Source organism: Luteimonas sp. GW821-FHT14E02 (assembly GCF_058803905.1).
Map to the genome: position 1 here is coordinate 172,245 of NZ_JBXAPK010000005.1, position 113,814 is coordinate 286,058.

Genomic DNA, 113,814 nt, shown 5'->3' on the forward strand with positions numbered 1-113,814 from the left:
GAGCGCGGCCACGCCCGTGATCGCCGATCTGAAACCGGGTGGCCGCTACACAGCGGCGGAAATGTTCGAGCAAGGCGGCACCGCACTGGTGGCGCGCGAACTGAAAGCGGCCGGTCTGATCGAGGACATTCCAACGATCACCGGCCGCAGCTTTTTTGAGGAGACCGATGCGGCGACCGTCTCCGCTTCCCAGGACGTGGTGCGCCCGATCGGCAATCCGATCAAGCCACGCGGCGGCTACTCGATCCTGTACGGCAACCTCGCGCCGGAAGGCTGCATCGTCAAGCTCGCCGGCCACGGCCGCGAGCGCCACAGCGGCCCCGCGCGCGTGTTCGACAGCGAGGAAGCCGCCTTCGCCGCCGTGCAGGCGCGGCAGATCCTGGCCGGCGACGTGGTGGTGATCCGTTTCGAAGGCCCGGCCGGCGGCCCCGGCATGCGCGAGATGCTGGCGGTCACCGCGGCGCTGGTCGGACAAGGCCTCGGCAACGATGTCGCCCTGCTCACCGACGGCCGTTTCAGCGGCGCCACGCACGGCTTCATGGTCGGCCACGTCTGCCCCGAAGCCGCGCGCGGCGGTCCGATCGCGCGCCTGCGCGACGGCGACCGCGTCACCATCGACGTCGCTACGCGCCGTCTCGACGTCGATGCCGATCTCTCGCAGCGCACGTCCGCGCGTATCGCGCCGCGCGTGACCACCGGCGTGCTGGCCAAGTACGCACGCGACGTCGGCTCCGCCTCGAAAGGCGCGGTCACCGCGCCCGGACCGCTCGATGACAAGCGCATCGCCGCGACCCTGGTCACTCCCACGGCCGCGAACACGGCCAGTGCCGAACCGATTCCCGCCTGACTCGTACCACTCCCTTCCCCTCTCCAACCGGAAACCCGACTCCATGAACGCCACCACCGCCTTCCAACCCAAGATCGCCGTCATCGGTTACGGCAGCCAGGGCCGCGCGCACGCGCTCAACCTGCGCGACTCCGGCTTCGATGTCACCGTCGGTCTGCGTCCCGGCGGCCCCACCGAGCAGAAGGCCAAGGCCGACGGCTTCAAGGTGAAGACGCCGGACGCCGCCGTCGCCGATGCCGATCTCGTCGCCGTGCTCACGCCGGACATGGTGCAGGCGCAGCTGTACCGCACCGTCATCGAACCGAACATCCGCAACGGCGCCTGCCTGCTGTTCGCGCACGGCTTCAACGTGCATTACGGGCAGATCACGCCGCGCGAGGATCTCGACGTCGTGCTCGTCGCGCCGAAGGGTCCGGGCGCGCTGGTGCGTCGCGAATACGAGATCGGCCGCGGCGTGCCGTCGGTCTACGCCGTGCATCAGGACAAGAGCGGCCGCGCCGAACAGCTCGCGCTTGCCTACTGCGGCGGCATCGGCGGCGCGCGCCAGAACGCGATCAAGACCACCTTCAAGGAAGAAACCGAAACCGATCTGTTCGGCGAACAGGCCGTGCTGTGCGGCGGCGCCACCAAGCTGGTGCAGGCTGGCTGGGAAACGCTGGTGGAAGCCGGCTACCAGCCCGAGGTCGCTTACTACGAGTGCCTGCACGAACTGAAGCTGATCGTCGATCTGTTCTACGAAGGCGGCGTGACCCGCATGCACGAATTCATCAGCGAAACCGCGCAGTACGGTGCGCTGACCCGCGGCACCTACATCGTCGACGATCACACCCGCGCGCAAATGCGCAAGGTGCTGACCGAAATCCAGGACGGCACTTTCGCCAAGCAGTGGATCGCCGAATACGCCTCGGGCAATGCCAACTACAAGACACTCAAGCAGGGCGATCTGGATCACCCGATCGAAGCGGTCGGCAAGAAGCTGCGCGCCAACATGAAGTGGCTGGAAAACGCACCGAAGGCCGCGGCGAATCCCGCTTCCGCGAGTTCCGCTGCACAACCCCAAACCGAGGCTGCATAAATGAACGCTTCCACGGCGGCGGCCGTGACGGCTGGCAACAACATCGAAGCCGCCCCTCAGGCGGCCGAGGATGCCGAGCCGGCGACAACGTCCAAGCCCGCCCCCATGAACGGCGCGCGCTGGCTGGTGCAGGCGTTGATCGCCGAAGGCGTCGACACGCTGTTCGGCTATCCCGGCGGCGCGATCATGCCGTTCTACGACGCGCTGCACGGTGCGGAGCTGAAGCACATCCTGGTCCGCCACGAACAGGGTGCCGCCTTCGCCGCCAACGGCTACGCGCGCGCCAGCGGCCGCGTCGGCGTGTGCGTGGCGACCTCCGGTCCCGGTGCGTCGAATCTGGTCACCGGCATCGCCGACGCGATGTTGGACTCGGTGCCGATGGTCTGCATCACCGGCCAGGTGCCGACGGCGCTGATGGGCACCGATGCGTTCCAGGAACTGGACGTGTTCGGCATGACCATGCCGATCGTCAAGCACAGCTTCCTGCTGCGCCGCGTCGACGAGCTGCCGCGCGTGGTGGCCGAAGCCTTCCGTCTGGCGCGCAGTGGCCGGCCCGGCCCAGTGCTGATCGATCTGCCCAAGGACGTGCAGATCGCCGATGCCTCGCATCTGCCCGCCTACGAGTCGGCACCGACCGATATCGTGCCGCGCGCACCCGACGCCACCATGCATGAAGCCGCCGCGCTGATCGCGCAAGCGAAGAAGCCGGTGGTGTACGGCGGCGGCGGCATCGTGCTCGGCGATGCGGTGGAAGCGTTCCGCGATTTCGTCGAACAGACGCGCATCCCGACCGTGCTGACATTGAAGGCACAGGGCGCGCTGCCGGCCGCGCATCCCTGCAACCTCGGCATGCTCGGCATGCATGGCACCCGCGCCGCCAACATGGCGGTGCAGGAAGCCGACCTGCTGATCGTGGCTGGCGCGCGCTTCGACGATCGAGCCACCGGCAAGCTGGCCGAGTTCGCGCCCAACGCGCGCATCGTGCATCTGGATGCCGACGTGTGCGAGATCGGCAAGCTGCGCGACGCCGACGTGCGCGTGTGTGGCGATGTCGCGGCAAGTCTGTCTCGCCTCGCACCGCCGTGCGCTGCCCAGATGCACGGCCGCCATGCCGCCGCGCGCCGCGCCTGGCGCGGCCTGTGCCTGGAACGCAAGCTGCGCTTCGGCGCGCGCTACGACGCGCCGGGCGACGGCGTCTACGCGCCCGCCCTGCTCAGGCGCATGTCGGAAATGGCGCCCGAGGCGATCGTCGCCTGCGACGTCGGCCAGCATCAGATGTGGGTGGCGCAGCACTGGCGCTTCACCCATCCGCGCAAGCACCTCACCAGCGGCGCGCTCGGCGCGATGGGCTTCGGCCTGCCGGCGGCGATCGGCGCGCAGCTGGAGAATCCGAAAGCGCAGGTGGTGTGCGTGAGCGGCGACGGTTCGTTCCTGATGAACGTGCAGGAGCTGGCCACGCTGAAGCGCTACGGCTTGCCGGTGAAGATCGTGCTGCTCGACAACCAGGCGCTGGGCATGGTGCGGCAGTGGCAGGAGCTGTTCTTCGATCGCCGCTATTCCGAGATCGACCTGTCCGACAACCCGGATTTCGCCGTGGTCGCGCGCGCCTTCGGCATCGAGGCGCTGTCGGTGAACCAGGCCGCCGATGTCGAAGGCGCACTGCAGGCATTGCTGGACGCGCCCGGCCCCGCGCTGCTGCACGTCGCCATCGACACCGCCGCCAACGTCTGGCCGCTGGTGCCGCCGAATCACAACAACGCGCAGATGATGGATGCCGATGAGGTGACATCGCTGCCCGGCACTAATGCGACTCCATCTTCTTCCTCTCCCGAGGCTTTCCCCCATGCGATACCAGCTTGAACTCACCCTGCGACACGCCGAAGGCGCCCTCGCCCGTGTGCTCGGCACCGCCGAACGGCGTGGCTTCCGTCCCGTGTCGGTGGATGGCGAGGCGCAACCCGACGGCGACCGCTGGCATCTGCGCATGACCGTCGAAGGTGATCGCTCCGACGAATCGCTGCAGAACCAGCTCGCCAAGCTCTACGACTGCCTGTCCGTCGAGGTGGTGCCGTGCCCGTGAACGCCAGCAACGTCACTCCCATCACCGAAGCCGCGAACGCCGAGAAACCGAAGCTGTGGTTCGACGGCAAGATCGCCGACGTCGATGCCTTGCAGGCCGACCTGACCACGCACGCCATGCATTACGGCAGCGGCGTGTTCGAAGGCATCCGCGCCTACGCCACCAAGCACGGCGCGGCCGTTTTCCGCCTGCCTGAACACCTGGAGCGCATGCGCCGCGGCGCCGAACTGCTGGGCATGAGCTTCGATACGCAGCAAGCCACCGAAGCTACGCTGGCGACATTGCGCGCCAACCACCATCGCGACGCCTACATCCGTCCACTGGCCTGGTACGGCGAAGGCAGCTTCGGCCTCGATGTCAGCGGCCGTCCGCAGCACATGATGGTCTCGACCACGCCGACGCTGGTGCATCTGGCCGGTTCGCGCGCGCGCGTGGCCGTGTCCAGCTGGCGCCGCAATCCCGCCGATTCGCTACCGCCGCTGAAGCTGTGCGGCGCCTACGTCAACTCCATCCTCGCCAAGCGCGAGAGCAAGGCGCGCGGCTTCGACGAAGCGCTGTTCGTCGACAAGGACGGCTTCGTCGTCGAATGCACCGGTGCCAACGTCTTCGCGGTGAAGAACGGCCGCGTCACCGCCATCGAGCATCGCGATGCCCTGCCCGGCATCACGCGCGACACCTTGATCGCTTTGAGCGGCGCGCAATCAGGCACGCTCACCTACGAGGAATTGCTCGACGCCGACGAAGTGTTCGCCTGCGGCACCGCCGCCGAGGTGGCGCCGATCGCCGAGATCGAGGATCGCAGCTTCGGCGACAACCCGATCACGCGCGAGCTGGCCGCGCTGTACGCGCGCGTGGTGCGTGGCGAGGAGTCCGTCTCCTCGAAATGGCTGACGCCGGTCTGAGTTCTGAATCATGGATCCTGCCGTAGCCAACGACACTCCCGTCTCCGTCTCCGTCGCCGACGTACTGGCGGCGCAGGCGCGGCTGCGGCGTTATCTCGAAGTCACGCCCACGCACTACGCCGAACGTTTCGGCTGCTGGCTCAAGCTGGAGAACCTGCAACGCACCGGCTCCTACAAGGTGCGCGGCGCCATGAACGCGCTGCTGGCCGCGCGCGAGCGCGGCGACGAGCGCACCGTGATCACCGCATCCGCCGGCAATCACGCGCAAGGCCTGGCCTGGGCCGCGTATCGGCTGGGCATGCCGGTGATCACCGTGATGCCGCGTACGGCGCCGGAAACCAAAGTCGCCGGCGTCGCCCACTGGGGCGCCACCGTGCGCCTGCACGGCGAGACCTACGACGAAGCCAAGGCATTCGCCGCCGAACTGGCCGAACAGCACGACTATCGTCTGTTGTCCGCTTTCGATGACGCGGATGTGATCGCCGGCCAGGGCACGGTCGGGCTGGAACTGGCGGCGCTGTCGCCGGACGTGGTGCTGGTGCCGATCGGCGGCGGTGGTCTGGCGTCCGGTGTCGCGTTGGCATTGAAGTCGGCGTGCTTGTCCGGGACGCAAGCGTCCCGACGCGTGCGCATCGTCGGCGCGCAAGTCGAAGGTGTCGACGCGATGGCGCGCGCACTGCACGGCGACATGACATTGCGCGATCCCGCCGCCACGCTCGCCGACGGCGTGCGCGTCAAGGTGCCGGGCGAACTGACTCGTCGCGTGCTGGAAACACTGCTCGACGACATCGTCATCGTGCGCGAAGCCGAACTGCGCGAAACCCTGGTGCGGCTTGCGCTGGAAGAACACGTCATCGCCGAGGGCGCCGGTGCGCTGGCGTTGGCTGCCGGCCGCCGCATCGTCGGCAAGCGCAAGTGCGCGGTGGTGTCGGGCGGCAATGTCGATGCCGTCGTACTGGCACGCCTGCTCTCCGAAGTGCGGCCGCGGCCGCCACGCAAACCCCGGCGTCGTGTGCGCGAAGTCGATCCCGCCGTCCGTCTGGAGCGTGCACGACTTACACCGTCATTCCCGCGGAGGCGGGAATCCAGTGCCCCCGCTCCGGATTCCACGGAAGCAAGGCCACCGGATTCCCGCTTCACCGGGAATGACGAACCATCGCCCAAGCCACTCCCCCATACGAACAAGCAAGACAAGATTCCCGAGGAAATTCCCGCATGAACACTTCAGATCGAGGACGTGCTGTTGAAGGCACGACCGCCGCGCCCCCTCCTGGCGGCGCGCACGTCCGCATCTTCGACACCACCTTGCGCGATGGCGAGCAATCGCCCGGCTGCAGCATGTCGCCGCAACAGAAACTGGTGATGGCGCGGGCGCTCGACGAACTCGGCGTGGACGTCATCGAGACCGGCTTCCCGGCCAGCTCGCAGTCCGATCGCGAAGCCGCGGCGATGATCGCCCGTGAACTGCGCGAGCCGACATTGTGCGTGCTCTCGCGCTGCCTGCCCGCTGACATCGAGGCCTCCGCGCGTGCGCTGGAAGGCTCCGCCAAGCCGCGACTGCACCTGTTCCTGTCCACCAGCCCGCTGCATCGCGAGCACAAGCTGCGCATGAGCAGGCAGCAGGTGCTGGATGCGATCGCGACCAACGTCGCGCACGCACGCCGGCTGATCGACGATGTCGAGTTCTCGCCCGAGGACGGCATCCGCACCGAGCACGATTTCCTCGCCGAAGCCTGCGCCGTCGCCATCGCCAATGGCGCCAGCACCATCAACGTGCCGGATACGCTCGGTTACACCACACCGCAGGAAATCCGCGCGCTGTTCGAATTCCTGATTAGCACCGTGCCGGGCGCGCGCGACGTCGTGTTCAGCGCGCACTGCCACAACGACCTCGGCATGGCGGTCGCCAACTCGCTGGCCGCGATCGAGGGCGGCGCGCGCCAGGTCGAGTGCACCATCAACGGCATCGGCGAGCGCGCCGGCAACTGCGCGCTGGAAGAACTGGTGATGGCGCTGAAGGTCCGCAACGCCTGGTTCGAGGCCGACACCAGCATCGATACGCAGCGCCTGCTGCCGACCTCGCAGCTGCTCACGCGCCTGATCGGCATGCCGGTGCAACGCAACAAGGCGATCGTCGGCGCCAACGCCTTCGCCCACGAATCCGGCATCCATCAGCACGGCATGCTGCGTCATCGCGGCACCTACGAAATCATGCGCCCCGAGGATGTGGGCTGGCCCGATTCGCAGATGGTGCTGGGCCGCCATAGCGGCCGCGCCGCGGTCGCGCATCGCCTGCGCGCGCTGGGCTACACGCTGGAAGACGAACAACTCGACCAAGTCTTCACCGACTTCAAGACGCTGTGCGAGCAGCAGCGCGTGATCGACGACGGCGATCTGGAAGCACTGATGCACGGAGACACGCGCGGCGAGGGCTTCCGCCTGGCTTCGATGACGGTCAGCGATCGCGGCCAGCGCGCCAGCGCACAGGTCGAACTGTCCGATCCGGACGGCAAGCGCGTGAGCGAAAGCGCGCTCGGCGATGGTCCGGTCGATGCATTGTTTGCCGCACTGTCCGCCGCCACCGGCGTGAAGCTGACGCTGGAAAGCTATCAGGTGCACAGCGTCGGCATCGGCGCGGACGCGCGCGGCGAAGCCAACCTGAGCGTGCGCTGCGGTGACGGCTCCGGCGACAGCCGTGGCTATGAAGGCACCGGCACCAGCCGCGACATCATCGAAGCCAGCGCGCTGGCCTGGCTCGACATCGCCAACCGCGTACTGCGCGCACGCCGCAACGCCGATGCCGACGTGGTGGCCGCATGACATCCGCAACTCGTCCCGCCGCGCCTCGCACCATGTTCGACAAATTGTGGGACGCGCACGTCGTCGTCCCCGAGACGGAGGCCGCGCCCGCGGTGCTCTACATCGATCTGCACCTGATCCATGAAGTGACTTCGCCGCAAGCGTTCTCGGAGCTGCGCGCACGCGGACTGACGCCCGCGCGCCCGGAGCGCACCAAGGCGACCATGGATCACTCCACGCCGACCCTGCCTGCCGGTCCCGACGGCAAACTGCCCTACCACACCGAGGCGGCGGCGATCCAGGTCGACACACTGGCGCGCAACTGCGCCGAATTCGGCATCGAACTGTTCGACATGGGGTCCGCGCATCGCGGCATCGTGCATGTGATCGCGCCGGAACTCGGCTTCACGCAGCCGGGCATGACCATCGTCTGCGGCGACAGCCATACCTCCACGCACGGCGCCTTCGGCGCGCTGGCCTTCGGCATCGGCACCAGCGAGGTCGGCCACGTGCTCGCCACGCAATGCCTGCTGCAGCGCAAGCCGAAGACGATGTCGATCACCGTCGATGGCGAGCTCGATCCCGGCGTCGGCGCCAAGGACGTGATCCTGCACGTCATTGGCATGATCGGCGTGAACGGCGGCACCGGCCACGTCATCGAATATCGCGGCTCCGCCATCCGCGCGATGGACATGGAGCAGCGCATGACCTTGTGCAACATGTCCATCGAGGCCGGCGCGCGCGCCGGCATGGTGGCGCCGGACGACATCACCTACGCGTGGCTGGCCAAGGCGCCGCGCGCGCCCGGTGCCGGCGTCGTCAACAGTCTTGAGCTCGCGCAGGCGAAGGCGCGCTGGTCGCAGTTCGTCACCGACGATGGTGCGCACTTCGATCACCAGGTGTGGATCGACACCCGGGATATCCGTCCGACGCTGACCTGGGGCACGCACCCCGGCACGGCCATCGCCGTGGATACGCCGATTCCGGCACCAGGCGACGCGGCGGCGCGGAAATCGCTGGACTACATGCAGCTCGAAGCCGGACACCCCCTGCTGGGCACGCCGGTGGATGTCGTGTTCGTGGGTTCCTGCACCAACGGCCGCCTGAGTGACATGCGCGCCGTCGCGCGCGTGCTGCGCGGGCGCAAGGTCGCCTCGCACGTGCGCATGCTGGTGGTGCCGGGTTCCGAACAGGTGAAGCGCGAGGCCGAGGCCGAAGGCATCGACGCTGTCGTGCGCAACGCTGGCGCTGAATGGCGCGAGCCCGGTTGCAGCATGTGCATCGCCATGAACGGCGATCTGGTGGCGCCGGGACAGCTGGCGGTGAGCACCAGCAATCGCAATTTTGAAGGTCGCCAGGGGCCTGGCGCGCGCACGCTGCTGGCTTCGCCGCTGACTGCCGCGTGGGCCGCAGTGAATGGTCATGTGAGCGATCCGCGCGAGTTGTTCGAATCGCGTAAGGAGGTGGCGTGATGAGCAGCGGACTGCAATTCGTGCGGTCGCGCAGCGTCGTGCTGCGCCAGACCAACATCGACACCGATCAGATCATCCCGGCGCGCTTTCTCTCCACCACCGAGCGCAAGGGCCTGGGCCAGCATGCGTTCAACGACTGGCGTCGCCTGGCCGACGGCGCGCCGAATCCGGAATTCGCCTTCAACCAACCGGAGAACGCCGGCCGCAGCATCCTGCTCGCCGGCCGCAACTTCGGCTGCGGCTCCTCGCGCGAGCATGCGCCGTGGGCGCTGACCGATCTCGGCCTGCGCGCCATCGTCAGCAGCGAGATCGCCGACATCTTCCGCAACAATTCGCTGAAGAACGGCCTGCTGCCTGTGGTGCTGGACGAAGCCGACGTGCAGACGCTGATGCAGCGTCCCGACGACGAGCTGACCATCGACGTCGCCGCACGCGAACTGCGCACGCCGGACGGCCGCGCCTATTCCTTCCCGCTCGATGCCTTCGCCAGGACCTGCCTGCTCGAAGGTGTCGACGAACTGGGCTATCTGCTGGCCCGCAAACCCCAGATTCAAATCTACGAAACCCAAGTTTACGAGGCACGCCAACATGCACACTGAGATCCGGCACGCTGACATCGTCGTCCTCCCCGGTGACGGCATCGGTCCGGAAGTCACCGCCGCCGCCGTGGAGGTGCTGCAATTGGCGGCACAGCGCTACGGCCACCGCTTCAGATTGCAGGAACACCTGATCGGCGGCGCCGCCATCGACGCCACCGGCGAACCGCTGCCCGCCGCCACGCTGGACGCCTGCAAGCGCGCCGACGCCGTGCTGCTGGGCGCCGTCGGCGGACCGAAGTGGTCCGATCCCAACGCCAAGGTGCGGCCGGAACAAGGCCTGCTCGCGCTGCGCAAGGGGCTGGGCCTGTACGCCAACCTGCGTCCGGTGCAGCCGCATCCGGCCACGCTCGGCGCCGCGCCGATCAAGCCGCATCTGCTGGCCGGCGTCGACCTGCTGGTGGTGCGCGAGCTCACCGGCGGCATCTATTTCGGCAAGAAACAACGCGACGCCGACAAGGCCAGCGACCTGTGCGAGTACACCATCGCCGAGATCGAGCGCGTGGTGCGCCGCGCCTGCGAACTGGCGCGCGATCGCCGCCGCCACGTCACCTCGGTCGACAAGGCCAACGTGCTGGAGACCTCGCGCCTGTGGCGCGACGTGGCCACGCGCGTCGTCCGCGACGAGTTCCCGGACATCACGCTGGAGCACCAGCTGGTCGACTCGATGGCGATGCACCTGCTGTCGCGGCCGCGCGCCTACGACGTGATCGTCACCGAGAACATGTTCGGCGACATCCTCACCGACGAAGCCTCGATGCTGGCCGGCTCGATGGGCCTGCTGCCTTCCGCCTCGCTCGGCGAAGGCCGCGTCGGCCTGTATGAACCCATCCACGGCTCGGCCCCCGACATCGCCGGCCGCGGCATCGCCAACCCGATCGGCACCATCCTCAGCGTCGCGCTGCTGCTGCGCCATTCGCTGGGCCTGGAGCGCGAGGCTGCCTGCATCGAGCAGGCGGTCTCCGCCACCCTCGACGCCGGTATCCTCAGTGCCGACCTGGCCACGGCCGGCAATGCCGCGAGCACGGCCGGGGTCACCGCCGCCGTGCTCAATCGGATGGAAACGGGCTGCCAGGTGGCCGAACTGCGCGATTGAGGCACCCGCCCCCCCGCCAGCGGAGATTCGTCCCGCTGGCGGGAACCAGCGTTCAGCAGCGGCTGCTATAAATACAGAACCGATTGGTCTAGTATTGGGGTATGACCGCCCCATCCGCCCGCCAGCCGGCCTCCTCCGGCGCCGCCAGCAAGCCTGCCAGCCCCGGCCGGCCCAAGGATCTCGCCAAAGGCGCGGCGATCCTCGACGCCGCCAAGCGCATGTTCCTGCAGCACGGCTACGAGCGGATGAGCATGGACCAGATCGCCGCCGAGGCGGGCGTCTCCAAGCTCACCGTCTACAGCCATTACGGCGACAAGCAGACCCTGTTCCTGGAGGCCGTGAAGGCCCATTGCGACCAGCAGCTGCCCCTGACCCTGTTCGAGCCCTCCCCCGGCACGCCGCTGCGCGAGCGCCTGATGGAGATCGCCGAGGCCTTCCACGCCATGATCAGCTCGCCTGAGGCGGTCGCCGGGCACCGCCTGATGTGCACCCCGCAGATCGCCGATTCGGCGCTGCCGACCCTGTTCTGGGAGGCCGGCCCGAAGCGCATCAAGGACGGCTTCGCGGCCCTGCTGCAGCGGCGCATCAAGGCCGGAGAGCTTGAAATCGGCGACGTCCACCGCGCGGCGGTGCAGTTCTTCTCCCTGCTCAAGGGCGAATTCCACGACCGTCTGGTCATGGGCTGCGGCGGCGACATCACCGGCACGGTGGAGGAACATCTGAACGCCTCGGTCGACATGTTCCTGCGCGCCTACGAACGCCGCGCGCCAGTCGCCAAGGCGCGGGCATCGTGACCTCCGTCGCGGTGACTTCCGGCACTGCGTGCTGGTGTACTGCAACAGCGATCCTGTCTTCATCTTCCGCTACACAACCCCGTTAAAATCGCGGGCCGCCTTGCCCCGTATGAGATTCCGCATGCCGACGATGGACTACGCCAAAGCCCGCGAAACGATGGTGGAACAACAGGTCCGCCCCTGGGACGTGCTCGACGTGCGTGTCCTCGACGCACTGGCGACCCTGCCGCGCGAAGCCTTCGTGAACGAAACGCACCGCGCTCTCGCCTACAGCGACCTCGAGCTGCCGATCGGCCACGGCGAAAAGATGATGAAACCGGTGCTCGAAGGCCGCGCCCTGCAGGCGCTGGAAATCGATGCCGGAGACCGCGTGCTGGAAATCGGCAGCGGCAGCGGCTTCCTCGCCGCCTGCCTCGGCCGGCTGGCGCGCGAAGTGGTCGGCGTGGAACGCCATGCCGATCTCGCCGAGGCCGCGCGCGCGCGCCTGCAGACGCAAGGCATCGCCAACGTGCGCATCGAGACTGCCGATGCCTTCTCGTGGGAAGGTGACGGGCAGTTCGACGCGATCTGCGTCAGCGGCGCGGTGTCTGTAATTCCGCAGCGCTTCCTGCAATGGCTGCGCCCCGGCGGACGCCTGTTCGCCGTGCGGGGCGTTTCGCCGGTGATGGATGCCGTGCTCGTCCGCGCCGACGTCAACGGCCCGCGTACCCAATCGTTGTTCGAAACCGACCTCGCATATCTCGCCGGCGCCGCCCCCGCGCCCAAGTTTGACTTCTAAGTTGAAGGAATCTCCCATCATGAGTCGCCGCCCCCTCGCACTCACCCTTGCCATCGCCGCCCTGCTGCCGGCCTCGGCCTTCGCCGAAGACCTGCTGCAGACCTACGATCTGGCGCGCACAGGCGATCCGACCTACTCCGAAGCGGAATTCAGACGCCTGGCGACGAAGGAAGGCGCGGTGCAGGCGCGCGGACAGTTGCTGCCGCAGATCAACGGCAGTGCCGAATTGTCGCGGACGCACAGCAACAGTCAGGACGGCTTCGTCACCGCCACCGATCTGCAAGGCAATCCGGTCCGGATTTTCAGCGACGGCATTTCCAACACCCGCGGCCGGCAATACGGCGCTTCTCTGTCCCAGTCCATTTTCGACCTGGGCAAGATCAATAGCCTGCGCTCGCAGCGCGAGCTCAGCAAGGCTGCCGATTTCACGCTCGACAACGCAGGCAGCGACCTGATCACGCGCACCTCGGCGGCCTATTTCAATGTGCTGGTGCAGATCGAAACGCTGGCCGCGAACGAAGCCGCGGAAGCGGCCGCCAAGCGCCAGTTCGAATATGCCGACAAGCGCCTCGAAGTCGGTCTCGCGCCGATCACCGACGTGCACGAAGCCCGCGCCGAATACGACAGCGCCCGCGCCGCCACCATCCTGCAGCGCAACGCCCTGCAGGACGCGTATCAGGCATTGACCGAAATCACCGGCACCAAATTCATCAATCTGAAAGCGTTGCCGGACGATTTTCGCCCGGAGCTTCCGGCGGAGCAGAGCGCCGATACTTGGGTTGCTTCCGCCCTGGAACACAACCCGGGATTGAAGGCCATCGAATATCAGACCAAGTCCTCGGAAATCGACGTGTCCACGGCTCGCGCTGGGCATTTGCCCACCCTGAGCTTTGGCGCGAGCTACGGTCGCAACACCACCTGGAACGGCGACTCTTCATCGAGCTCGCTCAGCTCGATTGGCGGTGACGGCCACAGCCGTACCATCGGCCTGACATTGAACGTGCCGATCTTCTCGGGCGGCATCACGCAATCGCAGGTTCGCCAGGCCATTGCCACCCGCGACGCGACACGCGATGTGTACGAACAGCAGAAGCGGGCACTCGAGCGCAACACGCGCGATGCCTATCAGACACTCGTCGCCGGCGTCAGCGAAGTCGAGGCGCGCCGACTGGCCGTGGTGTCCGCCAAGGCCGCTTACGACGCCTCGCAGGTCGGTCTCGAAGTCGGTACCCGTACCGTGCTCGATGTGCTGATCAACCAACGCACCCTGCTCCAGGCACAAACCGACTACGCACAGGCCAAGTACAACTTCCTGCAGAACCGTCTGCTGCTCGATCAGGCCGCCGGCTCGCTCGACATCGACGACCTCCGCGACATCAACCGCCTCCTGACCGCCGACGCCACCGCGCAGTTGTCTCCGGGGCAGGTCGAAACGGGCCCGCTGCCGACGACGCCCGCACCGCAGAACAAGTAATCGCCGCAAAAAACGGATTCCGGGTATCGATCCGCGCTTCAGCGCATCGGGCCCCGGAATCCGTTCGCGTTTCTAGGAACCGGCACGCATCCTGGATCCGGCAGGCAGATCGCCGGACACCAGTTCCAATGTGCGCTGCAGCGTCCCACGCCCCTGCTCCACCAGCGCCAATCCGGCCGCCGCCATGGCCGAGCGCGTTTCCGGCTCGCGTAGCAGCGATTCGATGGCATCGCCGACTTCGCCCGCATCGCGACAGATCCGCAACGCACCGGCGGCATCGAGCTGCCGCGCGATGTCGGCGAAGTTGTGCAGATGCGGTCCCGTGACCGCGACCGTGCCGACCGCGGCCGGCTCCAGCAGATTGTGTCCGCCGATGTCCTGCAGGCTGCCGCCGACGAAAGCGACGTCGGCGCAGGCGTAGAAATCCATCAACTCGCCCAGCGTATCGATCACGAACACGCCGTCGTCGCGATCCGGCCATTGCGTGAGCTGGCGTGTCGCCACGCGCCAACCGGCATCGATCGCCTGCTGCGTGACGCCGCGGAAACGCTCGGGATGGCGCGGCGCCCACAGCAGCAGCGCATCGGTCCAGCGTTCGCGCAAACGGCGATGGATGGCGATCACCACCGCTTCTTCTTCCACGTGCGTGCTGGCGGCGATCCAGATCGGCCGCACGCCCACGCGCGCGCGGAACGCATCGGCCGTGGCGTGCAGGCCTTCCTCGTCGATGGTGATGTCGAACTTGAGATTGCCGGTGACCACGACCGCATCGCGATCGGCGCCCAGGCGCACGAAGCGTTCGCCGTCCCGACGCGATTGCGCGGCCACCTTGCGCACCGTGCGCAGGGCGCGACCGACCAGTGCGCGCAGTACGCGATAGCCGCGCAGCGAACGCTCCGACAGGCGCGCGTTGACGATGTAGACCGGGATGCCCTGATCGCGGCAGCAGAACAGCAGATTCGGCCACAACTCGGTTTCGACGATCATGCCCAGTTGTGGACGGAAGTGCGCGAGGAAACGCTTCACGGCGCCAGACAGGTCGTAAGGCAGGTAGACGTGTTCGATGCGATCGCCCCACAGCGCGCGCGCGCGCATCGAGCCGGTCGGTGTGATGGTGGTGACCAGGATGCGCAGGTCCGGACGTTCGCGCAGCAGGCTGTCGACCAGGGGCGCGGCGGCATTCACCTCGCCCACCGAGACGGCGTGCACCCAGACGGTCTCCGCATGCGGCGCGCCGACATAGACGGAATAGCGCTCGTTCCAGCGCTGGAAATATTCGGTCTGGCGGAAGCCGCGCCAGATCAGGTGATAGATCGTGATCGGCGCGAGCACGTACAGGACGGCCGAATACAGCCCGCGCAGCAGACGCTCGATGACGCGCTCGTTTGTCGCGGGCACGGTCACGATCTGTCGGATGCGGCAGGGGCGGCGTTCACCTTCACAGCATAGCCGCAGCGCCGGACCGTTAGAATCACCGGATAGAATCAGCGCATGTCAACGACGCCCCCGCCTCTTCCACCACCTCCGCTCGGCATCCGACACTGGCCGACATGGATCAACATCGGCGCGATGTGCCTGCTGGCGCGCCTGCCCTGGTCCTGGCAGCGGGTGCTGGGCCGATGGATCGGCGGCACGCTGCGCAGGCTGCTGCCGGAACGGCGCGCGATCGCCGCGCGCAATCTCGAACTCTGCTTTCCCGAACTCGACGCCGAGGCGCGCGATGTCCTGCTGCGCGAGCATTTCGCCGCGCTCGGCATCGGCCTGTTCGAGTTCGCGCGCGCCTGGTGGGGCTCGGTCGCGCCGCTGCGGCGCGGGATGCGCGTGGAAGGTCTCGAACACATCGAAGCCGCACGCGCCGGCGGCCGCGGCGTGATCGTCGTCTCCGGCCACTTCACCACGCTGGAAGCCGCGGCGCGGCTGATGTGCGATCACCTGCCGCTGGCCGGCATGTATCGTCCGCATGCGGAGCCGGCGATGGAATGGGCGGTGCGTCGCGGACGCGCGCGCTACGCCACGGCGATGTTTCCCAAGCAGGACGTGCGCGGCACCGTGCGTCATCTCAAGCGCGGCGGGCTGCTGTGGTACGCGCCGGATCAGGATCCAAGCCGCGGCGACAGCGTGTACGTGCCGTTCTTCGGACAGCCGGCGCACAGCCTCACCTCCACGCATCAGCTCGCACGCCTGTCCGGCGCCTCGGTGGTGCTGTTCCAGCACGAGCGCCGTGCCGATGGCGGCTACACCATGAAACTCTCGCCGATGCTGGAGGATTTCCCTTCCTCCGACGCCACCGCCGACACAGCAAAGGTGATGGCCGGCATCGAAGCGATGGCGCGCGCGGTGCCCACGCAATACCTGTGGATCCATCGCCGCTTCAAGCGGCGTCCGGATGGCGTGTCGCCCTACGCCGGCATCGGGAAGCGCTAGGTTCCGCCCGCTACGCGATCGCCGTCGCCGCGGCACGGCCTGCGCGCCGCCCCGAGAACAGGCAGCCGCCGAGGAAACTGCCTTCCAGTGCGCGATAGCCGTGCACACCGCCGCCACCGAAGCCCGATGCCTCGCCGGCCGCATACAACCCAGGGAGCGGCTGGCCATCGGGCGCGAGTACGCGCGCCTCCAGATCGGTCTCGAAACCGCCCAGGCTCTTGCGGGTGAGGATGTGCAGGCGCACCGCGATCAGCGGACCGTTGGCCGGATCGAGAATGCGATGCGGCTTGGCCACGCGCGTCAGCTTGTCGCCGCGATAGCGACGCGCGTTGTGGATCGCCATTACCTGGCTGTCCTTGGTATACGGATTGTCGAACTGCAGATCGCGCGCCTGGATCTCGCGCCGGATCTGCGCGACGTCGAGCAGGTTGTCGCCGCTCAATGCATTCATCCCCGCGACCAGTTCCTCGAGCGTATCGCGCACGATGAAATCGCGGCCATGCTCTTTGAACGCCTCCACCGGCCCCGGCGCGCGCTTGCCGACGGCGCGCTTGAGCACCTGGCGCCAGCTTTTGTTGGTGAGGTCGGGATTCTGTTCCGAGCCGGACAAGGCGAACTCGCGCTTGATGATCGCCTGATCGAGAATGAACCAGCTGTAGTCGTGACCGCTGCCGCGCAGATATTCCAGTGTGCCGAGTGTGTCGAAACCAGGCCACAGCGGCATCGGCAAGCGTTTGCCGGTAGCGTCGAACCACAGCGACGAGGGCCCCGGCAGAATGCGGATCGCGTGCATCGGCCAGATCGGATTCCAGTTCTCGATGCCTTCCACGTAATGCCACATGCGATCGCGATTGATCAGGTTCGCGCCCGCGGCCGCGCCGATGTCGAGCATGCGCCCATCCACGTGCGCGGGCACGCCGCAGATCATGTGCGCGGGTGCGGCGCCGAGGCGCTCCGGCCAATAACGGCGCACCAGTTCGTGATTGCCGCCGATGCCGCCGGAACAGATGATCACCGCTTGCGCGCGTTGCTCAAAATCACCGACGACCTCGCGTGAACTCGACTTGCCGCGATCCATCCCGTCCGGCGCCAGCACGCTGCCGCGCGCGCCGGTGACGGTGCCGTTCTCGACGATGAGTCCATCCACGCGATGACGGAAGGCGAAACGCAGCAGGCCTTTCTTCTCCGCCTCGCGCGCGCGCCGCACGAACGGCTCGATCACGCCGGGACCGGTGCCCCAGGTGACGTGGAAGCGCGGCACCGAATTGCCGTGACCGATCGAACCATAGCCGCCGCGTTCGGCCCATCCCACCACGGGAAACCAGCGCATGCCCATGCCGTGCAGCCAGGCGCGCTTTTCGCCAGCGGCGAAGTCCACGTAGGCCTCGGCCCAGCGTCGCGGCCACAGATCCTCTTCCCGATCGAATGCCGCCGTGCCCATCCAGTCGGCCAGCGCCAGCGCGTGCGAGTCGCGGACTCCCATGCGCCGCTGCTCCGGCGAATCGACGAAGAACAAGCCACCGAACGACCAGAACGCCTGCCCGCCGAGACTCTGCTCCGGCTCCTGCTCCAGCACCAGCACGCGTTTGCCGGCATCGGTCAGCTCGGTGGCCGCGACCAGGCCGGCGAGGCCGGCACCGATGACGATTGCATCGTTCGAGTCCTGCATCTCGCCCACCCCCACGTGACGGAAGGCCTCGAATTTAACGCGGTGCGGAGGACTTGCCTATCTCCCAAGAGCCAAACGGAGAAAGTCTCCACTCTTCGCTTCTAAGAATGCCGAACCCACCTCAGCAACCGGAGACCCGGAGGGCGGCGCACAAGGATGTGCGCCGTTTTTCGACCGAGCCAGGATGGCGAGTCGAAAAATCCTGATAACAACGAAACTCTGGGGCTGCTTCGTCGGGGAAAGCGTTTTTCTTTGGTTCGTTTCTTTGATTCGCGCCATCCATGGCGCTCACCCCTTCGGGGCCGGCTGCGCCGTTCGCACGCGCTCCTGCGCGTGCAGTGACGCTTATCAAAAGAAATGAACTCGGCCGCGCAGCGGACGAAACGCTTTTGATCTTCAACAAGCAACGACAACAGCAAAACCCAAATGGATCCCAGCTTCCGCTGGGACGACGATCAAGCAAGAAGCTGGATGACCAGCCATTCGGCTGTTAAAAACCCGGCTTCCGCCGGAATGACGAACAACAGCAACAACAAAATGGGTCCCAGCTTGCGCTGGGATGACAGCTACAGCAGGAGCAACATCAAAGTGGATCCCAACTTTCCTTGGGACGACGATCCGAACAAAACACCCTAACCACTCCGCCGCCTGAAAAGCAGGAACGAGATCGTCAGCAACACCAGCGACGGAACCACATAGGCGATGCGGTAATCGAACTTGTACACGCCTGCCAGCGACACGAACTGCGTCTGCAGCAGCCAGAACCCGAGCGCGAACACCATGCCGATGAACAACCGCTTGCCCGCGCCGCCGCTGCGCAAGGTGCCGAACGCGAACGGAATCGCCGCCAGGCACAACGCCAGCACATTGAGCGGATAGAACCACCGCCCCCAATAATGCTGTTCGAACTCGCTGGCATCGAGATTGTTGCGCTGCCGGTACTTGATGCCCTCGCGAAGATCGTGCGAGGTCATGTAACGCGGCCGCGAGATGTTGCGCGCGCTCGCCGCCAGCGCGGCCGCATCGAGCTTCGAGGCCCAGTGTTCTTCCAGGACTTCGGTCTGCGTCACCGAATTGGTTTCAAAATAAGTGCGTTTGACATTGCGCAGCAGCCACCCGCCCTTGCGATGCTCGGCGATATTGACGCGGGCGATCGATTCCAGGCGGCCGTCACCGGCGAACTCGTACAGGCGCACATCCCGCAGCTCCACGCCGCCTTGGGGAAGTTCCCGCCCGTTCTGCGCGTTGAGGAAGGTGTCGCCCTCGCGTGCCCACAAGCCGGAGTATTGCGCCACCGTCATGTCCCTCGATTTCGCCGAAGCCTTCAGGCCATCGGCGCTGCGCTGCCCCCACGGCCCGAGGCTTTCGCCGCTGAGCACCATCAATGCGGTGAGGATGAGCAACGGCGTCGCCACCGAGATGCTCAACCGGCGCCGCGACAATCCCAGCGCGCGCAATGCGGTCAATTCGGAACTCGCCGCCAGCTGCCCGAGCCCCATCAGCGCGCCGATCACCGCCGCGGTCGGGAACATCGTGTAGGCCCGGCGCGGAATCGTGTAGACCATGAACGTGATGGCGTCGAAGAAGCTGTAGTTGCCCTTGCCGACGTCGCCGATTTCATCGACGAGACCGTTGATCACGTCGAGACCGACCAGCACCGTCCAGGTCAGCAGCACGGTGGTGGCTACCGTGCGCGCGACGTACTGGTCATGGATCTTGGGAAACGGCGTCATGCGTGCCGCTCCGCCACCACGCGGCGCAGACGCTTCTTGCGCATCCGCCCGTCCTGCAGGTAGGCCCAGATCGCGAAAGCGAGCAGCGGCACGGTCAGCCACCACAGGCCGAGCGCCAGCGAGACCTTGCCCTTCGACAGCCAGTCGGTGCCCATCCACATCAGGTTGGTACCGACCAGATAGGCCAGGAAGCCGAGCAGCACGCGGCCATAGCGCGACTGCCGCGGCGAACTGCGCGCCAGCGGGATCGCCAGCAGCGCGAAGGCGAGCGCGAGTAGCGGCGGCGTCAGGCGCTGGTGCAGCTGGGCGCCGGCCTGCCGACGCGGATCGCTGAGCAGGGCCACGGTCGACAGCAGTTCCGGATCGTCCTTCTTGGCTTCCTCTTCCGCCGCCGGCAGGCGCACGTCGTTGCTGGCGTAGCGCATCAGCCGGTAGTCGCGGCCGTCAGCGAGCGGGCCTTCGACGCGGAAGCCCTCGTTGAGCTTGAGATAGCGCTCGGTGCCGTCGACCTCGAGATTGCCGGTCAACGCGGTGGTCACATCCAGCCGCTCGTCGGTCTGGCGATAGACGAACACGCGCGACATGCTGCGCCCGTCGGTGGACATGCCGCCGACGTAGACCACACCGTCGCCGCCCGGCAGTTCGATGAAGCGCCCAGGCTCCAGCCCCGCCACCAGCAGGCTGCGGTTGCCGGCCTCGATCAGCTGCTGCGAATAGTTGCGCGCCCACGGCCCGAGCCACATCGAGCACATGCCGATGAAGATCACCATCGGCAGCACCAGCATCATCACCGGCCGCAGCAGGCGCCGCGGGCCGACGCCGATCGAGGCCAGCACCGGCATTTCCGAATCCCGGTACAGGCGGCTCACGCCCAGCAGCAGGCCCAGCATGAGGCCCAGGGGCAGGATCAGCGGCAGGTAGTTCAGCAACTGCAGGCCCAGCTGGGAGAGCATCAGCCCGGCCGCGATCCGCCCGCCGGCGATGTTGCGCAGCACGTCCGCGAAGACCCCGCCGAGGCTGACGATCAACAGCACCACCAGGACCGCGAACGTGGCCTGGGCAAATTCGCGGAACAGGTAGGAGTCGAGCTTCGGCATCAAGACGGTGGGATCTGGCTCTTGGCGGGTGGAATCGATCGGGGCCGGGGCGGTGGCCTGATAGACTTGAGAGTTCGCGACTCGGCCTTCCGGCCGTCCCGTCCTGACGGGGACGGGTAGTATCCCTGTCGAATCGTGAACAGCCGATTGTAAACAATACGACGCCAGCAACACTTCGCCCGAACCAGAGCCCCGAACAAGAGTCATGACCCTTCAATTCACCCTGAACCGCGACACACCGGCCACCGCGGCCACCGACTGCATCGTCGTGGGCGCCTATGGCGACAAGACGCTGACGCCCGCCGCACAGGCCCTGGACAGCGCCAGCGCCGGCCGCCTCGCCGCCCTGATCGAGCGTGGCGACATCGAAGGCAAGACCGGCAAGACCGCGCTGCTGCACGACCTGCCCGGCGTGACCGCGCCACGCGTGCTGGTGGTGGGGCTGGGCGACAAGGCCAAGTTCGGTGTTCCGCAGTACCTCAAGGCCGTGGGCGATGCCGCGCGGGCGCTGAAGTCCGGCCCGGCGCAGCAGGCGCTGTTCACCCTGTCCGAGCTCGACGTCCCCGGCCGCGACAAGGCCTGGAACATCCGTCAGGCCGTGATCACCGCCGCCCACGCCAACTACCGCTACGTCGCCACCCTGGGCGAGAAGAACAAGGCCAGGCACGACGACTCCGGCCTGAAGGGCTTCGCCGTGGCCGGCGACGACGCCACCGCGCTGGCGCAGGGCGAGGCCATCGCCGCGGGCGTGGAATTCGCGCGCGGCCTCGGCAACCTGCCGCCCAACATCTGCACGCCGGCCTATCTCGCCGAGCAGGCGCAGTCCTTCGCCGCCGGGCACGATGGCGCCGAAGCCGAAATCCTCGACGAAGCGCAGATGGAAGCGCTCGGCATGGGCTCGCTGCTGGCGGTCGCGCGCGGCTCGGCCAATCGCCCGCGCCTGATCGTGCTGCGCTGGAATGGTGGCGGCGATGCGAAACCCTATGCCCTCGTCGGCAAGGGCATCACCTTCGACACCGGTGGCGTCAATCTCAAGACGCAGGGCGGCATCGAGGAAATGAAGTACGACATGTGCGGCGGCGCCACCGTCATCGGCAGCTTCGTCGCCGCGGTGAGGATGAAGCTCCCGCTCAATCTGGTCGTGGTGGTGCCGGCGGTGGAGAACGCCATCGACGGCAACGCCTACCGTCCCTCCGACGTGATCACCTCGATGTCCGGCAAGACCATCGAAGTCGGCAACACCGACGCCGAAGGCCGCCTGATCCTGTGCGACGCCCTCACCTACGTGCAGAAGTACGAGCCGCAGGCCATCGTCGACGTCGCCACGCTCACCGGCGCCTGCATGGTCGCGCTCGGCCGCTACGCCTCCGGCCTGATGAGCAAGCACGACGACCTGGCCTCCGAACTGCTCACCGCCGGCGAGAACGTCTTCGACCGCGCCTGGCGCCTGCCGCTGTGGGACGAATACCAGACCATGCTCGAATCCAGCTTCGCCGACGTCTACAACATCGGCGGGCGCTGGGCGGGTGCGATCACCGCCGGCTGCTTCCTCGCGCGCTTCACCGAAGGCCAGCGCTGGGCGCACCTCGACGTCGCCGGCACCGCCAGCGACGAGGGCAAGCGCGGCATGGCCACCGGCCGGCCGGTAGGCTTGCTGACGCAGTGGCTGCTCGACCGCGCGGCGTAACGCCGATCACTGAAGCCAATCACTGACGTCTCGTGCCGCGCGCCGACTTCTACCTGATCGCCAAGCCGCGCTTCCGCGAAGAACCGCTGCGGCTGGTCTGCGAGCTGGCGCGCAAGGCCTACGACGCCAACCACTGGACGCTGGTGCTGGCGCGCGACACGGCACAGGCCGAGGCGCTGGACGACCTGCTGTGGGACATGGGCGACGACACCTACATCCCGCACCAGATCGCCGGCACCGACGAGGAAGACGAGCTCACGCCGGTGCTGATCGCGCCACCCGAGTTCGACGCGCCGCTGCGGCCGCTGGTGATCAACCTGCGCGACGACGCCGTGCAGGACGGCTTCGAGCGTGTGCTGGAAGTGGTGCCTGCCGACGAATCCGCGCGCGGCCCGCTGCGCGAGCGCTGGACGCAGTACAAATCGCGCGGGTTGGAAGTCAACAAGCACGACATGTAGTTTTTGATCTTCCTTCCCCCTCTGGGGGGAAGGTGCCCCGAAGGGGCGGATGAGGGCGGGAAATCACTGACCGGGAAACGCTCCCTGGCCAATCACTCTCCCACGCTCATCCGGCGCTGCGGTTCGGCCGCTCGACGAGCGGCTTCACCCTTCTCCCGGCGGGAGAAGGGAAAAACTAAAGACATCACTTTTTCGAATCCAAGATTCAGCCCTATGCCTCTCGCCCCCGGTTACGACCCGAAAACCTTCGAAACCCGCCTGTACGCCGAGTGGGAAAGCAGCGGCGTCTTCGCGCCGCAAGGCGACGGCCCGGCCTACAGCATCCTGCTGCCGCCGCCGAACGTCACCGGCACCCTGCACATGGGTCACGCCTTCCAGCACACGCTGATGGATGCGCTGGTCCGCTACCACCGCATGCGCGGCTACCGCACGCTGTGGCAGGTGGGCAGCGACCACGCCGGCATCGCCACCGAGATGGTGGTGGCGCGCAACATCGATCGCGAAGGCCTGACCCGCGACGGCCTCGGCCGCGAGAAGTTCATCGAAAAGGTCTGGGAGTGGAAGGCGCAGTCCGGCGACACCATCGAACGGCAGATGCGCCGCCTCGGCGCCTCCGGCGACTGGTCGCGCAGCGTGTTCACGATGGACCCGATGGCGTCGGATGCCGTCACCGAAGCTTTCGTCAGCCTCTATGAAGAAGGATTGATCTATCGCGGACAGCGCCTGGTCAACTGGGATCCGGGGCTGAAGACCGCCATTTCCGACCTGGAAGTCGTCAACGAGGAGGAAGACGGCTTCCTCTGGTCGATCGCCTATCCACTCAGCGACGGTAGCGGCACGCTCACCGTCGCCACCACGCGACCGGAAACCATGCTCGGCGACACCGCGGTGATGGTGCACCCGGAAGACGAACGCTACGCGCATCTTGTCGGCAAGACCGTGCGCCTGCCGCTGACCAACCGCGACATCCCGATCATCTCCGACACCTACGTCGATCGCGAATTCGGCACCGGCGTCGTGAAGGTGACGCCCGCGCACGACTTCAACGACTACGCCGTCGGCCAGCGCCACAGCCTGCCTTTGATCAACATCTTCACGCCGGACGCGAGGATCAAATGGAGCCGCTGGCATGACGGCGCACAGACGAGCCATTCCGAAGTCCAGGAGGACGGCAGCCTTCTGCTCAAGGATGGCGGCACGCTTGGCGCCGATTTCCTGCCTAGCGGCACCGTCGACAACATCCCATCCACATACCGTGGCCTGGACCGATACAAGGCGCGCGAAGCCGTTCTGGCCGATCTCGAAGCGCTCGGCCTGCTGGTTGAGACCAAAGCCCATAAGCTGCAAGTCCCGCGCGGCGATCGCACCAACCAGGTTATCGAGCCGTATCTGACGGACCAATGGTTCGTGAAGATGGATTCGTTCGCCGAACGCGGCCTCGCGCTTGCTGAAAACGGATCGGTGAAATTCGTTCCACCAAACTGGATCAACACCTATCGCCACTGGATGGAAAACATCCAGGACTGGTGCATCAGCCGCCAATTGTGGTGGGGTCATCGCATCCCGGCGTGGTATGACCGGGATGGCTCTGTTTACGTCGCGAGAAACGAAACCGAGTTGCTCGAAAAGAATCCCCATCTTTACGACCCGAGTGCAACGAACAACCTGAGCGTCGTCCGCGACAGCGACGTCCTCGAAACCTGGTTCTCCTCAGCGCTGTGGCCGATCAGCACCATGGGCTGGCCCAACGCGGACACGATGCAGGCACGTGATTTCGATCGTTTCGTGCCCTCCAGCGTGCTCGTCACCGGCTTCGACATCATCTTCTTCTGGGTGGCGCGGATGATCATGATGACCGACCACTTCATGCCGCCGTCGCTGCCCGACACCGCGCGCGTGCCGTTCAAGGACATCTACATCACCGGCCTCGTGCGCGACAAGGACGGGCAGAAGATGTCCAAGTCGAAGGGCAACATCCTCGACCCGCTCGACCTGATCGACGGCATCTCGCTCGACGACCTGCTCGCCAAGCGCACCACCGGCCTGATGAAGCCCAAGGATGCGCCGAAGATCGAGAAGGCCACGCGCAAGGAATTCTCCGATGGCATCCCCGCCTTCGGCGCCGACGCGCTGCGCTTCACTATGGCCGCGCTGGCGGGTCCCGGCCGCGACATCAAGTTCGATCTCGCGCGCTGCGAGGGCTACAAGAATTTCTGCAACAAGCTGTGGAACGCCACGCGTTTCGTGCTGATGAACACCGAAGGATTCACGGCACCCGCAGCCGGCGAAACTCCGACCGTCGCGCCGGTCACGGACGCGGAGCGCTGGATTCTCGCCCGCCTCGCCAAGACCGCCGCCGAGGCCGAAGCGCATTTCACCGCCTACCGCTTCGATCTGCTGGCGCAGAGCCTGTACGAGTTCGCCTGGAACGAGTTCTGCGACTGGTTCGTCGAACTGGCCAAGCCCGCCTTGAATGGCGACGACCCTGCGGCCGCCGACAGCACCCGCCACACGCTGCTGTTCGTGCTTGAACGCGTGCTGTGCCTGCTGCATCCGCTGGTGCCGTTCGTCACCGAGGAGCTGTGGCGACAGGTCGCGCCCAGGCTCGGCATCGACGGGCGCACGATCATGCTGCAGCCTTATCCGCACAGCGCCGATTTCGCCGTGCAGGCCTATGCCGATGCGGAAGCCGACATCGAATGGGTCAAGGCGATGGTCTCGGCGCTGCGCCGCATTCGCAGCGAGCTCGGCGTGTCGCCGACGAAGACGGTCAAGCTGCTGTTGCAGGAAGGCTCGGCGGAGGATGCCGCCCGCATCGCGCGGCATGCGTCGCAGCTGAAGTTCCTCAACCGCCTCGAAAGCATCGATATGGTCGCGGGTGATCCGCCGCCCGCCGCGGCCGCGCTGGTCGGCTCGCTGAAGCTGCTGGTTCCGCTGGAAGGTCTGGTGGACCTCGACGCCGAACGCGCGCGCCTCGACAAGGAGATCAAGCGCGTGCAGAGCGAGCTGGCGAAATCGCAAGGAAAACTCGCCAGCGACACCTTCGTGCAGAACGCGCCTGTGGCCGTCGTGGAGCAGGAGCGCAAGCGCCTGGCTGACTGGACCGCCCAACTCGAGACACTGACGGCCCAGCGCGCGCGGCTTTGAATTCCGCCCCCAAGCGGAAAGTCTCTTGGAGCAACCGACAATGAGCCGTCATCCCGGCGAAAGCCGGGATCCAGCTTTGGTTCTCGAAAACATCATCTGCCAGATGAAGGATCGGATCCCGGCTTTCGCCGGGATGACAAGCCTGTTACGCGCGTTTCAATCGCGCTCAATCCTCGCTCAGCAATTCCTTCGCCATCACGATCGCATCCTCCCTGCCAAACTTGGCAGGGTAATAGCGCGGCCGTCGCCCGATCTCGTTGAAGCCTTCATCGTGATACAGCGCGATGGCGTGCGGATTCGAAGGCCGTACTTCGAGAAAGATGCGCTGCGCGCCGAAACCACGCGCGTTATTCATCAACGCCCGCAGCAGCTTGCGGCCATGCCCGCGACTCTGCGCCAGCGGATCGACACACACATTGAGCACGTGTGCCTCATCGGCGGCCACACTGAGCACGCCGTAGCCGATGATCCGGCCCTCGCTCTGCCGGCCTTCACCCAGCATGACCCACGCCGGATACTCGGCACGCAGGCAGTCGCGAAAAATGCCCTGGGTCCACGGGAAGGGATAGGCGCGGCGCTCGATCTCCATCACGGCATCGAGATCCGCCTCGCGCATCGGCCGCAGACTGCCGGCCGGCGCCGCTCCGGCTTCTTGCGTGGTGACCGCGCTCATGCCGGCGACCGTCCTCGCAACGCGCGCAAGCGCGGCCACAGCGCGCGTTTGGCGGATGCGTTGCGCAGGCGCGCGGCCGGCCCCCATTCGCGGCACAGCGCAATGGCGTCGGCGGCATCGCGATCACGGCCGGCGGCACGCAACAAGGCCAGCAGCAGCGCATCCTCGGGAAGCATCTCTTCTGATGCCTGCGCTTGCGGCGAAGCCGTGAAATACAACGTATGGCCCAAGGCCTCCAGCACTTCGCGCTGCAACGGATCCCAACTCATGCGCTTGCATCCGTGGTATCGACCGGCAAACGCCGCCGCTTGAACCACAGCAGCGGCCCGGACAGTGCGTACAGCACCGTCGCCGTCAACAGCGTCTTGGGCGGATCGATCACCAGTGCGATCAACACCGCCACCACCAGCAGCAACGCGAAGAACGGCACGCGATCGGATTTCGCCCCGCGCCCGCCCTTGAAGCTGTTGTAGCGGATGCCGCTGACCATCAGCAGGCCGGCGAGGACGGTGACGACGAGCGCGACGTATCGCATCTCGTCGCCGCTCAGGTCGAGATCGTGGAACGTCCACACGAAGCTCGCCATCAGCCCCGCCGCCGCCGGGCTGGCCAGGCCGATGAACCAGCGCTTGTCGACCTTGCCCACCTGGCTGTTGAAGCGCGCCAGCCGAAGCGCGGCGCAGGCCGCGTACAGGAACGCCGCCAGCCAGCCGATCCGGCCGATGGTGATGCCGTCGAGCTTCAGCGACATCAGCGCCCAGTGGTACATCACCAGCGCCGGCGCCATGCCGAAGCTCACCAGATCGGCGAGCGAGTCGTACTGCACGCCGAACTCGCTCTGGGTATTGGTCAGGCGCGCCACGCGCCCGTCCAGCCCGTCGAGAATGGCGGCGATGAAAATGGCCACGCAGGCGGCCTCGATCCGCCCCTGCGAGGCGGCGATGATCGCGAAGAAACCGCCGAACAGGCCACCGGTGGTGAACAGGTTGGGCAGCAGGTAAATGCCGCGGCCGCGCGGACGTTGCAGGGGCTGGTCATCCATGGCGGGCAGTTTAGCGAGCCGCGCCGCGGCGCGCTCGCATGGCCCTCGACGCGGGCATCGGGCGGGCAAATGGCGGTTCTCCCGGCACACAATGCGAGAACCCGGCCCGCGACCAGCGTCACGCGATCCGGCTTCCGGGCTTGCAGCCGCCACCGCACGGTGCTGCAATCGCCCCGCCCTCCTTGCGCAGCAGGTTCCGCATGCCCCGTAAACCGTTCCTTTCCCTGTTCGGCCAGGCGCTCCTGCTTCCGGCCCTCGCCGCCATCTCCCTGTCCGCCTCGGGCCAGGAGGTTTATCAGTGGAAGGACGACAAGGGCGTCACCCATTATTCGGAAACCCCGCCGGCGAACGCGCAGTACCAGCAGCAGAAAATCCGGCATGACGACGTCGCCGCCCCTGCTCCCAAGGCGACGGAAACCGCATCGAAAACCGTCGCCGGCGACGCCAAGCCCAGCGGCGGTGAAAATCCGCAATGCGCGGCGGCGCGCAAGAACATCAAGATGCTGGAAGACAAGAACGACGTGCAGCGGGACACCGACGGCGATGGCAAGGCCGACAAGACCCTCACCGCCGAGGAGCGCGGCAATCAGCTGGAACTGGCGCGCGCCACGTTGAAGGCAAACTGCCCGTCGTAAGCCGGAACGCGTTCTTCGGGCCCTTTGCGGCCTGAAACCCCTGAAACTCCCGCCGCGTCGCACCGACGCGGCCCGATGCCGTGGCAGAATGGCGGACCCTCCCGCCCATTCCGACCGCCCCGCATGCGTCTGTCGCAGTTCCACCTCCGCACCGAAAAGGAAACCCCCGCCGATGCCGAGATCGTCAGCCACAAGCTGATGCTCAAGGCCGGCATGCTGCGCAAGCTCGCCGCCGGCATCTACACTTGGTCGCCGCTGGGCCTGCGCGTGCTGCGCAAGGTGGAAGCGGTCGTGCGCGAGGAAATGAATCGCGCCGGCGCGATCGAAGTGCTGATGCCGACGATCCAACCCAAGGAACTGTGGGAAGAAACCGGCCGCTGGCAGCGCTATGGCAACACCTTGCTGCAGCTGAAGGATCGCAAGGAACAGGAATTCTGCTACGCGCCGACGGCCGAGGAAGTCATCACCGATTTCGCACGCAACGAACTGGTCAGCTACAAGCAGCTGCCGGTGAATTTCTACCAGATCAACACCAAGTTCCGCGATGAGCTGCGTCCGCGCTTCGGCGTGATGCGTGCGCGCGAGTTCATCATGAAGGACGCCTATTCCTTCCACCTCAGCGATGAGGACCTGGCGCGCGAATACCGCAACATGCACGAGGCCTATTCGCGCATCCTCACGCGCCTCGGCTTGCGCTTCCGCGCCGTGCGCGCCGACAGCGGCGAGATCGGCGGCGACACCAGCCAGGAATTCCAGGTGATCGCCGACTCCGGCGAGGACGCGATCGTCTTTTCCGACAGTTCCGATTACGCGGCGAACGTCGAAGCGGCCGAGGCACTGCCGCCGGGCCCGCGCGCGGCGGCCACCGAGGAATTGCGCAAGGTGTCCACGCCCACGCAGAAAACCTGCGAGGACGTCGCCGCCCTGCTCGGCCTGCCGCTCTCGCGCACCGTCAAATCGGTCGCCTTGATCGGCCGAGACGGCTTCGTGCTGGCGCTGGTGCGCGGCGACCACGTCGTCAACGAGATCAAGCTGGCGAAGGTGGATGGCCTCGCCGATTATCGTCTGGCGACGGAAGCGGAAATCCTCGAAGTACTCGGGGCCGAACCCGGTTTCCTGGGCCCTGTGAAACCGCGCGGGAAAATCTTCGTGATCGCCGATCGCGAAGTCGCGGCGATGGCCGACATGATCGTTGGCGCCAACGAGGCCGGCTTCCATTTGACCGGCGTCAACTGGGGTCGCGATCTGCCCGAGCCGGATGTGGTCGCCGATATCCGCAACGCCGTCGCCGGCGATGCCTCGCCCGATGGACGCGGCACGCTCGCGATCGCGCGCGGCATCGAGGTCGGCCATATTTTCCAGCTCGGCCGCAAATATTCCGAAGCCATGCAGGCCACCGTGCTCGACGAGCAGGGACGCGCCCAGCCGCTGGCGATGGGCTGCTACGGCATCGGCGTCACGCGCATCGTCGCCGCGGCCATCGAGCAGAACCACGACGACGCCGGCATCGTCTGGCCGCAGCCGATGGCGCCGTGGCAGGTGGCGGTGTGCGTGATCAATCCGAAACAGGATGCGACGGTCGCCGCCGCGGCCGAGGCGCTGTATGCGGAATTGCAGTCCGCCGGTATCGATGCCGTGCTCGATGATCGCGGCCTGCGCCCTGGCGCGATGTTCGCCGATATCGAGCTGATCGGCATCCCGCATCGGGTCGTGGTATCCGAACGGGCACTAGCTGCCGGCACGTTCGAATATCGCGCACGCAACATCGCGGAAACGGAAAACATCTCGCGAGAGACCTTGATTTCACGTTTGCGCGCGCCCTCCCCGGCCTGATTTTCAATACTGGCTTTCGACGCTGTTTCTCGATTCTGGCTGGCATTTCTTCCATTTGTTAAGAAACGGCTACGCGTGAAATCGCGTGGCCGCATTCCTATTGGCATTTTTATATTCCCCCGGGATTTGTTAGGCTGAATCTTTCCAACGCCACGGAACGGCGCCCTTCAGCCGATAATCCGGAGTTAATTGATGTCGATTGATTTGAATGGCCTTTCCGCCAAAGAACTTGATTCGCTGATTTCGCAAGCCAAGAAGCGCAAGACCACGCTCAAGAAGCGCAAGCCCGTCGCCACGGTGCGTGCCAGGCTCATCGCCGCGGTCGCCGCCGAGGGTTACACCATCGCCGAATTGTTCGGTGGCGTCGCCAAGAAATCCGCCGGACGTCCGGCCAAGGCCGCTACCGCGCGTAAGGGCCGCAAGCTCGGCAAGGTCGCGCCGAAATACCGTAATCCCGGCAATCCCAAGGAAACCTGGACCGGTCGCGGCAAGCAGCCGCTCTGGATGGCAGCGCTGGTGAAGAAAGGCAAGAAGCCCGAAGATTTCCTGATCAAGAAGTGATCGGGCCACTGCAACAAAAAGAAACGCCGGCGCATGCCGGCGTTTTTTATTTTGGTTTCGCGAAATGAATCCGCTTACAGATTCCGCCGCGCCGGCAACAGCAGATTGCCAAACAGCAATCCCGCCACCAACGCCAACAGGATATTGAGCACGGTCAGCGCGGCTTCCTGCCCTGCCGCGAGATCCTGCTGCTGCACCGACGTCAGCAGGCTGCGCACGCTGGTGCTGCCGGGCACCAGCAGGATGATGCCGGGCACGCGCACCACCGCGCCCGGACGCTTGATCCAGCGCGCATAACCGTTGCCGGCCGCGGTCAACAGCATCGCCGACAGGAAAATCCCGACCGGACTGCCCCACGCCTCGCCAGCCAGACGCGAAATCAGATACCCCGAGGCCGCCGACAACATCACCACCGGATAATCGCGGCGATTGGCACGGAAGAGCACCGCGAAGGCGAACGACGCCGACAGCAACGCGCCCCACTCCACCCAATCCGGCTGCGGACGCGACGCGCGCACCTGCGGCGCGATGTCGAGCATCTGCGCCACGGTCATCGCAATCATGGTGCCGACGGTCAGCTTGAGCATCGTGCTCACCGCGCCGGCGAAGCGCGAGGTGCCCGAGACCAGATGCTGGCTGGTGAGTTCGTTCACCGCATTGGTCAGCGCCATGCCGGGCATGAGCACGATCAGCGATGCGATCACCACGGTATTGAGATTGAGCGGCCCGACGAAGCTGGCGACGGCGACCGCGACGGTGGCCGCGATCATCGCGGCGAGCGCGTCGCTGGCCTCGCGCAGGCGCGGGCGTCGCGGCGAGAGCCATTCGATCAAACCGACCAGCACGCCGATCAGTCCGGCCGTGGCGATGTCGAGCCAGGGCAGGCGCAGCAAGCCGGCCACGCTGGCCGAGGACAGGCCGAATCCCAACACCCGCAGGGCCACGCCGCGCCAGCCCGGCGGGCGATCGAGCGCGCGCAGCGCCGCATGCCCTTCGGCGAGGCCAATCCTGCCGGCCATCACGTCCTCGGCGATGCGATCGGCCTCGCACAGCTTGTAGAGATCGGTTTCGCCGGGCGGGACGCGGATCACGCGCGTGGTGTCGCTGTCGCCCGGCGGGCGGCTCGGATCGCTGAAGGCCAGGATCATGCCGGTCGGGTTCACCCAGGGCTCGCACTCCAGCCCCAGCGTCTGCGCCACCGCCACGATCGCGCCCTCCAGACGCTGCGCGGTGGTGCCGTAGCTGTGCAGGCGCTCGGCCAGCTCGGCCACGAAGGCGATGCGGGCGGCGTAGCCGATGGTCGTGGGAAAGGCCTGGCGCATGGAGCGGGACAAGGGAAGCGATATTGCCGGGAAGAACCCGGCGGAGGGAAGGCGGCAATGCAGGCGCACCGTCGCGCGCTGCGCATTCTACGGTCCGGGCATCGCCCGCCCACGGGATTTGGCCGCTCCAGGGCCACGCCAACGGGTCGCGGGGCATGATGCGTTCATAAAACCCCGGCCTTCGGCATTGGTTAGTCTGTATCCTCCGCCGGCAGCGCCCTTGCCGGCTCGCCCACAACGCCTCTTCCATTCCTTCGAATGAGTGTCGCCGCGCCCCAAACTCCCAGCATCTCCGTCGATCCCAACGATGACGGCCGCCTGCGCCTGGGCGGGCACTGGACCCTCGACACGGCCGAGCACGTGGCCGAGGTCCTGCGCAGCAAGCAGGCCGGCGAAGTGACGTCGGTGGATGCTAGCGCCGTCGAACGGCTGGATTCGGCCGGAGTGCTGCAGCTGCTGCGGTTCGCGGGCCGCTGCGGGCTCGATTACGGCGCTTTCACCTTCCGCGAGGACCATCACGCCCTGGTCGCCGCGATCGAGGACGTCGCCGACGAGCGTCCCAAGCGCAAGCGCGAATACGGTGTCGCCGCGGCACTGGCGCGGCTTGGCCGTGCCGTCAGCGGCAACTGGGACGAGATCATCGCGCTCGTCAGCTTCCTCGGCGAGAACCTGGTCAAGCTCGGCCGCGTCCTCGTGCAGCCGCGCCGGCTGCGCCTGACCGCCACCGTGCATCACATGGAACAGGTCGGCCTGGACGCGGTGCCGCTGGTGGCCCTGCTGTCGTATCTGGTGGGCGCCGTCATCGCCTTCCTCGGCGCCACCATCCTCGCCAACTTCGGCGCCACGATCCTGGTGGTGGAACTGGTCAACATCGCCTTCCTGCGCGAGTTCGGCGTGCTGCTCACCGCGATCCTGCTCGCCGGCCGCACCGCCAGCGCCTTCACCGCGCAGATCGGCGCGATGGTGAGCCGCGAGGAAGTCGACGCGATCCGCACGCTCGGCCTCGACCCGATCGACCTGCTGGTGATCCCGCGCGTGCTCGCGCTGCTGATCATGCTGCCGCTGCTCACCTTCATCGCGATGATCGCGGGCCTGCTGGGCGGCATCTCGGTCGGCGCCTTCAGCCTCGACATCCCGCCGCAGGCCTACTACGCCCGCATGCACGACACCATCGAACTGCGCCACGTGCTGGTCGGGATGTCGAAAGCGCCGATCTTCGCCATCGTGATCGGCCTGATCGGCTGCCTGGAAGGCCTGCAGGTGGAAGGCACCGCGCAATCGGTGGGCGAACGCACCACCTCCAGCGTGGTGCAGACGATTTCGCTGGTGATCGTGATCGACGCGCTGGCGGCGATCTGGTTCATGCACATGGACTGGTGACGATGACCGATCCGAGCATGCCCACGAAGCAGACACCCGCCGCGGACGACGCGCCGATCATCCGCGTGCGCGGCCTGGTCAACCGTTTCGGCGAGCAGACCGTGCACGAGGATCTCGATCTCGATGTCCGGCGCGGCGAGATCCTCGGCGTCGTCGGCGGCTCGGGCACCGGCAAATCGGTGCTGATGCGTTCGATCCTCGGCCTGCGCCATCCCGATGCCGGCCAGATCGAAGTGCTCGGCGTCGACGCGCGCGCCGACGACAGCAAGATCCGCCGGCACATCGAGCGCAACACCGGCGTGCTGTTCCAGGACGGCGCGCTGTTCTCGTCGCTGACGGTCGGCGAAAACGTGCAGGTGCCGCTCAAGGAATACCACGGCCAGTTGCCCGACAGCTGGCATTACGAACTCGCGCTGCTGAAGGTGAAACTCGCCGGCCTGCCCGCCGATGCGATCGACAAGCTGCCCTCGCAGCTCTCCGGCGGCATGCGCAAGCGCGCGGGCCTGGCGCGCGCGCTGGCGATGGACCCGCCGCTGCTGTTCCTCGACGAACCCACGGCCGGCCTCGACCCGATCGGCGCGGCCGCCTTCGACCATCTGATCCGCACCTTGCAACAAGCCCTTGGATTGACCGTTTTCCTGATCACCCACGATCTCGACACCTTGTACGCTATCTGCGACCGCATCGCGGTGCTGGCAGACAGGCGTGTGATCGCTGTCGGCCCGGTCGCGGAACTGGAGCGTCTCGACCATCCCTGGGTGCAGGAATATTTCAACGGCCCACGCGGGCGCGCAGCGCGCGACGCCAAGGCCGCCGCCACGAGAGAGCTCTGAGAAGGCCCGTCATGGAAACAAAAGCCAACTACGTCCTGATCGGCGCGTTCACCATCCTGGTGTCGCTGTTCCTGCTCGGCTTCGGCCTGTGGGCGGCGAAGTACTCCTCGGAAAAAAGCTGGCGCGAGTACGACGTGGTCTTCCACGAGCCCGTCACCGGCCTCACCCAGGGCAGCAGCGTGCAGTACAACGGCATCGCCATCGGCACGGTCGACAACCTGCAACTGGCGCCAAACGATCCACGCGCGGTGGTGGCGCGCCTGAAGCTGCAGGCATCGGCGCCGATCAAGACCGACACGCGCGCCAAGCTGTCGCTGACCAGCGTCACCGGCCCACCGATCATCCAGCTCACCGGCGGCGATCCACGCAGCCCGCCGCTGCGCGAAATGCCCGGCCACGACGTGCCGATCATCCTCACCCAGCCGTCTGCGCTGCAGAACATCGCCGACACCGCCAACCGGCTGTTCGAGCGGCTGGACACGATGCTGAGCGATGAAAACGTCGCGCGCGTTTCCAGGACACTCGACCACATCGAAACGATGACCGGCTCCGTGTCCGAACGGCGCGAGGACCTGGGCGCGCTGATCGTCAACGCGCGCAAGGCCACCGAGCAGTTGAACACCACGCTCGACGGCACCAATCGCGCCATTTCCGATCTCGATCGCGAGCTGGTGAAGAAGCTGCCCGCGCTGATCACCAAGCTCGACAGCACGCTCAACCGGCTCGATTCCGCGGCCGGCGGCGCCGACAAGATCCTCAACGAGAACCGCGCCGCCATCAGCAGCTTCGCCAACGACGGCCTGTCGCAACTGGGGCCGACGCTGGGCGAACTACGCACACTGATCCGCGACCTGCGCCGCATCAGCGACCGCCTCGATGCCAGCCCGGCACGCTATCTGCTGGGACGCGACGCACCCAAGGAGTTCGAGCCGAAATGAAGACGCCGGAAACCCTGTTTCGCTTCCCGAAGCCGCGGATGCGCATGCACGCGGCCACTGTGGCGCTTGCTCTGGCCTGCACGACGCTGAGCGGTTGCGCCTTGCTCAACGCCGGCGGCGAGCGCGCGCAATCGACGCTGTACGCGCTCGATCCGCGCGTCGCGCCCGATGCCGCATGGCCGAACGTGAAATGGCAACTGTCGCTGAGCCCGCCCACCGCGGCGCGCATGATCGACAGCTTCCGCATCGCCGTGCGTCCCACGCCCGACGAAGTGCAGGTCTACAAGGGCGCCGCCTGGGCCAAGCTGCCGAGCGACATGGTGGAGGACACGATCATCCGCGCGCTGGAGGATTCCGGCCGCATCGCCGCGGTCGCGCGCCAGGCCACCGGCATCGCCGCCGACTACAAGCTGGTCCTCGACATGCGCCGTTTCGAAGCCGACTACGCCGGCGGCGCCATGCCTTCGGCCACCATCGAGATCAATGCCAAGCTGCTGCGCAGCAGCGACCAGAGCGTGGTCGGCGCGCAGACCTTCCGTCACGCCGAACCGGCGGCGAGCAAGGAGGTTCCTCAAGTGGTGGAAGCCTTCTCGCGCAGCCTGGAACGCGTCGGCGGCGACATCGCGCGCTGGACGCTGCAGACCGGCAATGCGGCGGCGACAAAGTCGTAACCATCACCGCCGGGGAACGGCGTGACGCCCTCCCTGCGCGATCGGTACGCCGGATGTCTGCTCGGACTGGCCTGCGGAGATGCCGTCGGCACGTCAGTCGAGTTCAAACCGCGCGGCAGCTTCGCGCCGCTCACCGACATGATCGGTGGCGGCCCATTCGCTCTGCCCGCCGGGTGTTGGACAGACGACACGTCGATGGCGCTCTGCCTGGCGGAAAGCCTCCTTTATCGCGATGGATTTGATGCCCGCGACCAGATGGCTCGCTATGCGAACTGGTGGCGATGGGGGTATTTGAGTTCGACCGGCGAGTGTTTCGACATCGGCAATACGGTGCGCGCAGCCCTGACGCGCTTTCTCGAAACTGGCGATCCCTATGCCGGTTCCACGGACCCGTCAACGGCCGGCAATGGCTCCCTGATGCGCCTTGCCCCTGTCGTTCTCTTTTATTTTTCCAGTGCCACGGACATCGACGGGTTCTGCGCCGAGAGTTCTCGCACCACGCATGGCGCCGATGAAGCGGTCGATTGTTGCCGCCTGCTCGGACATCGGCTCGCACTGGCATTGAATGGCCTGTCGAAGTCAGAGGTGCTCTCCCAGCCCTACCCGAATGTACTGACAGACAGTGTGGGATCTCTCGCGCAAGGCGCGCATCTGGCTAAAACGCGCGACGACATTCGCGGATCCGGCTACTGCGTTGCCTCCCTGGAAGCAGCGCTGTGGTGTTTCGCCAACAGCGAGAGTTTCGAAGAAACCATCCTGTCGGCTGCGAATCTCGGCGATGACGCCGACACCACCGCAGCGATCGCCGGACAATTGGCCGGCGCACATTATGGCGTCGGTGCGATTCCGCCAACATGGTTGCGCAATCTCCACCTCTGCGACGAGATACGCCTGTACGCCGATCGCATGTTCGCGCGATTGCCATGATGAAATCTGGCTTATCCGCGCGGTTCGCGCGAGGGGCCAGTCAGCACTGGATCTGACGGAACGTCAGATTGATCCGCTCGCCCAACGGCCGCGCCGTGCGCGGCAAGGCATGCCGATAGTTCTTCTGCGTCTGCCCCGCCATCACCAGCAGGCTGCCGTGCGGAAGCTCGATCGCGTGCTTCATGGCGGGATCGTGGCGGTGCTTCAGCGCGAAGCGGCGCGCGGCGCCGAGCGATAGCGACGCGATCACCGGCTGTGGCCCGAGTTCAGGCTCGGCGTCGCTGTGCCAGCCCATCGCATCTCGGCCATCGCGATAGAGATTGGCGAGCACGCTGTTGAACGGATGCGCGAGTGTCCGCGTCAGCCGCTCGCGCACGGACTGCAACGCCTGCGGCCAAGGCATGGGTTCGAAACGCGTCCCGGAATAGGTGTAGACCGCCTCCGGATCGCCGATCCAGCAGCTCAATCGCGGCGAATCGACCTCGCGTCCGAACAATCGGATGCGATGCACGCGCCAGGAAATTTCCGCGCGCAGCGTATGGAACAGTGCGTCGGCCTCCGCCTCGGGCAGCCAGCCGCGATACAGGCGCACATCGGCGCCGGGCAGATCGAGGGTGATGGCGCCTTCCATCGCCGGATCGTGCCGATTTGCCGCACGCGCGGCAACCCGCGAGAATATCCCGCATACGCGGCAGTATGCAGTCGCCTCCGCATGGGCCTGCGCACCTCGCCGCATGGACGCAGCGGCTCGATTTCACGCCGACGGCGTGATTCGATGTCCAGACTTTCCACGCAGCGCACCCACACCGAGCCAGGCCGCGAACATGAGCGAACCCAGCAGCACCGCAGATCACCAGAACGGCGCACCGACCGTCGAACGCGACGTCATGGAATACGACGTCGTCGCCGTCGGCGCCGGCCCGGCCGGGCTGTCGTTCGCGATCCGGCTGAAGCAGCTCAATCCCGAACTGTCGGTATGCGTGATCGAGAAGGCCAGCACCATCGGCGCGCACATCCTCTCCGGCGCGGTCATCGAGACCGGTCCGCTCGACGCACTGCTGCCGGACTGGCGCAGCAATCCGCCGCCGATCTGCGTGCCGGCCACGGAGGACGAGTTCTGGCTGCTCAGCAAGACCGGCGGCCGCAAGCTGCCGGTGCCGCCGGGCATGCACAACAAGGGCAACGTGATCGTCAGCCTCGGCGCGATGTGCGCATGGCTGGCGCCGCAGGCCGAGGCGCTGGGCGTGGAGATTTATCCGGGCTTCGCCGCCGCCGAGACCCTGCACGACGCCGACGGCAAGGTGATCGGCGTGCGCATCGGCGACATGGGCATCGCCAAGGACGGATCGCACAAGCCCGGCTACACGCCCGGCATCGACATCCACGCCAAGGTCACGGTGCTCGCCGAGGGCGCGCGCGGCCACCTCACCAAGCGGCTGATCAAGCGCTTCAAGCTCGATGCCGACAGCGATCCGCAGGGCTATTCGATCGGCATCAAGGAGCTGTGGCAGGTGCCGGAGGATCGCGTCAGCCCGGGCAAGATCGTGCACAGTTTCGGCTGGCCGGCCGACAGCCACACCTACGGCGGCAGCTTCCTGTACCACCTGGACAAGGGCCGCATCGCGCTCGGCTACGTCAGCGGCCTCGATTACCGCGACCCGGACTACAAGCCATGGGAGGCCTTCCAGCAGTGGAAGAACCACCCGATGGTCAAGCCGCTTCTGGAAGGCGGCAACCTCGTCTCGGCGGGCGCGCGCGCCATCGTCACCGGCGGCTGGCAATCGCTGCCGAAGACGGAAATGCCAGGCGCCTTGCTGATCGGCGACACCGCCGGCCTGCTCAACGTGCCCAAGGTCAAGGGTACGCACCAGGCGATCCGCAGCGGCATGCTCGCCGCCGAACACCTGGCGCAGTCGCTGAGCAGCGAAGGATTCGACGCCAAGCTGCGCGCGTCCGAGGCGATGGCGGAACTGAAGAAGGTGCGCAACGTGAAGCCCGGCTTCAAGCGCGGGCTCTGGTTCGGCATGCTCAACGCCGCCTGGGAAACCGTCACCGGCGGCCTCTCGCCGTGGACGCTGAAGAACAAGCCCGACTGGTCGTCGCTGCAGAAACTCGGCGAGGCCGAAAAACCGAAACGCGACTACGTCGACCGCACCCTGGCGCCGCGCGACCGGCTCGCCGGCGTGTATTTCGCCGCCACCGAGCACGACGAGGACCAGCCGGTCCATCTGCGCGTGGCCGACACCTCGATCTGCGTCACCCGCTGCACCGAGGAATACGGCAATCCCTGCACCCGCTTCTGCCCCGCCGCCGTCTACGAAATCGTGGATGACGTCCTCGATGACGGCCGGTCAGGCAAGCGCTTGCAGATCAACGCCGCCAACTGCGTGCACTGCAAGACCTGCGACATCAAGGACCCCTACGAGATCATCAACTGGGTCACGCCGGAAGGCGGATCGGGGCCGAACTACCAGAATCTCTGACGCGGAAAAAAGAAAGGCGGCGATCGCAGAACTGCGTATCGCCGCCTTTTGTTTTTTGGCGACTGATTCCGTGGGCGCAACGCCCACGGAACATCGCGGTGGATCGAACCGTCAGCTCGACGGCTGCGCCACGGGCACCAGGCCGAAGTCCCAGGACGCATCGGTGCCGGTGCTGCCAAGCGCGGTCGCCAGGTGCGTCAGGAAGGTCTGGAAATCGCTCACACCGCTCAGGACATGGACCTCCGTCTTGCCGGACGAGCCGGCCTTGGCGATCGCGTACAGATCCAGCGTGCCGTCACGATTGAAGTCGCCGAGTTCGTATTCCCAGTTGTTGGTGCTGCCGCTGCTGGCAGCCAACGGGAGCGACTTCTGGAACAGGGTCTGCCTGAAATTGGCCGAACCGCTCAGGACCTGCATCTCGACCTTGCCCGAGGCGCCATTCTTGTTGATCGCGTACAGATCGAGCAGCTTGTCGCCGTTGTAGTCGCCAAGTTCGAAGTGCCAGCCGTAGTCCGTCCCGGACGACGGCAACGACGTCGCGAGGTGCGTCAGGAAGGTCGTGAAGTTCGTGGCGCCGCTCAGGACATGGACTTCCGTCTTGCCCGAAGAACCCGTCCTGTCGATGGCATAGAGATCAAGCTTGCCATCGCGATTGTAGTCGCCCAGCAGGAACTCCCAGCGGTTGTCGCGACCGGTCGTCTGCAACAGCGTGGAACGATGCGTGAGGAACGTGCTGAAATTCTTCGATCCATCCAGGATATGCACTTCCGTCTTCCCGGAAGCACCGACCTTGTTGATGGCGAAGAGGTCGTACTTGCTGTCGCCGTTGTAGTCGGCGAAGCGGAACACCCACTGTCCGTCGGTGCCGGATTTGCCCAGCGCCGTCGACAGGTGGAGCGAGAACGTCTTGAAGTTGCTGGCCGCCGTCAGCGCATGCACCTCGGTCTTCGTGGTTCCCATCTTCTTGATGGCGTAGAAGTCCAGAAGATCGGTGGTGATCGGCACCTTCGTCGCGCGGAACTGCGCCACGATCGGCATCGTCTGGTTCATGCTGCGGACGTTGTCCGACTGATCCGCGACGCCGGTGGGCTTGGTCTGGTACTTCACCGCCGGATTCGCGAAATAGTCGATCACGCCCTGCACGCTGCCGGCATCGGCCAGCGGATAGGCCATGACCGTGTGGAATCCGTTCGCCGTCGCTTCGCGGTAACCGAACGAATAATCGTGCACGCCATAGATCAGCCGGCCGTCCGAGGCCTTGCTGTTGTCCTTGTCGTGCGCCTGGCCAAGGTTGTGGCCGGTCTCGTGCGCCAGCGATTCGTCGATGCAGTAGAAGCTCTGCCCGCCGTTCAGATCGTCGCCGTAGCTGACGACGGAATAGCCGAACGGCGCGTCCGCGGTGGTGATGCCCGGCGCGGGATCGCCCGAGACATGGGCGCCGATCATCCAGGCAATGCCGCAGCCGTTGTTGTCCGGCGCCTCGAAGCGGCGCACGAAGGAGACGATGTCGCCGCCGAATTCCTCACGCGCATCGCGCAGCGGCTTGAACGCCGGGTCCACTTCGATCGGGCCGCTGGCGTTGTAGCCGGACAGCTTCTCCAGCGCCGCGCCGTTGTCGCTGTTGTCGGGGTAGTTCACCAGCAGGTATTTCACCGGCCGCAGGCGCATGGTGACGCCGCTGTTGCTGTAAGCCGTGTTCGTAAGCGCGACGATGCTGTTCAACAGCGTGCCCACGCCACTCGACCCGTACTTGTCGACGAGGCCCTGGCTGTATCCGATCACGATGTCGATGTTGCCCGCTGGGCTGGCCTGTGCCTCCGCCTGCGCCGTCAGCTTGGACGTGCCACTGCCCGAGACGAGACCGCTTGCGATCATCGCGGCCGTCGGCGGCACCAGCACTTCCGGGCGTCCGTTGGTCGGCACCTTCGAGAGCTTGACGCTGTCCGTGGACACCACCCAGGCATGGCCGTTCAACGTCGACAGGCGCAACGCCTGGCCGTTGCTCTGCGGGATCGTGCCAAATACGGCCTGATCACCGAAAGTGATCACCGCGCTGCGGCCATTCTCGTCGCGTCCGATCCACGACCAGTTGCCGTCGGGATATTCTTCGTAATGGTCGTACTTCAGCCGCACCCGCTCGCCGTTCGGCGTGTTGACCACCATCTCGCCCGAGGCCATCGCGCTGAGCGCATGCGCTTCACTGATCGAGACCGGATACTCGGTGAATGCGCCGCGGCGCTTCACGTTCAGCATGTTGTCGTAGGACAGCAGTTCGCCGCGATCGGGCAGCGAAGCAAAGCTCTTCGCCGAGGCGCGGATCGTCGCGAGTGCCGGCAGCTGCGCACCCGGCGCGCGCGCGGCGGAGACTGTAGCCTGACCGTTCGTCTGTGATTCGGAAGAGCATCCGGCCAACAGGCCGAGTCCGAGCACGATCGCTCCGGCAAGATGGTTGCGCATATCTGTTCGTTTCCTGTCTCTAGAGCCCGATGGCGCCCGACAGCATACGTGGAAAGCGGCGCCAAGGCCGCATCGAGGCGGCGGCGAAAATGAATATGTTCCAAACCGCCCGACGGTTCAGCGCGCTCGGCCGTTCAGGCGGCTGCAGCAAACGTGACGCCAGTCTTGCCGCGCAGTTCCTCGACCGTGACGCCCGGCGCCATTTCCAACAGCGCGAGCCCGTCCCTGGTGACGTCGAACACAGCCAGTTCCGTGATGATGCGATCCACCACGCCAACACCGGTCAGCGGCAGCGTGCACTCGGACAGGATCTTGTGCTCGCCGTTCTTGGCGGTATGTTCCATCAGTACAACAACGCGCTTGACACCCGCCACAAGATCCATCGCGCCGCCCATGCCCTTGACCATCTTGCCCGGCACCATCCAGTTGGCGAGATCGCCCCGTTCGGTGACCTGCATGGCGCCGAGGATCGCAAGATCGATGTGCCCGCCGCGGATCATCGCGAAGGAATCGTGGCTGCCGAAGTAGCTCGCACCCAACCGCGCGGTAACGGTCTGCTTGCCGGCGTTGATGAGGTCGGCGTCGACTTCGTCCTCGGTCGGGAACGGGCCGATGCCGAGCAGGCCGTTCTCCGACTGCAGCCAGACGTCGACACCATCGGGAATGTGGTTCGCCACCAGCGTCGGCAGGCCGATGCCAAGGTTCACGTAGGCGCCGTCGGTGAGTTCGCGGGCGGCGCGCTGGGCCATTTCGTCGCGGGTCCAGGCCATTACTTCGCTCCTGCCGCACGCACGGTGCGCTGTTCGATGCGTTTCTCGGGGGTCGGGTTGTGCACGATGCGATCGACGTAGATGCCGGGCAGATGCACGTGGTCGGGATCGATCGCGCCGATCTCCACGACCTCCTCCACCTCCGCGACGCAGACCTTGCCGGCCATCGCGCAGGCGGGATTGAAATTGCGCGCGGTCTTGCGGAACACCAGATTGCCGGCCTTGTCCGCCTTCCACGCCTTCACCAGCGAGACATCGGCGATCAGCGCCGTTTCCAGCACGTAGTGCTTGCCGCCGAACTCGCGCGTCTCCTTGCCCTCGGCCACCACCGTGCCGTAGCCGGTGGCGGTGAAGAAGGCGGGAATCCCCGCGCCGCCGGCGCGCAGGCGCTCGGCCAGGGTGCCCTGCGGGTTGAACTCGAGTTCGAGTTCGCCGGACAGGTACTGGCGCTCGAATTCCTTGTTCTCGCCGACGTAGGAGGAAATCATCTTCTTGATCTGCCGCGTCTCCAGCAGCAGGCCGAGGCCGAAACCGTCGACGCCGGCGTTGTTGGAGATCACCGTCAGCCCCTTCGCACCGCTGTCGCGCAGGGCGGCGATCAATGCCTCCGGGATGCCGCACAGGCCGAACCCGCCCACCGCGAGGGTCTGGTTGTCCGCCACGAGACCGTCGAGGGCCTGGCGGGCGTCGGCGACGACCTTGTTCTTCGCGCCGCCGGCGTCACGCGCCGCGACATTGGCTTCGGCCATCTCGATGAGCTCCGATCGGGGGGAGGGCGGCATTCTAGCGTCGCCTCATGTCGGGGAAGCATCGGCCATTGGTTCAGGGTGTTCCGGTGAAGACGATGTCGATCCATACGCCGATCGGCCCGGGCGTCCGGTCCCCGGTTTAAGTCGCACCCGGGCCCCTCGCCCGGTAAACTGGACAGCCTTCACCCCGGACCTGCCGTCGCGGTTCGGCGTCTCCCCCCAGCTAGGATTCCCTGCACGATGAAGATCCTCGTCGCCTACAAGCGCGTGGTGGACTACAACGTCCGCATCCAGGTCAAGCCGGATGGTTCCGGCGTGGTCACCGACGGCGTCAAGCTCTCGGCCAATCCTTTCGACGAAATCGCCCTGGAAGAAGCCCTGCGCCTGCGCGACAAGGGCATCGCCACCGAGGTCGTGGTCGCCACCATCGCCCCCGCCGACGCCCAGGCGCACCTGCGCAACGGCCTGGCCATGGGCGCCAATCGCGCCATCCACGTGGTCGCGGACCAGCCCATCCAGCCGCTGACCGCCGCCCGCACCTTCCTGAAGCTGATCGAGAAGGAGCAGCCGGACCTGGTCATCCTCGGCAAGCAGGCCATCGACGACGACGCCAGCCAGACCGGCCAGATGCTCGCCACGCTCTGGGGCCGTCCGCAGGCCACCTTCGCCTCCAAGCTTGAGGTCGCCGCCGGCAAGGCCACGGTCATCCGCGAAGTCGACGCCGGCCTGGAAACGCTCGAAGTCGACCTGCCGGCCGTGGTCACCACGGACCTGCGTCTGAACGAGCCGCGCTTCATCAAGCTGCCCGACATCATGAAGGCCAAGAGCAAGCCGCTGGAGACGATCGCCTTCGCGGACCTCGGCGTCGACGCCGGCGACACGCTCAAGACCACCCACTTCGCCCCGCCGCCGAAGCGCAGCAAGGGCGTCATGGTCAAGGATGCGGCCGAACTGGTCGCCGCACTCAAGCAGAAGGGGTTGCTGTAATGAGCAAGGTTCTCATCGTTGCCGAATACCTCGACGGCAAGCTCAATGCCGCCACCGCCAAGTGCGTGTCCGCGGCGCAGGCGCTGAATCCGGATTCCATCGATGTCGTCGTGCTGGCCGCCGACCCGGCCGCCGTCGCCGCCGAAGCCGCGCAGATCGCCGGCGTCGCCAAGGTGCTGACGATCGCCAACGCCGCCAACGCCAACGCGATCGCGCAGGTGCTGGCACCGCAGATCGCCGCGCTCGCCAAGGCCGGCTACAGCCACGTCTTCGGCCCCAGCACCACCTTCGGCAAGGACCTGATGCCCTGCGTCGCCGCCCTGCTCGGCGTGGCCCAGGTCTCCGACGTCATGGCCGTGGAAGGCAGCCACACCTTCAAGCGTCCGATCTACGCCGGCAACGCCATCATCACCGTCGAAGCTCCGGCCGATCACACCGTGGTCGCGACCGTGCGCACCGCTTCCTGGCCCGAAGCTGCTAAGGGCGGCAGCGCGACGGTCGAAGCGGCCTCGGTCGAAGCCACGCTGCCAAGCCACACCCGCTACGTCGGCCTTGCCGCCGGCAAGTCGGATCGCCCGGACCTGCAAAGCGCCAAGCGCGTGGTCTCCGGCGGTCGCGGCGTCGGTTCGGCGGAGAACTTCAAGATCATCTACGACTTCGCCGACAAGCTCGGCGCCGCCGTCGGCGCCTCGCGCGCCGCGGTCGACGCCGGCTACGTGCCGAACGAACTGCAGGTCGGCCAGACCGGCAAGATCATCGCCCCGGAGCTGTATGTAGCCATCGGCATCAGCGGCGCGATCCAGCACCTGACCGGCATCAAGGACGCCGGCACCATCGTCGCGATCAACAAGGACGGCGAGGCGCCGATCTTCGAGATCGCGGATATCGGCCTGGTGGGTGATCTGTTCAAGCTGTTGCCAGAGCTCGAAGCCGCGCTTTGACCGCAGCGAATGAGTCTCGGGCATCGGCCATGCGCGTCGTCCTCTGGGGGACGTGCGACCTGAGCAAGCCGCGCGTGCGCATCCTGCGAGACGGGCTGCGCGCGAACGGTGTCGAGGTCATCGAGTGCCATACCGACATCTGGAGCGGAATCCGGGACAAGAGTCAGGTCCGTGGCGCATTCCGCTGGATTCGACTGCTCGGACACATCCTGATTTCCTATCCGCGGCTGGCCTGGCGTTATCTGCGGCTGCCGCCGCACGATTGGGTTCTGCTCGGATACCCGGCCGTCGTCGACATCTTCGCAATCCGGCTGTTTGCCTGGCTGCGCGGCACGCGGGTCGCGATGGACTGGTTCCTGTCCGCCTACGACACCGTGGTGCTGGATCGGCGCATGGTCGGTCGCCGGCATCCCTTGGCGTGGATGCTGCGTGCGATCGAATGGCTCGCGGTCCGGCTGGCCGACCGGGTTTTCATGGACACGAAAACCCATGCCACGCGCATGGAACAGGTGTTCGGCCTTCGCCAAGGCGCATGCGGCGCGGTCTGGGTCGGCGTTGAGGGCGAGATCTTCCGCGCGGATCGGGACAAGGACGCTCCACCAAGGCGCGCCGATGCGCTGCAAGTGCTTTTCTACGGCCAGTTCATTCCGCTGCATGGAATTCCCACCATCGTGGAGGCCGCATCGCAATTGCGCGATCATCCGATCGATTGGCTGTTGATCGGCACAGGCCAGGAAGCCTCCAAGGTGCGCGGCATGCTCGACCGGCACCCACTCCCGCGTTTGCGCTGGATCGAATGGGCCGAATATCCGGTATTGCTCGAACACATCGCCGCGGCCGATGTGTGCCTTGGCATTTTCGGCACCTCCGACAAAGCCGCCAGCGTGATCCCCAACAAGGTGTTCCAGACGCTCGCGATGCGCAAACCGCTCATCACGCGCGACTCCGCGGCCATCCGCGAACTCGTCTCGACACCTTCGCCCATGATTCAACTCGTGACCGCGGGCGACGCGCGCGCGCTGGCCGATGCGATCGTGCGTTTTGCCGAATATCAGCGCGCCCACGCGCAGGAAACACGCGTGGAAAACGATTACCCGAGTAATTTCGACGAAATGGCGGTGGGCAGGCAGTTGCTCGCGATTCTGCAACCGACCGTCGGCACCACCTAAAATGCAGGACCCGGACATCGCTTGGAATCATCGAGCGGTTCCGGAATTTTCAGAACCGCAGCATCAGCATCACTCAAAGAGTCTGGAGCCCGACATGAAAAACTACGGAATAATCGGCCCAGCCGCACCGGAAGCCGGATGGGTGCCCGCCCCCCGGTACCTGCTGCGGCGCGCACGGGTTCTGAAGCACATTCGCAAGCTCCAGCCCAGCGAGGTACTGGAAATCGGATGCGGCGCGGGCGCCTTGCTGCACGAGCTCGATGCGCTCGGATTCCGGTGCACCGCGCTGGAAATGTCTCCCGAAGCGCGCGATCTGGCCAACAGTCTCGCGCGCGGCGCGGGCCGCGACATCCGGTTCCTGGAATCTCCGGAAACCAATTGGGAGAAACGTTTCCCCGTATTGATGGCCTTCGAGGTGCTCGAACATATCGAGCATGATCTGGAAGCCCTGCAAACATGGCGCAGCTGGATGTCGACCGGCGGCACCCTGCTGCTGTCCGTACCCGCGCACATGGCGAAATGGAATCCTTCCGACGTGTGGGCGGGACATTTCCGCAGATACGAACGCGCGCCGATGATCGAACTGCTGCGGAAAGCCGGGTTCGAGGCAGAGACCGTGGAATGCTATGGCTTCCCGCTTGCAAACGTTGCTGAAAAAGTCAGGGCAGCCCAATACGCGCCCGAAGTGAATCCTGATGTCGACGACACGCCGGAAGGCAAGCACGCCAATTCCAGCCGAAGCGGAATCGATCGTCGGCACATGATGAAGTGGTTCCCCTTGTTCAAGAGCCCTCTCGGCAAACTGGCCATCACCAGCGCCGAATGGGCGCAAAGGCCGTTCCTGTCAGCCGACATCGGCAACGGATATCTGGTGGTCGCGAAAGCCACATGAAGAAGGCTGTTCGGCTGCTCGGTCTGCTGGTCGCCGTCGCCGCCGGTTATTACTTCTTTCGGCAGGCGGCCGCGGCGTGGAGCAGCGTCGACCTGAGCGGGCTGCTCTCATGGAAATCCATGGCGCTCGTGTTGGGCGCCCTGTTGTTGTATCTGGCCCAGATTCCATTCGCCACCATGATCTGGCGCTGGATTCTGCAGGACATGCACGTCCGCCTGCCCGTGCCCACGGCCTACGCGGTCATCGCCACCACGCAATTCGCGAAATACCTGCCCGGCAACGTCGCCCAGCACATCGGCAGGGTCGCGGTCGCGCGCAATTTCGGTGGTGACGTTCCGAAGCTGGCGCTTTCGCTGATCTACGAGAATGTGATCGCGCTGCTTGTCGGCGTCCACATCACGGTCGTATTCCTGGCCTTGCGGTCCGCACCCGCCCTGGAACGCTGGCTGCCGATGGGATCGAAGGCACTGCTGCTCGGCATCGCGACGATCGGCGCCCTGTTGGCATTCGTGCTGCTGCCTCGCGTCGTCTCCTATCTGCAGCACAAGCGAGGACTCGATACCGGCAGCATCGCCGGATTCCATCTCTCCCCCAGGAAACTGCTGTATGCCTATGGCGTATTTCTCGTCAGCTTCCTGTCGCTGGGCTTGAGCTTCACGCTGCTGACCCATGCCGTTTCCCCGCAAAGTGGTTTTCCGTTTCCCGCGCTTTGTGGCGCATTCGCGGCCGCCTGGGTGATCGGACTGCTCGTTCCCGGAGCACCCGCGGGGCTTGGTGTTCGCGAAGGCGTCCTCGTCGCGCTGCTTGCCGGCGTCACCTCGGGTGCTGGTGGCATCGCGGCGATCGCCCTGCTCCGCATCGTCACCACGCTTGGCGATTTCGTCCATTTCGTGCTCGGCACATGGATGCTGCGCTCGCTGCAGAAACCGATTCCACCAACGAGTCCGCCATGAACCCCTGCCGGGCCGGGAATCGTATGGAACCGTGCTTACTGCCTGGTTCAGTGGCGTCTTATCACCATCGCATGCCGTGCTTCTGGCACTTAATCCTGCGCATCACCGCTACGGCAGGCGATTTCCTAGACCCGCGCCGGGCAGCGCCGCCATGGCATATGGCGACGGCAAATAAAAGGCATGAAGCCCGGGATGGGGATTCTCTTTCGGGCGGAAATACATGAAGATGACGCAGTTTTCCCACCCAATTCTCCGACCATGTCCCGCAAATCACTTTACATTCTGACCGCTGCCTCGATTATCGGCATCAGCGCCTGCAGCAAAGAGCAGCCTGAAAATGCAGCACCCGAGGCAGAAACACCGCCCGCCTCCACGGCGGCGGCACCTGCGGAATTGCCTGCATCGATCGGGACAAGCTTCGCCGCCCTGACCGACATCGATACCGCTTCACTGCAAAAGGTGAAGACCTGCTTCCTCGATACCATCAATCGCCAAGGCGCGACGGCAACCGCTCCCGTGAATTCGCCGGTTACTTTCTCGGGCTGGATCATCGATGAAAATGGCCGTGGCCCTTCATCATTGGCCGTGGTGCTTTCGGGAACGAAGGTTTATGCCGTCAAGGGTTCGACGTCGGTGCCGCGACCGGACGTCGCCAAGGCGCTCGGCAAGGCCGATGTCGGCAACGCTGGTTTCAATGTGAGTGTGCGTCTGGAAGGAATCGATCCAGGCACGTATACGGTCTCGCTTCTGCAGCCGGGTCGTCGCGGCCCTGCCGCCTGCGACACGCAAGGCAGCTTGACCGTTCAATGAGGTAAGACGCGCGCGGCCGAATGAGGCCGCGCATCGCGTTGGTTTCAGGAAATCCGATATGAAGCTCATCATCCAGATTCCCTGCCTTAACGAGGTAGAGACCCTGGCAATCGCGATCAATGCCCTCCCCCGCACGGTCGAGGGTTTTGACACCGTTGAATGGCTGGTGATCGACGACGGCTCGACCGACGGCACCGCCGAGCTCGCCCGGAAACTGGGCGTGCATCATGTCGTCCGCCACCAGATCAACCGGGGGCTGGCGGTCGCGTTCATGACCGGGCTTGATGCCTGTCTGCAGCTCGGCGCCGATGTGATCGTCAACACCGACGCCGACAACCAGTACAACGCCGACGACATCCCGCTGCTCACCGCACCGATCGTCAGCCGGCAAGCCGACATGGTCATCGGCGCAAGACCCATCGATGAGACCGAGCACTTTTCCTGGATCAAGAAACGATTGCAGCGCCTGGGAAGCTGGGCGGTGCGCGTGGCGAGCAAGACGAAGGTGGAAGACGCACCCAGCGGTTTCCGCGCCATCTCCCGCGAGACGGCAATGCGTCTCAACGTCTTCAACTCCTATACCTACACGCTTGAAACGATCATCCAGGCCGGATTGAGCGATCTCTCCGTCGTCTCGGTCCCGATTCGCACCAATCCCGACCTGCGCCCTTCGCGCCTGGTGAAAAGCATCCGCAGTTACGTGCGCAGATCGCTGGGCACGATCGTGCGCGTCTTCATCATTTACCGCCCGCTGATGCTTTTCGTCTGGGTGGGAGCGCTCAGCCTGCTCGCCGGCCTGCTTTCCGGCGGACGCTTCGTCTATTTCTATCTGGTGGGCCAGGGCGAAGGCCACATCCAGTCCGTGATCTTCAGCGCCCTGTGCGTGATCGTGGGCGTGCTGTTCCTGATGATGGGACTGATCGCCGACCTGATCGCCGTGAACCGCAAGCTGTCCGAACGCATCCTGCTCCGCATCCGGCGCATCGAACAGCAGCAGAAGAAAAACTGACAGCGCTCACCGCCGATGTGGCGATGAGCACACGGATCAGCGATTGCGCGCCCGCCGGCGCCACGTCAAGAAGCCTGCTACGACCAGGCCCAGCAACGTCGCCAGCATCACCCACGAGCCATAGACCAAGGACGGCGGCTCGTAGCTGAAACGCACGCGCGCCGGCCCTTGCACCGGAACCGCCGGCAAAACTCCGAGGTACTTGCCCGGCTTCACTTTTTGCTCGCCGACATGGACGGTCCATCCGCGTGCGAACGTCATGGGCACAATCAGATAGCCTTGCTCCCTACCACGATACGCGAGTTCAAAATTAGCATCAGAATGCCTTTTTAATGCTACATCTTGCGAACTCGTGGCATTGGGATATGCCTGCAAATTCGACAAGAAATACGCACCATCTGGCACATTACGATTTTCAAACAGATATATGCCGTGTTCGGATGCAATCCTGACGAAATTCGCATTTCTGTCTTGGACGATTAGCTTGAAATTGATACAGCCTTGAGCTTGGACGGAGTTGATACTCAGCGAACAATTTTCGCCCGCTCCAGGCAGCGCCCAAGCAGTGATGCGGTCCGCTGGCGGAGCGCCGATGTAGTTGATAACTATCTCGTACTCGCCTGCCGATAGCTTTAGTGCGTTTTGGAAACCAAAAAGCACCATCGCATTGTCCATCACCTGCGCTGCCGGAATGACTGATTTTGCTATCAGCTTCGAGTCGCCACTCTTTCGAATACTTAGCTCCACACTTCCCGCCAAACCAACGCGCCTGTACGTCGCCATGCGAACGCCCACCGCATCAACCATCACCTCTTGAGCAAGGGTTACTGTCTGTCGCCAATGGCTTTGCGGCAACGGCGGCAGTGCGATAGAGGGTTGCGAAGTCCCTCCCCCTTTCATTCGCGGCATCACTCCAGAGCTGTATAGCCCCGCATCTCCGATCACGTAACGAACTCCAAGAGCGGATAACTCGGGAATTTCGAGATTGATGCCCCCCGATGAAGCCATAGTGGAAGTGGGGCTCGACCAAGGGTTGTCTATGACCTTGGTAAGTGTCGCTTTCAGCGCATTGGTCTTGAATGCATGCCCAAACCACTCTGGCAGGTGATAGGCGCTAACTGTTCCCGACAACAGGAAATTGCTGTCCGCAATAACGCTCTGGAAAGGCTTGATGTTGTGCTGGGCAATCGAGATGAGCCTATGTTGCGGATAGAAGAAGCGAGCGCTTGTTTCACCATTGAATAAACGGAAGAACGAGCCGAGATCTACCAATTGCACAACTATCAAAATCGAAAGCATAGAACGCGCAAACAACTTTGAGCCGGAATAACGATGAAGAAGATCAAGAGCCCACGCTGCCGACACTGCAAAACCAAAATCAAGCAGCACGATTCCTCTTGTCCATCGATTGCTTCCTAACCCCGGAACCCAAGACAAATATTTCGCAGAAATAAGCTCAAAGACGAGTGTGAACCCACTTACAAGCAACAGCAGCGAAAACACTCCGATCACACCGATGCGACCAAGTCGCCGAACAGCTGCGATCAGCGTGATTCCGGCCAGCATCAGTGGCAGGACTCCGACATACATGGCAGCTTCTACTGATAGAGTGCCTCGCGCCGCCCGAGGCAAAAGAAAGCGCGCATGCGAAGCGAGATTGAAACCGCTGCCACCATGGCGGCTGCTGGTATCGAATGACGTAAGCCACGTGGCAAACTCGATTAGTGGGATCGCACACAACCCTGCAGCCACAACACCCGCACCTACAGCACCTCCAAGGCGGCACAGCAACTTCGGCTTACGATCAAATCCCCATAGCGTCCCCACATACAGAGCACAAGCCCCGGCCGCCAGCAGAGTGACGAATGGAAACCCGCCCAGAAGCACCAGAGAAATGGCAGCAACCAACGCGCAAAAGCGTCCATAACCCGGCTGCTCCCACCAGCGATCCAGCGCCCACAAAACCCAACAAATCCAGATCGATGTCAACACATGCGGCCAGTACAACCAGGCAGCATGGAAGCTACACAGCATGATGGTGATACCACCAAAGAATGCCGGCAACCACGCCAACCTCCGGCGCAGCCATAAGTGCGCCCCGAGCCCTGCCATGGTTAGATTAAAGATCACCGCAAAAAAGAACCCGACTGCCGGCGTCGGTGCGGCGGTAAATATTGCGAAGGCTGGTGTCAGCTCTCCGTTGGCGAGGTTTTGAAAGCCGGGCTCGCCACCAGCCGGCAATGGATTCCAGGTATCCGGGTGTAATTCCCGACGAATCTGTGCGCGCTGCTCAAGCCAGCGCGGGAGCAATGCATCAAGCACATCTGAACGCTCAGGATGCCGCACCTGCACAGGCTCACCTTCGACCGTCCAGCCGGATTGCGACACTAAAAGATCGAATGGCCCTACGGTTTCGTTACGAAACGGATTGGCACCAAGAACGGCAAACGCAATCGCGACATATGCGAGAACGTTCCACAACAGCTCCCAGCGGTGAGCGGCCTTAAATTCACGCATGCTCATATATCCACACTCCTCTATGGGGTATCGCCGACACGGGCAGCGATAAAGCAAGCCCCGCACAATTATGCGGACGAGGTTCTGCGCTCTCGCGGCGGAAACGACAGCTCGAAGAGCTCATCATCGATGCTGAAATTCGGACTATAGGACGGATCATCCCGCAGCGTTTCGCCCCAGCGCGTTCGCATGTAGATCATCTCGGCGTTGAAGCGCTCCGCTTTTTCGCGAGTGTCCTCATATCCGCGGGATGCCGATTCGTGGTGGTATAGCTCGGCGAAAGGCGTCCAGATGTTGCGCAAGCCGAGCCGCCCGATTCGCAGGCACAGATCCACGTCATTGAACGCGACCTGCAGCGCGGGATCGAACCCTTCCACACGCTCGAACGTATCGCGCCGCACCACCAGGCACGCCGCGGTGACGGCACTCATCGACTGGGTCAGCCTCGCCCGGCTCATATGGCCAGGATAGCCACGCGCCTGGCCGCTGTATGCGTGCGCCGCGACACCGTGCGCTCCGAGGATCACGCCCGCGTGCTGGATGGTGTTGTTCGGATAGTAAAGAATCGCGCCGACGGCACCGACATCCGGCCGCAGTGCGTGCCCGACCATCTCCTCCAGCCAGCCGGGCGTGATGACCGTGATGTCGTTGTTGAGGAAGCAGATGACGCTCCCCTTCGACTCGGAGACGGCGTAGTTGTTGATCTCCGAATAATTGAAAGGCTTGTCGTAAGGCAGAACGCGAATACGCGGATTGGTTTCGAGTTTCCGGAAGTAAGCCAGCGTCTCCTCTTCTTCCGACTGGTTGTCGACGACGATGATCTCGTAATCAGGATAGGTCGTGAGCGAGGACACCGACTCGATACAGGCACGAAGCAGGCCCACCTTGTCTCGCGTCGGAATGATGATGCTCACCTTGGGCGCCGGCGATGGCAGCGGATACACCATCCGGTAATTGCCTCTCTGGCCCGGAATGTCCTGCACACGCGCCCTGGAGCCGATGCGCTCGAGATGCGCCGCGATCGCGCGCATCCCGGCATCGTGCGCGTAATCCTTTTCCTGCGGGGCGAGCGCGGTCGACCCGATGATGGCGCGCCAGTGGTAAAGCACTTTCGGAATGTGCCCGATCTGTTTCGACGTCAGCCGTTCGACGCAACGCAGCGCGAGATCCCAATCCTGGCTGCCCTCCAATCCTTTCCGGAATCCACCCACTTCGCGCACGAGCGCGGCATCGTAGACGCCGAGATGGCTGATACAGTTGTGCGACAGGAACAGATCGTAGTTCCAGTCCGGTTTCATGTAGGGATCGTAGCGGCGCCCGCGCTCGTCGATCTTGTCCTCGTCGCTGTAGATCAGCCGCCAGTCCGGATGCTCGTTGATTTCCTTCGCCACTTCGCTCAAGGCCAACGGATGCAATTCGTCGTCATGATCCAGCAGCACCAGCCATTCACCGGTGGCGACCTCGATCGCGCTGTTCGAGGCGGCTGAAATGTGGCCGTTGGCCTCGCGATGCACCACTTTGATCCGGCTGTCGCCAGCGGCCAGCTCATCGAGCACGCGGCGAACATGTGGCGCCGGAGAAGCATCATTGGCGATGCACAACTCCCAATGCGGATAGACCTGCGCCTTCACACTCTCGACGCATTTGCGCAGCCATTTCTCCGGCGTGTTGTAGGCCGGCATGATGATCGAGAATAACGGCTTCTTGACGAGATCGCCGACGGCGGCGCGTTCAGCCTCCAGCCTTTCCGGCGTGTTCGCATCATAGAGTTCGACCCAGGTGTCGTAGGCGACACGAGCCGCCGCCGTCGGACGCTCGCTATAGATTCTGTAGAGGCGCTCCGCGAATCCTGACGGACCGCCAGCCAGGCCGCTCACCACCAGGGACGACAGCCACCGGATCTTGGTGAAAACACCCGCCGGGCGCCGCAAGATGCCCTGCAGCATCTCCTTGGCCGCTCTCGGCTTGCCCACCCGCTGCAACTTCAGTTCATCCAGGGTGAACTTGCCTACAGCCACGGATGGATCGAATCGCAGCTGGAGAACATCGTGGGTAAGCCGCACGATACCTTGATGCTCCCCACCATCCTGATCGAAGAAGGGCACGAAGACCTTGTGCTTCTCCAGGTTCTCCCAATCGCCATAGAAGGGATAGAAATAGGGCCACATCTCCGGCCCCTTCAATCGCCGCATGCGCAAGTCGACGTAATACCAGCCTCCCGGCAACGGGAATTTGTCGCTCAGACAGAGGAACTGCGAATCGTTGCCGACCGCGATCCATGCTCCATCGGCATCGTCCCGCTTGACGTGGCGATGCCCGCTCAGTTCCATCGTGATGACGCCTGCGTTGCCGTCAATACCCATGCGGTCCATTCACCCCATCTCATCAACAAAATTCATATCAGCACCACGCCATGCGCCCCGAAACGAATCCGGTGGGAACCTGACACCTGGCGGGCCCCGGAACCTCTACGCGAACGAATGCCGGATCCATCCAGCAATGGAACTCCTCGGTGGATCGGCCAACGCGAAAGAATCGCCATGCAACAGCGACAGATTCGGGTTGTACGCCGCGTCGTCCCCTAACCACGCGCTCCACCGTTCGATCATGAACTGGACCTCCGAATGGAATCGCTCCATCTTCTCGGGCGTATCCTCGTAACCGCGGCTCGCGGATTCGTGGTGATATAGCTCGGCGAAGGGAGTCCAGATATTGCGGTAACCGTGTTCCAGCAGGCGCAGGCAGAAATCCACGTCGTTGAACGCGACACGCAGCCGCTCATCGAGCCCGCCGATTTCAAGAAAGACCGAGCGCCGGACAAGCAAACATGCCGCCGTCACCGCGGACAGGCTCTGCACCAGATGCGCGCGCCCCATCTGCCCGGACGTGCCTCTGGGCGCCTTCGAATAGATGTGCCCGGCGACGCCGCCGAGTCCCAGCACGATACCCGCATGCTGGATGGTGTCGTCCGGGTAATAGAGCATGGCGCCGACACCGCCCACGCCCGGGCGCACCGCATGCTGGACCATCTCCTCGAGCCAGTCCGGCGAAATCACTTCGACGTCGTTGTTGACCAGGGCGATGATGTCGCCATCGACGTTGCTCACGGCATGGTTGTTGATCGCCGAATAATTGAACGGCGCATCGAACGGCATCACGCGCACACGCGGCTCGTCGTGGAGCGAAGCGAAGAAGTCGCGCGTTTCCTGCAGTTCCGACTGGTTGTCGACGATGACGATCTCGAAATTCGGATAGATCGTCCTGGACAGGATGCTCTCGACGCAGCGCCGCAGCAGATCGAGCCTGTCGCGGGTCGGGATGATGATGCTGACTTTCGGTGCCGGGTCGGGCAACTGATGTCGAACGCGATATCCGCCCTTACATGCCTGCGCGCCGGCGCCGGCATCTAGCAGATGCTCGGACAAGACGTGCAAGCCGGCTTCGTCTCCCGGGGCATTCGCATCGACTTCCTTCCGCGAGGAGTGACACAACACCATCGGAACATGGACGATCTTTTCCGGTGCCGCACGCGACGTGCAACGCAGCGCCAGATCATATGCGGCCGCGTCGTCGAAGGTCGCGCGCGGCCCGCCAGCCTCGCATACCAGGCGCAAGTCGTAGACGACGAACGGCGCCAAATAATTCTGCCCGAGCAGTAGCTCCGGATTCCAATGCGGCTTGAAATAGGGCGCAGATCGAATGCCTGCTTCTAGGCGGTCCGAATCAGAGTAGACCACCTGCGCACCGGGATTGCGCGCGATAGCGCCCGCCATCACGAACAGAGCATGAGCAGGCAACTGGCAATCCGTATCCAGGAAGACGACGAATTGTCCTCGCGCCGTCGCTAACGCTTGCTCGATCGTAGTCGTCGTGCCGTTGTCGGCGCCGATTTTTGCGATGCGACTGTCCTTGGCGATGTATCCATCCAGCACGCGATTTGGCGCCACCCCAACAACGTGCAACTCCCAATCCGGATACAGTTGTCCTGCAAAAGCTTCGAGCCAATGACGGAGCTTGTCTTCCGACACACCCTGCGCCGATAACATCACCGAGATCAACGGCCTCGACGGCAACCAGTCGAGCGATGCGTGCAGCCTCTCGGCATCGGCAGCGGACAACGTGTCGTAGCGGTGCACCCAACTGCCGTAGGAAGAAATGCCCGACACCGAGTCTGCTCCGCTCCCTGAAGACAGCAACCAATTGCAACATGCTTCAAGACCATCGGCCGCGGCACGGCGATGGGCCTCGTGGACGATCTCGGCCGCTACGTTTGAAGGCCCCTGCGCCATACGCTTGCGCAGTAGAACGAGCATAGCCTCGGCATCGTCCAACCGCTCCAGACTCGCGCCACCGAAACGAAATTTTCCCGGCCGGTTGGTCGGATCGAAACGGATCACGCCGATTGCGGCGGGCAACCAAACATACAGCACCCTTTTCGATTCGTCCGCCGCAGGCTCGAACTCCCGTCGCGTCGCTTCCGACCAACCTTGTCCGAAGTCGAAATAGACGCAAGGCGCTTCGACGTCACCGCCCTCCAATTCGACCGCGAGACGATACAAGCCGGCCCGCATGCAAGCAGGCGGTGTCAACAGGAACTGCGGATCCCAGTCGGCGGAACGCCACGCTTCGCCATCGATATGATCAAGCCCTGTCAGCGGGCGATGCTCGAGCTCCCATGCGCCAACGGATACGGATGCGGAAGAAGTTTCTGAATCGAAAGCGATGCTCATTTCCGGTTCCAACTCAGTTTTCTACGCACACGGCGCCAGAATGTGTTCTGCACCATGCTCGCTACTTGATCCAAACGTTCCTGCAATTGCGCGACGCTCTCTCGCATCGCTGCATTCTCCGGGGTCTGCGCATCGAAACGTGCGTCGAGATGGCCGCGCAGACCGGACAGATTCTCTTGCAGCGCCGACAGAAGCTCGGACTGGCCGCTCAAGATTTCAGCGTGCCGGCCGAGCACTTGGGATTGGCTGCCCAGCACTTCGGAGTGACCGGCCAACATTTCGGACTGATCACTCAATATTTGAGAGTGCCTATCGAGCCCCACTGAAACCGCCTGCAAGGAGGCCGCCTGCTGACGCAGTTCCTGCCCATGCCGGAACGCGAGATCGGTTAGCTCGCGTGACTGACCGGCGATCTGCGCCGACAGATTGCGTGCATGCAGTGCGGAGTCCTCCGCCAGCGCCACCAGCGCGTCCTCGCGACGAACGACAACATCGATTTGCACTGACGATTTATTCCGCAGTCCCTGCAGATCGCGCACATCGATCTCGACGGATGGCCGTTCGCCTTCGGTGGCATGGCGTACCTTGTCGGGAGCATCGATGTGCAGACGCTTGCCGTGCACGTCGATTACGCGACGCGCGAGATCACTGACCCGCTCGCCTGCGACATCCACGGATTCGATGCGGTACCGCCCCGGCAACGCCGGAATCTCGATTCGCACGAAATCCACGGCGGGATCGGGGAGAAGGAAGCGCACCTTGACGCCCTCCCCGATCTCCTCCACTGCACCACCAACCGAAAGACCGGCGGCGAACGCCTGTCCCGTGCGACGGCATCGCAGGCGTGGCATCGAGGCGCCGCTCGTCACGACGCCGGCGATCGCCAGCGCGAGTCCATCGCGGCTTTCCACTCCCCGCTTCTCGTTCTCGCGGCGCAGCTGCCGTGTGAGTGCACGCAGATCAGCCTGGTCGGTCGCGATCTTGCGCAGATCGGAAATGGCCTGCATTTCAGCCCGGGCCATTTTCCAGAGACCCGGCTGGGAAATCACCGCTTCGTACTGCACCTTGAAGTGCAACGTCAGCGCGGCATCCTTCGGAAAATCGGCATAAGCCTCTGTAACTTCGATCTCAATATACGGATCGGGGCCGAAGCACACGATTCGCAGGCGAGAATCACGCTCCCACGGTGTCGGCACGATCTCGCCGCTGACGGCGCCGAGCCACGAATGGAGATCGTCCAGCTCCCAGCTCGCTTTTTCGGAGGAAAACCTCACCTCGCCGATACCGAAAACGCCCGGATAGTCGGCCGGATCGATGCGGATGAAATCCGGACGCTCGCCAGCGGGCAGCGAAAATTTGAATTCGAACTCGTCCTGCTCGACGTTGATCGGCTGCTTCAACAGCCGCTCCTCGGCATAATTCTGACCGTGACTGCGGTAATACAGGCACGCGGTCACCGGGATCGAGACTTCCGCTGTTTTTGGCGTGGCGGTCTCAGCATCAAGGATGGTCGCAGCGATGCTTTCAAAGTAGCGGCGAATCTGTTCTGGGCGCTGCTTGCACGCCCGCATGAACTTGCGAAAAGCCTCAGGGACTTCCTTGCCGACAGGCACGACGCCGAGGCCATTGCTGTGGTGGAAGTCGAAGACTTCGTACTGACTGGACAGCTCCTCGAGGAACTTCCAGACGCCAAAATCACGCCCCCTCACCTGTGTATCGTGAAACAGCACCACGGCACGCTCGCTCAACTTCGGGCGCCACGTCTCAAAGTCGTGCTTGACGGCTTCGTAGGTATGCAAGCCGTCGATGTGCAGTAGATCGATGCTGCCATCCTCGAACGAGGAGACAGCATCATCAAAAAAGCTTCGCTTCAGCGTCGAGAAACGGCCGTATTTCGGATCGTGATAGGCACGCAGTGATTCGTAGACTTCCTCGCCGTAGTGGCGGGCATGCTCGTCCCCTTGCCAGGAATCAACAGCAGTACAGACGGTGTCGAGTGCCAATGCCTCGACCGCCTGACAGAACGACAAATACGAATTGCCGGAGTCCGTACCCAGCTCCACCAACCGACGCGGCTTCAACAGATCGACTGCGAGATAGGCGAAAGGAATATGTCCCACCCACGCATATGGAAACGAGATGCGCGGGCGCAGGAAGACGATCGGATGCTCGTCGCTTCTGAATTCAGCGCTCACTCGGCACCCGCTCCATTTCGACGCGCTCCACTGGCAGCCCGATCAGGCCCGCCGGCAATCCGCCCGTACGCGACTTGAACATCATCGCTTCATGCACCCAATGTTGGATAGTGTGTTTTTCCTGCGTCCCGTCGGCGACGCCGGTGGTGATGAAGTAATCCCCCTCCGCGAGCCTCGGCATGTCGAAGACGAATCTCGCGCGGAAGGCTTCGCCTTCGGCCACGGAGAAACCTTCGCCCTGGTAGTCGAGATAGGTGTTCTCTCCGAAGAGCAGTTGCCCCAACCGATCCTTGATGTAGAAGCCAACGATGGGCTTCTCGAGCGGAATGTCGGCGACCACTTCGATCTCCAGCGCGACACGCTCGCCACCGACGACCCAGGCCAGCGCGCGCCCCTCGTCATCGATCAGGGCAACGTCGCTGATCCTCGCCTTGAGTTCGCCGAACCCTTGCTGCTCCGGGCTGAAGGGGAAGATTTCGATATCGTTGCGAAGCACCGTGCGGTCCATCAGCTCACGCCTGGCATTGATCGCACGGGTCCTGCCGCGAACCACGGCATTATCGGCACCGGTTTTCTTGGCGTTGCCGCCCTGGCGTTCGGTGAGATAGGCCTCGAGATAGGCCGACATGACGTCCTTCGCCAGTCCGCTCGCCTGCATCGTCCCGTGATCGAGCCAGATCGCGCGATCGCACAAGCCAGTGACTGCCATGCCGTCGTGACTGACGAACAGCAGGGTTCCGCGTTCCTTGAACTCGCGCAGATAGCGCATGCACTTCTGGGTGAAGAAGGCATCGCCCACCGCCAGCGCCTCGTCGATGATGAGAATGTCGGCGTCGACATGCGTCATCACCGAGAACGCCAGGCGCATCACCATGCCGCTGGAATAGTTGCGCACGGGCTGGTCGATGAAATCGCCGATGTCGGCGAATGCGAGGATCTCATCGATGCGGCGATCGACTTCCGACTTGCTCAGCCCGAGGATCGCGGCGTTGAGATAGACGTTCTCGCGACCGGTGAATTCGGGATTGAAGCCGCTGCCCAGTTCGAGCAGGGCCGCCACACGCCCCTTCACCGACACATCGCCCTCGGTGGACGACAGCGTTCCGGCGATCAGCTGCAGCAGCGTGGACTTGCCCGAGCCATTCCTGCCGATGATGCCGAGCGTCTCGCCGCGGCGAATCTCGAAGTTGATGCCGCGCAAGGCCCAGAACTCGCGATAGAACCGCCGCTGCGCGCCGATCAGTGTCTGCAGCAGGCGATGCGATGGCTTCTCGAACAGCTGGTAGCACTTGCCCAGCCCCGAGACGCGGATCACGACCTCTTCGTTGCGGCTATCCGCGGTCGTGACCGGTTCGGATGCGCTCGGCACGGATGTGATCGGTTCAGAGGACATCGGCGAACCCGTTGCGCGTGCGCTGGAACCACCAGTATCCGCCCAGCATCACGATCATGGCGATGACGGTGTAGACGAGCAGCGCGCGCCAGTCGGGCGCATTGCCGAACAGGGCGATCTCGCGGAACTGCTCGATGATCAGGGTCAGCGGGTTGTATTGCATGATCTCGCGATAGCGCGGCGCCAGCGAGGTGACCGGATAGAACACCGGGCTGAGGAACATGAAGACCGAGGCGATCACGCCGCTGATCTGCAGCACGTCGCGGAAATACACGCCAAGCGAGGCCATGAACCAGCTCACGCCAGCCATCATGATCATGTACGGGAGGAGCACGAACGGCATGTAGAGGATGGTGGGGTGCACGGTGTGCTGGGTCAGCAGCACGAACAGCACCAGCACCAGCGTGCTCAGCATCGTGTGGAAGAACGCGGAGGCCAAGGTCACGCACGGCAGGATCGCCAGCGGGAAGACCACCTTCTTCACGAAATTGGAGCTGCCGACGATGACGCTCGGCGAGCGCGAGATCACTTCGACGAACAGGCCGTGCACGATCATGCCGGCGAAGATCATCAGCGAGAACTCGGCGCGGGTGTCGGTATTCGGCCAGCGCATGCCGAGGAATTCGCGGAACGCCAGCGTGTACACGCCGAGCATCAGCAAGGGCGTCAGGAAGGACCACAGCAGGCCGAGGAAGGAGCCGCTGTAGCGGCCCATGATTTCGCGCTTGGTCAATTCGTAGAACAGTTCGCGACGCGCGATGGCGCGGCCAACCGGGCCCAGTGCAGCAATGGCTTTCATCAAACTCCCTTGGAATCCAGGGTCGACGCGAGAAGGGCCGACTCGAGATCCGCGCGCAGGTCTTCGAGATCCTCGACCCCCACCGACAGGCGCACCAGCGAATCGCGGATGCCGAGCGTGGCGCGGCGCTCGGGCGGAATTGACGCATGCGTCATCACCGCCGGATGGTTGACCAGGCTTTCGACGCCGCCCAGCGATTCGGCCAGGGTAAACAGTTCGGTGCGTTCGCAAAAACGCTTCGCGGCCTCGAAGCCGCCCTTGAACACGATCGAGACGATGCCGCCGAAGCCGTCCATCTGGCGCTTGGCGAGTTCATGCTGGGGATGCGACGGCAGGCCCGGGTACACCACCTGCTCGATGGCCGGGTGAGTTTCCAGCCACTGCGCCAGCGCCAGCGCGTTCTCGCAGTGCGCGCGCATGCGCAGGTGCAGGGTCTTCAGGCCGCGCAGGGCGAGGAAGCTGTCGAACGGCCCCTGCACCGCGCCGATCGAGTTCTGCAGGAACGCCAGCTGCTCGGCGAGGTCGGCGTTGTCGCCCACCACCACCATGCCGCCGACCATGTCGGAATGGCCGTTGAGGTACTTGGTGGCCGAGTGCATGACGATGTCGGCGCCGTGCTCGAGCGGGCGCTGCAGGGCGGGCGAGGCGAAGGTGTTGTCGACCACCATCAGGATGCCGCGGGTGCGGGCGATCGCGGAGATCGCCTGCAAGTCGACGATCTTGAGCATCGGGTTGGTCGGCGTTTCCACCCACACCAGGCGGGTGTTGGGCTGGATCGCGGCAGCGAAGGCGGCCGGATCGGTGAGATCGACGAAACTGAAGTCCAGCCCGGCGCTGCGGCGGCGCACGCGCTCGAACAGGCGGTAGCTGCCGCCGTAGAGGTCGTCCATGGCGACGACGTGGTCGCCGCTGTCGAGCAGTTCCAGCAGGGTCGAGGTCGCCGCCATGCCGGAGGCGAAGGCGAAGCCGCGGCTGCCACCCTCCAGGCCGGCCACGCAGCGCTCGTAGGCGAAGCGGGTCGGGTTATGGGTGCGCGAGTACTCGAAACCCTGATGGACGCCCGGACTGCTCTGGGCGTAGGTCGAGGTGGCGTAGATCGGCGGCATGACCGCGCCGGTACTGGGGTCCGGGGTCTGTCCGGCATGGATGGCGCGAGTGCCCAGCCGCCAATGTCCAGGGGCCTTCGTGGCCGCGCCGTGGTCGTTTTTCATGCCTGCCGATCTGCGGAAATCCGGCCGCGGATTCTAGCACCGGGCCCCTTTCCGCCCCGTCGTTTACTGAACGCGGCGGCGCAGATAGTTCAGCAAGTCGATGCGGGTGATCAGGCCGAGGAAGCGTCCGCCGTCCATCACGATCGCGACCTGGCCGCGGTCGAAGACCGGCAACAGGGCCTCGATCGGCGATTTCACGTCCATGAAGTCGAGCTTGCTGACCATGGCCGTCGAGACCGGGTCGCGGAAGCGGGCCTCGTCGCCGTAGACGTGCAGCAGCACGTCGGACTCGTCGAGAATGCCGACGATCCGGTCGCCATCCATCACCGGCAGCTGCGAGATCTCGTACAGCTTCATGCGCTGGTAGGCGGTGACCAGTAGGTCGCCCGGGGCCACCACCACGGTGTCGTGGTGGGTGTAGGGGCGCAGGATCAGGTCGCGCAGGTCGCCAGTGCTCTCGCGCTCCAGGAAGCCGTTGTCCAGCATCCAGTAGTCGTTGTAGAGCTTGGACAGGTACTTGTTGCCGGTGTCGCAGACGAACACCAGCACCTTCTTTGGCACGGTCTGCTCGCGGCAGTAGCGCAGCGCGGCCGCCAGCAGGGTGCCGGTGGAGGAGCCGCCAAGGACGCCCTCCTTCGACAGCAGCTCGCGCGCGGTGAGGAAGCTTTCCTTGTCGCTGATGGCGTAGGCGCGCTTGACCCGGGTGAAGTCGGAGATCGGCGGCAGGAAGTCCTCGCCGATGCCCTCGACCATCCAGCTGGCCGACTTGTCGGACAGGGTGCCGCGATTGATGTACTCCTCCAGGATCGAGCCGACCGGATCGGCCAGGATCAGCTCGGTCTGCGGGGAATGCTGGGCGAAGCAGCGCGAGAGCCCGGTCATGGTGCCGGAGCTGCCGCAGCCGAAGACGATGGCGTCCAGCCCGCCCACCTCGGCCATCTGCCGCAGGATTTCCGGGCCGGTGCCGAATTCGTGCGCGGCCGGATTGTCGGGATTGCCGAACTGGTTGATGAAGTAGGCGCCGGGCGTCTCGCTGGCGATGCGCGCGGCGAGATCCTGGTAGTAGTCGGGATGGCCCTTGGCGACGTCCGAGCGGGTCAGCACCACTTCCGCGCCCATCGCCTTGAGATTGAAGATCTTCTCGCGGCTCATCTTGTCGGGGACGACCAGGATCAGCTTGTAGCCCTTCTGCTGGGCGACCAGCGCCAAGCCGATGCCGGTATTGCCGGCGGTGCCCTCGACCAGGGTGGCGCCGGGCTGGATGTCGCCGCGCTTTTCCGCCGCCTCGATCATGCTCATGCCGATGCGGTCCTTGATCGAACCGCCGGGATTCTGGCTTTCCAGCTTCAGATAGAGCTCGCATACGCCGGCATCCAGGCGCTGGGCTTTGACGATCGGCGTGTCGGCGATCAGCTCGAGGACGGAGGAATGGATCGGCATGCGAATGGGGCGTGGAAGGAATGGCCCACGATTATCGCACCGCCGGCGGGATGGCCGCTGCCGACCGCGTCCGTCATTGGCGGGAATGACAGGCGAAAGCCGGGGATTGGAGATTGCGTGCGGAGTCGAAAGTCCCGGATCGAATGCGGACCTGGCAAAAGATCCGCCCGGGGACTCCCGTCCGCGATCAGCGGCGGCCGACGAGGATGGCCGCCGCCGACGCGGCGAGAAGCGCTTCAAACCCGCGCATCCCGGCCGCATCGTCAATGCGGCGAGACGCGGGTTCCGAAGATCAGTGATGCAGGGTTTCGAACATGCGCGAGAGACGGTCCTTGGCGGCCAGCTTCTCGCGCTTCATTTCCGATAATTTGAGATCGTCGATGGGCAACACGCCGAGCTCGGCGTCGAGGACCTTCTTATCCAATTCCTGGTGATGGTGATAGAGCTGACGGAACTCGGGATTGGCCTTGAACAGCGCATCGAGTTCCGACTGTGGTTGCCCTTCGAACATGGGAGCCTCCTTCAACATGGATCGTGGATGTCCCGGACGCGGGGGGCGCCGGGCTGAGGAGCGACGAGCACATATGCGAACGCCCCGGCCGGTGGCGCGGGGCGTCGTGGGGGTGGGCGAGCGTTGCGGTGCGCAGGTGCTCCGCGAGAGCACCCGCGCGGAAACGAATTCCGGCGGCATGCTTCCGAGAGATGTGAGATAGCGTCATCCGGTCAGGCCCGTCAGCCAGGCGGCCTGAGATCGTCGCGATCGACCGCCTGCGAGTTCGACCCTACTCCTCCCTAAAAACGTCGGCAAGCGTATGGTGCAAGCCCATGATTTGCTTCGATTCGCGGGCTGCCTTTTCTGAATAGCAATCACCGCCATCCAGATAACAGATTGATTTTAAAGGGATTGTGCGGACGCAAAATCTCGCAGGCTTTCCTCGCGAGGCTTAAGGCCCTTGCGGGCGATGCGAGCGCCCTCGCCCCACGCGCCCCCCTGGAAGACTCAGGGCTTGGCCGACTCCTCTTCGGATTTCCCGGACTTGCCCATCAGCTCGGCCTGGCGCTTGGCCAGCTCCGCCTGACGCTGCCGGGCGGCCTTGAGCTTGGCCGCCTGCGAACCGGCGACATCGTCCAGCGCCGTCTCCGCCTGCTGGCGGGCGGCGGCTTCCTGATCGGCCTGCTCACGCAGGCGCGCGGCCTCCTCGGCCTGGATCTGCGCCTGGATGCGCAGGCGCTCGGCTTCCTGCCGCGCGCGCGCCGCGTCCTGGCGGCTCGCTTCCACGAGCAGGTCGCTGCGCGTGCGGTCGAGCCGGTCGATCTCGCGCCGGGCGACTTCGTTGCGCGCGGCGAGTTCGGCGGTCTCCACGCGCAATTCGGCGATCTGCAATGCCATGGCGCGCGCCTTGCTCTTCGCGACGGCCAGGGCGTCCAGGGCCTGCCGCGCCTGCAGCCGCTCGTAGGCTCCGGCGCCGCTGGTGTCGGGATTGGCGTCGAGCATCTGCAACCGCGACGACAGGCGCGCGACTTCAGGATCCTTCTTCTCGGCATGTACCGCGAACGCTGCCGCCGTCAGCAACAGCGCCAGCGCGATACCGCTGGAAATCCTCATCTTCATTGCCCGTCCTCCGCGCCGATGCGGCGCTTGAGATCGGCGATCTCCGCGCGGCGTTGCTTCAGATCGGCCTCGGTCACCGCCTGACGGCTGAGCGCGTTGGCCAGATCGGCGCGCGCGGCGGCCAGCAGGGCGAGATTGCGCGCCTGCTCCCGATCCCCGTCGGCCATTGCCGCGTGCGCCTGCTCCAGCAGGCTGCGCGCCTGCGCGAAATCGCCGGCGGCGTACTGGTCGGCATCGGCATTGTCGGCGCGTGACACCGCCTGCTGCGCGGCCGCCAACTCCGACGTCGGCGGCGGCAAACTGGCGCAAGCCGTGACCGAGAGCACGACTCCGAACATCGACGCGCGAAGCGCCGGCCTGTCATGGATGAACTGTGCGAAGCTTTGACGCATATAAGGGGGGTCGCGCTCCCGGAAGCGGCGACCATTGTCAATCAGCATCCGGCGGAATCGCAATGATCCAGCCGCGATGAAGCGGCCAGGCTGCTTAACGGGACCAAACTCCACACCATGGATATCGGCTATCTCCTCAAGCTGATGACGGAGAAGAACGCATCCGACATGTTCTTCACCACCGGCGCCCCCGTCTACATCAAGGTCGAGGGCAAGCTGCAGCCGCTGGGCACGACCGTCCTCCCGCCGGGCACCACCAAAAAGGTCGCCTACTCGCTGATGGACGAGGGCCAGGTCCCGCAGTTCGAGCGCGACCTGGAACTGAACATGTCGTACTCGCAGCCCAGCATCGGCCGCTTCCGCATCAACGTGTTCAAGCAGCGCGGCGAAGTGGCGATGGTGGTGCGCGCGATCCGCAGCATCATCCCCAGCATCGAGGAGCTGCAGCTGCCGCAGGTGCTCAAGCAGATCATCATGGCGCCGCGCGGCCTGGTGCTGATCGTCGGCTCCACCGGTTCGGGCAAGTCGACCACGCTGGCCTCGATGATCGACCACCGCAACACCAATACCGCCGGCCACATCCTCACCATCGAGGACCCGATCGAGTACCTGCACACCCACAAGCAGTCGATCGTCAACCAGCGCGAAGTCGGGATGGACACGCACGCCTTCCATTACGCGCTGAAAAACGCGATGCGCGAGGCGCCGGACGTGATCCTGATCGGCGAGATCCTCGACGCGGCGACGATGGAGGCGGCGATCGCCTTCGCCGAGACCGGCCACATCTGCCTGGCAACGCTGCACTCCAACAACGCCGACCAGACCATCGAGCGCATCCTCAACTTCTTCCCCGAGGCCGCGCACGGCAACGTGCTGATGAACCTCGCGCTGAACCTGCGCGCGGTGGTGTCACAGCGCCTGGTGATGGGCCTGGACGGCCGCCGCCTGCCGGCGACCGAGGTGCTGATCAACACGCCGTTGATCCGCGACCTGCTGCGCCGCGGCCAGGTGCACGAGATCAAGCAGGCGATGGAGGAATCGCTGGAAGCGGGCATGGAATCGTTCGACCAATGCCTGTTCCGCCTGTACAAGGCCGGCAGGATCGACCGCGAGGAAGCGCTCAAGGCCGCCGATTCGCGCGATGGTCTGGCGCTGAAGTTCCGCTTCTCCGAAGGCAGCGTCGGCGAACACGATCCGTATGCCGACGTGTTCGAGACCAGCGCCCAGCACCACTAGATCGCCGGATCAGGGCGAATGCGAGCCGCCGGCGTGACGCGATGTCAGGGCTGCGGCGCGTCGGGTTGCCGTTCCGGACGGGCGGCGTCGAAGGCCGGTAACGCGAGGCAGGCCTGTTCGATACGGGTGATGATCGGATAAGGCGTCAGATCGACGCCGAAGCGGCGCGCGTTGTAGACCTGCGGAATCAGGCAGCAATCCGCGAAACCCGGCGCATGCCCCGAGCAGAACTCGCCGGTCGACGGATTGTCCCGCAGCAACGTCTCGAACGCTTCGAAACCGCCGGCGATCCAGTGCTTGACCCATTCGTCGCGCTCAGGCTGCGGCACACCCCACTCGCGTTCGAAATACTGCAGCACGCGCAGATTGTTGAGTGGATGGATGTCACAGGCGACCATCTGCGCCAGCGCACGCACGCGCTGGCGCTCACGCGCGGTTGCCGGCAGCAGCGCCGGCTGCGGCCACATCTCGTCGAGGTATTCGAGGATCGCCAGCGATTGCCGCAGCATGCGCTGGCCATGCTGCAGCACCGGCACCGATCGTTGCGGATTGATCGCGGCGTATTCCGGACGGTGCTGTTCGCCGCCGTCACGCACCAGATGCACGGATTCGATCCTGTAGGCCAGCCCCTTGAGGTTGAGGCCGATGCGCACGCGATACGCGGCGCTCGAGCGCCAGTAGGAATGGAGAATCAAAGGATGCTCGCTCACGGGGGGGCTTGGCGCTCGATGCGCTGCTCGATGGCACCGAAGATGGAATGACCCTCGCGATCGAGCATCTCGATCCGCACCAGATCGCCGAACGACATGAAGGGCGTCACCGGCTTGCCGGTTTCCAGCGTTTCCACCGTGCGCTTCTCGGCGAAGCAGGACGCGCCCTTGGATGTGTCCTCGTTGGCGATGGTGCCGGAGCCCACGATCGTGCCGGCCGACAGCGGCCGCGTCTTCGCCGCGTGCGCGACGAGCTGGGCGAAATCGAACTGCATGTCCACGCCCGCCTCCGGCGCGCCGAACCATTCACCGTTGATGTGTGTGAGCAGCGGCAGATGCAGCTTGTTGCCGCGCCAGGCCTCGCCGAGCTCGTCCGGCGTGACGAACACCGGGCTCAGCGCCGAGCGCGGCTTGGATTGCAGGAAGCCGAAACCCTTCGCCAGTTCCGGCGGAATCAGGTTGCGCAGCGAGACGTCATTGACCAGACCGATCAGCTGGATGTGTCCGGCCGCCTGTTCCGGCGTCACCGCCATCGGCACATCGTCGGTCACCACGACGATCTCGGCTTCGAGATCGATGCCGTAGGCCTCGTCCACCACCTTCACCGCATCACGCGGGCCGTAGAAACCGGCGCTCGTGGCCTGGTACATCAGCGGATCGGTGTAGAAGCTCTCCGGCACCTCGGCGCCGCGCGCGCGACGCACGCGCTCCACGTGCGGGAGGTAGGCGCTGCCGTCCACGAACTCGTAGGCACGCGGCAACGGCGCCGCCAGCTGCACCATGTCGAGTTCGAAAGCGCCGTCGGCGCTGCCGGCGTCGAGCGCCTCGGACAGCGCGGCCAGGCGCGGCGCCAGGTTCGACCAGTCTTCCAGCGCGCGCTGCAGGGTCGGCGCGATGCCGGTGGCGCGCACGGCCTGCGTGAGGTCGCGCGAGACCACGATCAGGGTACCGTCGCGGCCGCCTTCTTTGAGGGATCCAAGCTTCATCGCGCTTCCTTCGGGTGCGATCGAAATAATTGTTTCAATTGTAACTTTATTGCTGCCTCAAGGCAGCGGCACATCGCCAGCTCCGGATCATCCAGCTCAACCCTCCATGCCGTGCGTCCAGGAGCGCGCGTCCTTCGCCCCGCTCAATCTTCGCCCTGGAACGCCCCGGCGCGATACGTCAGCACCAGCGTGTCCCGATGACCGGTGCCATCCAGCGGCTGGATCGGCGTGGATTCGTGGATCACCCGGGTGTCGTCGAGCAGCAGGAGCGACCAGGGCGCATCCAGGGTGAAGCGCTGGCCGTTGGGTCCGTTGGCCTCGAACACGCGCGTCTCGCCGCCCTTGATGTCGTGGCGGCCGACGAGGAAGACGGCGACGAAGTCCACACCGTCGCGATGCGCGCCTTCCGGCGTGGGCCGGCCGATGCCGTCGCTGGTGTCGATGCGGAACTGGTGGGCTTCCACGTACCAGGGCTGTTTGGGCTTGACCGCGGAAAAGCAGTTTCCCAAGGCCTGGAGCAAACGAGCCCAGATGGGGCGCTCGACGATCCCGGGGCGAATGGGTTCGAACCAGCGCTCCATGCCACCATGCAGTGCGTTGTAGTCGAGCGACTGCCAATGTGCGCGGTGCGGCGCCTGCGTGACCTCGGCGCCATCGACGACGAAACAGGAATGGCGACGCCGCCGGTAATGGCCGCCATCGCGCAGATAGTTGTCGGGAGCCAGATCATCCCAGCTCGGCTTAAGCGCATCGAACGCCGCGAGCGGCTCTCCGCACAACTCGACGACGCTGTCGGGCGTCAGTACCGCATAACCGCGCTCGCGCAGCGCCGGCAGAACGGCTTCAAGAGAGTCGAAGGGAGCGGAAAAGGTGGCGACCATGCGACGGCCTGTGCGGTGCGGGACGACTGTGCCGCGCGCATGCGCGGGGACACATTATCTCCGCAATTGCCCTCGCACTGGCGCAAAGGACGAGGGCCCGCCAAGCGGGCCCTCGCATCACGCATCCGCCGATGCGGCGATCAGGCGATGTATTCCTGCTCCACCAGTTCTCCCACCACGCCGTTGTTGACGTCGGAGAGCGGACACGCCCGAAGGCCGGCGTAGCGGTCGATCCACTGCGAGCCGTCTTCGCCCTGGTAATAGCAGTACGTGGTGCCCGCGCTCGCGGACGCGCTGCCGGCCGTTCCCATCGCCAGTGCCAACGCGACCACGCCCAGGCCCACGAACTTGTGCATTCCGATTTTCATGCGATCCACTCCGGTCATGAGGATTAAGGATGTCTTCGATTTCGACGATCCATCGATTGCACCGCCGGGCCACTGTCGTGGTCGGACACCAGAGCGCGATCCATGCACCTTCCGCGCTCAGGACGCCTGAACCGGACAAGGCCGCTATGCATGTGCGGGCGGAAACTTAACACGTGGCGCCGGCGACGCCCGCCGCGCTGCAACAAGGCACGCGCCCGGAAGCGAAAAGCGCGCAACAAAAAAGCCCGCGCGAGGCGGGCTTTCGATCTTGCCAATGCACTTGGCTGCTGCACTTTCGTTACAAGATGGCAGCCCCGGATGGATTCGAACCACCGAATGCCTGAGTCAGAGTCAGGTGCCTTACCGCTTGGCGACGGGGCTATGTTCTGATTGTAACGCCAGAACGCATGAACGTCCCGGCGGTGAGCGCCTGGCGAAGAATCCGCACGGTGACGTGCGGACCCTCGCGCAGGATCTTTCTTAACGCTTGGAGAACTGCGTGGCGCGGCGGGCTTTGTGCAGACCCACCTTCTTGCGCTCGACTTCGCGGGCGTCGCGGGTCATGAAACCAGCCTTGCGCAGTTCGGTCTTCAGCGTTTCGTCGTATTCGACCAGCGCGCGGGCGATGCCGAGGCGGATCGCGCCGGCCTGGCCGGTGGTGCCGCCGCCGGTCGCCGTGACGAGGATGTCGAAGGTGTCGGTGTTCTTGGTCAGCTCCAGCGGCTGGCGCACGATCATGCGCGCGGTCTCGCGGCCGAAGAACTCGTCCAGCGGACGGCCGTTGACGACGATGTTGCCGGTGCCGCGGCGCAGGAACACGCGAGCGGTGGAGGATTTGCGACGGCCGGTGCCGTAGTTCTGAGTGATTGCCATGACTTAGATATCCAGGACTTGCGGCTGCTGGGCGGCGTGCGGATGCTCGGAACCCTTGTAGACCTTGAGCTTGCGGTACATCGCGCGGCCCAGCGGATTCTTCGGCAGCATGCCCTTGACGGCGATTTCGATGACGCGCTCCGGGTGGCGCTCCAGCGCCTGTGCCAGCGTCTCGGTCTTGAGGTTGCCGACGTAGCCGGTGAAACGGTGGTATTGCTTGTCGGCGAGCTTGTTGCCGGTCACCACGATCTTCTCGGCGTTGATCACGACCAAGTAATCGCCGGTGTCGACGTGCGGGGTGTAGACGGGCTTGTGCTTGCCGCGCAGACGGCGCGCGAGCTCGGAGCTGAGACGACCCAGCGTTTTGCCGGTGGCGTCGACGAGGTACCAGTCACGCTGGACGGTCTCGGACTTCGCGGTGAAGGTTTTCATGATGAAACTCTGGGTTCTCGGTGAATTGTCGGGCTGATTCCGGGGGAGCCTCTCGGCCTGCGGAATTTCGCCGCGCGTTGTGTCCCGCGCATGGAATCGCGGAACGAAAGAGGCGAGATGATACAGGCCGCCGCAGGGCGCCGCAAGTCGCCAGAATCTCTCGGAAACCCGGGCGGGCGGCCCCTCTGGCCGCCGACCCGGCCAGGGGCGAGAATGGGGCGTCGGCTGCTTCCGCCAGGCCTGGGCACCCCGCCCTCCACGCCGCGCAGCGCCCCCCCCCCTTTCGCCGACGTACCCAATCATGGCCGCGATTCGCCCTCACGACACACCGATCGACCGCTTCCTCACCGACACCCAGCGCGCGCTGGAGACGGTCTTTGGCCGCCCGCCCGCCGAGCGCCCGAATCCCGGACAGGACACCCCGGACGTCGAACTCGACAACGCCGAGCGCCTCCACGCCGCCGGGCTGATGCGCATCAACCATGTCGGTGAGGTCTGCGCCCAGGCGCTGTACGTCGGCCAGGCCAGCGCCGCCCGCGATCCGGCCACCCGCGCGCATCTGCTCGAGGCGGCGCAGGAGGAGACCGATCATCTGGCCTGGTGCGCCGATCGTCTGGAAGAGTTGGACAGTCGTCCAAGCTTGTTCAATCCGCTCTGGTACGCCGGCAGCTATGCCATCGGCGTGCTGGCCGGACTGCGCGGCGACGGCTGGAACCTTGGTTTCGTGGTGGAGACCGAGCGCCAGGTCGAGGCGCATCTCGACGAGCATCTGCAGATCCTGCCCGAGGCCGACCTGCGCAGCCGCGCGATCCTGTCCACGATGAAGGAGGACGAGGCGCGCCACGCCGACAATGCCGAACAGGCCGGCGCGCGCGTGTTGCCGCCACCGATCCCGTCAATCATGGCGGCGGCGTCGAAATTCATGAAGACGGTGGCGTATCGCCTGTAGGGCGGGCCTTGGCCCGCCATCCCCACGCATCCGATAGCAACAAGCTTTCGGCAACACCAGCGCGAACATTGAGATGGCAATGGTGGGCCAAGGCCCACCCTACGAATTCCGGCCTTATTCCACCAGATTCCTGCCGTGGAACAGTTCTTCGATCTCGCGCTTGAGCAGCGCCTCGATCTTCATGCGGTCCTTGAACGACAGGTTCTTCGCCTTCTCCTCGAACAGGTACTGATCGAGGTCGAAATCCTTCAGATGCATCTTCGTGTGGAAGATGTTTTCCTGATAGACGTTGACGTCGAACATCTCGTAGCGCGAGCGGATGTTCTTCGCCAGGAAATCCTGGATCGAATTGATCTTGTGGTCGATGTAGTGCTTCTTGCCGCGAATGTCGCGAGTGAAGCCGCGCACCCGGTAGTCCATGATGACGATGTCGGACTCCAGGCTCTCGATCAGGTAGTTCAACGCCTTCAGCGGCGAGATCACGCCGCAGGTGGCCACGTCGATGTCGGCGCGGAAGGTGGCGATGCCGTGCTGGGGGTGCGTCTCGGGATAGGTGTGCACGGTGATGTGCGACTTGTCCATGTGCGCCAGCACCGCCTCCGGGATCACGCCCTTGGCGGCCGCTTTCTCGATCACCGGCTGTTCGCTGATCAGGATCGTCACCGAGGCGCCCTGCGGGTCGTAGTCCTGCCGGGCGATGTTGAGGATGTTCGCGCCGATGATTTCCGCGACGTCCGTCAATATCTGTGTGAGACGGTCGGCGTCGTACTGCTCGTCGATGTACTCGATATAGCGTTGACGCTCGTCCTCAGAGACGGCGTAGCAAACGTCGTAGATGTTGAAGCTCAGCGCCTTGGTGAGGTTGTTGAAGCCTTGGAGCTTCAGGCGCGGCAACGGTTTGACCACGGTGGTCGTCCCCCGGAAAGTGGTGCGGAAGTGGTGCGAAACGCGAATTATGCGCCAAAGGTTTGGCAGTCGCGAGACTGACTGATTGCCGGATGAACAGAGAGAGCCTACTCTTGGCGACATCCTCGGCTCTGACCGCTATGACATCACCTTCCGTGGCCCTGATTACTCCTCTCCGTCGACCTTCGAATCCGCTGGCCCCGTCCAGCTCCACGATCGAGCGATTCCTCGCTCATTGCCATCGTCGCCGCTACCCACCCCGTACCGACGTGTTCCGCCCCGGTGATCCGGCCGGCACCCTCTACTACGTAGTCAGTGGCTCGGTCAGCATCATCACCGAGGAGGACGACGGCCGCGAACTGGTGCTCGGCTACTTCGGCTCCGGCGAATTCGTCGGTGAAATGGGCTTGTTCATCGAGTCCGACGTGCGCGAGGTGATCCTGCGCACCCGCACCCAGTGCGAGCTGGCCGAGATCAGCTACGAGCGCCTGTATCAGCTGTTCGAGGGCTCCTTGAACGGCGACGCCACCCAGATCGTCTACGCGATCGGTGCGCAGCTCTCGCGCCGCCTGCTCGACACCAGCCGCAAGGCCGGGCGCCTGGCCTTCCTCGACGTCACCGACCGCATCGTGCGCACCCTGCACGACCTGACCCGCGAGCCGGAGGCGATGAGCCACCCGCAAGGCACCCAGCTGCGCGTATCGCGGCAGGAACTGGCGCGGCTGGTCGGCTGCTCGCGCGAAATGGCCGGACGCGTGCTGAAGAAGCTGCAGGCCGACGGCGTGCTGCACGCTCGCGGCAAGACCATCGTGTTGTACGGCACCCGCGGCTAAGCATTTGATGGGCGCTCCTTTCGCGCCACGCGGGCCACTGCCGGATGCCGATTTGCGCAGCGCGTCCTTGATCGATGCCGACGACGTCGCTGTGCTGCTGTCGGAAATGGGCTATCCCTGCGAAACCCGCGACGCCGCGCAGCGCATCGACACCATCCTCGCCGACGACCGCCAGGCCCTGGTGGTGGCGCGTGTCGATGGCGTGGTGCGCGGGCTGATCGCCCTGGATTTCATGTATTACCTGCCGCTGGACACCACCACCTGCCGCATCACCGCGCTGGTGGTCAGCGCCGAGGCGCAGGGCCGCGGCCTCGGCCGGCAGCTGCTGCGCGAAGCCGAACGCCGCGCGCGCACCGCCGGCGCCGCACGAGTGGAACTCACCAGCGGCTCGCAGCGCATGGACGCGCACGAGTTCTACAAGGCCTGCGGCTACAGCGACGGCACCTTGCGCTTCATCAAGCGGCTGGGCGCGGCGTAGGGCGGGCCTTGGCCCGCCACTACCATCGACCAGAGCCTGGTATCTCCCCAAAAGCCATCGCAATCGGCGGTAGGGCGATGGCGGGCCAAGGCCCGCCCTACAGGGGGCGTTCGCGATAGATCATGTAGACATCGGCGCGCTGGTAATGCGAGCCGGGCTTGATGCCGGGCTGCATCTCGAAGCCGACACTCTCATATAGCTTCAGCGCCGGGCGCAGCGCGCTGTGCGATTCCAGGAACAGCTGCGTGCCGCGCAAACGCTTGTACTCGTCGATCATCGCGCCCATCAGCTTGCGGCCGATGCCGAGACCACGGTGGCGCTCGGTCACCGCCATCTTGGTCAGCTCGTACACGCCGGGTGATTCGCGCAGCAAGGCGCAGGTGCCGACCACTTCGTCGCCGAGCAACGCGAAGAGGATCACCCCGCCCGGCTCCAGGATGGTGCGCTCCGGCTCCGACAACACGGCATGGTCGATGGGTTCGATGCGGTAGTACTTGCTCAGCCACTCGGCGTTGAGCCGGTAGAAATGCTCGCGCAGCGCGGGCGCGAACGGCACGACACGCACCTCGGCGCCCGCGTCCGTGCGGCAGCGCGCCAGCACCGCCTCCGCCACCGGCCGGGCCGCCAGATCCTCCTCCAGCGCGGAGAGCGCATGCATCAGGCCATTGCCCTGGGCGGCGAGGCGCTGCTCCAGCTCGGCCCGGATCGCCTCCCACACCGGCTGCGCCGCCTTCACCTCGGCCTCGGCCTTGGCGGTCAGGACCAGCGTGCGGCGACGGCGGTCGCGGGCATCGCCGGTGGCTTCCAGCCAGCCGCCCTCGATCAGCTTGGCGGCGAGCTGGCTGACGGCCGAGTGGGTCTGCCCGATGATCTCGGCGATCTCGGTCACCGACAGCGGGCCGCGCTCATGCAGCAACCGGACCAGGGGAAACCAGCGCCCCTGCAGGGTGATGCCGCGATCGCGATAGATCGCGTCGGCGGCGTCATAGAAATAGTCGCTCAGCGTCTTGAAACGGCTGCCCAGGGCCAGGACGCCCTGCTCGGCGAGGAAGGTCATCGGATTACGAAAGGATTTGTGTAACTGCTAACGTATCTGCCTGAAAGGCGCTTGTCGAGGCCTTCGTATCAAAAGAGGCAGGCCGTTCGTCGGCCCATGCCGCCGTGTGTCGGCTTATCCCGGCGCCGTTCCCACCAGTTCCCCGGCGCGGCCTCCGCATCCCCAGTTGAGGATCGGCGTCCCCGGCGGCAGCACACGCCGGAACGTCGCCACGGCGCCCGCCTTCGGGTTCACCACCACCGGGCCGCGCGCGGCGCGCAGCAGCGGCAAGTCGGCGCGGCTGTCGGAATAGGCCGCCGCGATCTCGCCCGTGTAGCCCGCCTCGCGGATCATCCGCATCTTCTCCTCGGCGTGGCAGTGGCGCAGCGCGCCCAGACCACCGAGGCGCGGGCCCACGACCGTACCGATCACCGGCACATCCTCGTGCGCGACGAAACCGAGAATCGCACGCGCCAGCCGCGGCGGTGCGCCGGTGGCGATGAGCACGTTGTCGCCGCGCTGGCGATGCGAATGCAGCACGTCGAGCGCGACCGGCAGCAGGCGTTCCTTGATCTGCGCCGTGTGCGCGGCGACGTAGGCATCGATCATCGCGTTGAGATCCTGGCGGCGATGCAACCCGACCGTGCCGATCCAGACGTAAGCCGAGATGGCATGGCGTCGCGTCGCAAGAAAAGCGAGCAGTGGCGCCAGCAACGGCGTCAGCAGCAGCGCCAATACGGTCCGCCACAGGCTGCGGCGGATCAGCCAGGCGAACAGATGGCCGCCGGAATCGCCGTCGTAGAGCGTGTGGTCGAAATCGAAGACGATCAGTGGCCCATCGGGCGTCGGGATTGTTGAGGCGGCTTCCACCTCCGGCGCCGTTGAAGGGTCAGCCGCCCGTGCCTGGATCGATGGCGGATCTTGCGCGTCACTGGAATCCGCGGCCGAATCGGCCTCCGCGCTTTCCACATCCGAAGAACCCGCCACGGTTCCGGACGCATCGTCCGAATCTCCGTCTCCCCCCTTCCCCGCATCGAAGAACAAACGGCGCAGCGCCTCGCCCGGCTCCGGATCGCGCATGAAGGTCTCGCCGACCAGGAACGCGTCGATGCCGGCATCGCGCATCAGCTTCACGTCGGCCGGCACCAGGATGCCGCTTTCGGTGACGAGGCGACGATCCTTCGGCACCGCGTGCTGCAGCGACAGCGTCACGTCGAGCGAGACCTCGAACGTGCGCAGATTACGATTGTTGATACCCAGCAGCGGTGCCGGCACCTGCAGGGCGCGTTCCAGCTCGTCGAGATCGTGCACTTCCACCAGCACGTCCATGCCGAGTTCCAGCGCCTGCTCCGACAATCGCACCAGGCGGTCGTCGTCGAGTGCGGCGACGATCAGCAGGATGCAATCGGCACCGAGTACGCGCGCTTCGGTCACCTGGTAGGGATCGACCGTGAAATCCTTGCGCAGCACCGGCAGCGCGCAGGCCGCGCGCGCTTGTTGCAGATAGGCGTCCGCGCCTTGGAAGAAATCTACGTCGGTCAGCACCGACAGACAGGCCGCGCCGCCCGCCTCGTAGCTGCGCGCGATCGCCTCCGGATCGAAGTCGGCGCGGATCACCCCTTTCGACGGGCTGGCCTTCTTCACCTCCGCGATCACCGCGGGCAGGCCCGCCGCGATCTTCGCCTCCATCGCCTTGGCGAAACCGCGCACGGGCGCGGCGTCACGCGCGCGCGCCTGCAGCTCATGCAAGGGCAGTCGCGCGGATCGCTCGGCGATCTCTTCGGTCTTGCGCTGCAGGATCTTCTGCAGCACGTCGGGGCGCTGGAAAGTAAACATTCGAAATTTTATCACTCGAACTAAGCTAAGCCATGAAATGACTTCGATACGAATGAGCCGTCATGTCTCACTGTAGTCACTAGGTACGCCAAACGAAAAGGGACCAAACTCAAACTCATCTCCCGGAGCATAGAAAAGAGCGCCCCCCTTTTCTCGGAAATCGTAAAGCAGACCAAGCACCAACGCCGACGCAAGGCAAAGGGCCTGAAATGAACTACCGCCATGCGCTGCTGCAAGCTCCTTGAACAACGGAGTGAGTGATACGGGACATGCCCACTCTTGCTCCTCTTCATTCACTAGCTGTGGGACACCAATCTGCAAATGAACTTCAAAAGGCTCACCACCAAGCTTCTTCGCCCAGAGTTTATGGCTGGCAATGGCGTGTTCCATAGTTCGGAGCCTATCGCAACTTCGCTGGCACGTAGAGCGCTACAACGCCTGCCCTGACCGCCATTGACGAGCGTGCAGTGTATCGAGCAGCGCGACCAGTTGCGCGCGCGCGGCCGGATCGTGCACCGGCAACACCACCAGATCGCCCTGTCTCGCCCATTGCAGCGAGCGCCGGGCGGCCTCCACTTCATCGAGCACGATCTCGATCGCGGTCTCCGGGACGCCCGCTCCCACCAGCGCCGGCCGCATGATCGCCGCGATCTCGCCCGCCGCGCGGCCGCGTTCATAGCCGCCGATGTCCTTCAGTACCACTAGCTCCGGCCGGTACGCGGCCGCCGTCTCGGCCACGGCACGCAGATCGGCATCCTCGCGATTGCCGGCGTGGCCGAGGATGATCGCGAAACGCCCGCCGCGCTGCCGCGCGCCGACGGCATCGAGCAGGCCGCGCAGGCCGTCCGGGTTGTGCGCGTAATCGAGGTAGACGTCCATGCCGTCGAAGCTCCAGTGCTGCAGGCGTCCCGGATTGTCGTCATGGGCGACACCGAAGCGCGCCAGCACGCCGCCGATGACTTCGACGGCAACGCCAAGCGCCTGCGCGGCCAGCACGGCACCGGCGATATTGGCGATGTTGTAGACGGCGCGGCCGCCGAGCGTGAGCGGCATCTCGGCGATGGTGCCGAGATCATGAACCTCCTCGCCACGCGACAGCAGCAACCGGCCGTCGCGCACGCCGCACGTGGCGCCCATGCGCGCGCGATGCGCGACCAGCAGCGGCGCATCGAAATCGAGCGCGAACCAGCCCAACGGACAAGTCAACGCCTCCGATTTGCGCACCAGCAACGGGTCGTCCGCATTGAGTACGAGCAAGCCGTCGTCGTGGATCGCGCGCGCCACGGTGAGTTTGACCTCGGCCAAATCGGCAAGATCGTGCACGCCATACTCACCGAAGTGATCCGCGCCGACATTGGTGACCAGCGCCGCGTTCGCATGACAGAGCGCCAGCCCGCGCCGCAGCATGCCGCCGCGCGCGGTTTCCAGCACGGCGGCCCGCGCCTGTGGCTGGCGCAAGGCCGTGCGCGCGCCGGTCGGGCCGGAGAAGTCGCCCGATTCCAGCGCCTGTCCGTCGAAATACACGCCGTCGGTGCAGCTGTGCGCCGTGGACCAGCCCTGGGCACGCGTCATCGCCGCGATCAGGCGCACGCTGGTGGTCTTGCCGTTGGAACCGGTCACCAGCGCGGCAGGAATCGCATGCAGCGCCTCCCATTCGACATCATCGACGTTCGGCAACGCATCGATCGCCCATGTCTGGCCGCCCTCGCCCGCGCCGATGGAGAGCGCATCGTCATCGGCCAAGAACGGAAGATCGTGTGCACGCGCCGCTTTGCTCAGTGCGATCAAGGCCGGACTCGCTTCCGCGTCCGCAACCGCGCGCAAGGTGTGCAGCGCCGAATCCTCATCCCAGATCGCGGCATGCCCCGGCGCGTGGAACCGCTGCTCTTCCCTTCTCCCCCCGGGAGAAGGTGGCTCCGCGCGTAGCGCGGAGACGGATGAGGGAGGGGACTTCCCGACCACAGCCCCCCCCACCACACGCGCATGCACCTGTTCCCAAATGTCTGCAAGCACGTCTTCAGTGCGGCCTAGCACATCATGATTCCAATAGCGTAGCGTCACGATATCTTGTCGGGCCATGTAAGCATCACGCCTGACGTCGCTCTCTTGCGCATGCCCCTCGTTGTGCTGCCCACCATCCAGTTCGATCGCCAACCTCAGTTCGTGGCAATAGAAATCCAGGACATAAGGTCCAAGCGTCTTCTGACGGCGAAATTTCTGTGCGTGCAAGCGGCGATCGCGAAGAAAGCTCCAGATCAGCTGTTCTGGTTCCGTGGATTCTTCCCTGAGTTTTCTGACGAATTCGAGAGTGGCCTGGTCGTAAGGCAGCTTCTTGCGAGAACTTGCGCTGGCCAGTAATTTTCCCGCCCTCATCCGGCCTTCGGCCACCTTCTCCCGGAGGGAGAAGGGAAAAGCGACGGCCGCCCACCACGCCCATTCGTTCACCTCGGTCGCGGCATAGAGCCGGTCCAACGGCGCAGCGAATGCCAATGAAGCGCCGCTGCGATGGCGACGGACGACGAGATCGGCCTGCGGCCAGCCAAGCACTTCACGAGCACGAACGACGTTGACGCGCCAGCGCTCGAGCGCCGCGTCATCGACACCCTGCGTGGCTTCCAGCGCCGCGCCGGTGTCCGCGAAATAGACGTTGCAGCCGGTCAGCCGGCGCGAATCCTCGAACGGTTCCTGCACGATTAAACGCCCTTCTCCACAAGCCGCCTGCGGTTCAATCGCTTTCTTCCCGCTCGAAGACCAGACCACGCTCATCGCGCACCACGCCCTGCATCGCCGCGAGCGCGGACTCGTCGAGCGCCTGCTCCGAAAGCGCCGGCGTCGGCAATTCCGCCTTCACCGTGGGCTTCGGCGCCTCGCCATCCGGCTTGAACTTGGTGATCTGCTTCCACGTGCGCGTGAGCGCGTCAGCGAAGATCAGCACCAGATCACCACTGCTGCCCATGCGCAGCGCGGCATCCACCGCCTGCTGCTCGTCGGGGATCACCGAGATGACCTCTTCCGGCACGCCCTGCGCGCGCAGCGCCTCGGCGATGATGCGCGGCACCTCGTCGCCATCGCGGCCGCGCAAGGCATCGTCGCGGCGCACGATGTAGTGGTCGAACTTGCCCGCCGTCGCCGCCGCGATCGCTCGCAGATCCTCGTCACGACGATCGCCAGGACCGGCCAGCACCACGATGCGGCGCCCGCTCACATCCAGACGCTGCGCGAGGTCGGCCATGATGCCGACCGCGTGCGCGTTGTGGCCGTAGTCCATAAGCACCTTGAACGGATGCTCCTCGAACAGGTTCATGCGCCCCGGCACCTGATAGAACGTAGTGTCGAAAGTGCGCAGGCCCTGCCGGATCGCATCGAGCTTGATGCCGAGCGAGAACGCCATCGCCGCGGCGATCATCGCGTTCTGCACGTTGTGCAGCGCGCGACCTTCCAGCGTGGCCGGGATCAGGTGCGTCCACATCAGCGGAATGTGGCCGCCCTTGTCGTAGAGCGTGATCATGTGGCCGTTGACGCCGCCCTCGAGCGCGCAGCCGCGCCCGCCCGCACGAATGTGCTCGCGCACGAGTGCGTGCGAGGGATTCATCGTCACGTAGCAGATGGTCTTGGCATCGGTGTAGGCCGACATCTTCAGCACGTTCGGATCGTCGGCGTTGAGCACCGCGCATTCGGTGGCCACTTCCACCACCACGCGCTTGATCTCGGCCAGTTGCTCCAGCGTGTCGACGCCCTTCAGGCCGAGATGATCGGAAGCGATGTTGATCACCGCGCCAACGTCCACGTGGCGCACGCCCATGCCCGCGCGCAGCAGGCCACCGCGCGCGGTTTCCAGCACCGCCAGATCGATGTGCGGATCGGATAGCACCATGCGCGCCGATACCGGACCGGTCATGTCGCCCTCGACGGTGCGCTGCCCGTCGATGTAGACGCCATCGGTGGTGGTGAGGCCGGGCGTGTAACCGCTCATCTTGGCGATGTGCGCCAGCATGCGTGCCGTGGTGGTCTTGCCGTTGGTGCCGGTGACCGCCGCGATCGGCACGCGCGAAGGCGTACCCGGCGGGAACAGCATGTCGATCACTGGCCCGGCCGCGTCGCGTGGCGTGCCTTCGCTCGGCGCCACGTGCATGCGGAAGCCGGGCGCTGCATTGACCTCGCAGATCGCGCCGCCGATCGCCTTGTAGCTCTCGGCGATGTTGGGCGAAATGAAATCCACGCCGCCGACATCGAGCCCGATCGCGCGCACCGCGCGCACCGCCATGTCGCGGTTGTCGGGATGGATGATGTCGGTAACGTCGGTGGCCGTGCCGCCGGTGGACAGGTTCGCGGTGGAACGCAGATAGACGCGCTCGCCGGTCATCGGCACCGATTCGGCGGTGAAGCCAGCGCGCTCCATCATCAGATTGGCCTGCGCGTCGAGTTCCAGACGCGTGAGCACCTTCTCGTGGCCGACGCCTCGGCGCGGGTCCTGATTCACGATTTCGACCAGCTGCGCGATGGTGTGCTGGCCATCGCCGACGACGTGGCCGGGCGTGCGACGCGTCGCTGCGATCAGTTCGCCGTTGACCACCAGCAGGCGATGATCGTCGCCGGTCTGGAAGGTCTCCACGATCACCGAACGCGAATGCTCGCGCGCGGCGTTGAAGGCCTCGCGGATCTCGTCGTCCTCGGTGATGTTGATGGTGATGCCGCGACCGTGGTTGCCGTTGTACGGCTTGAGCACCACCGGCCCGCCGAGCTTGCGCGCGGCCTTGAGCGCGTCGGTCTGGCTGGTGACCAGTTCCTGCCGCGGCACCGGCAGGCCGAGCGAGGCGAGGATCTTGTTGGTCTCCTCCTTGTCGCTGGCCAGCTCCACTGCGATGTGCGGCGTCTTGCCGGTCACCGTGGCCTGGATGCGCTGCTGGTACTTGCCGTGGCCGAACTGCACTAGCGACTGTTGATTCAGTCGCAGCCAGGGAATGTTGCGCTCTTCCGCAGCGCGCACCAGCGAGGCGGTCGACGGCCCGAGCGCGCGGCGCTGCGCGTAGCGGATGAAATCGTCGCGCGCGGCTTCCCAGTTCCAGTCCTCCGGCACGCTGCCGGGCGTGCGCAGCTCCTGCGGCAGCAGCGAGTTCAGCAGTTTCAGCGCCAGCTCGCCGGCGGCGATGCCTTCTTCCTTCTGCGCGTACTCGTACACCACCGAATACACGCCGGGACGGTCGTCGGAAATGCTGCGCGTCTTGCCGAAGGTGACGTGCTCGCCGGCCACGTTCTGCAATTCGATTGCCGTGTGCTCCAGCACATGCCCGAGCCAGGTGCCCTCGCCCTCGCGCATGCGGCGCAGGAAGCCGCCGGGTTCGCGGTAGGAGCAGCCATGTTCGGCCAGGCCCGGGAGCGCCGCGACCAGGCCATCAATGAAAGCAGGTCCGAGCTTGGCGGTCGGCCAGTCTTCCAGCCGGCCCAGGTCTAGTTCCAGCCGGATGACAGGAAAGTGCGCATACAGCGACGGGCCGACGTAGACGGAACGGTTAAGGATCCGCATGGATGTTTTTGACCTCGGATAGGAGGGTTCGTGGGCGCTGCGTCCCGACCCTCGACCTTACCCGACGCGGCGGCTAACGGCTACGCGTCGGTACGCGCACGCCTATCAGCAGCAGCCACAGGCAGGTCCCGATTTCCCCCAGGGCCGCCGGCTTGGTGGCATAGGCGGACAGCGCGGTGTCGGCATACCCTGCCACCAGCAGGGTGGCGAAGAAATCAAGCAGATAGCCGCAACAGCCCAGTACCAGCAGCACGCCGAGCAGGCGCGGCAGCAAGCCGGACCTGTAGATCAGCAGCCCGAGCGGCAGCAGCCACAGCCCCCAGAAGACTTCCGACAGCCATATCCCGTTGCCGTAGGACAACAGCTGTTGCGCCGCACGATCCGCCAAGCCGGCGACGTCCGCCCCCGGCTCCGCCGCCTTGTCCAGTAGCGATACCACGTCCAGTCGATGGTGCAGGTTGGAAAACGAAAACGGTACGCTGGCCACCGCCAACGCCACCATGACATCCGCCGTGCGACGTCCCGCGGGCGCCAGCAAACGGTGCAGCGCCAACGGCAGCAGCAAGAACGCGAGATAACACAGCACGCTGGCGGCAATGCCCGCCTTGAACAAAAGCGACTCCTGCTGCAGACGCCCGAATCTGGTCAATGCATCGCCCGACAAGGACAGCTGCGATGGCACGTATGCGAGGCTGAATATGCCCGTGATCACGACGATCAGATACAGCAGCCCTGCGGTACGTGCGGTTCTTTTCACCGCCGCGATGTCAGTCGTGTCCATGACTCCCCTCGCCTTCACTCTGCGTTGCTGCTGCGCGGCCACCGCCAAGCCAGCCACACGATCCACAGGCACAGTCCAATCTCGATCACCGCCAGCAGAACGTAGAACTGCCATGCGCCCCGCGCGGTCATGACCATGATCGCCGCATACGCCAAGCCGAACAGGAGGTTGGTCCAACGACTGAGCAGCGACGGCAGCAGCAGCGACAACGCCACCATCAATCCGGGGATCGCCAGCATGATCGACGTGCCCACCAGCACGCCTTGCGTGACCTCACCCAACGGCCCCATCCGGCCATCCAGCATTCCCTGCAGTTTTCCGGGCACGTACAGCCCGAAATAATCGCCGTAGACGAAACAGAACATCAGGCTGGCCCACAACACCGAAAGCTTGAGCTTCACGTGCGGCTTGATGTCATCCAGAGGCTGGACCGATCTGGAACCTTCCATCGAATTGACCTCTCCCATGCATGCCAGGGGCGATGGAGGGCCATGAAAGCAAATCCGGCCCAGCCCAGCGCATGCCGGAAGTCCGGGTGCCGCTCGAGCAGTGCGCCATGAAGCGGACGTCAGGCCCTAATTCCGGTCGCCCAGCGCCAGACTTCCGGCCTCCGCCTGCCGCGTCTTCAAATTGAACGTCGCCCCCTGCACCAGGATATGCACGGTCAGCCCCAGCAGGCACACCGGCTGGCTCTGGCTCACTTCCGCCATCGACGAGAACGACAGCCCGCCGGCGTCGACCACGGTGACGGCGCCGCTACCCTCCACTTCCAGCGTGTTGTCCGGGCCGATGAAGGCGGCGGTGTCCTCGTCCAGGCCGATGCCGATGGCGAAGGGGTTGTAGGCGAGCGCGGCGACCAGGCGGCCGAGGCGATCGCGCTGGCGGAAATGCTGGTCGATGATGAAGCGGTTGGTCAGGCCCAGCCCCGGCGCCAGGCGTACGCTGCCGGCACGCGGCGAGGCGCCTTCCTTGCCGAAGGCGATCATGTGTTCGCTGAGGATGCTGGCGCCGGCGCTGGTGCCGGCCACATGCACGCCGGCGGCGTTGCGGGCACGGATCAGCTGCGCGGTCGGCGTACCGCCGATGATCGTGGAGATGCGCAGCTGGTTGCCGCCGGTGAAGAACACGCCGCTGGCTTCCTCGATGCGGCGCAGGAATTCGTCCTTCTGGCTGTCGGCGCGGTCGTGGATTTCCAGCGCGGTGGCGCGCCCGGCCTCGAGCCGGCCGAACAGTTCCTGATAGCGCGTGCCGGTGTCCGGCAGGCGACTGGCGGTGGGAATCACGACGATGTCGGCGTCGCGGCCACCGCACAACTGCACGAAGCGCTTGAGGATGCGGCGCCGCATCTCCTTGTCCTCGGCGCCGCCGATGGGAATGATCCAGCCGCGCTCTTCGCCTTCGGCAACTTTACTCGGACACATGCAACCTGAACTCTCGTATTTGCTGGCGGCAAAATAGCACGCCCGGCGCTTGGCTCACCCGCGCCGGTAACCGCCCGCCTGATCCCAGCCATACGCCCGCTCGACCTTGGCGATGCGGATTTCGAAATGCCGATACCAGTCGGCGCGGCCGCGTTCGCGCGCGGCGGTGTGTTCGAGGTGCAGGCGCCAGGCCTTGATCGCCTCCTCGCTTTCCCAGTAGGCGACGGTGATGCCGAAACCATCCTCGCCGCGCGTCGATTCCACGCCGAGAAAGCCCGGCTGCTGCCGCGCGAGTTCGACCATGCGATCGGAGGTCTCGCCGTAGCCGTTGTCGCCCTCGCGGCGGCTCGAACTGAAAATGACGGCGTAGTACGGCGGCGCGGGCAGCGCCGCGAACGGCTCGTCGGTGTGTCCGCTCATGCCCCGCTCCTTACGCGGCCAGCGCGCGCGTGGTCTCGACGAACTGCGTCAGCTTCGCCATCGCCGCGCCGGAAGCGATCGCATCGCGCGCGCGCGCGATGCCGTCGGCGATGGAATCGGCGAGGCCCGCGGCAAAGAGCGCCGCGCCGGCGTTGAGCGCGACGATCTCCAGCGGCAATCCCGGTTTGTTGGCGAGCGCATCGAGCAGCATCGTCTTGGAGGCATCGGCATTCTCGACACGCAAGTTGCGGCTGGCCGCCATGCTGATGCCGAAATCCTCCGGATGCACTTCGTACTCGCGCACCACGCCGTCGCGCAGTTCGCCGACCAGCGAGGCCGCGCCCAGCGACAGTTCATCCATGCCATCGCGCCCCCACACCACCAGCGCGCGTTGCGCGCCCAGCGCCTGCAGCACGCGCACCTGGATGCCGACGAGGTCGGGATGGAACACGCCCATCAGGATGCTGGGGGCGCCGGCCGGATTGGTCAGCGGGCCGAGGATGTTGAACAGCGTGCGCACGCCCATTTCCTTGCGCACTGGCGCCACCACCTTCATCGCCGGATGGTGGATCGGCGCGAACATGAAGCCGATGCCGCAGGTCTCGATGCAGCGCGCCACCTGCTCGGGTTGCAGCTCGATCTGCGCGCCCAGCGCTTCCAGCACGTCGGCGCTGCCGGACTTGGAGGACACGCTGCGATTGCCGTGCTTGGCCACGCGCGCGCCCGCCGCCGCGACCACGAAGATCGAGGCGGTGGAAATGTTGAAGGTATGCGCGCCATCACCGCCGGTGCCGACGATGTCGATCAGGTGCGTCCTGTCGGCGACATCGACCTTGCGCGAGAACTCGCGCAGCACCATTGCCGCCGCGGCGATCTCGTCGATCGTCTCCTTCTTCACGCGCAGGCCGGTGAGGATCGCGGCCGTCATCGTCGGCGATACCTCGCCGCGCATGATCTGCCGCATCAACTCGACCATCTCGTCGAAGAAGATTTCGCGATGCTCGATGGTGCGCTGCAGGGCTTCCTGGGGCGTGATGGGCATGGTCTTCCTCACGCCTGCAGGAAATTCTTCAGCAGGGCGTGGCCGTGCTCGGTCAGGATCGATTCGGGATGGAACTGCACGCCCTGCACCGGATATTCGCGGTGGCGCAGGCCCATGATCTCTTCCATCGAGCCGTCCTCGTGGTCGGTCCAGGCCGTCACTTCGAGGCAGTCGGGCACCGATTGCTTGTCCACCACCAGCGAGTGGTAGCGCGTGGCCTCGTAGCCATCCGGCAGGCCGGCGAACACGCCCTTGCCCTCGTGGCGGATGCGCGAGGTCTTGCCGTGCATGATCTTGCCGGCGCGGATCACATGGCCGCCGTAGGCCTGTCCCAGGCTCTGATGGCCGAGGCAGACACCGAGGATCGGCGTGCGTGCGCCCAGTTCGCGGATCACCTCCAGCGAAACGCCCGCCTCGTTCGGCGTGCAGGGTCCGGGCGAGATCACGATGCGCTCCGGCTGCAGCGCGTCGATCTGCGCCACCGACAGCTCGTCGTTGCGCACCACCTTCACCTCGGCGCCCAGCGTCTGCAGGTACTGGACGAGGTTGTAGGTGAAGGAATCGTAGTTGTCGAGCATCAAGAGCACGGCGGCTCCAGCGGCGCGTGCCGTCGGGGGGACGTGCAATCTAGCAGGTCGCCGAAAAACGCACATCCCCGGTGCTTTTTCGGCGCCACGCCGGCGCCGGATCAGGCCAGCGGGAAGCTGATCCGCACCCGCAGGCCCGGTGAATTGTCGAACAGTTCGATGCGTGCGTCGTGGCGCCGGGCGATGGCGCGCACCAGGCTCAGCCCCAGTCCCGTGCCGGGGGAACCGCGATGGGCTTCCAGGCGGACGAAGCGATCGAGCACGCGCTGGCGGTCGGCCTCGGCGATGCCGGGTCCGTGGTCGGCGATGTCCAGGCGCGCGGCCTTGCCCACGATCGCGGCGGAGACGTCGACGGCGCTGGCTTCCGGCGCGAACTTGATTGCGTTGTCGAGCAGGTTGACCAGCAGTTGGAACAGCTGATCGGCATCGCCACGGACTAGCACTGGCGCGGTGTGGTCGTGCAGCGTGATGCCGCGCTGCGCGGCGATCGGGGCGTACATCTCCAGCGCGTCGCGCGACAACGCCTGCAGATCGACCTGTTGCGCGGCCTCCGCGGATGCCTGCTCGGAAGAAGCCCGCCCCAGCACCGGCTGCGCCTCGATCCGCGCCAGCCGCAGCAGCGCGCCGAAGGATTGCAGCAACTGCTCGCTCTCGGTGATGGCGGCGTCGAGCTCCGGCGCGGCATTGCCGGCGGCATCGCGCGCCATCGCGCGTTCGCGCAATTGCTCAAGTTGGTTGCGCAGGCGCGTGAGCGGCGTGCGCAAATCATGTGCGATGTGGTCGGTGGCGTGGCGCACGCCATCCAACAGCTCCTCGATGCGGTCGAGCATGGCGTTGAAGCGGTGCGAGAGCCGGTCGAAGGCGTCGTCGCTGCCGTCGACCGGCGCGCGCAGGCCCAGCTCGCCCGCGCCCACGCGCGCGGCGGTCGCGTCGAGATTGCGCAAACGCCGCGACACCCAGCGCGCGGTGAACCAGCCGACCAGCGCACCCAGCGCCGTGGCCACGAGCAACGCGACCCATGCGGCGTTGAGCATCAGCGACAGGAAGCCATCCTCCGAACGCGTGCGCAATCCGGTCAGCAGCGTTTCACCATTCGGCAAGCGCACCAGATAGGCGAGCACGCGCGGTGCGCCGTCGGTGGTGCGGTCGTGGAATTCGATCCAGTCGTGCCCGACGCGTGGATGCATGTCATGCCGGAACGGCAGACGCGCGTAGCTGCCGGCCAGCATGTGTCCATCGCCCGCGACCAGGGCATAGACCGTGTCGGGATCGTCCGGTGCCGCCACGCGCCGGCGCACTTCCGTGAGCAGGCCATCGCGCCCGGACTGGCGATACGTGGCGATCAATCCACCGGCCTCGGCGCGCACCACTTCGCGCGCATCGTTGTTGAGCAGGGCCGAGACGGTGAAATACACGCCGCCACCCAGCACGACGAACGCGGTCAGGAACGACGACGCCACCACGATCGCCAGCCTGGCGCTCGTCGAACGCAGCGTCAGCGCTCGCAGTCCGGCCCGCGTTCTGGCCATCCGGCGGCGGCTCCTAGGCTTCCAGCCGATAGCCGGCACCGCGCACGGTATGCAGCAGCGGCGTGAGGAAGCCCTGATCGATCTTCTGCCGCAGGCGGCTGATATGCACGTCGATGACGTTGGTCTGCGGATCGAAGTGATAGTCCCAGACCGCCTCCAGCAACATCGTGCGCGTCACCACGCGCCCGGCGTGGCGCATGAGGTATTCGAGCAGGCGGAATTCGCGCGGCTGCAGTTCGATGGGTTTTCCGGCGCGCACGGCAACGCGCTTGAGCAGGTCGAGTTCGAGATCGCCGACGCGCAGCTTCGTCGTTTCGCCGGCACCCACCCCACGACCATTACCGCGGCGGGCCAGACCATCCAGCCGCGCGCTCAGTTCGGCGTAGGCGAAGGGCTTGACCAGATAGTCGTCGGCACCGGCGCGCAGGCCTTCGACGCGATGATCGACGTCGCCCAGCGCCGTCAGCAGCAGCACCGGCGTGCGGTTGCCGGCACCGCGCAGCGTGCGCAGCACGGTGAGACCGTCAAGCTGCGGCAGCATGCGGTCGAGCACGATGGCGTCGTAGGACTCGGTGGTGGCGTAGAACAGCCCGTCCTTGCCGTTGTCGGCGTGATCGACGTTGTGGCCGTCCTCGCGCAGCCCTTTGCCGATGAAACCTGCGGTGTGCGGGTCGTCCTCTACGAGCAGGATGCGCATGATGGGTTCGATGGCCGGTCTCGGGCTGTCGAAAAAGAATACTCCGCCGGGCGAGGCATCGCGTGCTGAGCGGACGCCATCCAGGCGTCTGCTGCGATGCCGAGCGCCCGGCCATGGATGGCCGGGCTGGGCTGTCCGAAGCCGTCTTTGTCTCGCCATGGACGGCTGCGATGACCGCCGTGCAATCAATGTTCGTGCCGCCCATCGGTGGTCGCAGTCGATGCAGGCGCCTTGTGTCTGACGACCTGCGACCATCGCTCACAACGGCCGAGCTTGCTGCGCTTCAGACAGGTCCGTGCCGGATGCGCCTGCTTCACCGCGGTCGGTACGGGAGTGGCGGGCACGGTGGCGGCGACGGCATTGCTCGCCGCGATCACCATCGCCGCCGCGAGCAGGGTGCGGCCGACGAAACGCATGGAACTCTCCTGTGCAATCCGCCGGGGCCCGATCATGGGTGATCGCGCTGGATTCAGCACCGATCCGGATCGACGCAAAGCTTGGGAAAACGTCCCGCCTGGGGTGTGGCGGGACGGAAACGACGTGGGACTTGAAACGACGTGGAACTCAAAACCGCATACCCCGGTGCGTCAGACAGGGCGCGGCGGGATTCCAGAACGCTCGACCAGAAGGATTCCCGCCGCGCCCAAAACCGCTACCGATCAGTTCGTCTTCGGCGCGCTGGCGCTGGAGGCGGCCGTCTTCTTGGCCTGACGGTGATGCTTCTTCACGACTTTCTTGGCGGGCGCGGCGCTGGCGCTCTTGGTCGCCGGCGTGGTGGAACTGGACGCGTTGTCCTGCGCGAAGGCGCCGGCCGATGCGAGCGCGAAGGTGGCGGCCAGCAGGGCGGCGATAGGACGGATACTCATGACATCGACTCCTCGGATGATTGGGTGGATCGCATCGGCGATGTGGCCGTGTTGCGATGGTTACAGGTTGCGCCGGCTGCGCTGGCGCCGATATGTCGGCAACATGAAGAAAAATTTAGGAACCGGAAGCCGCGAATCGAGGCTTTAGCGGCCCGAAACCCGCTCCGGTTTAAGCTAACCACCGAATCGCCGACCGAGTTCCTCATGCCCGATCCCGATCTCGCCACCCTTCATCGCATGCGCAACCCGGCGCCATCGCAGACACGCCGCCTGTTGCTCAAGGCCGCGCTGGGCGCTTCCGCGGCATTGGCCTTTCCTGGATGCGCGACTCACATCGCCCGGCCGGTCGCGCGCGGTTCGCAACTGGTATTGCCGCGATTGCAGGTCGAAGAGGCCCTGGTGGTGCGCGAGGTGGCCGGGCTGCGTCCGTTCCGACCCGCCGGCTTCCGCGTCGAGCCGGAGCGCATCGGCGACAAGCTGGTGATCCACAACTACGGCCATGGCGGCTGCGGCGTCACGCTGTCCTGGGGTACCGCCGAACTTGCGCTCGAACATGCGCTGGCACAGCCCGAACGGCGCGCCGCCGTGCTCGGCTGCGGCGCGGTCGGACTCGCCACCGCGCGACTGCTGCAAGATCACGGCTTCGACGTCGTGATCTACACACGCGAATTGCCACCGGACACCGTCTCCAACATCGCTGGTGCGCAATGGGGACCGAGTTCGCTGCTCGATCGCGAATACCGCACACCGGAATTCGGCGCGCGGCTGGCGCGTGCCGCGCGGTTCGCCAATCGCCGTTTCCAGCTGCTGCCTGGGGAGCGTTACGGCATCCGCTGGATGCCGCTGTATTTCGTCTCGCGAAAAACCGAATTCACGCCCGGCTGGGATTGGGGACAGACGCCGGAACTGTTCCGCACCCGCACGCACGCGCCCGGGACGCATCCGTTCGGTGATCGCTACCTGCACGAAATCCAGACGATGATCATCGAACCGACGATCTATCTGCCGGCGATGATGGATGCGTTCCGTCTCGCCGGCGGGCGCATCGTCGTGCGCGAGTTTCGCGGCGTCGAGGAAGTTGCGGCATTGGCGGAACCGGTCGTGCTCAACTGCACCGGCCTCGGCGCGCGCGATCTGTTCAACGACAGTACGATGCTCCCGATCAAGGGCCAGCTGACCGTGCTGGTGCCGCAACCGGAGATCGACTACGCCACGATCGCCGGGCGCTTCTACATGTTTCCGCGGCGCGATGGCATCCAGCTTGGCGGGACGCATGAGCATGGCGAGTGGTCGACGACGCCGGATCCCGTGCAATCAGCCGAGATCCTGGAAGGACATCGGCGATTGTTCAACTGGAATGCCTAGCGAGCCGATCTGATCATTGACTCAATCCCCGATCAGGAAGACCGCATAGACCTTGTCCTGAAATTGCACATACCCGGTCTGGAAGGATTCCGGAGCAGGAGCTGCAGCCACTGCTGATCCGGTCACCACGATCCGATCCAGTGTTGTTGCCTCACCATTCCATTGGTATATCGTCGGCCAAGCTCCTTCTGTGATGCCGTACGAGAACTGCGGCGCCGCGTCGGACACGCTGTAAAGCCCCGCCAAGCGGACACCATAAGACTTGGCAATCACTGCTGCCTTTTCCCTAGTCGATTCGATGGCTTTTTGCCTGAGCTGCCGCTTCAACTCGGGCTCCGAACTCAGATCCGTATCGACGCCGGATACCTGGACCTCCTGGGAGGTGACCAGCGCCGCCAGGAATTTTCTCAGGCTCGCCTGATCGGAAAAGCGCGCGGACAGATTCCGCGTCACCCGGATGCCCTTGTAGACCTGCTTGTGCTGTTCCTGGTCGTACTCGTTCTCCGGCTCGATCTGCAGCGAGGTCGCGACGATCTCGTTATTCGGCACAGACGCCTGTTTCAGTTTCGAGATCGTGTCCTGAAGATGATCCTCAACCTTGGCGCGCGCCACGTCGGCCTTGGCATCGAGCACGGAAAACTTCACCTCGATCTTGAACCGATCCGGGATCGCCCGTGCCTGCGCCTCCCCGTACACGAGGATGTGCCGCGTCGGCGGCAATGCGTTCACTTGCGCAAAAGCGCCTCCCGCTACGGACGACAGCAACAGGACGGCCAGAATTCTGTGGATCATGCGGTTCTCCCCAACCTAATGTGATTGCACCTTTCCCTTGCAACGCTTCAACCCCGCCAGTGGGGTTAACGATCCGGAAAACCGTCGCTCACAGCCCCTTCGCCGCCTCCGCCACCGCCCGGAACAGCGCCCGCCCCTTGTTCATCGTCTCCTCCCACTCCGCGCCGGGGTCGGAGTCGTACACCACGCCCCCACCCGCCTGCACGTACAGGCGCCCGCCCTGGATCACCGCCGTGCGGATGGCGATGGCGGTATCGGCATCCCCGTGCCAGCCGATGTAGCCGACCGCGCCGGAATAGATGTTGCGCTTCACCGGCTCCAGCTCGCGGATGATCTCCAGCGCGCGGATCTTCGGCGCGCCGCTGACGGTGCCGGCCGGGAACGTCGCGCGCAGCACGTCGGCGTAGCTCAGCCCCGGCTTCAGCTTCCCGGTCACCTCGCTGACGATGTGCATGACGTGGCTGTAACGTTCGATCACGAACTGCTCGCCGACCTGCACGCTGCCCGATTCGCTGATGCGGCCGACGTCGTTGCGGCCCAGATCGATCAGCATCAGGTGCTCGGCGCGCTCCTTCGGATCGGCCAGCAACTCGGCTTCGAGCGCGTTGTCCTCCTCCACCGTCTTGCCGCGGCGGCGCGTACCCGCGATCGGGCGGACAGTGACCACGCCGTCTTGCAAGCGCGCCAGGATTTCCGGCGACGATCCCACCACCTGCGTGCCGCCGACATCGATGAAATACATGTACGGCGAAGGATTCAGCGCGCGCAACGCACGGTACACATCCACCGGCCGCGCCTGGAACGGCACGCTCAGCCGCTGCGACGGCACCACCTGGAAGATGTCGCCGGCGCGGATGTATTCCTGCGCCTTGCGCACCACGTCCTCGTAGGCCTCGCGCGTGAACGAGGAGCGGAAATCGCTCTCGTCGATCGCCGCCGGCACCAGCGTTTCCGGATAACCAGCGCCGGCGTGGCGCAGGCGGTGCGCGAGCGTGTCGAGGCGGCGGTTGGCGCGCGCCCAGGCCTGCGGCTCGCGCGGATCGGCGTGGACGATGAGGTACAGGCGGCCCTTGAGATTGTCGAACACCGCGACTTCGTCGCTGAGCATCAACAGGATGTCGGGCGTGCCGAGTTCATCGGGCTTGTCACCTCCGGCCAGTCGCGACTCGATATAGCCGATGCACTCGAAACCGAACCAGCCGACCAGGCCACCGGTGAACCCCGGCAGGCCGTCGAGCTTCGGCACCGAATGCTCCGCTCGCAAACGCTCGACCTCGGCGAAGGGATCGTCGACCTCGCGCGTCTCCACCACTTCGCCCAGCTCGCTCACGCTCAGCGTATGGCCGCGGAAGGCGTACACCTTCGTCGCCGGCAGGCCGATGATCGAATGGCGGCCGAAGCGTTCGCCGCCCTCCACCGACTCGAACAGGTAGGTGTAGGGGCCGTCGGCGAGTTTCAGGTAGACCGAGAGCGGCGTGTCGAGATCGGACAGCACCTCGCGCACCACGGGGATGCGGGTGTGGCCTTCAGCGGCGTAGCGTTGGAACAGTTCTGGCGTGGTCACGCGATGTTTCCTGGCGAGGCGGACGGGCGAAGGCGGTGCGGGCATGCGGCCGCCATCGCCAACCCAGATCGGGGCACAGGAATCGCGAAGACGAGTGCAGAAGACGCATGCGGGCAATATAGCCGGCTTCCACCCTGGCTTGGAACAAGCCGGCTAGGAAGCGCCCAGCAACGGACAGCCGTCCGGCAGGTGCATGCGCAGCCGGCGCGGCAGGCATTCGATGTGGAAGCGCGAGGCGCGTATCGGCTCGCCATCGAGGTTGAGCACGAACGGCTGCGGCGCCTCGATCTCGATCCGCGTCAGCTGCGCGCGGATCGATGCCCGATCGAGCGCGGCATGTTTGCCCTCCGTCAGCATCGTGCCGAGCGTGGCGGCGACCTCGCCCGACAGCTCGGGCACGATGGTCAGATCGAGCAGGCCGTCGTCGATGCGCGCGTCCGGGCACAGCGCCTGCCCGCCCCCGGCCTGCCGCCCGTTGCCGATGCCAAGCGCGATGAACGCGCCCTCCCAGGCGAAATCCGGCCCTTCGATGCGCGCGGAGATCGGCTCGATGCGCCCGAGCCTGGCGATGCCGGTGATGAAGTACGCCAGCCCGCCGAGCATCTTCTTCAAGCCTTCGTGGGTCTCGATCGTCACCTGCGTGCCGAAGCCGCCGCTGGCCAGATTCACCGCCCAGTGCGGCGAGCCGTGCGCGTCCAGCCGCAGCAGATCGATGAGCCGGGGCCGGGACATCTCGATGAGCTCGAACGCGGACAGCGGTTCGGCCGGAAGCCCCGCGGCCGTGGCGAAATCGTTGGCGGTCCCCATCGGCACCAGGCCGAGCGACGGCAGTGCCTCCGCCGGCTCCTCGCGATGTGCGAGCGTGGTGGCGACCTCGCTTAGCGTGCCATCGCCGCCGGCCGCGATGACGACGTCCACGTCCTCTCGGATGGCCTCGGCGACATAGCGCTCGGCATCGCCGCTCTCCCAAGTCACGCGCACGTCCAGCACGATGCCGCGCTCGCGCACGGCCGTGACAGCGACACGAAGCGCGTCGTCGCCCGCGGATTTTCCATTGAGGACCAGGCGCCAGCGCGGTGCGGTCATGATGTGATGCGATCTGCAAAACCGACACGCTAACAGCGCAGCGGGTCCGCAGGGTGAACGCCGGCCGGGCCCCTGTCATGCCCTCGTCATTTCAGACACGGAGCATGGAAGGCCATAGCAGGGACGACGGGCGGAGGCGGGATTGCCTCCAATTTTTTCCGGAGGAGCGCGGTCAGGTCAGGGGGATCTCGGCGACGATCACGCCATCCTCGTCGGCGTACAGCCAGTCGCCCGGCCTGACCGCGACGCCACCGATCTCCAGCGGCACATCGCGCAGGCCCTGATCGCGCTTGTCGGTCTTGCGCGGGCAGGTGCCGAGCGCCTTCACGCCAAGATCGAGCTTCGCGATCGCCGCGCTGTCGCGGATCGCGCCGATCACCACCACGCCGGCCCAGCCGCTGGCCACCGCCTTCTCGGCCAGCAGATCGCCAAGCATCGAACGCCGCAGCGAACCGCCGCCGTCGATCACCAGCACGCGCCCCCGCCCCGCTTCGGCCACGGCTTCGCGCACCTTCGAATTGTCTTCCAGCGCCTTGATCGTGCTGACCTGGCCGGAGAACGCGATCCGTCCGCCGAAATCGCGCAGCGGCAGGTCGAGCACCCGCACGACGTCTTCGTGGGCATCGCACAGGTCGCAGGTGCTCATGCGCGCACCCGCGTGTGAGCGATGCTGTTTGGGCTGCAATTCGCGAAGTCACTGGGCATGGCGGAAGAATATCGCTGCGATCTCGCGGAATGGAAGCAGGTTGCCGGGGATGACGCCGTTTCGCCCGACTACTCCAGCAGCCCACGCAGGAAGCTTTCCGGGCTGTTCAAGAATGCCCGCGTCAGTTCGTAATGCTCCGTGTCGCGATAGGCCACGCGCGACAGGCCGCCCTCGTCGATCTGGTAGATCCACGCATCCGGATAGCTCATCAGGATCGGCGAGTGGGTAGCGATGACGAATTGCGACTGCGCCTGCACCAGCTCGTGCAGGCGCCGCAGCATCGCCAGTTGCCGCGCCGGTGACAGCGCGGCCTCCGGTTCGTCGAGCACGTAGAAGCCGTGGCCGCCGAAGCGGTGAGTCATCAGCGCGAAGAAGGATTCGCCATGCGACTGATCGTGCAGCGAAACACCACCATAGGACTCCATGATCGGAGCACCTGGTCCCGGTTCACGATCCAGCGCCTCGATCTCAGTGGCGACGTTGAAGAAGCTCTCCGCACGCAGGAAAAACCCATCCTTCGGACGGCGATAGCTCTTGCCTAATCGCAGATACTCGTACAGTTCCGAATGCGAGGCCCGCGTCGAGAAACGGAAATTCTTCGTGCCGCCTTCCGGGTTGAATCCCCAGGCCGCCGCGATGCCTTCCAGCAGTGTGGACTTGCCGCTGCCGTTCTCGCCGACCACGAACGTGACCGCCGGATGCAGCTCCAGCCGCTCGAAATACCGCAGCGCCGGCAGCGAGAACGGATAGCGATCGAACGAGGGCACACGCTCGCGACGCAGCTGCACGTCCAGCACGTAATGCTCGGCATCGAGTGCGCGCATCGCCGTGGGGGTGGGCGCTTGTGCGCTACGCGCGCACGCTCGCGACCGCCTCGCGCATGTCGCGGATGATCCGTGCGTAATCGGGATGACCGAAGATCGCCGAACCGGCGACGAAGGTATCGGCACCGGCGCGCGCGATCTCGGCGATGTTGTCCGTCTTCACGCCGCCGTCGATTTCCAGGCGGATCGGCTTGCCACTGGCATCGATGCGCTCACGCACGTGGCGCAGCTTGTCGAGCGCCGAGGGAATGAACGCCTGGCCGCCGAAACCCGGGTTCACCGACATCAGCAGCACCAGATCGAGGTCTTCCAGCACGTAATCGAGCACGTCGAGCGAGGTCGCCGGATTGAACACCAGCCCGGCCTGGCAGCCCTGCGACTTGATCAGCTGAATCGTGCGATGCACATGCCGGCTGGCTTCCGGATGGAAGCTGATCAGGCTGGCGCCGGCCTTGGCGAAATCCGGCACGATGCGGTCGACCGGCTCGATCATCAAATGCACGTCGATCGGCGCGGTAACGCCGTGCTTGCGCAGCGCCTCGCACACCACCGGCCCGATGGTGAGATTAGGCACGTAGTGGTTGTCCATCACGTCGAAGTGCACCCAGTCGGCGCCGGCTTTGAGGACGTTGTCGACTTCTTCGCCGAGGCGGGCGAAGTTGGCGGAGAGGATGGAGGGAGCGATGACGGCAGACTGCATATTTCTTTTAGTCATTTATTCAATCTTGGCGATGTACTTTATTTGAAGGTCCTTGAGCCTTTGCAGAAATACATTTTCCGTATTCACACATGACAAATCGGAGGGCATCTGCGACACGGGACTTGTTTTGAAGAAACCAAGCCTCTGTCATCGTCTCATTATGAGTGATCCTTACCATCCCGTCCTTTTCGGATGAGAACTTCATCAGGCGAAAGCAGGCATCTTCTCCAGAAGCATAAACCCGTCCATGAGCGATTGCATCTCGCAGATCGACCAAAGTTTTGTCTAGCTCCGGCTTTCCAGTCTCTCTCATTAGCGAATTGAATTTGAGGACCAAGCGCCCTAACGAGTCATAACTAGTCATATCGTTTACAGCAATCGAAGTTCCTACTGGAAGATTGTGATAACTCCCTCCATATTGGCCGGCGAGAGGAGAGCCAGGTCGCTCCGAGAGATAGAATCGAATTGCAATTTCCAATGAATGAAAATTTCCGAGCAATCCGCCTAAGTGTTTCGCATGTATGTCGTTGTCCATAGCACTGACGATCACTTTCGTCTGAGCATCTTGATCCGATCGTAAGCCGTATTGATCTCCCGCGCCTTCACCTCAGCCTGCTTGCGCAGCTCCTCGGCGACACCGTTCATGCGATCCGGGTGGTACTGGCTGATCAAGCGGCGATACGCCAGATCGACCTCGGCATCGTTCGCCTCCTCGGTGAGGCCGAGCACGCGATAGGGATTCTCGCGCGGGCTCCGGAACCAGTCGGCGTCGAAGGCATGGCCGATCAATAGGCCGAGCATCGCCCCGAGCAACGGATTGGTCCGCATCAGCAGGACGCCGGCGATGAATCCGAGGAGTTTTCCGTACCAGCGCTTCATGGGCACAGTGTAAGTGGCTGGACGGTTGTCACGAAGTCCGCCGCCCCCTTGTGCCTTCCCCGGCGCGATAAACCGGCTTCGGGCAGCCGTCCGGCCCGGCCATTCGAGGCCGCCTCAGCCGCTCGATGCGGCCTCGACTCAGCGGCCGCCCGCCAGGGCTCGCAAACGCGCCACTTCGCCATACACTACCCGGCCCCACCGCCTCCACGAGTATTTCGAGTTGGCCGCTACCACCCTGCTTTCCGCCGATCTCCCCGGCCTGACCCTGCGCCACCGCGGCAAAGTGCGCGATGTGTTCGAGCTGCCCGGTGACGAGGGCGATCCCCGGCTCCTGATCGTCGCCACCGACCGCCTCAGCGCCTTCGATGTGGTGCTGCCCGATCCGATCCCCGGCAAGGGCGAAATGTTGTGTCAGATCAGCAACTTCTGGTTCGCCAAGACCGCCAATCTGATGCCCAATCACCTCACCGGCATCGACGTGGCCTCGGTGCTGCCGGCCGGCGTCGACCCGGCGCCTTATGTACAGCGCTCGGTGGTGACCAAGAAGCTGAAGCCGGTGCCGGTGGAAGCCATCGCCCGCGGCTACCTGATCGGCAGCGGCTGGAAGGACTACCAGAAGACCGGCCGCGTCAGCGGCATCGCCCTGCCCGACGGCCTGCGCCAGGCCGAACGGCTGCCGCAGCCGATCTTCACGCCCTCCACCAAGGCGGCAGTCGGCGACCATGACGAGAACATCGATTTCGACACGATGGTGCGCGCGATCGGTGCCGACCTCGCCGAGCAGGTGCGCGACGCCACGCTGCGCCTGTACAGCTTCGCAGCCGAGTACGCCGCGCAGCGCGGCATCCTGCTCGCCGACACCAAGTTCGAATTCGGCACCGACGCCGATGGCCGCCTGTACGTGATGGACGAGATGCTCACGCCGGATTCCTCGCGCTACTGGCCCGCCGACGAATACCAGGTCGGCACCAGCCCGCCGAGCTATGACAAGCAGTTCGTGCGCGACTATCTGGAAACGCTGGACTGGAACAAGACCGCGCCCGGTCCGCGGCTGCCGGCCGAGGTGATCGAACGCACGCGGGCGAAATACGCCGAGGCGCTGCAGAAGCTGGCCGACATCACCATCGACTGAAGACGGACGGGGTTCCGCCTCTCGCCATGAACAGCGGATACCTCTACCTCGCCACCGCCATCGTCGCCGAAGTGGTGGCCACCTCGGCACTGAAATCCTCGCAAGGCTTCACCCGGCTCGGCCCCTCGGCCGTGGTGGTGATCGGCTACGGCATCGCGTTCTGGTGCCTGTCGATGGTGCTGCGCACCGTGCCGATCGGCGTGGCCTATGCGATCTGGTCGGGCGTCGGCATCGCGCTGATCGCATTGATCGGCTGGATCGTCTTCAAGCAGTCCCTGGACCTGGCGGCGCTGGCCGGCATCGGGCTGATCGTCGCCGGCGTCGTGGTGTTGCAGGTATTCTCCAAATCCAGCGCGCATTGATCGCGCCTTGCAGGGGGTCGTCATGAATGCCGTCAATACCGTCGCCGAAGAACGTCCCATCGACCGCTGGTTCGCGAGCTACTCCGGCGACCATCGCAACGCCACCAACCAGTCGATCCATGTGATCGCGGTGCCCGCGATCCTGTGGAGCGTCATCGCGTTGCTGTGGTGCGTCCCGGTGCCGATCACCTGGTTCACCGCCGGGTTGTGGGCGGCGCTGGCGATGTTCGCGGCCTGGATGTTCTATTACCGCGCCTCGCGCGCGCTCGGGCTCGGCATGCTGGTGGTGTTCGTGGCGATGTCGTGGCTGACGCGCTGGCTGTTTCTGCGCTACGGCCTGCAGACACTGCTGTATGCCGCCATCACGGTGTTCGTGGTGGCCTGGATCGCGCAATTCATCGGCCATAAGATCGAGGGCAAGAAGCCGAGCTTCTTCACCGACCTGACCTATCTGCTGATTGGTCCGGCGTGGGTGTTGTCGAAGCTCTATCGCAAGCTGGGCTGGAAGTACTGACGCCTCATTCGGCGCGCGGAACGAACATCTCGGCCGTCGGCCGGAACGGACGCGGCGCGTAGCCGAAATCCCGCCGCGCTGGCGTCGCGTCGAAGACGAGATCCTCACGCATGCGCGCGAGCGCCGCGCCGCCGAAGCCGCGCGCGATGCCGGCGAGACGGGCGAATGCCAGCGCCAGACGAAACAGTGGTGCGGGCCACAGATGCAGGCGCGCGGGCGGCTGCAGCGTCGCCAGCACGCGCGCCGTCATGTCGCGATACGACAGGGTTTCGCCACCCGGCAATTCGTAAACCCGCCCATGCGAGCCGGGCGCATCGATCGCGGCGAAAGCCGCCTGCGCGAGATCGTCGGCATGCACCGGCTGGCGCAACCCGACGGCATCACGCGGCAAGGCGAAGCGATGCCAGCGCTGCGCGATCGCGGCGATGCGCGTGAGCGTGCGATCGCCGCCGGCGCCGTAGATCAGCGTCGGCCGCAGCAAGGTCGCGGCGGCGGCGCGCGTCGCGGCGGTTTCCAGCACCAGGCGTTCGCCTTCCCGCAAGCGTGCGGCGAGATCACGTTCGGCGGCATCGGCCGACGCCGCCTTCACCAGCTGGCTGGTCGAGCCGAAAGCGATCACGCGCGGACAGGCGACGCGCGCCTGCGCGTACCAGCGCGCGAACAGGTCGAGCGGGCCGCAACTGACGATCACATCGACTTCGGACGGCACCCCTTCGATCCGCTGCAGATCGCCGCGCAGCCAGCGCACGCCTGGCGCATCGATCCGCGCCTGCCGTGAGACCGCGTGCACTTGCCAACCTTGTTCGACCAGTCGCGCCAGCAGCAGTCGTCCGATCTGCCCGCTGGCGCCGAAGACGAGCGCATGCCGCATGTCAGCGATCGCCTTGCGCCTGCTTCTGCAATGCATGCCTCGGCAACGTGATCCATAGCCACACGAAGCCCGCGAGCGCCGCCGTCACCGAAGCCGCCAGCACGCCGAACACCCCGGAATCGAAGCGCGCCGCATCGTTCGAGAACGCCAGCGAGGCGATGAACAGGCTCATCGTGAAACCGATGCCGCACAGCAGGCCGAGCCCGACGGTCGCTTTCAGATCCAGGCCTTGCGGCAACCGCACGCCGAACAGGCGCAGCAACAGCGCGGCGCCGATGACGCCGAGCGGCTTGCCGAGCAGCAGACCGCACAGGATGCCGAGCGGCAACGGCGTCAAGGCATCGGCCCAGGAGAAGCCGCGCAGATCGAGGCCCGCGTTGGCGAAGGCGAACACCGGCAGGATCGCGTAGGCGACCCAAGGATGCAGCGCATGCTCCAGCGTCTCCAGGGGCGATGAAGTTTCCTCGCCATCGGAAGTGCCTTCTTGCTTGCCGGCATGCGGAATCATCAGGCCGGTGACGACACCCGCCAGCGTTGCATGTACGCCAGATTTCAGCACGCACACCCAGATCACGACGCCGAGCAGCAGATAGGGCGTCAGCGAACGCACGCCACGACGGTTGAGCAGAAGCATCCCGATGATCGCCGCGAAAGCCCACGACAGGGCCGTCAGCGACAACTGATCGGTGTAGAACAGCGCGATGATCAGGATGGCGGCGAGATCGTCGATCACCGCGATGGTCGACAGCAGCAGCTTCATCGCCACCGGCACGCGCGAGCCCAATAGCGAGAGGATGCCGAGCGCGAAGGCGATGTCGGTGGCCGCCGGGATCGCCCAGCCGCGCAGCGCGGCGGCATCGCCGCGGTTGACGAACCAGAAGATCGCCGCGGGCACCGCGACGCCCGCGGCCGCACAGGCCAGCGGCAGCACCAGCTGCGAACGTTCCGACAACTGGCCGCTCAGCGCTTCGCGCTTGATTTCCAGCGCCACCAGCAGGAAGAAGATCGCCATCAGGCCGTCGTTGATCCACAGCAGCAGCGGCTTGGCGAGATCGAGCGCGCCCACGCGCACCTGCACCGGCAGCTCGCGGAAACCTTCGTACACGGAGACCAGCGGCGAGTTCGCGCACAGCAGCGCCAGCACCGCCGCGCCGATCAGCAGGATGCCGCCGGCCGCCTCCAGACGAAAGAATTCACTGAGCGCACGCAATGCGCGTTCGGGCAGGACGCGTACCGCGCGGGTGACGGGCGTGGGTTCGGTCATGAGGTGATTGTAGCCGCACCCTGCTTTTCCCATCTCGCTTCGGGGCAGGGTGAAAACCGCCTCACGTCGTGAAGTAACGTGCGTTGAGCCACAAATGCGTGCCGATGCTCGCCGCATACCCCAGCGCGATCGCCCAGCTCCACTTCAAGTGACTGAAGAACGTGTACTGCCCGCGCGCCTGCCCCATCAGCGCCACGCCCGCGGCCGATCCGATCGAAAGCAGGCTGCCGCCGACGCCGGCCGTCAAGGTCACCAGCAGCCACTGTCCGGTGTCCATCGTCGGATTCATCTGCAGCACGGCCACCATCATCGGGATGTTGTCGAGCACGGCCGAGACCAGGCCCACCAGCACGTTCGCCGTGGTCGGCCCCAGGAGTCCGTAGAACAGCTGCGAGGACAGCGCGAGATAGCCACAGAAACCCAGCGCGCCCACGCACATGATCACGCCGAAGAAGAACAGCAGCGTGTCCCATTCCGCGCGCGCCACCTGTTCGTAGCTGTCGAAGGCGTCGATATCGCCGGGCGAGCCCTCACGCGCGAAATCGGCGCGTTCGAGATACCGCGCCGTGCGTTGCAGCCACCAGCCGTAGAGTTTCAGGAATGCCAGCCCGGTCATCATCCCCAGGAATGGCGGGATGTGCAGCACGCTATGGAAACCGACCGCCAGCACGATGGTGACCGCGAACAGCGCCATGATGGGTTTGGCGCCGCGCTTCATCGGAACGCGCACGTCGCTGCTCGCCGGCTTGCCTGACGGCAATGCGAAGTGCATCAGCGCCGCGGGCACGCCCCAGTTCACCAGCGACGGGACCAGCAGCGCGAAGAAGGTCCAGAACTCGACCAGGCCGCGCTGCCACACCATCAGCGTGGTGATGTCGCCGAACGGGCTGAACGCGCCGCCGGCATTGGCCGCCACCACGATGTTGATGCAACCCAGCGCCACGAAACGTGGATTCCCCACGCCCACGGCGAGCAACACAGCGCTCATCACCAACGACGTGGTGAGGTTGTCCAGCAATGGCGACAACACGAACGCCAGCCCGCCCGTGATCCAGAACAGCGCGCGATAGCCGAGATCGCGCCGCAGCAACCAGGCACGCAGCGCATCGAACACCCGGCGCTCGCTCATCGCGTTGACGTAGGTCATCGCGGCGAGCAGGAACAGCAGCAGCTCCGCGTATTCGAGCAGGTAGTCGCGCACCGCGTGATGCGCCAGCTCCATGTCGCCGCGCGCGGCCACCGCCGCGGCCAGCAGCGCCCAGATCACGCCGGCGGCCAGCATCACCGGCTGCGATTTGCGCAGATGGGTGAACTCCTCCAGCACCACGAACAGGTAGGCCAGCACGAAGATCGCGATCGCGGCGTAGCCGGCCCAATGCGTGGTGAGGTCGATCTGCGTGGTCGAGGCGAAGGCCGGCATCGACATCGCCGCCAGGGCCAATGCCAGCAGGACGGCTCGAAGCGGGCGCCGAAGAAAACGCGTGACGGCGGACATCATCAATGCGTCAACACAATTTCGAACGCCACCCAGGCGATGAACGCGAGCAGCAGCACCACGCCCTCGGTGCGGCTCACGCGATGATCGCCGCGCAGGATCGGCACCAGCATCAGCGCGAACACCAGCGCCGTCGGCAATTCGAGTTGCACGAACGAGGCCGGCACCGGCACGTCGCGCACGGCCGCCATGCCGCCCAGCACCACCAGGAGATTGAAGAGGCTGGAGCCGATGACGTGGCCGGCGACCAGATCGCCCTGCCCGCGTCGCGCGGCGGCGACGGCCGCGGCCACTTCCGGCAATGCGGTGCCGATCGCCACCACCAGCAGGCCGGTCACCAGCGGCTCCATGCCCAGCGCGATTCCGATCACGGGCGCGCTCTGCACGACCCAACGCGCGCCGAAGTACAGCAGCGCGACGGCAACGATCACGCGCAGCAGATTCAGCCCAAGCCCGGCATTGCTGTGCGCGAAGGCGGCGATCGCATCCTGCAGCTCCGGCTTCTCGCTGCGGGTGCGTACCAGCGCGAACGCCACCACCGCCACGAAGACGACCAGCAGCACGATGCCTTCCAGCCGGCCGAGGACGCCGTCCAGACCTGCGACGATCACCGCCACGGTCGCCAGCAGCAGGCAGACCAGCAAGGGCACCAGCGCGCGCCAGCGGATCAGCAGTGGCGCGGCCAGCGCGGCGGCACCGAGCGTCAGCCCGATGTTGACGACGTTGCTGCCCACCGCGTTGCCCAGCGCCAGCGCCTGACTACCGGTAATCAAGGCGCGAGCGTTGACGGCTAACTCCGGCAGCGAGGTGCCGAAGGCCACCAGCAGCAACCCGGCCACGAACGGCGAAGCGCCCGTGCGCCGTGCCAGTCCCGAAGCGCCCTTGACGATGGCATCGCCACCGAGCGCGAGCAGGACCAGGCCGAGCAGGAAGAAACCGATGGCTTCGAACATGACGCGCGCCTCCCCAAGGATCGAGGGGATTCTAGCCGCTGGCCGTCATGCGCGCGAAAACATCGATCCCCGCATCGATTCCGGCACCGTCAGGTCAGGAACAACCCTCGACGTAATCGGCCTGCGGCGGCAAGCCCACGCGCCAGTCCACGACCCTGCCGTTCGCATCGACCACGAACACCAGCTTGCCCTTCCCGCCCTTGTCGCCGCCGCTCTCATCGGCACGGATGCCGAGATATTTTCCGCCCTCGACGTATTTGTGCGGGGTCTCCTCGACACGCCCGGCATACAGCTTGACGATCTCCTCGGCATTCATGCCGCGCTTGCCGCCGCCCGGTGCGGTTTCCTTGTCGTTGCCGACGTCGTAGCGCACGAACTTGCCGCCCTCGAACATGAAAGCGAAATCCGAAGGCACCTTGACCCACTTCGGCGTCAGGTAGAAGCATTCCGAAGACGTCTCGCCCTTGAGTTCACCGCCCCAGGCCTTCTTGAATTCGTCGACCGTCATGCCAAAGCGCATGTCGCCGTAGCCGTCCATGCGCGCCATGGCGAGACCGGAGCCCTGCTGCGGTTCCGTGGCCGGCTCGGTCGCATTCGCTGGCGCGGTGGCGGGCGGCACGTCCTCGGCCGGCTGATCCAGCTGGCCCTGCGCGGGCGTTGCGTTCGCCGCCGCCTGCTCGGGCGCCGGCGCGCGATCGCAAGCCGCCAGCGCCAGGACGGTGATGACGGGAAAGAATGTCTTGATGCGAAGCGATGACATGCCCTGGCTCCATGCGGATGAACCGATAGCGTTTGCCATGCGGCATTAACGCCACGCAAACGCCCCTCGCGGGGACAATCGCCGCCGCGGCCTCCCTCCGCGCTTCCTCCGATCCGGGGTTCCCGTCATGAAAAAGCTCGCAGCGCTGGCGATCGGTCTGTTCTTCGTTTTCGAACCGCTTCCTCATGCCTTGGCCGAGAACCGGCAGGTGAACGCGGACAGCCTCTACGTCCGCATGAACCCGCAAGGCTTTTTCGTCGGCACGCTGTATCGCAGCGCCGGCTTCTATCGCCAGCAGACCTCCGGCGACTACGCCTACGGTTATGCCGGCGGCAATTTCCAAGGCTGCGGCTGGGTCGAGACGGCGTGGACCGTTGCCGGCGGCAGCACCACGCCCGGCTGCACGAGCCCGGGCTTCAACGGCACCGGCGCGGCCTCGCGCCAATACCTGCTGGCGAATTACGCGAGCAGGGTGAACGACTACATTCCCGGCCAATCCCTGCCGCTGGCGAACGGCGGCAGCTCCGTCAGGACCAAATCCGGCATCGTCGCGGGCGTCTACGGCAACTATCGCGGCGGCTCGCACCAGAATTTCTATTTCAACATCGACGAGAACACGCCGCTGGCCTGGCGCTGGGTGTCTGCCGATGGGCGTTCGGTGGCGGTCAATCTCTATCCGGGCACGGCCAACGCACTCTGGGGGTTCGTGCTGCGCGAGAAATTGCCGGACAGGCTGCCTTATTCGGATGGTGTTTCGCGCTGAGCAGATTGTGCTGAGAAAACCCCGGATCACGCATCGCAGTCATCGGACATGACAGCACCATCATGTGGTCATGATCCTGCTGTCATGCCGGCTTCATGCGCGGCGCCTAGATTTGCGCCCTCACCGAGTCCGCCGCGATGCGCCCCAGCAAGACCGAGAAAGCGCGCAGCGCCCTGCGCGACCGTCCCAGCGATCTCAATGCGCTGGAGCGCCGTGTCCTGATTCTCAGCGACGGCGTGCGCGATGCGGACACGCTCGCGGTATTGCTCGGCGCCTTGGCACATGCCGTCATGCCGCGACTGCTGCGCGATGGTTATCTGGTCGACGGCGATGCGGCCACCGCGCCGGCCACCTCCGCCGCGCAACCCCACACCGCCACATCGACGGCGACACCAGCACCCGCGTCACGCCGCTCTCTGGCCGCGGCCAAGGTGTACATGTTCGACATGCTGCAATTGCAACGCGGCGAGGACGCGGCCACGATCGCCGCCGCGCTTCGCGCCTGTCGCGATCACGAGGAACTGGCGCTGCACCTGTTCCACGCGCTGCGCCACATCCGCATGGTGGCCAGTCCGAGCTATAGCCGCCGCGTCGCGGAACGGCTCAGCGAAATCCTGCCGGAGCAGTACAAGATCGAGCTCGACGCCTTCAATGTCACCACGCCCGCGAGCGAATCCGCGCGCGTCTGAGTCGACGGATTCGACCAGCGATCAGGCCGGCGGCGAGAAATGCTTGCGCAGCCCGGTCCAGCAATCCTGGTAGTCGCGCTGCCGATGTCCTGCTTCCAGTGCTTGCCTCGTCGGGCGAATCACCGCGCGCGTCTCGAACATGAAAGCCATGGTGTCGGTGATCACGTTCGGCTTCGACAAATCGGCGTTGGATGCCTTGTCGAAAGTCTCCGCATCCGGTCCGTGCCCGCTCATGCTGTTGTGCAGCGATGCGCCACCGGGCACGAAACCTTCCGCCTTCGCGTCGTAGGCGCCATGCACCAGGCCCATGAACTCGCTGGCGATGTTGCGATGAAACCACGGCGGCCGGAACGTATGCTGCATCACCAGCCAGCGCGGCGGGAAGATCACGAAATCGATGTTGGCGGTGCCGTGCGTGTCGCTCGGCGAGGTCAGCACGGTGAAGATGCTGGGATCGGGATGGTCGTAGCTGATCGAGCCGATCGTATTGAAACGGCGCAGATCGTACTTGTACGGCGCGTAGTTGCCGTGCCAGGCGACCACGTCCAGCGGTGAATGATTGATCGGCGCGCGCCAGAGATGGCCCTGGAATTTGGCGATCAATTCAAACTCGCCTTCCTCGTCCTCGTAGGCCGCATTCGGCGTGAGGAAATCGCGCGGATTGGCGAGGCCATTACTGCCGATCGGCCCGAGATCGGGCAGGCGCAGCAGCGCGCCGAAGTTCTCGCACACGTAGCCACGCGAAGCGCCGTCCGGCAGTTCGACACGGAAGCGGATGCCGCGCGGAATCACCGCGATCTCCTGCGGCTCGATGTCCAGCACGCCGAACTCGGTGGCGATATGCAGCCTGCCCTGTTGCGGGACGATCAGCAGTTCGCCATCGGCGTCGTAGAAGAAGCGGCCGCGCATCGAAGCGTTCGCCGCGTACAGGTGGATGCCGATGCCGTGCTGCGCGGCGGCCGAACCGTTGCCGGCCATGGTGTAGAGGCCGTCCACGAAATCCACGCCCTGCGCCTCCGGCAGCGGGAGCGGATTCCAGCGCAGCTGATCGGGAGGCACCGGGCCGTCTTCGAAATCTTCGTGGAACGTACCGCCCGTCGCAGACTTGTAGGCGGCGAATCGGCCATGCATCACCGCGGGCCGGATGCGATACAGCCAGCTGCGGCGATTCTGCCCACGCGGCGCAGTGAACGCGGTGCCGGACAGATGCTCCGCATACAGGCCGTGCGCCACCTTCTGTGGCGAGTTCTGTCCCTGCGGCAGCGCACCGGGCACGGCCTCAGTGGCGAACTCGTTGCCGAAGCCGGATTGATAGCCGTTCGATTGCATGGTTCTGACTCCTGGATGCCATTCCTTCGGAATCGCATCGGGATGAAATAGCACCGGCGCCACCTTAATTCAGATCGCGCCGGTCGTGGCCGGGCTCCGATTTCAACAGATCGTTGCAGCGGCCCTGAACAGGGAGCGGACGGCGCGCCTCAGAGCACGCCACGCTTCATCTGGTCGCGCTCGATGCTCTCGAACAGCGCCTGGAAGTTGCCTTCGCCGAAGCCTTCGTTGCCCTTGCGCTGGATGATCTCGAAGAAGATCGGGCCGATCGCGTTCTGGGTGAAGATCTGCAGCAGCTTGCGCTGCTTGGTTTCCGGGTCGGCGTCGATCAGGATCTTGTTCCTGGCCAGGCGCGCCACGTCCTCGTTGTGGTTCGGGATGCGCTGCTCGATCACCTCGAAGTAGGTGTCCGGCGTATCCAGGAATTCGACGCCGGCCGCGCGCATCGCTTCCACCGTCGAATAGATGTCGTCGGTGAAGCAGGCGATGTGCTGAATGCCCTCGCCGTGGTAGGCGTCGAGGTATTCGTTGATCTGCGACTTCGGATCGGACGATTCGTTCAGCGGGATACGCACCATGCCGTCGGGCGCGGTCATCGCCTTCGACACCAGGCCGGTCTTGGCGCCCTTGATGTCGAAGTAGCGGATCTCGCGGAAGTTGAACAGGCGCTCGTAGTAATCCGCCCACTTCGCCATGTTGCCCGGATACAGGTTGTGGGTGAGGTGGTCGATGAAGGTCAGACCGAAGCCCTTCGGCATCTTGTCCACACCCGGGAGATATTCGTAGTCCGGATCGTGGATCGTGCCCTGCTCGTCGTAGCGATCGACGATGTAGAGCATGCAGTCGCCAATGCCCTTGATCACCGGCGCGGCCACCGCCTTGGTCAGTTCGCGTTCGCCGATCTGCTCGGCGCCGTTCTTCAGCGCCTGCACGCGCGCCCATTCGGCCAGCTTGTTGACGCGGATGGCGAAGCCGCAGGCGCTCGGGCCGTGCTTGGCGGCGAAGTCGGCGGCGAAGGAATCCGGATCCTCGTTGATGAGGAAGGTACAGTCGCCCTGCCGGTAAGTACTGATCGGGCGGGTCTTGTGCCGCGCCACCTGGGTGAAGCCGAGCTTGCGGAAATACTCGTGCAGCAGCGCGCCCTGGCCGGCGGGCGCGGCAAACTCGACGAACTCGAAGCCGTCGATCCCCATCGGGTTGTCGAATGTGGTGACCTGCATGCCGGGCTGCGTGGCCTGGGGTGTCTGTTGCGCGCTCATGGCGGGTGATCTCGGCTATAGAATCGAAGATGTGCGGATGTGACGCATGGCCCGGCGAAGCACGCCGGGCATTCGTGCAGGCCGCGCGGCAGTCGCCGCGCAAGCGGCCTGCCCTCATTTATAGTTTCAATTGAAACCAATTGCAAGGTGCAGCGCAGCATGCCCCCATCCCCCGATTCCACGCCCTTCGCGCACGTCGCCCGGGAACGTCCCGGCCAAGAGCCGCATCAGATCCTCGAACTGGAGCGGTTCCTGCCCTATCGCCTGAGCATCCTCTCGAACCGGGTCAGCCAGACGATTGCCAATCTCTATGCCGCCCGCTTCGGCCTGGCGATCACCGAATGGCGGGTGATGGCGGTGCTCGGGCGCTATCCCGACCTGTCAGCCAACCAGGTGGCCGAACGCACGGCGATGGACAAGGTGGCGGTGAGCCGGGCGGTGGCCAAGCTGCTCGAACGCGGCCTGATCCAGCGTGAGATTCATGGCGACGACCGCCGCCGTTCGGTGCTGACGCTGTCGGAGGCGGGCTACGGCGTTTACGACGAAGTCGTGCCGATGGCGCTGGACTGCGAGCGCCGTCTGTTCGAATGCCTCAGCGACGAGGAGCACAAGGCACTGGATTCGGTGATCGACAAGCTGTTGCAGAAAGGCTTGCCGCGACTCGAAAGCCACGACAAGCCGGAAGAATGAAAGCGGCGGGCGGCTGCGCCGCCCCGGTCATTTCACGCCATGCATCAGCTTGCTGATCAACGGCGCGACCAGGAACAGCAGGACGCCCGAACCGACCAGCGCCCAGAAGCCGAAGGTGTAGCCGGAATGCGCCGACTGCACCGTCATGCCGGTCTCGCCGCTGACGATCGCGGCGAAGATGCCGGAGAAGTTGTTGCCGATCGCGGTCGACAGGAACCAGCCGCCCATCGCGAAACCGACCAGGCGCAGCGGCGCCAGCTTGGTCACCATCGACAGGCCGATCGGTGACAGGCACAGCTCGCCGACCGACTGGATCACGTAAACCATGAACAAGGTCCAGAACGGGATCTTGCCGGTGTCGCTGTTGACCAGCGTCGACAGGGCGAACATCAGCAACAGGAAAGCCAGGCCGTTGAAGATCAGGCCGAAACTGAACTTGCGCGCGATCGAAGGTTCGAGATTGCGCCGCCCCATCCAAACCCACAGCACCGCCAGCACCGGCGCCAGGGTGATGATCGCCAGCGAATTGACCGACTGGAACCACGAGTTCGGAAACACCCGCTCGCCGCTTAGCGTATAGACCAGATCCGCCGACCAGCCGCTGAAGATGTCGCGATTGACGATCTTGTCGGCGAGGAAGGTGAACGAACTGCCGGCCTGTTCGAAGAACATCCAGAACAGCACGTTGAATACGAAGATGATCAGCATGGCGATGGCGCGGTCTCGCTGCACGGCGCCTTCGCGGATGCCTTCGATCAACAGCAGCGCGCACAACCCCACGAACAGGGCGCCGAGCACCCAGGCCAGCGCGGTGGCACCGATCGCCAGCAGCGAATAGGAAATCGGAATCGACAGCAGCGTGCCGATCAGCACGTACAGCACCTTGCGCTTGCTCTGGTGCTCCGCCGGCGGACGGCCGATGTGCTGCAACTGACGGCGACCGAACCAGAACCAGACCAGGCTGATCAGCATGCCGATGCCGGACACGATGAAGACGATCTTGTAGGCCGGCATGCCTTCGCTGCCGAACACCTTCTGCGCCAGCGCCTGCGTGAGCAGCGGTGCGGTGAAGGCGCCAAGATTGATGCCCATGTAAAAGATGGTGAAACCGGCGTCACGACGCGAGTCGCTGACGCCATACAGCTTGCCCACCATGGTGGAGATGTTCGGCTTGAACAGGCCGTTGCCGGAAATGATCGTGGCCAATCCGATCTCGAAGATCAGCGGATTGGGAATCGAGATCATGAACAACCCGGCCGACATCACGGCCGCGCCCAGCAGGATCGAGCGCTGGTAGCCGATGATGCGATCGGCGACGTAGCCGCCGAAGATCGCCGCGGCATAGATCAATGCCAGATACGCACCGTAAGTGCGGTTGGCCGGCGCCTCGCCGGACGGGTCGCCGCTGTAGAACTGCGCCACGATGTAGAGCACCAGCGCCCATCGAATGCCGTAGAACGCGAAGCGTTCCCAGAATTCGGTCATGAACAGCATCCACAGCGGACGCGGATGGCCCATGACCTGTTTGAATTCCGGAATCGGCGTTTCCGGTACTTGGGTGGTGGCGGCTCCGCTCATGCGGTCTCCCCTGTCGGTGGATGGAATGCGACGCCCGGCACGGGGCGCGCGGGAGGATGTCCGACCGTGAAGGCCACGTCAAACCAGGATTGCCCTGAAATTCATGCTGCTTTGCAGCATTCTAGGCGCGAGCCCCCTTTCCCGGGTCCGGTATAGCACTCCCGCAAACCTTGCGGACTACTTGTCCGCCGGTTTTCCGTATTCAGCCCCTGGGCCGATGGTCGTGCGCACGTCGAACAGTTCCGGGAAGAAGGTCAGCTCCAGCGCCTGCTTGAGGAAACCCACGCCGCTGGAACCGCCGGTGCCGCGCTTGAAGCCGATGATGCGCATCACCGTGCGCATGTGGCGGAAGCGCCAGAGCTGGAACTGCGTCTCCAGATCCACCATGTCCTCGCACAACGCGTATTCGCGCCAGTAACGATTGGTGTCCTCGTAGATGCGTTCGAACACCGGCAGCAATTCGGCATCGGCGACGTGCGGCTGGCTCCAGTCGCGATCGAGATGGCGCTGCGGCACGGCATGGCCCCAGCGCGCGAGGTAGCGCAGGAATTCGTCGTACAGTCCTGGCGCCTCCAGCACGGTGCGCAATCCCGCCTCGGCCTCTTCATCGTGCTTGAACACGCGCAGCATGCCCGCGTTCTTGTTGCCCATCAGGAATTCGACGGTGCGGTACTGCAGCGACTGGAATCCCGAGGAAGGCCCGAGCACGTCGCGGAATTCCATGTATTCGGAAGGCGTCAGCGTCTCCAGCACCGACCATTGCTCGGTGAGTTGCCGCAGCACCTGCTTGCAGCGCGAGGCCACCTTGCCGAACTGCCACACCATGTCCTTGCGCAGGCATTCGATCGCCGTCGACAGCTCATGGATCAGCAGCTTCAGCCACAGCTCCGACACCTGGTGCTGGATGATGAAGAGCATCTCGTCGTGATGCGGCGGGTCCGACAGCGGCTGCTGCGCGGTCAGCAGGCGATCCAGACGCAGGTAACCCTGATACGTCAGGCGCCCGGACAGGTCGGTATGGATTCCCGCCTCGAGCGGCCGCTGGTTTTTATCGATGCTCATAACCTTTCAGATTAACCGATCTTGGCGTATTCGGCGCGTCATGCGCCTGCCATCCGGTTGCGGCACAATCCCGCGCCAATGCGGTGAGGGGAAGCCGCGGGTCCGTCCACATTCCGGGGATATTCGATGAGCAAGATCATGCGCCGATGGGCGTTGAGGGGACTGTTGTCCTGCTGCGCGGCATTCGGCTTGACAGGGATGGCGCAGGCGCAACAGGTAGTGATCAGCCAGGTCTACGGCGGCGGCGGCAATTCCGGCGCCACGCTGAAAAGCGATTTCATCGAGCTGCACAACAACGGTACCAGCGCGGTCGACCTGGCCGGCTGGTCCGTGC

107 protein-coding genes, 1 tRNA gene and 2 pseudogenes (2 of these 110 running past the window's edge) are annotated in these 113,814 nt (G+C 65.1%); 46 read left to right on the forward strand and 64 right to left on the reverse strand.

Annotation, left to right across the window (positions count from 1 at the left end):
- From ilvD to AC1RNP_RS10240, 13 genes are all read left to right on the forward strand, one after another.
- Positions 1-847, forward strand: the 3' portion of a protein-coding gene (gene ilvD / locus AC1RNP_RS10180; protein ID WP_493051138.1) for a dihydroxy-acid dehydratase. It extends 902 nt beyond the left edge of the window; only the last 847 of its 1,749 coding nucleotides appear in the window; its start codon lies beyond the left edge, outside the window; the stop codon is at positions 845-847.
- Positions 848-890: 43 nt separating this feature from the next.
- A complete protein-coding gene (gene ilvC, locus AC1RNP_RS10185; RefSeq protein WP_493051139.1) occupies positions 891-1,922 on the forward strand; it encodes a ketol-acid reductoisomerase in 1,032 nt (343 codons plus the stop codon).
- Positions 1,923-2,027: 105 nt separating this feature from the next.
- Positions 2,028-3,782 carry an acetolactate synthase 2 catalytic subunit gene (ilvG, locus tag AC1RNP_RS10190; RefSeq protein ID WP_493051299.1) on the forward strand — a complete coding sequence of 585 codons (1,755 nt, stop codon included), beginning with the start codon at positions 2,028-2,030 and terminating at the stop codon, positions 3,780-3,782.
- The gene (locus AC1RNP_RS10195) at positions 3,766-4,002 is read left to right on the forward strand and encodes an ACT domain-containing protein (RefSeq protein WP_226467877.1); all 237 of its coding nucleotides are present in this window, start codon (positions 3,766-3,768) and stop codon (positions 4,000-4,002) included. Before ilvG ends, AC1RNP_RS10195 begins: the two co-directional genes overlap by 17 nt.
- Positions 3,999-4,904 carry an aminotransferase class IV gene (locus tag AC1RNP_RS10200; protein ID WP_493051140.1) on the forward strand — a complete coding sequence of 302 codons (906 nt, stop codon included), beginning with the start codon at positions 3,999-4,001 and terminating at the stop codon, positions 4,902-4,904. The genes AC1RNP_RS10195 and AC1RNP_RS10200 overlap by 4 nt, the downstream gene beginning before the upstream one ends.
- 10 nt (positions 4,905-4,914) lie before the next feature.
- The gene (locus AC1RNP_RS10205; protein ID WP_493051141.1) at positions 4,915-6,123 is read left to right on the forward strand and encodes a threonine dehydratase; all 1,209 of its coding nucleotides are present in this window, start codon (positions 4,915-4,917) and stop codon (positions 6,121-6,123) included.
- Positions 6,120-7,724: a 2-isopropylmalate synthase gene (locus tag AC1RNP_RS10210; RefSeq protein WP_493051142.1), complete on the forward strand. Its 1,605-nt coding sequence runs from the start codon at positions 6,120-6,122 to the stop codon at positions 7,722-7,724. Before AC1RNP_RS10205 ends, AC1RNP_RS10210 begins: the two co-directional genes overlap by 4 nt.
- Positions 7,721-9,175, forward strand: a complete 1,455-nt coding sequence (gene leuC, locus AC1RNP_RS10215) for a 3-isopropylmalate dehydratase large subunit (RefSeq protein WP_493051143.1) — start codon at positions 7,721-7,723, stop codon at positions 9,173-9,175. The genes AC1RNP_RS10210 and leuC overlap by 4 nt, the downstream gene beginning before the upstream one ends.
- A complete protein-coding gene (gene leuD / locus AC1RNP_RS10220; RefSeq protein WP_493051144.1) occupies positions 9,175-9,774 on the forward strand; it encodes a 3-isopropylmalate dehydratase small subunit in 600 nt (199 codons plus the stop codon). Before leuC ends, leuD begins: the two co-directional genes overlap by 1 nt.
- Positions 9,764-10,867: a 3-isopropylmalate dehydrogenase gene (gene leuB, locus AC1RNP_RS10225; protein ID WP_493051145.1), complete on the forward strand. Its 1,104-nt coding sequence runs from the start codon at positions 9,764-9,766 to the stop codon at positions 10,865-10,867. Before leuD ends, leuB begins: the two co-directional genes overlap by 11 nt.
- A 101-nt stretch (positions 10,868-10,968) precedes the next feature.
- A complete protein-coding gene (locus tag AC1RNP_RS10230; RefSeq protein WP_493051146.1) occupies positions 10,969-11,661 on the forward strand; it encodes a TetR/AcrR family transcriptional regulator in 693 nt (230 codons plus the stop codon).
- Positions 11,662-11,770: 109 nt separating this feature from the next.
- A complete protein-coding gene (locus tag AC1RNP_RS10235) occupies positions 11,771-12,439 on the forward strand; it encodes a protein-L-isoaspartate O-methyltransferase family protein (protein WP_493051147.1) in 669 nt (222 codons plus the stop codon).
- Between the two features lie 19 nt (positions 12,440-12,458).
- A complete protein-coding gene (locus tag AC1RNP_RS10240) occupies positions 12,459-13,913 on the forward strand; it encodes a TolC family outer membrane protein (RefSeq protein WP_493051148.1) in 1,455 nt (484 codons plus the stop codon).
- A 72-nt stretch (positions 13,914-13,985) separates the two neighbouring features.
- On the opposite strand, the gene waaA is transcribed toward AC1RNP_RS10240, so the two are convergent.
- A complete protein-coding gene (waaA, locus tag AC1RNP_RS10245) occupies positions 13,986-15,317 on the reverse strand; it encodes a lipid IV(A) 3-deoxy-D-manno-octulosonic acid transferase (RefSeq protein ID WP_493051149.1) in 1,332 nt (443 codons plus the stop codon).
- An 87-nt stretch (positions 15,318-15,404) separates the two neighbouring features.
- Here waaA and lpxL point away from each other — a divergent pair, with 87 nt between their 5' ends.
- Entirely contained in the window at positions 15,405-16,337 is a 933-nt protein-coding gene (lpxL, locus tag AC1RNP_RS10250) for an LpxL/LpxP family Kdo(2)-lipid IV(A) lauroyl/palmitoleoyl acyltransferase (protein WP_493051150.1), read from the forward strand.
- A gap of 10 nt (positions 16,338-16,347) precedes the next feature.
- Here the strand turns inward: lpxL and AC1RNP_RS10255 are convergent, their stop codons facing one another.
- Positions 16,348-18,006, reverse strand: a complete 1,659-nt coding sequence (locus AC1RNP_RS10255) for an FAD-binding dehydrogenase (protein ID WP_493051151.1) — start codon at positions 18,004-18,006, stop codon at positions 16,348-16,350.
- 426 nt (positions 18,007-18,432) lie between these two features.
- Here AC1RNP_RS10255 and AC1RNP_RS10260 point away from each other — a divergent pair, with 426 nt between their 5' ends.
- Entirely contained in the window at positions 18,433-18,642 is a 210-nt protein-coding gene (locus tag AC1RNP_RS10260) for a hypothetical protein (protein ID WP_493051152.1), read from the forward strand.
- On the opposite strand, the gene lptG is transcribed toward AC1RNP_RS10260, so the two are convergent.
- The gene (gene lptG, locus AC1RNP_RS10265) at positions 18,639-19,739 is read right to left on the reverse strand and encodes an LPS export ABC transporter permease LptG (RefSeq protein ID WP_493051153.1); all 1,101 of its coding nucleotides are present in this window, start codon (positions 19,737-19,739) and stop codon (positions 18,639-18,641) included. The genes AC1RNP_RS10260 and lptG overlap by 4 nt on opposite strands.
- Positions 19,736-20,836: an LPS export ABC transporter permease LptF gene (gene lptF, locus AC1RNP_RS10270; RefSeq protein ID WP_493051154.1), complete on the reverse strand. Its 1,101-nt coding sequence runs from the start codon at positions 20,834-20,836 to the stop codon at positions 19,736-19,738. The genes lptG and lptF overlap by 4 nt, the downstream gene beginning before the upstream one ends.
- A 205-nt stretch (positions 20,837-21,041) precedes the next feature.
- Between lptF and AC1RNP_RS10275 the strand changes: the two genes are divergently transcribed.
- The 3 genes from AC1RNP_RS10275 to AC1RNP_RS10285 all read left to right on the forward strand — a co-directional run bounded on the left by AC1RNP_RS10275 (position 21,042) and on the right by AC1RNP_RS10285 (position 26,128).
- Entirely contained in the window at positions 21,042-22,523 is a 1,482-nt protein-coding gene (locus tag AC1RNP_RS10275; RefSeq protein ID WP_493051155.1) for a leucyl aminopeptidase, read from the forward strand.
- A 32-nt stretch (positions 22,524-22,555) separates the two neighbouring features.
- Positions 22,556-22,981 carry a DNA polymerase III subunit chi gene (locus tag AC1RNP_RS10280; protein ID WP_493051156.1) on the forward strand — a complete coding sequence of 142 codons (426 nt, stop codon included), beginning with the start codon at positions 22,556-22,558 and terminating at the stop codon, positions 22,979-22,981.
- A 213-nt stretch (positions 22,982-23,194) separates the two neighbouring features.
- The gene (locus AC1RNP_RS10285; protein ID WP_493051157.1) at positions 23,195-26,128 is read left to right on the forward strand and encodes a valine--tRNA ligase; all 2,934 of its coding nucleotides are present in this window, start codon (positions 23,195-23,197) and stop codon (positions 26,126-26,128) included.
- A 166-nt stretch (positions 26,129-26,294) separates the two neighbouring features.
- On the opposite strand, the gene rimI is transcribed toward AC1RNP_RS10285, so the two are convergent.
- From rimI to pssA, 3 genes are read right to left on the reverse strand one after another with little or no spacing between them, the layout of a single operon-like run.
- Positions 26,295-26,801, reverse strand: coding sequence for a ribosomal protein S18-alanine N-acetyltransferase (gene rimI / locus AC1RNP_RS10290; protein WP_493051158.1), 507 nt, complete (start codon positions 26,799-26,801; stop codon positions 26,295-26,297).
- Positions 26,798-27,070 (reverse strand): hypothetical protein, encoded by a 273-nt coding sequence (locus AC1RNP_RS10295; RefSeq protein WP_493051159.1) that lies wholly within the window; start codon positions 27,068-27,070, stop codon positions 26,798-26,800. Before AC1RNP_RS10295 ends, rimI begins: the two co-directional genes overlap by 4 nt.
- Positions 27,067-27,843: a CDP-diacylglycerol--serine O-phosphatidyltransferase gene (pssA, locus tag AC1RNP_RS10300; RefSeq protein WP_493051160.1), complete on the reverse strand. Its 777-nt coding sequence runs from the start codon at positions 27,841-27,843 to the stop codon at positions 27,067-27,069. Before pssA ends, AC1RNP_RS10295 begins: the two co-directional genes overlap by 4 nt.
- A 38-nt stretch (positions 27,844-27,881) precedes the next feature.
- Here pssA and AC1RNP_RS10305 point away from each other — a divergent pair, with 38 nt between their 5' ends.
- The 3 genes and pseudogenes from AC1RNP_RS10305 to AC1RNP_RS10315 all read left to right on the forward strand — a co-directional run.
- Positions 27,882-28,478, forward strand: a complete 597-nt coding sequence (locus AC1RNP_RS10305) for a DUF4124 domain-containing protein (RefSeq protein WP_493051161.1) — start codon at positions 27,882-27,884, stop codon at positions 28,476-28,478.
- Positions 28,479-28,601: 123 nt separating this feature from the next.
- A complete protein-coding gene (locus AC1RNP_RS10310; RefSeq protein ID WP_493051162.1) occupies positions 28,602-30,311 on the forward strand; it encodes a proline--tRNA ligase in 1,710 nt (569 codons plus the stop codon).
- A 192-nt stretch (positions 30,312-30,503) separates the two neighbouring features.
- Positions 30,504-30,869, forward strand: a pseudogene (locus tag AC1RNP_RS10315) (H-NS histone family protein); the annotation flags it as partial.
- A gap of 77 nt (positions 30,870-30,946) precedes the next feature.
- On the opposite strand, the gene AC1RNP_RS10320 reads toward AC1RNP_RS10315, so the two are convergent.
- On the reverse strand, positions 30,947-32,194 hold the full coding sequence (locus AC1RNP_RS10320) for a threonine/serine exporter family protein (RefSeq protein ID WP_493051163.1): 1,248 nt from the start codon (positions 32,192-32,194) through the stop codon (positions 30,947-30,949).
- Positions 32,195-32,452: 258 nt separating this feature from the next.
- Between AC1RNP_RS10320 and AC1RNP_RS10325 the strand changes: the two genes are divergently transcribed.
- Genes AC1RNP_RS10325 through AC1RNP_RS10345 form a run of 5 tightly spaced genes read left to right on the forward strand, consistent with a single transcriptional unit; the run spans position 32,453 to position 36,943 of the window.
- A complete protein-coding gene (locus AC1RNP_RS10325; protein WP_493051164.1) occupies positions 32,453-33,574 on the forward strand; it encodes an ABC transporter permease in 1,122 nt (373 codons plus the stop codon).
- A 2-nt stretch (positions 33,575-33,576) separates the two neighbouring features.
- Complete coding sequence (locus AC1RNP_RS10330) at positions 33,577-34,407, forward strand: ABC transporter ATP-binding protein (RefSeq protein WP_493051165.1); 831 nt, start codon at positions 33,577-33,579, stop codon at positions 34,405-34,407.
- Between the two features lie 11 nt (positions 34,408-34,418).
- On the forward strand, positions 34,419-35,345 hold the full coding sequence (locus AC1RNP_RS10335) for an MlaD family protein (RefSeq protein WP_493051166.1): 927 nt from the start codon (positions 34,419-34,421) through the stop codon (positions 35,343-35,345).
- Positions 35,346-35,389: 44 nt separating this feature from the next.
- Complete coding sequence (locus tag AC1RNP_RS10340; protein WP_493051300.1) at positions 35,390-36,016, forward strand: ABC-type transport auxiliary lipoprotein family protein; 627 nt, start codon at positions 35,390-35,392, stop codon at positions 36,014-36,016.
- Between the two features lie 21 nt (positions 36,017-36,037).
- On the forward strand, positions 36,038-36,943 hold the full coding sequence (locus tag AC1RNP_RS10345) for an ADP-ribosylglycohydrolase family protein (protein ID WP_493051167.1): 906 nt from the start codon (positions 36,038-36,040) through the stop codon (positions 36,941-36,943).
- 40 nt (positions 36,944-36,983) lie between these two features.
- Here the strand turns inward: AC1RNP_RS10345 and AC1RNP_RS10350 are convergent, their stop codons facing one another.
- The gene (locus tag AC1RNP_RS10350) at positions 36,984-37,574 is read right to left on the reverse strand and encodes an alpha-ketoglutarate-dependent dioxygenase AlkB family protein (RefSeq protein WP_493051168.1); all 591 of its coding nucleotides are present in this window, start codon (positions 37,572-37,574) and stop codon (positions 36,984-36,986) included.
- 193 nt (positions 37,575-37,767) lie between these two features.
- Between AC1RNP_RS10350 and AC1RNP_RS10355 the strand changes: the two genes are divergently transcribed.
- Positions 37,768-39,426: an electron transfer flavoprotein-ubiquinone oxidoreductase gene (locus tag AC1RNP_RS10355; RefSeq protein WP_493051169.1), complete on the forward strand. Its 1,659-nt coding sequence runs from the start codon at positions 37,768-37,770 to the stop codon at positions 39,424-39,426.
- Positions 39,427-39,537: 111 nt separating this feature from the next.
- On the opposite strand, the gene AC1RNP_RS10360 is transcribed toward AC1RNP_RS10355, so the two are convergent.
- From AC1RNP_RS10360 to AC1RNP_RS10370, 3 genes are all read right to left on the reverse strand, one after another.
- A complete protein-coding gene (locus AC1RNP_RS10360) occupies positions 39,538-41,883 on the reverse strand; it encodes an FG-GAP-like repeat-containing protein (protein WP_493051170.1) in 2,346 nt (781 codons plus the stop codon).
- 134 nt (positions 41,884-42,017) lie between these two features.
- The gene (locus AC1RNP_RS10365; protein WP_493051171.1) at positions 42,018-42,653 is read right to left on the reverse strand and encodes a CoA transferase subunit B; all 636 of its coding nucleotides are present in this window, start codon (positions 42,651-42,653) and stop codon (positions 42,018-42,020) included.
- Entirely contained in the window at positions 42,653-43,402 is a 750-nt protein-coding gene (locus AC1RNP_RS10370; RefSeq protein ID WP_493051172.1) for a CoA transferase subunit A, read from the reverse strand. Before AC1RNP_RS10370 ends, AC1RNP_RS10365 begins: the two co-directional genes overlap by 1 nt.
- 240 nt (positions 43,403-43,642) lie before the next feature.
- On the opposite strand from AC1RNP_RS10370, the gene AC1RNP_RS10375 reads away from it, so the two are divergent.
- The 7 genes from AC1RNP_RS10375 to AC1RNP_RS10405 all read left to right on the forward strand — a co-directional run bounded on the left by AC1RNP_RS10375 (position 43,643) and on the right by AC1RNP_RS10405 (position 50,163).
- A complete protein-coding gene (locus AC1RNP_RS10375; RefSeq protein WP_226467846.1) occupies positions 43,643-44,389 on the forward strand; it encodes an electron transfer flavoprotein subunit beta/FixA family protein in 747 nt (248 codons plus the stop codon).
- Positions 44,389-45,330, forward strand: a complete 942-nt coding sequence (locus tag AC1RNP_RS10380) for an electron transfer flavoprotein subunit alpha/FixB family protein (protein ID WP_493051173.1) — start codon at positions 44,389-44,391, stop codon at positions 45,328-45,330. Before AC1RNP_RS10375 ends, AC1RNP_RS10380 begins: the two co-directional genes overlap by 1 nt.
- 29 nt (positions 45,331-45,359) lie before the next feature.
- The gene (locus tag AC1RNP_RS10385) at positions 45,360-46,499 is read left to right on the forward strand and encodes a glycosyltransferase (protein WP_493051174.1); all 1,140 of its coding nucleotides are present in this window, start codon (positions 45,360-45,362) and stop codon (positions 46,497-46,499) included.
- A gap of 94 nt (positions 46,500-46,593) precedes the next feature.
- Complete coding sequence (locus AC1RNP_RS10390) at positions 46,594-47,391, forward strand: class I SAM-dependent methyltransferase (protein ID WP_493051175.1); 798 nt, start codon at positions 46,594-46,596, stop codon at positions 47,389-47,391.
- On the forward strand, positions 47,388-48,344 hold the full coding sequence (locus AC1RNP_RS10395; RefSeq protein WP_493051176.1) for a lysylphosphatidylglycerol synthase domain-containing protein: 957 nt from the start codon (positions 47,388-47,390) through the stop codon (positions 48,342-48,344). Before AC1RNP_RS10390 ends, AC1RNP_RS10395 begins: the two co-directional genes overlap by 4 nt.
- Positions 48,345-48,602: 258 nt before the next feature.
- Positions 48,603-49,154 carry a hypothetical protein gene (locus AC1RNP_RS10400; protein ID WP_493051177.1) on the forward strand — a complete coding sequence of 184 codons (552 nt, stop codon included), beginning with the start codon at positions 48,603-48,605 and terminating at the stop codon, positions 49,152-49,154.
- Positions 49,155-49,212: 58 nt separating this feature from the next.
- Positions 49,213-50,163 carry a glycosyltransferase family 2 protein gene (locus AC1RNP_RS10405; RefSeq protein WP_493051178.1) on the forward strand — a complete coding sequence of 317 codons (951 nt, stop codon included), beginning with the start codon at positions 49,213-49,215 and terminating at the stop codon, positions 50,161-50,163.
- Between the two features lie 36 nt (positions 50,164-50,199).
- Here the strand turns inward: AC1RNP_RS10405 and AC1RNP_RS10410 are convergent, their stop codons facing one another.
- The 11 genes from AC1RNP_RS10410 to AC1RNP_RS10460 form a co-directional block, all read right to left on the reverse strand.
- Positions 50,200-52,686 carry a hypothetical protein gene (locus tag AC1RNP_RS10410; protein WP_493051179.1) on the reverse strand — a complete coding sequence of 829 codons (2,487 nt, stop codon included), beginning with the start codon at positions 52,684-52,686 and terminating at the stop codon, positions 50,200-50,202.
- A 62-nt stretch (positions 52,687-52,748) separates the two neighbouring features.
- A complete protein-coding gene (locus AC1RNP_RS10415; protein WP_493051180.1) occupies positions 52,749-55,043 on the reverse strand; it encodes a glycosyltransferase family 2 protein in 2,295 nt (764 codons plus the stop codon).
- 105 nt (positions 55,044-55,148) lie between these two features.
- Complete coding sequence (locus AC1RNP_RS10420; protein ID WP_493051181.1) at positions 55,149-57,410, reverse strand: glycosyltransferase family 2 protein; 2,262 nt, start codon at positions 57,408-57,410, stop codon at positions 55,149-55,151.
- On the reverse strand, positions 57,407-59,605 hold the full coding sequence (locus AC1RNP_RS10425) for a class I SAM-dependent methyltransferase (protein WP_493051182.1): 2,199 nt from the start codon (positions 59,603-59,605) through the stop codon (positions 57,407-57,409). The genes AC1RNP_RS10420 and AC1RNP_RS10425 overlap by 4 nt, the downstream gene beginning before the upstream one ends.
- Positions 59,595-60,998: an ABC transporter ATP-binding protein gene (locus AC1RNP_RS10430; protein ID WP_493051183.1), complete on the reverse strand. Its 1,404-nt coding sequence runs from the start codon at positions 60,996-60,998 to the stop codon at positions 59,595-59,597. Before AC1RNP_RS10430 ends, AC1RNP_RS10425 begins: the two co-directional genes overlap by 11 nt.
- Positions 60,988-61,797 carry an ABC transporter permease gene (locus AC1RNP_RS10435; RefSeq protein WP_493051184.1) on the reverse strand — a complete coding sequence of 270 codons (810 nt, stop codon included), beginning with the start codon at positions 61,795-61,797 and terminating at the stop codon, positions 60,988-60,990. Before AC1RNP_RS10435 ends, AC1RNP_RS10430 begins: the two co-directional genes overlap by 11 nt.
- Entirely contained in the window at positions 61,797-63,008 is a 1,212-nt protein-coding gene (locus tag AC1RNP_RS10440) for a cystathionine gamma-synthase (RefSeq protein ID WP_493051185.1), read from the reverse strand. The genes AC1RNP_RS10435 and AC1RNP_RS10440 overlap by 1 nt, the downstream gene beginning before the upstream one ends.
- Positions 63,009-63,071: 63 nt before the next feature.
- Positions 63,072-64,448, reverse strand: coding sequence for a pyridoxal-phosphate dependent enzyme (locus tag AC1RNP_RS10445; protein ID WP_493051186.1), 1,377 nt, complete (start codon positions 64,446-64,448; stop codon positions 63,072-63,074).
- A gap of 292 nt (positions 64,449-64,740) precedes the next feature.
- A complete protein-coding gene (locus AC1RNP_RS10450; protein ID WP_226467831.1) occupies positions 64,741-64,959 on the reverse strand; it encodes an HP1242/YdcH family protein in 219 nt (72 codons plus the stop codon).
- Between the two features lie 489 nt (positions 64,960-65,448).
- A complete protein-coding gene (locus tag AC1RNP_RS10455) occupies positions 65,449-66,060 on the reverse strand; it encodes a hypothetical protein (RefSeq protein WP_493051187.1) in 612 nt (203 codons plus the stop codon).
- Positions 66,057-66,398 carry a DUF4398 domain-containing protein gene (locus AC1RNP_RS10460; protein ID WP_493051188.1) on the reverse strand — a complete coding sequence of 114 codons (342 nt, stop codon included), beginning with the start codon at positions 66,396-66,398 and terminating at the stop codon, positions 66,057-66,059. Before AC1RNP_RS10460 ends, AC1RNP_RS10455 begins: the two co-directional genes overlap by 4 nt.
- 171 nt (positions 66,399-66,569) lie before the next feature.
- On the opposite strand from AC1RNP_RS10460, the gene AC1RNP_RS10465 reads away from it, so the two are divergent.
- The gene (locus tag AC1RNP_RS10465; RefSeq protein ID WP_493051189.1) at positions 66,570-67,688 is read left to right on the forward strand and encodes a PilT/PilU family type 4a pilus ATPase; all 1,119 of its coding nucleotides are present in this window, start codon (positions 66,570-66,572) and stop codon (positions 67,686-67,688) included.
- A gap of 44 nt (positions 67,689-67,732) precedes the next feature.
- On the opposite strand, the gene maiA is transcribed toward AC1RNP_RS10465, so the two are convergent.
- From maiA to rplM, 7 genes are all read right to left on the reverse strand, one after another.
- Positions 67,733-68,398 carry a maleylacetoacetate isomerase gene (maiA, locus tag AC1RNP_RS10470; RefSeq protein WP_493051190.1) on the reverse strand — a complete coding sequence of 222 codons (666 nt, stop codon included), beginning with the start codon at positions 68,396-68,398 and terminating at the stop codon, positions 67,733-67,735.
- Positions 68,395-69,384 (reverse strand): fumarylacetoacetate hydrolase family protein, encoded by a 990-nt coding sequence (locus AC1RNP_RS10475; protein ID WP_493051191.1) that lies wholly within the window; start codon positions 69,382-69,384, stop codon positions 68,395-68,397. Before AC1RNP_RS10475 ends, maiA begins: the two co-directional genes overlap by 4 nt.
- Before the next feature lie 143 nt (positions 69,385-69,527).
- Complete coding sequence (locus tag AC1RNP_RS10480) at positions 69,528-70,265, reverse strand: 2OG-Fe dioxygenase family protein (RefSeq protein WP_493051192.1); 738 nt, start codon at positions 70,263-70,265, stop codon at positions 69,528-69,530.
- 140 nt (positions 70,266-70,405) lie between these two features.
- Positions 70,406-70,633, reverse strand: a complete 228-nt coding sequence (locus AC1RNP_RS10485) for a hypothetical protein (RefSeq protein WP_493051193.1) — start codon at positions 70,631-70,633, stop codon at positions 70,406-70,408.
- Positions 70,634-70,939: 306 nt separating this feature from the next.
- A tRNA-Gln gene (locus AC1RNP_RS10490) sits at positions 70,940-71,014 on the reverse strand.
- A gap of 99 nt (positions 71,015-71,113) precedes the next feature.
- Complete coding sequence (gene rpsI, locus AC1RNP_RS10495; RefSeq protein ID WP_493051194.1) at positions 71,114-71,506, reverse strand: 30S ribosomal protein S9; 393 nt, start codon at positions 71,504-71,506, stop codon at positions 71,114-71,116.
- 3 nt (positions 71,507-71,509) lie between these two features.
- On the reverse strand, positions 71,510-71,938 hold the full coding sequence (rplM, locus tag AC1RNP_RS10500) for a 50S ribosomal protein L13 (protein ID WP_226467822.1): 429 nt from the start codon (positions 71,936-71,938) through the stop codon (positions 71,510-71,512).
- Positions 71,939-72,239: 301 nt separating this feature from the next.
- On the opposite strand from rplM, the gene coq7 reads away from it, so the two are divergent.
- Positions 72,240-72,887, forward strand: a complete 648-nt coding sequence (gene coq7 / locus AC1RNP_RS10505; protein WP_493051195.1) for a 2-polyprenyl-3-methyl-6-methoxy-1,4-benzoquinone monooxygenase — start codon at positions 72,240-72,242, stop codon at positions 72,885-72,887.
- Between the two features lie 114 nt (positions 72,888-73,001).
- On the opposite strand, the gene speD is transcribed toward coq7, so the two are convergent.
- On the reverse strand, positions 73,002-73,793 hold the full coding sequence (speD, locus tag AC1RNP_RS10510; protein ID WP_226467820.1) for an adenosylmethionine decarboxylase: 792 nt from the start codon (positions 73,791-73,793) through the stop codon (positions 73,002-73,004).
- Positions 73,794-73,933: 140 nt separating this feature from the next.
- Here speD and crp point away from each other — a divergent pair, with 140 nt between their 5' ends.
- Positions 73,934-74,626 (forward strand): cAMP-activated global transcriptional regulator CRP, encoded by a 693-nt coding sequence (gene crp / locus AC1RNP_RS10515; protein WP_226467819.1) that lies wholly within the window; start codon positions 73,934-73,936, stop codon positions 74,624-74,626.
- 7 nt (positions 74,627-74,633) lie between these two features.
- Positions 74,634-75,104, forward strand: a complete 471-nt coding sequence (locus tag AC1RNP_RS10520; protein WP_493051196.1) for a GNAT family N-acetyltransferase — start codon at positions 74,634-74,636, stop codon at positions 75,102-75,104.
- A 97-nt stretch (positions 75,105-75,201) separates the two neighbouring features.
- Here AC1RNP_RS10520 and AC1RNP_RS10525 read toward each other — a convergent pair whose 3' ends face one another.
- The 16 genes and pseudogenes from AC1RNP_RS10525 to AC1RNP_RS10600 all read right to left on the reverse strand — a co-directional run bounded on the left by AC1RNP_RS10525 (position 75,202) and on the right by AC1RNP_RS10600 (position 90,843).
- Positions 75,202-76,161, reverse strand: coding sequence for a bifunctional helix-turn-helix transcriptional regulator/GNAT family N-acetyltransferase (locus tag AC1RNP_RS10525; protein ID WP_493051197.1), 960 nt, complete (start codon positions 76,159-76,161; stop codon positions 75,202-75,204).
- Positions 76,162-76,275: 114 nt separating this feature from the next.
- Positions 76,276-77,010 carry a haloacid dehalogenase-like hydrolase gene (locus AC1RNP_RS10530; protein ID WP_493051301.1) on the reverse strand — a complete coding sequence of 245 codons (735 nt, stop codon included), beginning with the start codon at positions 77,008-77,010 and terminating at the stop codon, positions 76,276-76,278.
- Positions 77,011-77,169: 159 nt separating this feature from the next.
- Positions 77,170-77,976: pseudogene (trpC, locus tag AC1RNP_RS10535) on the reverse strand (indole-3-glycerol phosphate synthase TrpC); the annotation flags it as partial.
- Positions 77,977-78,036: 60 nt separating this feature from the next.
- Complete coding sequence (locus AC1RNP_RS10540) at positions 78,037-78,366, reverse strand: hypothetical protein (RefSeq protein ID WP_493051198.1); 330 nt, start codon at positions 78,364-78,366, stop codon at positions 78,037-78,039.
- Between the two features lie 39 nt (positions 78,367-78,405).
- A complete protein-coding gene (locus AC1RNP_RS10545; RefSeq protein ID WP_493051199.1) occupies positions 78,406-80,667 on the reverse strand; it encodes a DUF559 domain-containing protein in 2,262 nt (753 codons plus the stop codon).
- 34 nt (positions 80,668-80,701) lie between these two features.
- Complete coding sequence (gene cphA / locus AC1RNP_RS10550) at positions 80,702-83,500, reverse strand: cyanophycin synthetase (RefSeq protein ID WP_493051200.1); 2,799 nt, start codon at positions 83,498-83,500, stop codon at positions 80,702-80,704.
- 73 nt (positions 83,501-83,573) lie between these two features.
- On the reverse strand, positions 83,574-84,281 hold the full coding sequence (locus AC1RNP_RS10555) for a DUF4386 domain-containing protein (protein ID WP_493051201.1): 708 nt from the start codon (positions 84,279-84,281) through the stop codon (positions 83,574-83,576).
- A gap of 14 nt (positions 84,282-84,295) precedes the next feature.
- Positions 84,296-84,730 (reverse strand): DUF6326 family protein, encoded by a 435-nt coding sequence (locus tag AC1RNP_RS10560; protein ID WP_493051202.1) that lies wholly within the window; start codon positions 84,728-84,730, stop codon positions 84,296-84,298.
- Between the two features lie 126 nt (positions 84,731-84,856).
- Positions 84,857-85,702, reverse strand: a complete 846-nt coding sequence (locus AC1RNP_RS10565; protein ID WP_493051203.1) for a cyanophycinase — start codon at positions 85,700-85,702, stop codon at positions 84,857-84,859.
- Between the two features lie 54 nt (positions 85,703-85,756).
- Positions 85,757-86,122 (reverse strand): antibiotic biosynthesis monooxygenase family protein, encoded by a 366-nt coding sequence (locus AC1RNP_RS10570; protein ID WP_493051204.1) that lies wholly within the window; start codon positions 86,120-86,122, stop codon positions 85,757-85,759.
- A 10-nt stretch (positions 86,123-86,132) separates the two neighbouring features.
- Positions 86,133-87,164, reverse strand: coding sequence for an anthranilate phosphoribosyltransferase (gene trpD / locus AC1RNP_RS10575; RefSeq protein WP_493051205.1), 1,032 nt, complete (start codon positions 87,162-87,164; stop codon positions 86,133-86,135).
- Between the two features lie 8 nt (positions 87,165-87,172).
- Positions 87,173-87,751: an anthranilate synthase component II gene (locus AC1RNP_RS10580; protein ID WP_493051206.1), complete on the reverse strand. Its 579-nt coding sequence runs from the start codon at positions 87,749-87,751 to the stop codon at positions 87,173-87,175.
- A gap of 101 nt (positions 87,752-87,852) precedes the next feature.
- Complete coding sequence (locus tag AC1RNP_RS10585) at positions 87,853-89,280, reverse strand: sensor histidine kinase (protein ID WP_493051207.1); 1,428 nt, start codon at positions 89,278-89,280, stop codon at positions 87,853-87,855.
- Positions 89,281-89,293: 13 nt separating this feature from the next.
- A complete protein-coding gene (locus tag AC1RNP_RS10590; RefSeq protein WP_493051208.1) occupies positions 89,294-89,977 on the reverse strand; it encodes a response regulator transcription factor in 684 nt (227 codons plus the stop codon).
- A gap of 185 nt (positions 89,978-90,162) precedes the next feature.
- Positions 90,163-90,393: a hypothetical protein gene (locus AC1RNP_RS10595; protein ID WP_493051209.1), complete on the reverse strand. Its 231-nt coding sequence runs from the start codon at positions 90,391-90,393 to the stop codon at positions 90,163-90,165.
- Positions 90,394-90,636: 243 nt separating this feature from the next.
- Positions 90,637-90,843, reverse strand: a complete 207-nt coding sequence (locus AC1RNP_RS10600; protein WP_493051210.1) for a hypothetical protein — start codon at positions 90,841-90,843, stop codon at positions 90,637-90,639.
- A 204-nt stretch (positions 90,844-91,047) separates the two neighbouring features.
- Between AC1RNP_RS10600 and AC1RNP_RS10605 the strand changes: the two genes are divergently transcribed.
- Entirely contained in the window at positions 91,048-92,208 is a 1,161-nt protein-coding gene (locus tag AC1RNP_RS10605) for an FAD-dependent oxidoreductase (RefSeq protein WP_493051211.1), read from the forward strand.
- 21 nt (positions 92,209-92,229) lie between these two features.
- Here the strand turns inward: AC1RNP_RS10605 and AC1RNP_RS10610 are convergent, their stop codons facing one another.
- From AC1RNP_RS10610 to AC1RNP_RS10645, 8 genes are all read right to left on the reverse strand, one after another.
- Complete coding sequence (locus AC1RNP_RS10610; RefSeq protein ID WP_493051212.1) at positions 92,230-93,000, reverse strand: SIMPL domain-containing protein; 771 nt, start codon at positions 92,998-93,000, stop codon at positions 92,230-92,232.
- Between the two features lie 88 nt (positions 93,001-93,088).
- Positions 93,089-94,564, reverse strand: coding sequence for an anthranilate synthase component I (gene trpE, locus AC1RNP_RS10615; protein WP_493051213.1), 1,476 nt, complete (start codon positions 94,562-94,564; stop codon positions 93,089-93,091).
- Positions 94,565-94,717: 153 nt separating this feature from the next.
- Positions 94,718-95,650: a lipid kinase YegS gene (gene yegS, locus AC1RNP_RS10620; RefSeq protein WP_493051214.1), complete on the reverse strand. Its 933-nt coding sequence runs from the start codon at positions 95,648-95,650 to the stop codon at positions 94,718-94,720.
- A 172-nt stretch (positions 95,651-95,822) separates the two neighbouring features.
- Positions 95,823-96,296 carry a ribonuclease E activity regulator RraA gene (gene rraA / locus AC1RNP_RS10625; protein WP_493051215.1) on the reverse strand — a complete coding sequence of 158 codons (474 nt, stop codon included), beginning with the start codon at positions 96,294-96,296 and terminating at the stop codon, positions 95,823-95,825.
- 128 nt (positions 96,297-96,424) lie between these two features.
- Positions 96,425-97,180: an AAA family ATPase gene (locus AC1RNP_RS10630; protein ID WP_493051216.1), complete on the reverse strand. Its 756-nt coding sequence runs from the start codon at positions 97,178-97,180 to the stop codon at positions 96,425-96,427.
- Positions 97,181-97,205: 25 nt separating this feature from the next.
- On the reverse strand, positions 97,206-97,880 hold the full coding sequence (rpe, locus tag AC1RNP_RS10635; RefSeq protein WP_493051217.1) for a ribulose-phosphate 3-epimerase: 675 nt from the start codon (positions 97,878-97,880) through the stop codon (positions 97,206-97,208).
- Between the two features lie 19 nt (positions 97,881-97,899).
- Positions 97,900-98,430 carry a hypothetical protein gene (locus AC1RNP_RS10640; RefSeq protein ID WP_493051218.1) on the reverse strand — a complete coding sequence of 177 codons (531 nt, stop codon included), beginning with the start codon at positions 98,428-98,430 and terminating at the stop codon, positions 97,900-97,902.
- The gene (locus AC1RNP_RS10645) at positions 98,427-98,759 is read right to left on the reverse strand and encodes a J domain-containing protein (RefSeq protein ID WP_493051219.1); all 333 of its coding nucleotides are present in this window, start codon (positions 98,757-98,759) and stop codon (positions 98,427-98,429) included. Before AC1RNP_RS10645 ends, AC1RNP_RS10640 begins: the two co-directional genes overlap by 4 nt.
- A 220-nt stretch (positions 98,760-98,979) precedes the next feature.
- Here AC1RNP_RS10645 and AC1RNP_RS10650 point away from each other — a divergent pair, with 220 nt between their 5' ends.
- The 3 genes from AC1RNP_RS10650 to AC1RNP_RS10660 are packed head-to-tail and all read left to right on the forward strand — an operon-like array spanning position 98,980 to position 100,767.
- The gene (locus tag AC1RNP_RS10650; protein ID WP_493051220.1) at positions 98,980-99,891 is read left to right on the forward strand and encodes a phosphoribosylaminoimidazolesuccinocarboxamide synthase; all 912 of its coding nucleotides are present in this window, start codon (positions 98,980-98,982) and stop codon (positions 99,889-99,891) included.
- Between the two features lie 26 nt (positions 99,892-99,917).
- A complete protein-coding gene (locus AC1RNP_RS10655) occupies positions 99,918-100,253 on the forward strand; it encodes a DMT family transporter (RefSeq protein WP_493051221.1) in 336 nt (111 codons plus the stop codon).
- A gap of 22 nt (positions 100,254-100,275) precedes the next feature.
- Positions 100,276-100,767, forward strand: a complete 492-nt coding sequence (locus tag AC1RNP_RS10660) for an Mpo1 family 2-hydroxy fatty acid dioxygenase (protein ID WP_493051222.1) — start codon at positions 100,276-100,278, stop codon at positions 100,765-100,767.
- 4 nt (positions 100,768-100,771) lie between these two features.
- Here the strand turns inward: AC1RNP_RS10660 and AC1RNP_RS10665 are convergent, their stop codons facing one another.
- From AC1RNP_RS10665 to AC1RNP_RS10685, 5 genes are all read right to left on the reverse strand, one after another.
- Positions 100,772-101,638 carry an NAD-dependent epimerase/dehydratase family protein gene (locus AC1RNP_RS10665; RefSeq protein WP_493051223.1) on the reverse strand — a complete coding sequence of 289 codons (867 nt, stop codon included), beginning with the start codon at positions 101,636-101,638 and terminating at the stop codon, positions 100,772-100,774.
- Between the two features lies 1 nt (position 101,639).
- Positions 101,640-102,902, reverse strand: a complete 1,263-nt coding sequence (nhaA, locus tag AC1RNP_RS10670; RefSeq protein WP_493051224.1) for a Na+/H+ antiporter NhaA — start codon at positions 102,900-102,902, stop codon at positions 101,640-101,642.
- Positions 102,903-102,963: 61 nt separating this feature from the next.
- On the reverse strand, positions 102,964-104,400 hold the full coding sequence (nhaD, locus tag AC1RNP_RS10675; RefSeq protein WP_493051225.1) for a sodium:proton antiporter NhaD: 1,437 nt from the start codon (positions 104,398-104,400) through the stop codon (positions 102,964-102,966).
- Complete coding sequence (locus AC1RNP_RS10680; RefSeq protein ID WP_493051226.1) at positions 104,400-105,350, reverse strand: sodium:calcium antiporter; 951 nt, start codon at positions 105,348-105,350, stop codon at positions 104,400-104,402. The genes nhaD and AC1RNP_RS10680 overlap by 1 nt, the downstream gene beginning before the upstream one ends.
- 94 nt (positions 105,351-105,444) lie before the next feature.
- Entirely contained in the window at positions 105,445-106,110 is a 666-nt protein-coding gene (locus tag AC1RNP_RS10685) for a lectin (protein ID WP_493051227.1), read from the reverse strand.
- A 127-nt stretch (positions 106,111-106,237) separates the two neighbouring features.
- Here AC1RNP_RS10685 and AC1RNP_RS10690 point away from each other — a divergent pair, with 127 nt between their 5' ends.
- Together AC1RNP_RS10690 and AC1RNP_RS10695 are read left to right on the forward strand one after the other, a co-directional pair.
- Positions 106,238-106,873, forward strand: coding sequence for a hypothetical protein (locus tag AC1RNP_RS10690; protein ID WP_493051228.1), 636 nt, complete (start codon positions 106,238-106,240; stop codon positions 106,871-106,873).
- A 137-nt stretch (positions 106,874-107,010) separates the two neighbouring features.
- A complete protein-coding gene (locus AC1RNP_RS10695) occupies positions 107,011-107,562 on the forward strand; it encodes a hypothetical protein (RefSeq protein WP_493051229.1) in 552 nt (183 codons plus the stop codon).
- Positions 107,563-107,583: 21 nt separating this feature from the next.
- Here the strand turns inward: AC1RNP_RS10695 and hmgA are convergent, their stop codons facing one another.
- Positions 107,584-108,891 carry a homogentisate 1,2-dioxygenase gene (hmgA, locus tag AC1RNP_RS10700; protein WP_493051230.1) on the reverse strand — a complete coding sequence of 436 codons (1,308 nt, stop codon included), beginning with the start codon at positions 108,889-108,891 and terminating at the stop codon, positions 107,584-107,586.
- A 149-nt stretch (positions 108,892-109,040) separates the two neighbouring features.
- Positions 109,041-110,150 carry a 4-hydroxyphenylpyruvate dioxygenase gene (gene hppD / locus AC1RNP_RS10705; protein ID WP_493051231.1) on the reverse strand — a complete coding sequence of 370 codons (1,110 nt, stop codon included), beginning with the start codon at positions 110,148-110,150 and terminating at the stop codon, positions 109,041-109,043.
- 159 nt (positions 110,151-110,309) lie between these two features.
- Between hppD and AC1RNP_RS10710 the strand changes: the two genes are divergently transcribed.
- Positions 110,310-110,840 (forward strand): MarR family winged helix-turn-helix transcriptional regulator, encoded by a 531-nt coding sequence (locus tag AC1RNP_RS10710; protein ID WP_493051232.1) that lies wholly within the window; start codon positions 110,310-110,312, stop codon positions 110,838-110,840.
- A gap of 27 nt (positions 110,841-110,867) precedes the next feature.
- On the opposite strand, the gene AC1RNP_RS10715 is transcribed toward AC1RNP_RS10710, so the two are convergent.
- On the reverse strand, positions 110,868-112,418 hold the full coding sequence (locus AC1RNP_RS10715; protein ID WP_493051233.1) for a peptide MFS transporter: 1,551 nt from the start codon (positions 112,416-112,418) through the stop codon (positions 110,868-110,870).
- A 177-nt stretch (positions 112,419-112,595) separates the two neighbouring features.
- Complete coding sequence (locus AC1RNP_RS10720) at positions 112,596-113,480, reverse strand: tryptophan 2,3-dioxygenase (protein WP_493051234.1); 885 nt, start codon at positions 113,478-113,480, stop codon at positions 112,596-112,598.
- 126 nt (positions 113,481-113,606) lie between these two features.
- Between AC1RNP_RS10720 and AC1RNP_RS10725 the strand changes: the two genes are divergently transcribed.
- Positions 113,607-113,814, forward strand: the beginning of a protein-coding gene (locus AC1RNP_RS10725; RefSeq protein ID WP_493051235.1) for a lamin tail domain-containing protein. It continues 3,374 nt past the right edge of the window; only the first 208 of its 3,582 coding nucleotides appear in the window; its start codon is at positions 113,607-113,609; its stop codon lies off the right edge, out of view.

Bases quoted from the DNA above. Each gene is read 5' to 3' on its own strand.
- rplM (WP_226467822.1), bottom strand. From the start codon at position 71,938: ATGAAAACCTTCACCGCGAAGTCCGAGACCGTCCAGCGTGACTGGTAC.
- trpD (WP_493051205.1), bottom strand. From the start codon at position 87,164: ATGCCCATCACGCCCCAGGAAGCCCTGCAGCGCACCATCGAGCATCGC.
- AC1RNP_RS10395 (WP_493051176.1), top strand. From the start codon at position 47,388: ATGAAGAAGGCTGTTCGGCTGCTCGGTCTGCTGGTCGCCGTCGCCGCC.
- AC1RNP_RS10715 (WP_493051233.1), bottom strand. From the start codon at position 112,418: ATGAGCGGAGCCGCCACCACCCAAGTACCGGAAACGCCGATTCCGGAA.
- pssA (WP_493051160.1), bottom strand. From the start codon at position 27,843: ATGGATGACCAGCCCCTGCAACGTCCGCGCGGCCGCGGCATTTACCTG.
- leuC (WP_493051143.1), top strand. From the start codon at position 7,721: ATGACATCCGCAACTCGTCCCGCCGCGCCTCGCACCATGTTCGACAAA.
- AC1RNP_RS10480 (WP_493051192.1), bottom strand. From the start codon at position 70,265: ATGGTCGCCACCTTTTCCGCTCCCTTCGACTCTCTTGAAGCCGTTCTG.
- AC1RNP_RS10660 (WP_493051222.1), top strand. From the start codon at position 100,276: ATGAATGCCGTCAATACCGTCGCCGAAGAACGTCCCATCGACCGCTGG.
- AC1RNP_RS10445 (WP_493051186.1), bottom strand. From the start codon at position 64,448: ATGCCGATCCATTCCTCCGTCCTCGAGCTGATCGCCGACACGCCGATC.
- AC1RNP_RS10365 (WP_493051171.1), bottom strand. From the start codon at position 42,653: ATGGCCTGGACCCGCGACGAAATGGCCCAGCGCGCCGCCCGCGAACTC.
- AC1RNP_RS10415 (WP_493051180.1), bottom strand. From the start codon at position 55,043: ATGGGTATTGACGGCAACGCAGGCGTCATCACGATGGAACTGAGCGGG.
- AC1RNP_RS10325 (WP_493051164.1), top strand. From the start codon at position 32,453: ATGAGTGTCGCCGCGCCCCAAACTCCCAGCATCTCCGTCGATCCCAAC.
- AC1RNP_RS10405 (WP_493051178.1), top strand. From the start codon at position 49,213: ATGAAGCTCATCATCCAGATTCCCTGCCTTAACGAGGTAGAGACCCTG.
- AC1RNP_RS10475 (WP_493051191.1), bottom strand. From the start codon at position 69,384: ATGAAGCTTGGATCCCTCAAAGAAGGCGGCCGCGACGGTACCCTGATC.
- ilvG (WP_493051299.1), top strand. From the start codon at position 2,028: ATGAACGGCGCGCGCTGGCTGGTGCAGGCGTTGATCGCCGAAGGCGTC.
- AC1RNP_RS10600 (WP_493051210.1), bottom strand. From the start codon at position 90,843: ATGAGTATCCGTCCTATCGCCGCCCTGCTGGCCGCCACCTTCGCGCTC.
- AC1RNP_RS10630 (WP_493051216.1), bottom strand. From the start codon at position 97,180: ATGCGCGCACTCGATGCCGAGCATTACGTGCTGGACGTGCAGCTGCGT.
- AC1RNP_RS10605 (WP_493051211.1), top strand. From the start codon at position 91,048: ATGCCCGATCCCGATCTCGCCACCCTTCATCGCATGCGCAACCCGGCG.
- AC1RNP_RS10560 (WP_493051202.1), bottom strand. From the start codon at position 84,730: ATGGAAGGTTCCAGATCGGTCCAGCCTCTGGATGACATCAAGCCGCAC.
- hppD (WP_493051231.1), bottom strand. From the start codon at position 110,150: ATGAGCGCGCAACAGACACCCCAGGCCACGCAGCCCGGCATGCAGGTC.
- AC1RNP_RS10585 (WP_493051207.1), bottom strand. From the start codon at position 89,280: ATGGCCAGAACGCGGGCCGGACTGCGAGCGCTGACGCTGCGTTCGACG.
- rpe (WP_493051217.1), bottom strand. From the start codon at position 97,880: ATGCAGTCTGCCGTCATCGCTCCCTCCATCCTCTCCGCCAACTTCGCC.
- rimI (WP_493051158.1), bottom strand. From the start codon at position 26,801: ATGAGCGCGGTCACCACGCAAGAAGCCGGAGCGGCGCCGGCCGGCAGT.
- AC1RNP_RS10275 (WP_493051155.1), top strand. From the start codon at position 21,042: ATGACCCTTCAATTCACCCTGAACCGCGACACACCGGCCACCGCGGCC.
- lptF (WP_493051154.1), bottom strand. From the start codon at position 20,836: ATGCCGAAGCTCGACTCCTACCTGTTCCGCGAATTTGCCCAGGCCACG.
- AC1RNP_RS10720 (WP_493051234.1), bottom strand. From the start codon at position 113,480: ATGAGCATCGATAAAAACCAGCGGCCGCTCGAGGCGGGAATCCATACC.
- AC1RNP_RS10255 (WP_493051151.1), bottom strand. From the start codon at position 18,006: ATGCAGGACTCGAACGATGCAATCGTCATCGGTGCCGGCCTCGCCGGC.
- AC1RNP_RS10260 (WP_493051152.1), top strand. From the start codon at position 18,433: ATGGATCCCAGCTTCCGCTGGGACGACGATCAAGCAAGAAGCTGGATG.
- lptG (WP_493051153.1), bottom strand. From the start codon at position 19,739: ATGACGCCGTTTCCCAAGATCCATGACCAGTACGTCGCGCGCACGGTA.
- nhaD (WP_493051225.1), bottom strand. From the start codon at position 104,400: ATGATGTCCGCCGTCACGCGTTTTCTTCGGCGCCCGCTTCGAGCCGTC.
- AC1RNP_RS10455 (WP_493051187.1), bottom strand. From the start codon at position 66,060: ATGAAGATGAGGATTTCCAGCGGTATCGCGCTGGCGCTGTTGCTGACG.
- AC1RNP_RS10645 (WP_493051219.1), bottom strand. From the start codon at position 98,759: ATGAAGCGCTGGTACGGAAAACTCCTCGGATTCATCGCCGGCGTCCTG.
- AC1RNP_RS10450 (WP_226467831.1), bottom strand. From the start codon at position 64,959: ATGTTCGAAGGGCAACCACAGTCGGAACTCGATGCGCTGTTCAAGGCC.
- AC1RNP_RS10350 (WP_493051168.1), bottom strand. From the start codon at position 37,574: ATGGAAGGCGCCATCACCCTCGATCTGCCCGGCGCCGATGTGCGCCTG.
- AC1RNP_RS10385 (WP_493051174.1), top strand. From the start codon at position 45,360: ATGCGCGTCGTCCTCTGGGGGACGTGCGACCTGAGCAAGCCGCGCGTG.
- AC1RNP_RS10430 (WP_493051183.1), bottom strand. From the start codon at position 60,998: ATGTCCTCTGAACCGATCACATCCGTGCCGAGCGCATCCGAACCGGTC.
- leuB (WP_493051145.1), top strand. From the start codon at position 9,764: ATGCACACTGAGATCCGGCACGCTGACATCGTCGTCCTCCCCGGTGAC.
- AC1RNP_RS10570 (WP_493051204.1), bottom strand. From the start codon at position 86,122: ATGAGCGGACACACCGACGAGCCGTTCGCGGCGCTGCCCGCGCCGCCG.
- AC1RNP_RS10680 (WP_493051226.1), bottom strand. From the start codon at position 105,350: ATGTTCGAAGCCATCGGTTTCTTCCTGCTCGGCCTGGTCCTGCTCGCG.
- AC1RNP_RS10360 (WP_493051170.1), bottom strand. From the start codon at position 41,883: ATGCGCAACCATCTTGCCGGAGCGATCGTGCTCGGACTCGGCCTGTTG.
- AC1RNP_RS10340 (WP_493051300.1), top strand. From the start codon at position 35,390: ATGCACGCGGCCACTGTGGCGCTTGCTCTGGCCTGCACGACGCTGAGC.
- AC1RNP_RS10420 (WP_493051181.1), bottom strand. From the start codon at position 57,410: ATGAGCATCGCTTTCGATTCAGAAACTTCTTCCGCATCCGTATCCGTT.
- AC1RNP_RS10310 (WP_493051162.1), top strand. From the start codon at position 28,602: ATGCGTCTGTCGCAGTTCCACCTCCGCACCGAAAAGGAAACCCCCGCC.
- AC1RNP_RS10335 (WP_493051166.1), top strand. From the start codon at position 34,419: ATGGAAACAAAAGCCAACTACGTCCTGATCGGCGCGTTCACCATCCTG.
- AC1RNP_RS10465 (WP_493051189.1), top strand. From the start codon at position 66,570: ATGGATATCGGCTATCTCCTCAAGCTGATGACGGAGAAGAACGCATCC.
- crp (WP_226467819.1), top strand. From the start codon at position 73,934: ATGACATCACCTTCCGTGGCCCTGATTACTCCTCTCCGTCGACCTTCG.
- AC1RNP_RS10695 (WP_493051229.1), top strand. From the start codon at position 107,011: ATGCGCCCCAGCAAGACCGAGAAAGCGCGCAGCGCCCTGCGCGACCGT.
- AC1RNP_RS10235 (WP_493051147.1), top strand. From the start codon at position 11,771: ATGAGATTCCGCATGCCGACGATGGACTACGCCAAAGCCCGCGAAACG.
- AC1RNP_RS10665 (WP_493051223.1), bottom strand. From the start codon at position 101,638: ATGCGGCATGCGCTCGTCTTCGGCGCCAGCGGGCAGATCGGACGACTG.
- hmgA (WP_493051230.1), bottom strand. From the start codon at position 108,891: ATGCAATCGAACGGCTATCAATCCGGCTTCGGCAACGAGTTCGCCACT.
- AC1RNP_RS10400 (WP_493051177.1), top strand. From the start codon at position 48,603: ATGTCCCGCAAATCACTTTACATTCTGACCGCTGCCTCGATTATCGGC.
- AC1RNP_RS10690 (WP_493051228.1), top strand. From the start codon at position 106,238: ATGAAAAAGCTCGCAGCGCTGGCGATCGGTCTGTTCTTCGTTTTCGAA.
- AC1RNP_RS10595 (WP_493051209.1), bottom strand. From the start codon at position 90,393: ATGCGTTTCGTCGGCCGCACCCTGCTCGCGGCGGCGATGGTGATCGCG.
- AC1RNP_RS10485 (WP_493051193.1), bottom strand. From the start codon at position 70,633: ATGAAAATCGGAATGCACAAGTTCGTGGGCCTGGGCGTGGTCGCGTTG.
- AC1RNP_RS10610 (WP_493051212.1), bottom strand. From the start codon at position 93,000: ATGATCCACAGAATTCTGGCCGTCCTGTTGCTGTCGTCCGTAGCGGGA.
- AC1RNP_RS10710 (WP_493051232.1), top strand. From the start codon at position 110,310: ATGCCCCCATCCCCCGATTCCACGCCCTTCGCGCACGTCGCCCGGGAA.
- AC1RNP_RS10370 (WP_493051172.1), bottom strand. From the start codon at position 43,402: ATGGCCGAAGCCAATGTCGCGGCGCGTGACGCCGGCGGCGCGAAGAAC.
- AC1RNP_RS10410 (WP_493051179.1), bottom strand. From the start codon at position 52,686: ATGAGCATGCGTGAATTTAAGGCCGCTCACCGCTGGGAGCTGTTGTGG.
- rraA (WP_493051215.1), bottom strand. From the start codon at position 96,296: ATGAGCACCTGCGACCTGTGCGATGCCCACGAAGACGTCGTGCGGGTG.
- AC1RNP_RS10435 (WP_493051184.1), bottom strand. From the start codon at position 61,797: ATGAAAGCCATTGCTGCACTGGGCCCGGTTGGCCGCGCCATCGCGCGT.
- nhaA (WP_493051224.1), bottom strand. From the start codon at position 102,902: ATGACCGAACCCACGCCCGTCACCCGCGCGGTACGCGTCCTGCCCGAA.
- AC1RNP_RS10590 (WP_493051208.1), bottom strand. From the start codon at position 89,977: ATGCGCATCCTGCTCGTAGAGGACGACCCGCACACCGCAGGTTTCATC.
- lpxL (WP_493051150.1), top strand. From the start codon at position 15,405: ATGTCAACGACGCCCCCGCCTCTTCCACCACCTCCGCTCGGCATCCGA.
- AC1RNP_RS10440 (WP_493051185.1), bottom strand. From the start codon at position 63,008: ATGAAAAACGACCACGGCGCGGCCACGAAGGCCCCTGGACATTGGCGG.
- AC1RNP_RS10355 (WP_493051169.1), top strand. From the start codon at position 37,768: ATGAGCGAACCCAGCAGCACCGCAGATCACCAGAACGGCGCACCGACC.
- AC1RNP_RS10205 (WP_493051141.1), top strand. From the start codon at position 4,915: ATGGATCCTGCCGTAGCCAACGACACTCCCGTCTCCGTCTCCGTCGCC.
- AC1RNP_RS10305 (WP_493051161.1), top strand. From the start codon at position 27,882: ATGGCCCTCGACGCGGGCATCGGGCGGGCAAATGGCGGTTCTCCCGGC.
- AC1RNP_RS10655 (WP_493051221.1), top strand. From the start codon at position 99,918: ATGAACAGCGGATACCTCTACCTCGCCACCGCCATCGTCGCCGAAGTG.
- AC1RNP_RS10230 (WP_493051146.1), top strand. From the start codon at position 10,969: ATGACCGCCCCATCCGCCCGCCAGCCGGCCTCCTCCGGCGCCGCCAGC.
- ilvC (WP_493051139.1), top strand. From the start codon at position 891: ATGAACGCCACCACCGCCTTCCAACCCAAGATCGCCGTCATCGGTTAC.
- AC1RNP_RS10320 (WP_493051163.1), bottom strand. From the start codon at position 32,194: ATGCGCCAGGCCTTTCCCACGACCATCGGCTACGCCGCCCGCATCGCC.
- AC1RNP_RS10520 (WP_493051196.1), top strand. From the start codon at position 74,634: ATGGGCGCTCCTTTCGCGCCACGCGGGCCACTGCCGGATGCCGATTTG.
- AC1RNP_RS10375 (WP_226467846.1), top strand. From the start codon at position 43,643: ATGAAGATCCTCGTCGCCTACAAGCGCGTGGTGGACTACAACGTCCGC.
- AC1RNP_RS10210 (WP_493051142.1), top strand. From the start codon at position 6,120: ATGAACACTTCAGATCGAGGACGTGCTGTTGAAGGCACGACCGCCGCG.
- AC1RNP_RS10460 (WP_493051188.1), bottom strand. From the start codon at position 66,398: ATGTTCGGAGTCGTGCTCTCGGTCACGGCTTGCGCCAGTTTGCCGCCG.
- AC1RNP_RS10525 (WP_493051197.1), bottom strand. From the start codon at position 76,161: ATGACCTTCCTCGCCGAGCAGGGCGTCCTGGCCCTGGGCAGCCGTTTC.
- AC1RNP_RS10685 (WP_493051227.1), bottom strand. From the start codon at position 106,110: ATGTCATCGCTTCGCATCAAGACATTCTTTCCCGTCATCACCGTCCTG.
- AC1RNP_RS10195 (WP_226467877.1), top strand. From the start codon at position 3,766: ATGCGATACCAGCTTGAACTCACCCTGCGACACGCCGAAGGCGCCCTC.
- AC1RNP_RS10240 (WP_493051148.1), top strand. From the start codon at position 12,459: ATGAGTCGCCGCCCCCTCGCACTCACCCTTGCCATCGCCGCCCTGCTG.
- AC1RNP_RS10295 (WP_493051159.1), bottom strand. From the start codon at position 27,070: ATGAGTTGGGATCCGTTGCAGCGCGAAGTGCTGGAGGCCTTGGGCCAT.
- cphA (WP_493051200.1), bottom strand. From the start codon at position 83,500: ATGCGGATCCTTAACCGTTCCGTCTACGTCGGCCCGTCGCTGTATGCG.
- AC1RNP_RS10380 (WP_493051173.1), top strand. From the start codon at position 44,389: ATGAGCAAGGTTCTCATCGTTGCCGAATACCTCGACGGCAAGCTCAAT.
- yegS (WP_493051214.1), bottom strand. From the start codon at position 95,650: ATGACCGCACCGCGCTGGCGCCTGGTCCTCAATGGAAAATCCGCGGGC.
- leuD (WP_493051144.1), top strand. From the start codon at position 9,175: ATGAGCAGCGGACTGCAATTCGTGCGGTCGCGCAGCGTCGTGCTGCGC.
- rpsI (WP_493051194.1), bottom strand. From the start codon at position 71,506: ATGGCAATCACTCAGAACTACGGCACCGGCCGTCGCAAATCCTCCACC.
- AC1RNP_RS10555 (WP_493051201.1), bottom strand. From the start codon at position 84,281: ATGGACACGACTGACATCGCGGCGGTGAAAAGAACCGCACGTACCGCA.
- AC1RNP_RS10390 (WP_493051175.1), top strand. From the start codon at position 46,594: ATGAAAAACTACGGAATAATCGGCCCAGCCGCACCGGAAGCCGGATGG.
- AC1RNP_RS10285 (WP_493051157.1), top strand. From the start codon at position 23,195: ATGCCTCTCGCCCCCGGTTACGACCCGAAAACCTTCGAAACCCGCCTG.
- coq7 (WP_493051195.1), top strand. From the start codon at position 72,240: ATGGCCGCGATTCGCCCTCACGACACACCGATCGACCGCTTCCTCACC.
- AC1RNP_RS10565 (WP_493051203.1), bottom strand. From the start codon at position 85,702: ATGTGTCCGAGTAAAGTTGCCGAAGGCGAAGAGCGCGGCTGGATCATT.
- AC1RNP_RS10540 (WP_493051198.1), bottom strand. From the start codon at position 78,366: ATGGAACACGCCATTGCCAGCCATAAACTCTGGGCGAAGAAGCTTGGT.
- AC1RNP_RS10330 (WP_493051165.1), top strand. From the start codon at position 33,577: ATGACCGATCCGAGCATGCCCACGAAGCAGACACCCGCCGCGGACGAC.